Source organism: Mucilaginibacter angelicae (genome assembly GCF_042434235.1).
Classification (GTDB): domain Bacteria; phylum Bacteroidota; class Bacteroidia; order Sphingobacteriales; family Sphingobacteriaceae; genus Mucilaginibacter; species Mucilaginibacter angelicae.
The window spans coordinates 230,685-346,027 of record NZ_JBHLTS010000020.1; the positions used below are offsets into that span (position 1 = coordinate 230,685).

99 protein-coding genes (2 of these 99 cut by a window edge) are annotated in these 115,343 nt (G+C 42.3%); 52 read left to right on the top strand and 47 right to left on the bottom strand.

All coding sequences use genetic code 11. From position 1 onward, the window contains the following. Nucleotides 1-533 carry the 5' portion of a redoxin domain-containing protein gene (locus ACFFGT_RS09195; protein ID WP_377022227.1) on the bottom strand. 112 nt of this gene lie to the left of the window's left edge, so the window shows 533 of its 645 coding nt (coding positions 1-533); its start codon is at nt 531-533; the stop codon falls past the left edge of the window. A 514-nt stretch (nt 534-1,047) separates the two neighbouring features. Between ACFFGT_RS09195 and ACFFGT_RS09200 the strand changes: the two genes are divergently transcribed. The 7 genes from ACFFGT_RS09200 to ACFFGT_RS09230 all read left to right on the top strand — a co-directional run bounded on the left by ACFFGT_RS09200 (nt 1,048) and on the right by ACFFGT_RS09230 (nt 16,645). Further along, a complete protein-coding gene (locus ACFFGT_RS09200; RefSeq protein WP_377022228.1) occupies nt 1,048-2,706 on the top strand; it encodes a L,D-transpeptidase family protein in 1,659 nt (552 codons plus the stop codon). 362 nt (nt 2,707-3,068) lie between these two features. Beyond that, nucleotides 3,069-6,251, top strand: a complete 3,183-nt coding sequence (locus ACFFGT_RS09205; RefSeq protein ID WP_377022229.1) for a SusC/RagA family TonB-linked outer membrane protein — start codon at nt 3,069-3,071, stop codon at nt 6,249-6,251. 7 nt (nt 6,252-6,258) lie between these two features. After that, complete coding sequence (locus ACFFGT_RS09210; RefSeq protein ID WP_377022230.1) at nt 6,259-7,884, top strand: SusD/RagB family nutrient-binding outer membrane lipoprotein; 1,626 nt, start codon at nt 6,259-6,261, stop codon at nt 7,882-7,884. Nucleotides 7,885-8,132: 248 nt separating this feature from the next. Then, complete coding sequence (locus tag ACFFGT_RS09215; RefSeq protein ID WP_377022231.1) at nt 8,133-11,360, top strand: VCBS repeat-containing protein; 3,228 nt, start codon at nt 8,133-8,135, stop codon at nt 11,358-11,360. Nucleotides 11,361-12,147: 787 nt separating this feature from the next. Further along, complete coding sequence (locus ACFFGT_RS09220; protein ID WP_377022232.1) at nt 12,148-13,485, top strand: vanadium-dependent haloperoxidase; 1,338 nt, start codon at nt 12,148-12,150, stop codon at nt 13,483-13,485. A 30-nt stretch (nt 13,486-13,515) separates the two neighbouring features. Continuing rightward, the gene (locus ACFFGT_RS09225) at nt 13,516-15,075 is read left to right on the top strand and encodes an FG-GAP-like repeat-containing protein (protein ID WP_377022233.1); all 1,560 of its coding nucleotides are present in this window, start codon (nt 13,516-13,518) and stop codon (nt 15,073-15,075) included. A 550-nt stretch (nt 15,076-15,625) separates the two neighbouring features. Beyond that, a complete protein-coding gene (locus ACFFGT_RS09230) occupies nt 15,626-16,645 on the top strand; it encodes an aldo/keto reductase (protein WP_377022234.1) in 1,020 nt (339 codons plus the stop codon). Between the two features lie 115 nt (nt 16,646-16,760). Here ACFFGT_RS09230 and ACFFGT_RS09235 read toward each other — a convergent pair whose 3' ends face one another. After that, a complete protein-coding gene (locus tag ACFFGT_RS09235; RefSeq protein WP_377022235.1) occupies nt 16,761-17,777 on the bottom strand; it encodes a threonine aldolase family protein in 1,017 nt (338 codons plus the stop codon). A 277-nt stretch (nt 17,778-18,054) separates the two neighbouring features. On the opposite strand from ACFFGT_RS09235, the gene ACFFGT_RS09240 reads away from it, so the two are divergent. The 3 genes from ACFFGT_RS09240 (at nt 18,055) to ACFFGT_RS09250 (ending at nt 19,954) form a co-directional block, all read left to right on the top strand. Then, the gene (locus tag ACFFGT_RS09240) at nt 18,055-18,738 is read left to right on the top strand and encodes a hypothetical protein (protein WP_377022236.1); all 684 of its coding nucleotides are present in this window, start codon (nt 18,055-18,057) and stop codon (nt 18,736-18,738) included. Between the two features lie 10 nt (nt 18,739-18,748). Next, nucleotides 18,749-19,147 (top strand): hypothetical protein, encoded by a 399-nt coding sequence (locus ACFFGT_RS09245; protein ID WP_377022237.1) that lies wholly within the window; start codon nt 18,749-18,751, stop codon nt 19,145-19,147. 219 nt (nt 19,148-19,366) lie between these two features. Continuing rightward, on the top strand, nt 19,367-19,954 hold the full coding sequence (locus tag ACFFGT_RS09250; RefSeq protein ID WP_377022238.1) for a fasciclin domain-containing protein: 588 nt from the start codon (nt 19,367-19,369) through the stop codon (nt 19,952-19,954). A gap of 61 nt (nt 19,955-20,015) precedes the next feature. Here ACFFGT_RS09250 and ACFFGT_RS09255 read toward each other — a convergent pair whose 3' ends face one another. Both ACFFGT_RS09255 and ACFFGT_RS09260 read right to left on the bottom strand, forming a co-directional pair. Further along, nucleotides 20,016-20,567: a GNAT family N-acetyltransferase gene (locus tag ACFFGT_RS09255; protein WP_377022239.1), complete on the bottom strand. Its 552-nt coding sequence runs from the start codon at nt 20,565-20,567 to the stop codon at nt 20,016-20,018. Nucleotides 20,568-20,569: 2 nt separating this feature from the next. Next, complete coding sequence (locus ACFFGT_RS09260) at nt 20,570-21,055, bottom strand: hypothetical protein (protein WP_377022240.1); 486 nt, start codon at nt 21,053-21,055, stop codon at nt 20,570-20,572. Between the two features lie 101 nt (nt 21,056-21,156). Here ACFFGT_RS09260 and ACFFGT_RS09265 point away from each other — a divergent pair, with 101 nt between their 5' ends. Then, nucleotides 21,157-21,789: a hypothetical protein gene (locus tag ACFFGT_RS09265; RefSeq protein ID WP_377022241.1), complete on the top strand. Its 633-nt coding sequence runs from the start codon at nt 21,157-21,159 to the stop codon at nt 21,787-21,789. Here the strand turns inward: ACFFGT_RS09265 and ACFFGT_RS09270 are convergent. Genes ACFFGT_RS09270 through ACFFGT_RS09290 form a run of 5 tightly spaced genes read right to left on the bottom strand, consistent with a single transcriptional unit; the run spans nt 21,767 to nt 24,589 of the window. Next, nucleotides 21,767-22,675 (bottom strand): alpha/beta hydrolase fold domain-containing protein, encoded by a 909-nt coding sequence (locus tag ACFFGT_RS09270; RefSeq protein WP_377022242.1) that lies wholly within the window; start codon nt 22,673-22,675, stop codon nt 21,767-21,769. The two genes, ACFFGT_RS09265 and ACFFGT_RS09270, sit on opposite strands and share 23 nt — an antisense overlap. A gap of 47 nt (nt 22,676-22,722) precedes the next feature. After that, nucleotides 22,723-23,175 (bottom strand): DoxX family protein, encoded by a 453-nt coding sequence (locus tag ACFFGT_RS09275; RefSeq protein WP_377022243.1) that lies wholly within the window; start codon nt 23,173-23,175, stop codon nt 22,723-22,725. Nucleotides 23,176-23,204: 29 nt separating this feature from the next. After that, nucleotides 23,205-23,492 (bottom strand): MafI family immunity protein, encoded by a 288-nt coding sequence (locus ACFFGT_RS09280; RefSeq protein WP_377022244.1) that lies wholly within the window; start codon nt 23,490-23,492, stop codon nt 23,205-23,207. Between the two features lie 10 nt (nt 23,493-23,502). Beyond that, nucleotides 23,503-23,985 carry an NADH-quinone oxidoreductase subunit B gene (locus ACFFGT_RS09285; protein WP_377022245.1) on the bottom strand — a complete coding sequence of 161 codons (483 nt, stop codon included), beginning with the start codon at nt 23,983-23,985 and terminating at the stop codon, nt 23,503-23,505. Beyond that, complete coding sequence (locus ACFFGT_RS09290) at nt 23,978-24,589, bottom strand: NADH-quinone oxidoreductase subunit A (protein WP_377022246.1); 612 nt, start codon at nt 24,587-24,589, stop codon at nt 23,978-23,980. The genes ACFFGT_RS09285 and ACFFGT_RS09290 overlap by 8 nt, the downstream gene beginning before the upstream one ends. Between ACFFGT_RS09290 and ACFFGT_RS09295 the strand changes: the two genes are divergently transcribed. Continuing rightward, nucleotides 24,588-25,802: a BaiN/RdsA family NAD(P)/FAD-dependent oxidoreductase gene (locus tag ACFFGT_RS09295; RefSeq protein WP_377022247.1), complete on the top strand. Its 1,215-nt coding sequence runs from the start codon at nt 24,588-24,590 to the stop codon at nt 25,800-25,802. The genes ACFFGT_RS09290 and ACFFGT_RS09295 overlap by 2 nt on opposite strands. Nucleotides 25,803-26,001: 199 nt before the next feature. Here ACFFGT_RS09295 and ACFFGT_RS09300 read toward each other — a convergent pair whose 3' ends face one another. Next, entirely contained in the window at nt 26,002-26,883 is an 882-nt protein-coding gene (locus ACFFGT_RS09300; protein ID WP_377022248.1) for a glycosyltransferase family protein, read from the bottom strand. Between the two features lie 346 nt (nt 26,884-27,229). Continuing rightward, nucleotides 27,230-28,684: an NADP-dependent isocitrate dehydrogenase gene (locus ACFFGT_RS09305; protein WP_377022249.1), complete on the bottom strand. Its 1,455-nt coding sequence runs from the start codon at nt 28,682-28,684 to the stop codon at nt 27,230-27,232. Between the two features lie 176 nt (nt 28,685-28,860). On the opposite strand from ACFFGT_RS09305, the gene ACFFGT_RS09310 reads away from it, so the two are divergent. The 3 genes from ACFFGT_RS09310 (at nt 28,861) to purE (ending at nt 31,068) form a co-directional block, all read left to right on the top strand. Next, complete coding sequence (locus ACFFGT_RS09310) at nt 28,861-29,250, top strand: hypothetical protein (protein ID WP_377022250.1); 390 nt, start codon at nt 28,861-28,863, stop codon at nt 29,248-29,250. 66 nt (nt 29,251-29,316) lie between these two features. Beyond that, nucleotides 29,317-30,456 carry a 5-(carboxyamino)imidazole ribonucleotide synthase gene (locus tag ACFFGT_RS09315; protein WP_377022251.1) on the top strand — a complete coding sequence of 380 codons (1,140 nt, stop codon included), beginning with the start codon at nt 29,317-29,319 and terminating at the stop codon, nt 30,454-30,456. A gap of 114 nt (nt 30,457-30,570) precedes the next feature. Continuing rightward, on the top strand, nt 30,571-31,068 hold the full coding sequence (gene purE, locus ACFFGT_RS09320) for a 5-(carboxyamino)imidazole ribonucleotide mutase (protein WP_377022252.1): 498 nt from the start codon (nt 30,571-30,573) through the stop codon (nt 31,066-31,068). A 133-nt stretch (nt 31,069-31,201) separates the two neighbouring features. Here purE and ACFFGT_RS09325 read toward each other — a convergent pair whose 3' ends face one another. Further along, nucleotides 31,202-31,765 carry a YqgE/AlgH family protein gene (locus ACFFGT_RS09325; RefSeq protein WP_377022253.1) on the bottom strand — a complete coding sequence of 188 codons (564 nt, stop codon included), beginning with the start codon at nt 31,763-31,765 and terminating at the stop codon, nt 31,202-31,204. A gap of 109 nt (nt 31,766-31,874) precedes the next feature. On the opposite strand from ACFFGT_RS09325, the gene pdxH reads away from it, so the two are divergent. The 4 genes from pdxH (at nt 31,875) to ACFFGT_RS09345 (ending at nt 35,314) form a co-directional block, all read left to right on the top strand. Further along, nucleotides 31,875-32,522, top strand: a complete 648-nt coding sequence (pdxH, locus tag ACFFGT_RS09330; protein WP_377022254.1) for a pyridoxamine 5'-phosphate oxidase — start codon at nt 31,875-31,877, stop codon at nt 32,520-32,522. After that, entirely contained in the window at nt 32,519-33,016 is a 498-nt protein-coding gene (locus ACFFGT_RS09335) for an NADH-quinone oxidoreductase subunit C (protein WP_377022255.1), read from the top strand. Before pdxH ends, ACFFGT_RS09335 begins: the two co-directional genes overlap by 4 nt. A gap of 123 nt (nt 33,017-33,139) precedes the next feature. Next, nucleotides 33,140-33,988 (top strand): cupin-like domain-containing protein, encoded by an 849-nt coding sequence (locus tag ACFFGT_RS09340; RefSeq protein ID WP_377022256.1) that lies wholly within the window; start codon nt 33,140-33,142, stop codon nt 33,986-33,988. 129 nt (nt 33,989-34,117) lie between these two features. Beyond that, nucleotides 34,118-35,314, top strand: coding sequence for an NADH-quinone oxidoreductase subunit D (locus tag ACFFGT_RS09345; protein WP_377022335.1), 1,197 nt, complete (start codon nt 34,118-34,120; stop codon nt 35,312-35,314). Between the two features lie 197 nt (nt 35,315-35,511). Here the strand turns inward: ACFFGT_RS09345 and ACFFGT_RS09350 are convergent, their stop codons facing one another. Both ACFFGT_RS09350 and ACFFGT_RS09355 read right to left on the bottom strand, forming a co-directional pair. Further along, on the bottom strand, nt 35,512-36,606 hold the full coding sequence (locus ACFFGT_RS09350; RefSeq protein WP_377022257.1) for a S1C family serine protease: 1,095 nt from the start codon (nt 36,604-36,606) through the stop codon (nt 35,512-35,514). A 12-nt stretch (nt 36,607-36,618) separates the two neighbouring features. Then, nucleotides 36,619-37,188, bottom strand: a complete 570-nt coding sequence (locus ACFFGT_RS09355) for an RNA polymerase sigma factor (protein WP_377022258.1) — start codon at nt 37,186-37,188, stop codon at nt 36,619-36,621. A 333-nt stretch (nt 37,189-37,521) separates the two neighbouring features. Here ACFFGT_RS09355 and ACFFGT_RS09360 point away from each other — a divergent pair, with 333 nt between their 5' ends. The 3 genes from ACFFGT_RS09360 (at nt 37,522) to ACFFGT_RS09370 (ending at nt 38,663) form a co-directional block, all read left to right on the top strand. Beyond that, nucleotides 37,522-37,725, top strand: coding sequence for a hypothetical protein (locus ACFFGT_RS09360; protein WP_377022259.1), 204 nt, complete (start codon nt 37,522-37,524; stop codon nt 37,723-37,725). A gap of 178 nt (nt 37,726-37,903) precedes the next feature. Beyond that, nucleotides 37,904-38,110: a hypothetical protein gene (locus ACFFGT_RS09365; RefSeq protein WP_377022260.1), complete on the top strand. Its 207-nt coding sequence runs from the start codon at nt 37,904-37,906 to the stop codon at nt 38,108-38,110. A gap of 109 nt (nt 38,111-38,219) precedes the next feature. Further along, on the top strand, nt 38,220-38,663 hold the full coding sequence (locus ACFFGT_RS09370) for a hypothetical protein (RefSeq protein ID WP_377022261.1): 444 nt from the start codon (nt 38,220-38,222) through the stop codon (nt 38,661-38,663). Between the two features lie 82 nt (nt 38,664-38,745). Here ACFFGT_RS09370 and ACFFGT_RS09375 read toward each other — a convergent pair whose 3' ends face one another. Both ACFFGT_RS09375 and ACFFGT_RS09380 read right to left on the bottom strand, forming a co-directional pair. Then, nucleotides 38,746-39,201 (bottom strand): PA2169 family four-helix-bundle protein, encoded by a 456-nt coding sequence (locus ACFFGT_RS09375; protein WP_377022262.1) that lies wholly within the window; start codon nt 39,199-39,201, stop codon nt 38,746-38,748. 82 nt (nt 39,202-39,283) lie between these two features. Continuing rightward, entirely contained in the window at nt 39,284-39,451 is a 168-nt protein-coding gene (locus tag ACFFGT_RS09380) for a phosphatidate cytidylyltransferase (RefSeq protein ID WP_377022263.1), read from the bottom strand. 705 nt (nt 39,452-40,156) lie between these two features. On the opposite strand from ACFFGT_RS09380, the gene ACFFGT_RS09385 reads away from it, so the two are divergent. From ACFFGT_RS09385 to ACFFGT_RS09405, 5 genes are all read left to right on the top strand, one after another. Beyond that, nucleotides 40,157-41,659: an ATP-binding cassette domain-containing protein gene (locus ACFFGT_RS09385; RefSeq protein WP_377022264.1), complete on the top strand. Its 1,503-nt coding sequence runs from the start codon at nt 40,157-40,159 to the stop codon at nt 41,657-41,659. Nucleotides 41,660-41,806: 147 nt separating this feature from the next. Further along, nucleotides 41,807-42,931, top strand: coding sequence for a cyclic dehypoxanthinyl futalosine synthase (gene mqnC / locus ACFFGT_RS09390; RefSeq protein ID WP_243486892.1), 1,125 nt, complete (start codon nt 41,807-41,809; stop codon nt 42,929-42,931). 126 nt (nt 42,932-43,057) lie between these two features. Beyond that, the gene (gene scpB / locus ACFFGT_RS09395; RefSeq protein ID WP_377022336.1) at nt 43,058-43,618 is read left to right on the top strand and encodes an SMC-Scp complex subunit ScpB; all 561 of its coding nucleotides are present in this window, start codon (nt 43,058-43,060) and stop codon (nt 43,616-43,618) included. A gap of 139 nt (nt 43,619-43,757) precedes the next feature. Then, nucleotides 43,758-43,949, top strand: coding sequence for a hypothetical protein (locus tag ACFFGT_RS09400; protein ID WP_377022265.1), 192 nt, complete (start codon nt 43,758-43,760; stop codon nt 43,947-43,949). A gap of 83 nt (nt 43,950-44,032) precedes the next feature. Then, nucleotides 44,033-45,154: a GNAT family N-acetyltransferase gene (locus ACFFGT_RS09405; protein ID WP_377022266.1), complete on the top strand. Its 1,122-nt coding sequence runs from the start codon at nt 44,033-44,035 to the stop codon at nt 45,152-45,154. Nucleotides 45,155-45,178: 24 nt separating this feature from the next. Here ACFFGT_RS09405 and ACFFGT_RS09410 read toward each other — a convergent pair whose 3' ends face one another. After that, nucleotides 45,179-45,520 carry a helix-turn-helix domain-containing protein gene (locus tag ACFFGT_RS09410; RefSeq protein WP_090524822.1) on the bottom strand — a complete coding sequence of 114 codons (342 nt, stop codon included), beginning with the start codon at nt 45,518-45,520 and terminating at the stop codon, nt 45,179-45,181. A 309-nt stretch (nt 45,521-45,829) separates the two neighbouring features. Between ACFFGT_RS09410 and ACFFGT_RS09415 the strand changes: the two genes are divergently transcribed. Together ACFFGT_RS09415 and ACFFGT_RS09420 are read left to right on the top strand one after the other, a co-directional pair. Continuing rightward, nucleotides 45,830-46,237 carry an Rrf2 family transcriptional regulator gene (locus ACFFGT_RS09415; protein WP_377022267.1) on the top strand — a complete coding sequence of 136 codons (408 nt, stop codon included), beginning with the start codon at nt 45,830-45,832 and terminating at the stop codon, nt 46,235-46,237. Nucleotides 46,238-46,293: 56 nt separating this feature from the next. Beyond that, nucleotides 46,294-46,935, top strand: a complete 642-nt coding sequence (locus ACFFGT_RS09420; RefSeq protein WP_377022268.1) for an NAD(P)-dependent oxidoreductase — start codon at nt 46,294-46,296, stop codon at nt 46,933-46,935. 131 nt (nt 46,936-47,066) lie between these two features. On the opposite strand, the gene prmA is transcribed toward ACFFGT_RS09420, so the two are convergent. The 6 genes from prmA to ACFFGT_RS09450 all read right to left on the bottom strand — a co-directional run bounded on the left by prmA (nt 47,067) and on the right by ACFFGT_RS09450 (nt 51,680). Then, nucleotides 47,067-47,903, bottom strand: a complete 837-nt coding sequence (prmA, locus tag ACFFGT_RS09425) for a 50S ribosomal protein L11 methyltransferase (protein WP_377022269.1) — start codon at nt 47,901-47,903, stop codon at nt 47,067-47,069. Between the two features lie 26 nt (nt 47,904-47,929). Beyond that, nucleotides 47,930-48,400 carry a hypothetical protein gene (locus ACFFGT_RS09430; protein WP_377022270.1) on the bottom strand — a complete coding sequence of 157 codons (471 nt, stop codon included), beginning with the start codon at nt 48,398-48,400 and terminating at the stop codon, nt 47,930-47,932. Nucleotides 48,401-48,531: 131 nt separating this feature from the next. Further along, complete coding sequence (gene tpiA / locus ACFFGT_RS09435) at nt 48,532-49,296, bottom strand: triose-phosphate isomerase (protein ID WP_377022271.1); 765 nt, start codon at nt 49,294-49,296, stop codon at nt 48,532-48,534. A gap of 129 nt (nt 49,297-49,425) precedes the next feature. Beyond that, entirely contained in the window at nt 49,426-50,610 is a 1,185-nt protein-coding gene (locus tag ACFFGT_RS09440) for a GlmU family protein (protein WP_377022272.1), read from the bottom strand. Between the two features lie 64 nt (nt 50,611-50,674). Continuing rightward, entirely contained in the window at nt 50,675-50,923 is a 249-nt protein-coding gene (locus ACFFGT_RS09445) for a type B 50S ribosomal protein L31 (protein ID WP_377022273.1), read from the bottom strand. A 352-nt stretch (nt 50,924-51,275) separates the two neighbouring features. After that, nucleotides 51,276-51,680: an SMI1/KNR4 family protein gene (locus tag ACFFGT_RS09450; protein ID WP_377022274.1), complete on the bottom strand. Its 405-nt coding sequence runs from the start codon at nt 51,678-51,680 to the stop codon at nt 51,276-51,278. Between the two features lie 255 nt (nt 51,681-51,935). Here ACFFGT_RS09450 and ACFFGT_RS09455 point away from each other — a divergent pair, with 255 nt between their 5' ends. The 3 genes from ACFFGT_RS09455 to ACFFGT_RS09465 all read left to right on the top strand — a co-directional run bounded on the left by ACFFGT_RS09455 (nt 51,936) and on the right by ACFFGT_RS09465 (nt 54,100). Continuing rightward, nucleotides 51,936-53,147 carry an IscS subfamily cysteine desulfurase gene (locus tag ACFFGT_RS09455; RefSeq protein WP_377022275.1) on the top strand — a complete coding sequence of 404 codons (1,212 nt, stop codon included), beginning with the start codon at nt 51,936-51,938 and terminating at the stop codon, nt 53,145-53,147. 123 nt (nt 53,148-53,270) lie between these two features. Further along, the gene (gene iscU, locus ACFFGT_RS09460) at nt 53,271-53,684 is read left to right on the top strand and encodes a Fe-S cluster assembly scaffold IscU (RefSeq protein ID WP_076378185.1); all 414 of its coding nucleotides are present in this window, start codon (nt 53,271-53,273) and stop codon (nt 53,682-53,684) included. An 89-nt stretch (nt 53,685-53,773) separates the two neighbouring features. Beyond that, on the top strand, nt 53,774-54,100 hold the full coding sequence (locus tag ACFFGT_RS09465) for a HesB/IscA family protein (RefSeq protein ID WP_377022276.1): 327 nt from the start codon (nt 53,774-53,776) through the stop codon (nt 54,098-54,100). Nucleotides 54,101-54,224: 124 nt separating this feature from the next. On the opposite strand, the gene ACFFGT_RS09470 is transcribed toward ACFFGT_RS09465, so the two are convergent. Beyond that, nucleotides 54,225-55,052 carry a nuclear transport factor 2 family protein gene (locus ACFFGT_RS09470; RefSeq protein WP_377022277.1) on the bottom strand — a complete coding sequence of 276 codons (828 nt, stop codon included), beginning with the start codon at nt 55,050-55,052 and terminating at the stop codon, nt 54,225-54,227. A 208-nt stretch (nt 55,053-55,260) separates the two neighbouring features. Then, the gene (locus ACFFGT_RS09475) at nt 55,261-56,055 is read right to left on the bottom strand and encodes an IS1 family transposase (protein ID WP_377022278.1); all 795 of its coding nucleotides are present in this window, start codon (nt 56,053-56,055) and stop codon (nt 55,261-55,263) included. A 636-nt stretch (nt 56,056-56,691) separates the two neighbouring features. On the opposite strand from ACFFGT_RS09475, the gene ACFFGT_RS09480 reads away from it, so the two are divergent. Continuing rightward, complete coding sequence (locus tag ACFFGT_RS09480; protein ID WP_377022279.1) at nt 56,692-57,201, top strand: hypothetical protein; 510 nt, start codon at nt 56,692-56,694, stop codon at nt 57,199-57,201. Nucleotides 57,202-57,205: 4 nt separating this feature from the next. Here the strand turns inward: ACFFGT_RS09480 and ACFFGT_RS09485 are convergent, their stop codons facing one another. Both ACFFGT_RS09485 and ACFFGT_RS09490 read right to left on the bottom strand, forming a co-directional pair. After that, nucleotides 57,206-57,349, bottom strand: coding sequence for a hypothetical protein (locus tag ACFFGT_RS09485; protein WP_377022280.1), 144 nt, complete (start codon nt 57,347-57,349; stop codon nt 57,206-57,208). 113 nt (nt 57,350-57,462) lie between these two features. After that, on the bottom strand, nt 57,463-58,059 hold the full coding sequence (locus ACFFGT_RS09490; RefSeq protein ID WP_377022281.1) for a short chain dehydrogenase: 597 nt from the start codon (nt 58,057-58,059) through the stop codon (nt 57,463-57,465). Nucleotides 58,060-58,203: 144 nt separating this feature from the next. Between ACFFGT_RS09490 and ACFFGT_RS09495 the strand changes: the two genes are divergently transcribed. Together ACFFGT_RS09495 and ACFFGT_RS09500 are read left to right on the top strand one after the other, a co-directional pair. Continuing rightward, nucleotides 58,204-60,114 carry an AMP-dependent synthetase/ligase gene (locus tag ACFFGT_RS09495; RefSeq protein ID WP_377022282.1) on the top strand — a complete coding sequence of 637 codons (1,911 nt, stop codon included), beginning with the start codon at nt 58,204-58,206 and terminating at the stop codon, nt 60,112-60,114. A 156-nt stretch (nt 60,115-60,270) separates the two neighbouring features. Continuing rightward, on the top strand, nt 60,271-61,473 hold the full coding sequence (locus ACFFGT_RS09500; protein WP_377022283.1) for a DUF763 domain-containing protein: 1,203 nt from the start codon (nt 60,271-60,273) through the stop codon (nt 61,471-61,473). On the opposite strand, the gene ACFFGT_RS09505 is transcribed toward ACFFGT_RS09500, so the two are convergent. Further along, nucleotides 61,465-61,998: a DUF4142 domain-containing protein gene (locus tag ACFFGT_RS09505; RefSeq protein WP_377022284.1), complete on the bottom strand. Its 534-nt coding sequence runs from the start codon at nt 61,996-61,998 to the stop codon at nt 61,465-61,467. The two genes, ACFFGT_RS09500 and ACFFGT_RS09505, sit on opposite strands and share 9 nt — an antisense overlap. 595 nt (nt 61,999-62,593) lie before the next feature. On the opposite strand from ACFFGT_RS09505, the gene ACFFGT_RS09510 reads away from it, so the two are divergent. From ACFFGT_RS09510 to ACFFGT_RS09525, 4 genes are all read left to right on the top strand, one after another. Continuing rightward, nucleotides 62,594-63,259, top strand: a complete 666-nt coding sequence (locus tag ACFFGT_RS09510; RefSeq protein ID WP_377022285.1) for a response regulator — start codon at nt 62,594-62,596, stop codon at nt 63,257-63,259. A gap of 97 nt (nt 63,260-63,356) precedes the next feature. Beyond that, nucleotides 63,357-65,267 (top strand): AAA domain-containing protein, encoded by a 1,911-nt coding sequence (locus ACFFGT_RS09515; RefSeq protein ID WP_377022286.1) that lies wholly within the window; start codon nt 63,357-63,359, stop codon nt 65,265-65,267. A gap of 89 nt (nt 65,268-65,356) precedes the next feature. Further along, nucleotides 65,357-67,684 (top strand): family 20 glycosylhydrolase, encoded by a 2,328-nt coding sequence (locus tag ACFFGT_RS09520; protein ID WP_377022287.1) that lies wholly within the window; start codon nt 65,357-65,359, stop codon nt 67,682-67,684. Nucleotides 67,685-67,686: 2 nt separating this feature from the next. After that, nucleotides 67,687-68,724, top strand: coding sequence for an LLM class flavin-dependent oxidoreductase (locus tag ACFFGT_RS09525; protein ID WP_377022288.1), 1,038 nt, complete (start codon nt 67,687-67,689; stop codon nt 68,722-68,724). Here the strand turns inward: ACFFGT_RS09525 and ACFFGT_RS09530 are convergent. Next, on the bottom strand, nt 68,721-69,506 hold the full coding sequence (locus tag ACFFGT_RS09530; protein ID WP_377022289.1) for an alpha/beta fold hydrolase: 786 nt from the start codon (nt 69,504-69,506) through the stop codon (nt 68,721-68,723). The two genes, ACFFGT_RS09525 and ACFFGT_RS09530, sit on opposite strands and share 4 nt — an antisense overlap. A 99-nt stretch (nt 69,507-69,605) precedes the next feature. After that, the gene (locus ACFFGT_RS09535; protein ID WP_377022290.1) at nt 69,606-71,384 is read right to left on the bottom strand and encodes a glycoside hydrolase family 9 protein; all 1,779 of its coding nucleotides are present in this window, start codon (nt 71,382-71,384) and stop codon (nt 69,606-69,608) included. A 337-nt stretch (nt 71,385-71,721) separates the two neighbouring features. On the opposite strand from ACFFGT_RS09535, the gene ACFFGT_RS09540 reads away from it, so the two are divergent. After that, on the top strand, nt 71,722-72,063 hold the full coding sequence (locus ACFFGT_RS09540; RefSeq protein ID WP_377022291.1) for a hypothetical protein: 342 nt from the start codon (nt 71,722-71,724) through the stop codon (nt 72,061-72,063). Between the two features lie 44 nt (nt 72,064-72,107). On the opposite strand, the gene ACFFGT_RS09545 is transcribed toward ACFFGT_RS09540, so the two are convergent. After that, a complete protein-coding gene (locus ACFFGT_RS09545; RefSeq protein ID WP_377022292.1) occupies nt 72,108-73,901 on the bottom strand; it encodes a beta-N-acetylhexosaminidase in 1,794 nt (597 codons plus the stop codon). 346 nt (nt 73,902-74,247) lie between these two features. Here ACFFGT_RS09545 and ACFFGT_RS09550 point away from each other — a divergent pair, with 346 nt between their 5' ends. After that, on the top strand, nt 74,248-75,774 hold the full coding sequence (locus ACFFGT_RS09550) for a hypothetical protein (protein WP_377022293.1): 1,527 nt from the start codon (nt 74,248-74,250) through the stop codon (nt 75,772-75,774). Nucleotides 75,775-75,866: 92 nt separating this feature from the next. Here the strand turns inward: ACFFGT_RS09550 and ACFFGT_RS09555 are convergent, their stop codons facing one another. The 7 genes from ACFFGT_RS09555 to ACFFGT_RS09585 all read right to left on the bottom strand — a co-directional run bounded on the left by ACFFGT_RS09555 (nt 75,867) and on the right by ACFFGT_RS09585 (nt 84,884). Continuing rightward, nucleotides 75,867-77,279, bottom strand: a complete 1,413-nt coding sequence (locus ACFFGT_RS09555; RefSeq protein WP_377022294.1) for an efflux transporter outer membrane subunit — start codon at nt 77,277-77,279, stop codon at nt 75,867-75,869. Nucleotides 77,280-77,344: 65 nt separating this feature from the next. After that, nucleotides 77,345-80,545, bottom strand: a complete 3,201-nt coding sequence (locus ACFFGT_RS09560) for an efflux RND transporter permease subunit (protein ID WP_377022295.1) — start codon at nt 80,543-80,545, stop codon at nt 77,345-77,347. Nucleotides 80,546-80,569: 24 nt separating this feature from the next. Beyond that, the gene (locus tag ACFFGT_RS09565) at nt 80,570-81,721 is read right to left on the bottom strand and encodes an efflux RND transporter periplasmic adaptor subunit (RefSeq protein ID WP_377022296.1); all 1,152 of its coding nucleotides are present in this window, start codon (nt 81,719-81,721) and stop codon (nt 80,570-80,572) included. Between the two features lie 418 nt (nt 81,722-82,139). After that, on the bottom strand, nt 82,140-82,742 hold the full coding sequence (locus tag ACFFGT_RS09570; protein ID WP_377022297.1) for a TetR/AcrR family transcriptional regulator: 603 nt from the start codon (nt 82,740-82,742) through the stop codon (nt 82,140-82,142). Nucleotides 82,743-82,883: 141 nt separating this feature from the next. Further along, on the bottom strand, nt 82,884-83,399 hold the full coding sequence (locus tag ACFFGT_RS09575; RefSeq protein ID WP_377022298.1) for a DinB family protein: 516 nt from the start codon (nt 83,397-83,399) through the stop codon (nt 82,884-82,886). A 95-nt stretch (nt 83,400-83,494) separates the two neighbouring features. After that, a complete protein-coding gene (locus tag ACFFGT_RS09580; RefSeq protein WP_377022299.1) occupies nt 83,495-84,655 on the bottom strand; it encodes an MFS transporter in 1,161 nt (386 codons plus the stop codon). A 58-nt stretch (nt 84,656-84,713) separates the two neighbouring features. Next, nucleotides 84,714-84,884 (bottom strand): hypothetical protein, encoded by a 171-nt coding sequence (locus ACFFGT_RS09585; protein ID WP_377022300.1) that lies wholly within the window; start codon nt 84,882-84,884, stop codon nt 84,714-84,716. A gap of 237 nt (nt 84,885-85,121) precedes the next feature. On the opposite strand from ACFFGT_RS09585, the gene ACFFGT_RS09590 reads away from it, so the two are divergent. After that, on the top strand, nt 85,122-86,288 hold the full coding sequence (locus ACFFGT_RS09590) for a putative sensor domain DACNV-containing protein (protein ID WP_377022301.1): 1,167 nt from the start codon (nt 85,122-85,124) through the stop codon (nt 86,286-86,288). A gap of 164 nt (nt 86,289-86,452) precedes the next feature. Here ACFFGT_RS09590 and ACFFGT_RS09595 read toward each other — a convergent pair whose 3' ends face one another. The 7 genes from ACFFGT_RS09595 to ACFFGT_RS09625 form a co-directional block, all read right to left on the bottom strand. Then, nucleotides 86,453-86,725, bottom strand: coding sequence for a hypothetical protein (locus tag ACFFGT_RS09595; RefSeq protein ID WP_377022302.1), 273 nt, complete (start codon nt 86,723-86,725; stop codon nt 86,453-86,455). 156 nt (nt 86,726-86,881) lie between these two features. Beyond that, nucleotides 86,882-89,014 (bottom strand): polyribonucleotide nucleotidyltransferase, encoded by a 2,133-nt coding sequence (gene pnp, locus ACFFGT_RS09600; protein ID WP_377022303.1) that lies wholly within the window; start codon nt 89,012-89,014, stop codon nt 86,882-86,884. A gap of 127 nt (nt 89,015-89,141) precedes the next feature. Next, complete coding sequence (gene rpsO / locus ACFFGT_RS09605; protein WP_377022304.1) at nt 89,142-89,420, bottom strand: 30S ribosomal protein S15; 279 nt, start codon at nt 89,418-89,420, stop codon at nt 89,142-89,144. 358 nt (nt 89,421-89,778) lie between these two features. Next, nucleotides 89,779-90,732, bottom strand: a complete 954-nt coding sequence (locus ACFFGT_RS09610; protein ID WP_377022305.1) for an adenylyltransferase/cytidyltransferase family protein — start codon at nt 90,730-90,732, stop codon at nt 89,779-89,781. A 60-nt stretch (nt 90,733-90,792) separates the two neighbouring features. After that, the gene (locus tag ACFFGT_RS09615; protein ID WP_377022306.1) at nt 90,793-92,595 is read right to left on the bottom strand and encodes a M61 family metallopeptidase; all 1,803 of its coding nucleotides are present in this window, start codon (nt 92,593-92,595) and stop codon (nt 90,793-90,795) included. A gap of 258 nt (nt 92,596-92,853) precedes the next feature. Beyond that, a complete protein-coding gene (locus tag ACFFGT_RS09620) occupies nt 92,854-95,001 on the bottom strand; it encodes a S9 family peptidase (RefSeq protein WP_377022307.1) in 2,148 nt (715 codons plus the stop codon). A 612-nt stretch (nt 95,002-95,613) separates the two neighbouring features. After that, nucleotides 95,614-98,190, bottom strand: coding sequence for a phosphoenolpyruvate carboxylase (locus tag ACFFGT_RS09625; protein WP_377022308.1), 2,577 nt, complete (start codon nt 98,188-98,190; stop codon nt 95,614-95,616). Between the two features lie 276 nt (nt 98,191-98,466). On the opposite strand from ACFFGT_RS09625, the gene ACFFGT_RS09630 reads away from it, so the two are divergent. From ACFFGT_RS09630 to ACFFGT_RS09675, 10 genes are all read left to right on the top strand, one after another. Then, entirely contained in the window at nt 98,467-100,620 is a 2,154-nt protein-coding gene (locus ACFFGT_RS09630) for an FUSC family membrane protein (RefSeq protein WP_377022309.1), read from the top strand. 90 nt (nt 100,621-100,710) lie between these two features. Further along, a complete protein-coding gene (locus ACFFGT_RS09635) occupies nt 100,711-101,775 on the top strand; it encodes an acyltransferase family protein (RefSeq protein ID WP_377022310.1) in 1,065 nt (354 codons plus the stop codon). A 51-nt stretch (nt 101,776-101,826) separates the two neighbouring features. Beyond that, entirely contained in the window at nt 101,827-102,555 is a 729-nt protein-coding gene (locus tag ACFFGT_RS09640; RefSeq protein WP_377022311.1) for a DUF4184 family protein, read from the top strand. A gap of 135 nt (nt 102,556-102,690) precedes the next feature. Then, complete coding sequence (locus ACFFGT_RS09645; protein WP_377022312.1) at nt 102,691-103,836, top strand: methionine aminotransferase; 1,146 nt, start codon at nt 102,691-102,693, stop codon at nt 103,834-103,836. A 178-nt stretch (nt 103,837-104,014) separates the two neighbouring features. Beyond that, nucleotides 104,015-104,800, top strand: coding sequence for an amidohydrolase (locus tag ACFFGT_RS09650; protein WP_377022313.1), 786 nt, complete (start codon nt 104,015-104,017; stop codon nt 104,798-104,800). Nucleotides 104,801-104,984: 184 nt separating this feature from the next. After that, entirely contained in the window at nt 104,985-106,259 is a 1,275-nt protein-coding gene (locus ACFFGT_RS09655) for a TolC family protein (protein ID WP_377022314.1), read from the top strand. A 20-nt stretch (nt 106,260-106,279) separates the two neighbouring features. Continuing rightward, entirely contained in the window at nt 106,280-107,383 is a 1,104-nt protein-coding gene (locus ACFFGT_RS09660) for an efflux RND transporter periplasmic adaptor subunit (protein ID WP_377022315.1), read from the top strand. Between the two features lie 70 nt (nt 107,384-107,453). After that, nucleotides 107,454-110,591: an efflux RND transporter permease subunit gene (locus ACFFGT_RS09665; RefSeq protein ID WP_377022316.1), complete on the top strand. Its 3,138-nt coding sequence runs from the start codon at nt 107,454-107,456 to the stop codon at nt 110,589-110,591. A gap of 135 nt (nt 110,592-110,726) precedes the next feature. Further along, entirely contained in the window at nt 110,727-113,774 is a 3,048-nt protein-coding gene (locus ACFFGT_RS09670) for a GH92 family glycosyl hydrolase (protein WP_377022317.1), read from the top strand. A gap of 119 nt (nt 113,775-113,893) precedes the next feature. Further along, complete coding sequence (locus ACFFGT_RS09675; protein ID WP_377022318.1) at nt 113,894-114,259, top strand: magnetosome magnetite crystal formation protein family; 366 nt, start codon at nt 113,894-113,896, stop codon at nt 114,257-114,259. Between the two features lie 31 nt (nt 114,260-114,290). Here ACFFGT_RS09675 and ACFFGT_RS09680 read toward each other — a convergent pair whose 3' ends face one another. Beyond that, a complete protein-coding gene (locus ACFFGT_RS09680; RefSeq protein WP_377022319.1) occupies nt 114,291-115,040 on the bottom strand; it encodes a DUF6263 family protein in 750 nt (249 codons plus the stop codon). Between the two features lie 116 nt (nt 115,041-115,156). After that, nucleotides 115,157-115,343, bottom strand: partial view of a polyphosphate kinase 2 family protein gene (locus ACFFGT_RS09685; protein ID WP_377022320.1) — the 3' portion only. Its footprint extends 692 nt past the window's final position; the window shows 187 of its 879 coding nt (coding positions 693-879); its start codon lies off the right edge, out of view; it ends in the stop codon at nt 115,157-115,159.

Sequence of the window (115,343 nt, forward strand, 5' to 3'; positions counted from 1 at the left end):
TGTTTTGATGGTTCAATAATATAGGTAGCCAATAATGGCGCGTTTTCGTCAATACCCGAAAACCTGTCCCATACCGGGTAATCGTCCGAATACACCCTGAACTGTTGTGCTATTTCTTTATCAGTGTCGTGATAAAAATTAAGGGTGAGGCTTTGCTCCCAGGCCCATTTTTCAAGTTCCTCAGTACGCTCATCACTGATGATAAGCAGGTTGCCACCGCTTGCTTTAACTTCATGCTGAAGATTATTCAGTTGTTTAAGCTGTGCCAGGCCTTGCTGTCCCCAATGGCGCGAATAAAAAGAAATAACCAGCGGTTTACTTAATAAATTCCTCTGCGAAATTGGGCCATGCGTTTCGGCGCCATTGAAAAATTGCTGCCAGCGGCTATAATCGTTACTTAACTTAAATTCAGGAACCAGGTTGCCTGCTTTTACAGGGTGCAATGCTTTCAGCTTACGAAAGTTAAGATCAGGTTCGGCAACAACTTCAAGCAGATCGAAAAAAGGATATTTATTGTTATTTGTGGTTTGCATTTTAAAATATATTTATGATGTTATGGATAATGTTTTAAGGTAATTGCGGTTGAATTTTAGCTATTCAACAACAACGGCATAGTCCATAAATCACCCTGTAACGCATTAGCGGGCCCTGCGCATTGGCATTGCTGATTTGTTTTTTGTGGGATGTGTTCATAAAAGTATATTAATAATGAGGTCAGTAAATTTAAACGTGATTAACAGCGGGTCCGGGAGGAGAGTTTCAACAACAGCAACACATGGGCATATATACTCCGCCCCTGTTTTGAGCTGATGTATACTTATTGCCGATTATTGAATTATTGCCCGTCATTTGTTTTTGAATGCTACATGACAAATATACTATAATATCTATAAACTTAGTAGAATTTATTAAAAAAATATATCCATCCTTTTTTACAGTCAACTTTCCTGCGGCTGGCTGCTTAATTTAAATGATTTATATTGCGAATGTGGCGCTGGTAAAAACAATAAATTGTTCCGTGCGTTCCGTATAACCAACAAATTAACTATGCTAAACAGGCTGAAACCACAATATATCATCTTATTTATTTTAAGTGTTTTAGCCCTGTCCAACTGCAAAAACAACAGTAAAAAACACCGGCTATCCAAAGCCGATTCGCTTAAAAAGAAAATAGTTAAGGAGTGGACCAAAACCATTCCGGGTAATTTCAGCAATCAAACCGAGCTTGTATTTGACAGTACCCGTATCGCCGCATTTCTGCAAAACCATCCTGCTTTGGTTCCTTATGAACAGGACCTGCGTAATTTTTACCGAAAGCGTAAATTTGCTTATGCCTGGTACGAAAAAGGTACCTTGATTGAACAGGCCGGCAACTTGAACGACAGGCTGATGAACCTCCAGAATGAAGGCATATATAAAGGTATCCCCTATCAAAAAGATCTGGACTCACTGATATTTGACAGCCATTCAAAAACAAAGGTTAAAAAACCTGATATCGGTACCGAATTAATGCTCACGGCCCAGTATTTCGCGTTTTCAAAAGTAGCCTTCCGGGGTATGAGCGACTCGGTTAGCCGCTCGGTAAACTGGTTTCTTCCCCGTAAAAAGATAGCTTATGACGACTACCTGGATACGCTCCTGAAAAAGCCGTCGAAACAAGCCTCTGCCATAAATGAGCCGGTATACCGCCAGTATGACCTGTTGAAAAGCTTCCTCGCAAAATACCGCCGGCTTGATACCCTTGAAAATTGGGAACCCATCAAACTCAGTAAAAAACTAAAACCAGGCGACTCATCAGCCATAGTTTCCCGCATAAAAACCCGGTTATATAAGCTGGAAGATTTTAAAGGTGATACGCTCAACAACAATTTTGACGATGAGCTTAAAGCAGCAATAGCCCGGTTTCAGCTCAGGCATGGCCTTGGCGCCGATAGCTTGCCCGGTCCCGCTACTATGGCCGAAATGAATGTACCGCTCAAATCGAGGATCAAACAGATCATTGTAAATATGGAGCGCTGCCGCTGGCTGCCGGTAAGCTTAAATACAGATTACCTTGCTGTTAACATTCCCGAATTTAAGCTGCACGTTTACCATGCCGATAGCTTATTATGGAGCTGCAATGTGGTAGTTGGCCAAAAAATACATCAAACGGTTATATTTTACGGTGAAATGCAATACGTGGTATTCAGCCCTTACTGGAACCTGCCCGAAAGTATTGTACGCAATGAGGTGCTGCCGGCCATGCGCAGCAACCGCAATTACCTTAACGAACATAATATGGTTATTACCGGCCGGGAAAACGGGCTCCCGATAATCCAGCAAAAACCGGGACCGGCCAACTCCTTAGGGTTGGTTAAATTCCTGTTCCCTAACAGCTACAGCATCTATCTGCATGATACCCCTTCACGCTCCTTATTCGGCGAATCATCAAGGGCATTCAGCCATGGCTGCATCCGTGTGGGCAAACCAGCCCAACTGGCTTCATTTCTTTTAAAATACGATAGTACCTGGACAGCGCAGCGCATTAATAAGGCTATGCACCTTGGTAAAGAACAACAGGTTACGCTGAAACAAAAAATGCCTGTATTTATAGCCTATTTTACTGCATTTACCGACAGGAATAACCTTCTCAACTTCCGCAAAGACATTTACGACCGCGATGACCAGCTTGCATCCATGATCATGTCGGGCAGCGGACAGTACTAAATCTCCATCATCTCCCCCCTTTTCTTCTTACAGCAGTTTAAAATACTGGTAATTAATAATTGTAAAATATTTTTTACGGGTTTGTAGGCAATCGCTAAAATTTAATTGTCCTCCCTTTAAATCACCATAGTGCCCCCTATAAGGGTATAATTTCCCTTAGCACAGTGATCATTAACCAAACTATATGACATTATTAATAAACCCAGGAAAACTGATGCCTATGTAAAAAAAGCTTACTCTCCCCGCTACAGGCAATAATTACCCGGAGGGAATTACTGCCCCGAAAAAGATTTTTGAATGTTTATAACTGCGCAGTGCTTCCAGGGTACTTCGCTATTAACTCCCTTTAAATTCAATAAAATATGAAATTTTTCAAACACCCGGTGGGTGTACACAGGCCATGGGTATCAAAATCCCTCAACCTGTGTAAATTTGCCCTTGCAGGTATGGTGCTCTTGAACATGCAGGCTTCGGCTGCTGAAGCGCCAAAAGCAAAAGCCAAATCAAACATTAATTTTAACTTAAACTTCGCTAAACTTACCGGTAAGGTAGTTGACGAAAAAGGCGAACCCCTTATAGGCGTTAGCGTTAGGGTTAAAGGCACCAATACAGGTACACAAACCGATGCCAGCGGTAACTTTACACTTGATGTACAGCCAAACGCCGTATTAATTGTTAGCTACATTGGTTATACCACCAAAGAAGTTACAGTGGGAGGTAAATCATCAATAACCATTACTTTAACCTCAAACAATAACCTGAATGAGGTAGTGGTAACGGCATTAGGTATCAAAAAAGAAGAGAAAAAGTTAGGTTACGCAGTTACAACCGTTAAAGGCGACCTGCTTGACAAAGCTAAAGAATCAAACATCGCTTACTCATTGGAAGGCCGTGTAGCCGGTGTAAGCATCAGCGGTGTAAACGGTGGCCCGGGCTCATCAGCGCGTATCTTACTGCGCGGTGTAACCAGCGGTTCGGCCAGTTCACCATTATTCGTTATCAACGGCGTACCAATGGATAACTCATCCCGCGGTACATCAGGCGAGTGGGGCGGTGCAGATTACGGCGATGGTATCGCCAACATTAACCCGGATGACGTTGAAACCATGACCGTGCTGAAAGGCCAGTCGGCTTCAGCATTATACGGTGCACGTGCAGCCAACGGCGTTATATTGATCACAACCAAAAGCGGTAAAAAAAATTCAGGCTTTGGTGTTGAAGTTAACAGTAACTACCAGGCAGATAAACCTGTTAATTATGAAGATTTCCAGACCCAATATGGCCAGGGTGAACATGGTGTAAGGCCAGCTAACGTGGCCGGCGCTATATCAACCGGTAACTTAGGCTGGGGCGAGAAACTGGATGGTAAACCTACAATTCAGTTTGATGGTAAAATGTACCCATACTCAAACAAAAACAACTACCTTGATTTTTACCGTACAGGTAACACTTTCACTAATACTGTTGCTTTTGACGGTGGTAATGAAACAGGTGCTTTCAGGTTATCAGTATCTGACGCACATGCTAATTCAATTGTACCAAACAGCAACTTAGACAGGAAAACGTTTAACTTAAACGCTAATCAAAACGTTACCGACAAGTTAAACGTTACTGTTGTTGCCAATTATTTGGTTGAAAACTCAAAAAACAGACCAAGCTTAAGTGATGGTCCGGGTAACCCTAACAACATATTGTTCCTGGCTGCCAACGAAGATCAGGCTTCTTTAAGTCCTGGTACCACAGCAACAGGTGCGGAGCAACAATGGAACAATGACATTTATGTTACCAACCCTTACTTTGCTGCAAACAACTTTATTAACAACACCGGCAGGAAACGTTTAATAACCTCAATTACTGCCCATTATGACATTACCAAATGGATTTATGCTCAGGCCCGTATTGGTTATGACAACATCAACGATAGCCGCTTTAAAGTAACCCCTACCGGTACTGCTTACTCAAGTAATGCGGCAGGTGGTTTAGATGAGCAATCAACTGCACAACAATATGAGCTGAACTATGACGCATTAATTGGCGTGAAACATGACATTGTGAAAAACCTGTTATCATTTGATTTTACAGGTGGTGGTAACATCCGCAAAAACAGCTATACTTATACAAGCTTAAGCGGCGGCCCTTTCATTTTGCCTTACTTCTATAGTTTTTCAAACCTGCAAACTAAAAATGCAGCAAACTATACCTTCAATCAATCAGAAGTTCACTCAGCTTACTACACTGCTGATTTTTCGCTTAAAAATTACCTGGTGTTAAGTACTTCTGGTCGTTATGATACTTACACAACCCTGTATCCGGTGGTTGTAAAAGGTAACGGTGGTTTATTTGCACCGTCTGCATCAGCAAGTTTTATCTTCTCTGAGTTTACGCATTGGTCGGCACTTGATTTTGGTAAAATCCGTGTTTCATATGCGCAAACCGCAGGTGAGCCAACTGATAAGTACATTACTCAACAGTATTACAACATCAATAACCCGGTTAACGGTGTAGTAACTGGTGGTTTCTCAGGCGACCTTCCAAACTACTTCCTGAAACCATTTACTTTATCAGAAACTGAAATTGGTACCGAAATGAAATTCTTAAACGGCCGTGCCGGATTAGACGTTGCTTATTTCCACCGCAAAACCAAAAACGAGATCCTTAAAGGTTCAATAGACGTTGCAGCGGGTTATAGCACCCGTTACATCGGTACCCAATCCTTCCAGAATAATGGTATTGAGGTTGAGTTAAAAGGTACACCGGTTCAAACTCCATCATTCTCATGGTCACCATCATTCAACTTTACCTATGTTAAAAATAAGGTATTAAAAACTGACAATCTTGCAACTACGCAAGGCTTAGGTACTTACAGGCCATTAAATGCTAACCTTGCATTTGTGGTAGGTTTACCGGGGCCGCAGGTTATGGCAACTGATTACAAACGTAATGCTTCCGGTCAGATCATTTTTGATTCAAACGGCTTACCAGAATCAGATGGTATCCGTAGACCTCAGGGCACTACTGTTCCCAAGATCTATGGTGGTTTTAACAACGATTTCAGCTACAAACACGTTAACTTATCATTCCTTGTTGATTACAGGTTTGGCAATAAAGTGTTATCAGCAACTAACTACTATAGCATTTACCGCGGTTTAAACAAATTGACCTTAGCTGGTCGTGATGGCGGTGTTGTAGGTGATGGTGTAACTGAAGACGGCCAAAAAAATACCAAATCGGTTGAGGCAGAAGTTTACTACCAGGGTTTAGCTCAAAAGGTATCGGCACTTAACGTGCTTGACGGCAGCTTCATCAAATTACGCCAGGTTACTTTAGGTTATACCTTTACAAGAGGCTTCCTTACCGGTACACCATTTAGTGGTGTAACTGTATCAGCTGTTGGCCGTAACCTTTGGACAATCATGAAACATACCAACAACATCGATCCTGAATCGGGCTTTGCTAACAGCGTAGCCTACGCAGGTATTGAGGGTACAAGCTTACCAAGCACACGTACCTACGGTATAAATGTTAACTTTAAACTTAAAAAATAACAGAGAGATGAAAAAACGACTCATATATAGCGGCTTTTGTTTAGCCGCGGCTCTTGTTTCGGGTTGTACAAAAGATTTCACCAAGATAAACACAAACCCAAACGCTACATCGGCAGCTGTGTTTAACCCTAATTTCCTTTTGGCACAAGCTCAGATCCAGTATTCGCAAACTGGGTACGATCAGTTGCTTTACCAAAGCATGTGGTCACAATCGTTAGCTTCAACTTACGATTATTACGGTAACGGTGATAAGTACATCTATAAAGGTTCATTTAATGATTACAAAGCAAGGGTTTACAATAGCGGCTACTCGGCCGAAACACTTGTGCAGGAAATGAAAAACCTTACTGATGGTAAAGCGGAATACGCCAATTTGAATAAAATTGCAACCATCATGAAGGTGTTCATTTTACAGCGTGTAACAGATGCTTATGGTGATGTTCCTTATTCTGAAGCAGGTATGGCAAAACAGGGGATCTTTACCCCTAAATTTGACAAGCAGCAGGATATTTACACTGCAATGCTTTCTGATCTTGACGGCGCTACTGCCGGTCTTGATGCTTCGAAAGATAAACCAAGCTCTGACCTTTTCTACACAGGCGATATCACCAAATGGAAAAAGTTAGGTTACTCATTAATGGTAAGGGTTGCTATGCGTTTAACTAAAGTTGATGCTGCTACAGCTCAAAAGTATGTTGAAAAAGCTTATGCAGCTGGCACAATGGCTACAATTGATGACAACGCTAAAGTAAAAACAGATAATGCTAACGGTAATGCAAACAGCACTATCAATGCGTTGACCGTTCCTGATGACTTTAGGGAAGTGCGCTGGTCGAAAACTTTGATCGATTACATGCAGACAACTGCCGACCCAAGGATTTCAGCCATTGCTGAAATTGCTTCAGGCACTGGTAAAGCGGCTAACTCAAATGAAACGGTAGCAGGTAATAACGATGCTGCTGTTCAACACGGCATGCCAAACGGCTATGACCTTAATGGCGGTGCCACTGATATCAGTAAGGCACCTGGTTATCCGGGCACTTCACCTGCAGATCCGTCTGTTGCCAATGACGCTGCCGCTCCTGATGGTAAATACTCACGCCCAAGGCTGCAGGTTTACTATACTTCAAGCACCTCTATTTCACCTGTTGACAAAAGCGGCATCAATATGCTTTTAACTTACGGCGAAACTGAATTATTATTAGCAGAAGCGGCAACAAAAGGCTGGGCCACTGGTAGCGCTGCAACACATTATGCAAACGCGCTTGTAGCCGATCAGCTTGAGCTTGCACAGTTTAATGCAGCTGCATCAATCACCAGCGCAACTGCTACGGCCTACGCTGCTGCTCACCCGCTTGTGCCTGCTACTGCATTACAGCAAATCAATATGGAATATTATGTTGAAACTTCTTCAACCTTTATCCATAATGAAACATGGGCAAACTGGAGAAGGACAGGCATCCCTGTACTTACACCTGTTAAATATGTTGGTCAGTTCACCGATGGCTCTATTCCGCGCCGCATTATATATCCGCTTACCCTGATCACTACCAACGGCGCTAACTATAACGCAGCAGTTGCTAATCTTACAGGCGGCGACGTATTTACTGCAAGAGTATGGTGGGATAAATAATACCCCTATATAAATTCCTTTAAAAAAACAAGGCTATGGCTTCATAGCCTTGTTTTTTAGTTTTTACAACAAAAAGGATTAGTAATCCGGTGGCAATTATCAATACAAATAATTAATTTTAAGTCCCCTGCAGTCCGGAAAAATAAAATCTGTTGATGATGTGTTGTTCTTCTCTTCTCTTTAATTTTAAACTCAAAAGGTTAAACACTTTTACATTTTGTACTGTTGCCCTGCTTACGTTACAAAGTATGCGCAGCAATGCACAGCAGCCTCTTTTTAAGCTGCTCACACCCGAAGAAACCAGCATTAAATTCCGCAATGATTTGGTTGAGGATGAAAAGCTCAACGTACTCTCGTACGAGTACCTGTATAATGGCGGTGGTGTTGCCGTTGGCGACATCAATAATGACGGCCTCGAAGACCTGTTTTTTACCAGTAACCTTGGTCAAAACAAACTGTATCTCAACTTAGGCAACCTCAAATTTAAAGACATTACCCAGCAAGCCGGTGACGGCCTTGCAGGCAGGCCCGGCGACTGGAAAACAGGTGTTACCATGGCCGATGTTAACGGCGATGGTCTGTTAGATATTTATGTATGCTACTCGGGCCTTGGCGATAATGCCAAACGCCGCAACCAGCTCTTCATTAATAAAGGCAACAATAAATTTGTTGAAATGGCCAAACAATACGGCCTTGATGATCCGGGCTACAGCACCCAGGCTGTATTTTTTGATTATAATAATGATGGCAAGCTGGATATGTTCCTGCTTAACCATAATGTAAAAAAAATCAGCAACCTTGAATTTGCACAGGCCAAAGCCGAAACCGACGAACTGGCCAGCAATAAACTTTTTGAAAACCAGGGCGGCCATTTTGTTGATGTATCCAAAAAAGCGGGCATCATTCAAAATCCCCTCACTTTTGGCCTTGGCGTTGCCATTGCCGATATCAACAAAGATGGTTTACAGGATATTTATGTAACCAACGATTATAACGAACCCGACTACCTATACATAAATAACGGAAACGGCACTTTTACTGAGGATAGTAAAAAATGCTTCAAGCACCTCTCCCAGTTTTCGATGGGGGTTGATATTGCCGATATCAATAACGATGGCCTGCCTGATATGATGACGCTTGACATGCTGCCGCCCGATAACCGCCGCCAAAAGCTGTTGCAGCTTCAGGAAAACTACGAATCGTTTGAACTGATGCTGAACCAGAACCTGTACAAGCAATACATGCGTAACATGCTGCAGGTTAATAATGGCGATGGCACATTCAGCGAAATTGGCCAGCTGGCAGGTGTTTCCAATACCGACTGGAGCTGGTGCCCCCTCATTGCCGATTTTGACAACGATGGCTATAAAGATATTTTTATCTCCAACGGATACTTCCGCGATTATACCAACAAGGATTTTCTACGTTACTGGGGCGATTATAAGCTAAAAAAAGCTATGGACCGCGAGCCCTTCCTGCTCATGGATCTGGTTAAAGCCATGCCCTCTACTACCCTATCCAACTATATTTTCCAAAATAATCATAACCTCACCTTTACCGATAAAAAGCAGGATTGGGGGATCACCAAAGGCGGTATCTCCAGCGGATCAGTTTATGCCGACCTTGATAACGATGGTGACCTTGACCTGATTACCAATAACATCAACAGCGAGGCTTCCATATTACAGAATATGACTATGGAAACCGGCAAAAAGAACTACCTGGCGGTAAACCTTAAACAACCGGATGGCAATACAAACGCCATTGGTTCAAAAGTATTTGTATACAATGGCAAACAAGTACAATACCAGGAGGTTAACCCAAACAGGGGCTATCTTTCATGCGTATCCACTGTTTTAAATTTTGGTTTGGGGGATCAGCAACAGGTTGATTCAGTGAGGATCATCTGGCCCGATCAAACCTCGCAATTGCTTACCGGTGTTAAAGCCAATCAACGCTTAAACATCACTTACAAAACAGGCAATCCGGTATTTAAAACCGATGGCAAAGGCAATGTAAAACCAGTTTTTAATTTAGCTAAGCCGGCTATTGATTATACCCATACCGAAAATACCATTAACGATTTTAAACGCCAGCCTTTGATGCTGTTCATGAGCTCAAAAACCGGCCCGGTAATAGCCAAAGCTGATGTTAACAAGGATGGCCTGGAAGACCTGTTTATAGCCGGCGACCAAAGTACCTCAGGTAAGATTTTTATCCAGAAAGCAGGCGGCACTTACACCATTCAGGAAATATCAGATCTTAACAAGGAAAACACATCTGCAGCAGTATTTTTTGATGCCAATGGCGATGGTTCCCCCGATCTGTATATAGCTAAAGGCGGCTATTCGTTATTAGAGCCGGGAGCTAACGAGCTTCAGGATAAACTATATCTGAACGATGGCAAAGGCAATTTCAGCTTTTCGAGCACATCCCTCCCGGTGCTAACCGGAAGCAGTAAATCATGTGTACGCCCCTGTGATTATAACGGTGATGGAAAAACAGACCTCTTTATAGGATCGAACGTTACACCGGGCTATTACCCAACGGCGCCAAAAAGCTACCTGCTTACCAATACAGGTGGCGGTCATTTTGAAATTACCGATGCGCCATTTACCGGTATAGGCATGATCAAAGATGCCCAATGGGCCGATTTGAATGGCGATGGCCGTAAAGACCTGGTAATTTGCGGCGAGTTTATGCCCATTATGGTGTTTACTAATACCAAAGCCGGTTTTGTTGATGAAACCGCCAAATACTTTGAGCATCCGGTAAGTGGTTTTTGGAATACGCTTACCATTACCGATGTGGATGGCGATGGCAAGCCAGATATTATTGCAGGCAACCTTGGCGAAAACACACAGATCCACGCCAGCCAAGCCGAACCTGCCGAAATGTACTTTGCCGATTTTGACGGTAATGGCTCAATAGATCCGTTCTTTAACTTTTATATCCAGGGGGTAAGCTATCCATTTGTAAGCCGTGATGAACTGAACGACCAGATTTACCCGATGCGTAAACGGTTCACCTCATACAAAGCTTATTGCGATGCTACCATGAAAGATGTATTTACGCCAGAAGAGCTTGCAAAAGCCACTAAACTTACAGCTAATGAGGTTGAAACATGTCTGTTCCTGAACCGGGATGGTAAGTTTGTAAAAGGTCAGCTGCCTTTACAGTCCCAATATTCATCAGTATCAGAGATTATTACCGGTGATTTTAACCACGATGGCAAAACAGACTTGCTATTGTTGGGCAATCACTCCGATAACCGCCTTAAACTGGGCAGCTTTGATGCCAACTATGGCTGCCTGCTTAATGGCGATGGCAAAGGCAATTTTACATACCAAACTCAGCCGGTTGCCGGCTTATCGGTAAATGGCGATGTTAAATCGGCTACAGAAATAAAAATAAACGGTGCCAATTATGTGCTGATAGGTGTATCAGGCCAGGCATTGCAGTTTTATAAATATTGAGTTGGAAGTATTAAGTATTGTCATCCGGAGCGATAGCGAAGGATCTTCTTCGATAAACAGAACCGCAATACAGAATGAAGAAGATGCTTCGTACCTCAGCGTGACATCCGTTTTAAACAAGTCCTGCTTTAGCGCAAATCTTGTGTGGTTGCTGGTGAGAGGGCTGACTTGTGATTTGTAGCAGAGTCCTGCTTTAGCGCAAGTCTTGTGTGGTTGCCAGCGTAGAGGGCCGACTTGTGATTTAAGGCAAAGTCACAAGTCAGCCCTTCACAGGCCAGCGCTCAAGACTTGCGCCAAAAGAGGCTAAATATATTTTAGCGATGTTGTGCGCAGGCCGCGTTAGGGATTGCAGTGAAAAGCCCACAGCGCGGGTTGGGCTTGCGGGCAGGCAAGGCGAGGACTTGCAACGGAAAGCCCGGGCCGCAGGCAACGCCCATGTTTATAAAAATGATAGAAAAACATACTTAATGATCAACAACTTACAATTACATCATTATAAGGAACGAAGCAATCCCAAACTATACAGGACCCTGCTTTAGCGCAAGTCTTGTGTGGTTGCTGGTGAGAGGGCTGACTTGTGATTTGTAGCAGAGTCACAAGTCAGCCCCTCATTTGCCACCACACAAGACTTGCACCAAAACGGTGATTGATGATATAAAAATGTCATTGCGAGATACGAAGCAATCCCCGATTAGCAGAGCCGCTCTGTATAGTTTGGGATTGCTTCGTACCTCGCAATGACGCCTTTTTTATTTTTAAGTAATTTTTCAGAAAGAGATTTAAAAAAATGATCAAACGAATATCCATATTGTTTTTAGCGCTGATAGGCACAACTGCCTACGCGCAAAAAAGTAAAAACCCCATCCTTCCGTACCTGCACATTGATAAGGCAGTGAACGCTATTTCGGCGGTTATGATCCATGATGTGGTAAACCCTCCTGCCGCCTCACGTTATTACACATACGTAACCCTTGGGGCTTATAATTTGGTTTGCCTGAATAATAAAGAGCTGGTACCGATTGGTAATTTCATCAAAAGCTACACCCAGGATAACCAGATCAGCATCCCGGCCGATAAGTACGATTACCGCATAGCTGCCATGTACTGCATACTGGAAACAGGCAAACAGATGCTGCCATCGGGTTTCATGCTGCAGGATGATGAAGATAAATACGTAGCTCTTCTTAAAGAGAACAGCATTAGCGATGATGTGATCAAACAATCAATAGCGGCCGCGACAGAAATGGCTGCTAAGGTTATTAAATATTCCAAATCGGATAATTACAACAAACTGAGCGGCAGGCTCCGGTATTCGCCCATAAAAGGCGGTAAAAACTGGTTCCCTACCCCACCAATGTATATGGAGGCCGTTGAGCCCAACTGGAAAACTATTCGCCCAATGTTTATCGACTCGGCCAGCCAGTTTGTACCCGTAAGGCCAACCACTTTCAGCACCGACAGTACCAGCGATTTTTATAAAGAGGCTTACGCTGTATACAAAGTATCCAAAAACATGTCGGCCGAGCAGATTATGATTGCCAACTTTTGGGATTGTAACCCTTTTGCGGTTACCACATCGGGCCACATGATGATCGGCTTTAAAAAGATAAGTCCAGGAGGGCACTGGATGAACATTACCGGCATTGCCGTAAAAAAAGCAGGGCTTAGTTTTGATAAATCGATAGAAGTAACAACCCTGGTTGCCATGACCGAAATGGATGCTTTTATCAGTTGCTGGGACGAAAAATACCGCAGCAATGGTATCCGCCCCGAAACATATATTAACAAATACATTGATATTAAATGGGTGCCAATGCTGCAAACCCCGCCCTTTCCCGAGTATCCGAGCGGCCACGCCGTGCTTTCAAATTCGTCGGCCGGGGTGTTGAGCTATTTATTGGGCGATAAGTTTAGTTATACCGACGATTCGGAGATCCCCTACGGTGTTGGGCCACGCGAATTTAAATCATTTAAACAGGCGGCAGAAGAAGCTTCTTTGTCCCGTTTTTATGGTGGCATCCATTTTAAAGATGCCATTGTTAACGGAAACCAGCAGGGGCGTGATGTTGCAGCTGCGGTTATAAAAAAATTAAAAGCAGCCGGAGTAAACTATTTGGGCAATTAGAACGTAGTTAAAAGCAAACAGCTTTTAACCATGCACATCAGGAGAACGGTTTTAGTATTACTTTTCATCATTACCGGGCTCCTGAGTCTTAACTCGTTTACTATAAAAACTAAGCTTGCTGCCGCAGCGGCTGATGAGGAAGGGCGCGTATTATTTTTACGCCACTGCACTGTTTGCCATTTAGCCCCCGATCCGGCAGGCCTTACCAGGGAAATTTGGGCGAAGCACGTGCTGCCCATCATGGCGGCCCGTATGGGGATCATTTATCCCAATTATGATCCGCTCAGGGGATTATCTGATGAAGAACGTGCTATCGTAAAAAAGCATAATATTATCCCCGAAGAACCGGTTTGTAATGAGGCTGATTGGGCTAAGATCAGGGACTATATCATTGGTAATGCACCTGATAGTGTTGCTATTGATGAAAACCGCTTCAGCCGGAATAGCCCGCTTACACAGTTTGTAAGACAGGATGTACAGGTTGATGATCAAACACCATCGCTCATTACCGGCCTTGAGTATGATAATACTACCCGGACTTTGTGGATTGGTAATTTTTATAACCAGGTTTTAAACTGGCAATATGGTAAAGGGGTGACCAAAACCATAAAAAGCCAAAGCCCTGTTGTTGATTTTAATTTTTATAAAAACAATACCTACTTTACCCAGATAGGCAAACTTTACCCTACCGAACTCAGTACGGGCTCATACGCCCAACTGGCTGATACAGGAGCTACTTCCCTGCTCACGCAACTGCACCGACCTGTATGTACAGAAATTAACGACCTGAACAACGATGGTGTACCCGAAATTGTAGTCTGTAACTTTGGCAATAAAACAGGCGGCCTATCCCTATATAAAAAGAACAAATCGGGCAAGTACATTGAAGATGTGCTGCTGCCCCTGCCCGGTGCCATCAAATGCTATATAAAAGATATGGATGGCGATGGCAAAAAAGACATTGTGGCTATGTTTTCGCAGGGGGATGAAAGCGTTTATATTTTTTACCAGAAGGATAACCTTAATTTTAAAGCCAAACGGGTATTACGTTTCCCGCCCGATTACGGCACCACCGATATGGTTTTGGTTGATTATAACAATGACGGATTGACCGATATCGTAACCGTGCATGGCGACAATGCCGATTATTCCAATATCCTGAAAGCATATCACGGCATCAGGCTGCATATAAACCAGGGAGCTGATGTTTTTAAGGAGAAATTCTTTTACCCGATATACGGTGTAACCCGGGTTTTGGCCGAAGACTTTGACAAGGACGGTGATATTGATTTTGTAGCAACCTCCTTTTTTCCTGAATTTGGAAAACTGGTTGATGAATCGTTCATTTATCTCGAAAACATCAACAAAGACCAGTTCACCTTCAAAGCATACATTCAAAAAAGTGATGTACCTATCAAAACCCTCACCCTTGAAAAAGCCGACGTTGACGGTGATGGCGACATGGATATCATCACCGGTAACTTTGCCCAAAGCCCCGGCCCTGCCCCGGCAGCATTGGATGAAAAGTGGAAATCGGCTAAGTATGGGTTGAGTATCTTTTATAACCAGTTATATCAGCCTAAGAAATAAACGTGGAAAGAAAAATGGCTTTATTCAAAGTATTGATTACTTGCGCTCGTCTGTGACGAGTGCTTAATATGGGTTTGCGTTTATAACGCAATACCCGCGATGCAATCGCGAAGCCAGTTTCAGCACTCGTCACAGACGAGCGCAAGAGTAAGTCTGCCAGTGTTCAATTTTTGAAAAACGGGTGTTCAACTTTCGAAAACACATTTTCATAACAAACTGATTATCAAACCACAACCGTTCACATCAGCAAAAAATCAACTTTATTAAATCTATAACTAATTGATTATCAATAGTAATATTTTTCAAAAAAGTATCAGGTGTTCACACTTTTAAAAGTTGAACACTGACAAAATATTGACAGTACAAGGATAAAATCAAAAGCATCGTTACGTCAAAGCCATAGACAGGCTTGACCTGCGACGCGCGGTCAGGGTAAGTAAAGTCACCGTAACACCCTTGTTACCAACCCCAACTTTACCTTTCCCTGACTTTTTATGGTTGACATTCGTTAATAGTACACCTAATTTCACATCACAAAATCCATCTACTTATGAAATACAATTTTTTAGGCGGTACCGGCTTGCTGGTATCCGAAATTTGCTTTGGCACCATGACCTTTGGCGGCTCAGGCGGCATATGGGAGGCCATAGGCAAAATCAAACAGGACGGCGTTAATGAACTCATGAAAACCGTTGTTGACTCCGGTATTAACTTTATTGATACCGCCAATGTTTACTCCTTCGGTGAATCAGAAGCCCTGCTTGGCCAATCCATTATTGATTTAGGATTAAACCGTGATGAACTGGTGATAGCCACCAAAGTACGCGGCAAAATGAGCGAAGGCGTAAACAATATCGGTTTATCCCGGTTCCACATCTTCAACTCGGTTGATGCCAGCCTTAAACGCTTACAGCTTGACCATATCGACGTACTTTATGTTCACGGTGTAGATAAACGCACGCCTGTTGAGGAAACCATGCGCGCCCTTAACGATATTATTTTAACCGGCAAAGTACGTTACATAGCCTGCTGCAACTGGCCTGCCTGGATGGTAATGAAAGCCGCCGGCATAGCCGAAAAAAATGGCTGGAATAAGTTTGTAGGCTTACAATATTATTACTCGCTGGCCGGTCGTGATATTGAGCGTGAGGTACTGCCTGTTGCCGAAGACCTTAACCTGGCCGTAATGCCATGGAGCCCGCTGGCTGGCGGTTTCCTATCAGGCAAATACACCCGCAATACCGAAAAGGCCGGCGACTCCCGCCGTGATATATTTGATTTTCCGCCTGTGAATAAAGACAAAGCTTATGACATCATTGATGTGATCAGCGAAATAGGTCAGCAGCATAATGTATCTGCTGCACAGGTGGCTCTGGCTTGGGTCCGTTTGCAAAAAGGTGTAACCAGTACCATCATCGGTGCTAAAAACATCGAGCAATTAAACGATAACCTTAAATCCATCGAACTGGAGTTATCGGCAGATGAACTTCAAAAAATTGATGAGGTAAGCGCCCTGACCAAAGAATATCCGGGCTGGATGGTTGAGAGGCAAGCTGCCGACAGAGGGTAAAATGTTAAAATCATGTCATTGCGAGCGCAGCGTGGCAATCGCGAACTATACAGAGTCGATCTGCACAGTTCGCGATTGCTTCGTCGTTCCTCCTCGCAATGACGTTTTTGTTTTTTTACAATCCCTTCAAAACCTCCACTGTATATTCCACCTGCTCAGCATGCACATCGAGGTGTGTAACAAAGCGGATCCGGTTTTTACCGGTATCACTGGCCTTGATCCCTTTATCAGCAAGCTTAGCAAGCACAATAGCCGCCGGCTCAACAGTATCGAACAAAACAATATTGGTTTCAACCGGGACTACATTGCTTACCCAAGGCAAGCGGCTCAGTTCTTCACCCAAAATTTGTGCGTGGGCATGATCTATCTTCAGACGTTCTACATGATGGTCAAGGGCATAGATCCCTGCAGCTGCCAAAAAGCCTGCCTGGCGCATCCCACCACCTAACACCTTACGAATGCGGCGTGCATATTTTATAGTTTCCTTATCAGCTAATAAAACCGAGCCCACAGGCGCGCCTAATCCTTTCGAAAGGCAAACTGAAATACCATTAAAATACTTTCCATAATCAACCGCGGCATCTCCGGTGTGGGTCAGTGCGTTAAAGATCCGGGCACCGTCGAGATGAAGCTTTAATCCTTTCTCCAGGCACAATTCGGCAATGGGTTTGATATGTTCAAGCGTGTAGCAACTGCCGCCGCCTTTGTTAACCGTATTTTCAAGTACTACCAAACTGGTATGCGGGTAATGGATATTTTCGGCATTAATCTCTGGTTCTATCATTTCGGGCGTAAGGATGCCTCGGTAACCATTCAATAACCGGGTTGAAACTCCCGAGTTAAAGGCAATGCCCCCACCCTCGTACCTATAAACGTGTGCAGTTTGATCAGCAATGAGTTCGTCAAGTGGCTGGGTAAAACATTTAATGGCTATCTGGTTGGTCATGGTACCCGATGGACAAAAGATAGCGGCTTCCATACCAAACATGGCAGCAGCTTTGGCTTCAAGGTCATTTATGGTTTCATCTTCGCCAAAAACATCGTCGCCTACTTTGGCACTCCACATAGCTTCGAGCATACCCGGAGTTGGTTTGGTTACGGTATCGCTTCGTAAATCAACAGTGATCTGCATTTAATAATTCTTTATGATTTTAGCCTCAAATATCTAAATCTTAGGCGTACTATTTTCCTGCTATTATGTATTTTAAATGTTACTATCTTTTGAGCTGGATCATTGCCGATAAACCCCATACAGTTGCCGGCACATTTGCCTATACTTGTTTAACAATTCATTCAAGTCCTAAAAAAACAAAGTAAAAGCTAATAAATGTTAAATATGCACACCGCAAAAAAACAGCAATATTAAATATGTTAAATTTGCGTTGATTATATCGGTATCTGAATTTATTATGCGCTCAATTTTAATCATATTATTCTTTGTGCTGTGCTTCGGAACAGCTTATTCGCAAAAATGGCAACCTGGTAGCTTTACCGATGTAAAGGGCAACCGCGAAACCGGGCTGATCCGCACTAATCCGCCGGGCAAGGGGCCTTTAAAAGATGAGGGCTTTATTGAATTCAGGGAAAACGAAAAGACCAACCCATATAAATTAAGCGCCAGCGATTTAAAATCGTTTGTTGCCGGTCAGGATAGTTTTGTAGTAGCCCATGCCCCCGCAAATGAATCATGGACAAAAGAAGAAACCGACTTTGTAAAAGTAGTGCTTGATGAGCCCGTGAAACTTTTCATGGCTAAAGGAGGCAAGGGCGGTGGTGGCAGCGGCTTTGGTATTAGTCCCGGTGTATCGGCAGGCTATGGCAGCGGTGGTTATGGCGGGGGAATTGGTGGTGGCATAGGCATTAGCCTTGGCGGCGGTGGCGGCCGGGGCGGCAGTTCAAAAACAACCTACTACTACGGTGAAAGTACCGCGGGCATGAAACGCCTTACCGATGAAAATTTTGAAGATATCATGAGCGATATTATGGGCGATGAACCTGACCTGGTAGATCAGATCCATGAGCATAAATTCGGGCTTAAGAGCATTGATAAGCTCATTGCAAAGTTTAATGAATTGCAAAAAGCAAGGCAATAGATCGTATTAAATGAAAAAACTGAAGGTGTTTATTTTAATGTTTCTTGCATTTGCAGGTCTTAATATCGCCTTTAAGCCAGATAGTAATAGGATGCACGTCCTTAGTAATTTTGTTTTTTTTGATAACAATAATACCGTTTACCTGAAACCTGGAGATTACAAACTGTTACGGGAGGATGAGAAATTCCTTTCACTTTCTATCACAAACACACAAAAGGCTGATAGCATCCAGCAACTTACCGACCCGACTATTGAATTTTACTTTGATCTTCATAAATTTAAAGCCCGCGGAATAGATGTAGTTAGCTCAGCGGTGCCGCAGGGAGCAGATTATTTTTTCCCGTTGGTTCATGGTAAGAACACCCTTCTTTTTTTCAAAGATAATAACTTAGCCTTATCTAAAATTTAGAAATCAGTCTTTGTATTCCCCCTTTGTAAACGGCAATTTATTCCCCTCTCCTCCACGCCTTTACCCACAAATGTTAATTAATTAAAAACCATTTGACGTAATTACAAGTTATTAAACTATAGTAATTAACCAAATAAATAACTTTTAATTAATTATATCGATATAAACGACTACTCATTACATTTTAATTCACTAACAAAAACAGAAAGAAAGATGAACATGAAAAAGTCAGTTTTAATAGCCCTTGCTTCAATAGCCATTGGTTTTTTATCAAACCAGGCAATAGCTCAAACACAGGATACAACCAAAAAGGATACTGCTAAAACAACTGCTGCTCCTGCAACCACACCATCAACAGCTGCTGCATCAAACGATGTGGTTGGCGTTATGGCAACATCAACTAATTACGCGCCAATGGCGCTGGCAATAAAATCGGCCCAGCTTGAGCCAACATTGCAGGCCCCAGGCCCGTTCACCATATTTGCACCAAATGATGTAGCTTTCAGCAAATTGCCAAAAGCACAGTTTGATGCCCTGATGAAAGATCCGGCCAAATTTGCCCCGATATTGAAATATCACGTAGTTGCAGGTAAATATACCAAAGCCGATATCATTAAGGCCTTAGGTGCAGGTAAAGGCAAGGCAGACCTGAAAACCATCGACGGGCAAACATTACACTTATCTGTAAATGATAAAAGCAACCTGCAGATCACCGATGCCAAAGGCAACGCCGTATTGGTTACCGCGTTTGATACCGAGGCAAGCAACGGCGTAGTACACGGCATTAATGGTGTCATGACGCCTTAATCACAAAACACTTTGTTTAAATTTAAATCCATGAAAAACCCGGTCGAAAAGCCGGGTTCTTTCATTTATGGCCGCGCGACAGCCATAAACCTTTACTGAGCTGATAATTAAGATAAGTATTTTCACCATTATCCGATGGGAATTTACCGGCGAGTGTAAAACCGCTTTTTGTTAGCAGCTTAGCCGAGCTTTCATTTCCCTCAAGCGGGCAGGCGGTTATCACTTCAAAGCCAGCAGTTTCAAAACCGTAGCTAAGCACAGCCGATAATGCTTCCTGCATTAAGCCTTTCCCTTGTTGATCAGGATAAAGCTCATACCCTATTTCTGCTTTTTTATCGGCTGGTTCAAGGTTCCAGTAACAAATGGTTCCGATCAGTTCATCTTTATCTGCCAGTGTGATAGCCCAGTAAAAACCCTCGCCCCTGTTCACTATACCTTCTATCTTTTTAATAAACGAGAGCGCTTCATCTATGGAGCAATCATAGGAACGCTCAAGGTATTTATTCACTTCGGCATTGGAGCGGATAGCCATGATTTGCCGGGCATCCGAATCAAGTAAGCCTCGCAAACACAGGCGTTCGGTACCAAGCAGTGGCATTTCGGGCACATTCATAATTATGCGATTTTCTTATTTTCCCTTTCGGCAATGAAAACAACGGGCAAGCCAATACAGATCACTAATGTAAGCATCCCTATAAGGATAGTGCTTACCGGAATATGATATCCTGGCTTCATGGTTATTTTACTTAGGGGCACAACACCTAAATTCATAATGAGCCAGGCCGCAATCCCATAAATAAGAGCGACAAAGTATTTATTACGCAACCCGTTATAAAAGAACGGGTAAAGCAGGAAAAACGCCGCGCTGAATAAAAAAGCAATAACGTAATGAAAAATCACCCCGGCAACTATAATTTCGGCACCACCTGCAAAAGCGGGAGGGCCAAAAGCGCCGCTGGCAATAAACTTAAAAATAATGCCCGGATTAACTTTATAATTCAGGATCATGGCTGCAAGGCCATCAAGCGTACCAGTTATAAACCCGGCGAACAGGATACTAACAAGTTTACTTTTTTTCTTCGGATTCACTTTTTTTAGCATTGGCGCAAATTTTATCCAAACATAAAGTTATTGTTTAAAAAGCTATTTGTGTAATGAACTTTTTATGGAACCGATAAGCGTACATTGCTTATTTTAGCTGCATGCACGATACTTTCACCGTTGAAATACCTAAACTATTCAGCACAGAGCTTTACAGAAAGATTCTGATAGCTAAAGACGGTGTTACTATCGGGGCAGCTCAAAATGAAAGTCCTGTATCTATCCCTAAGGATGAATTAATTGCTTTCAGGTATGGATTGAAGGGTATTAGCGGATATGCATTCACTATCGGTTGTCATTACTTCATTGAAATTAAAACCTTGCAGCAAAAAAGCATCGTTATAAAGTTCAGCAGCTATTACCGCTTTCGAAAAAGGATCTACAGAAAAGCCTGGGTTGACATCGTGAATAAATTATGGAATTATCATTTTTCAAACCATTACCTCGATCATTACTATAGGCACAAAAATGGCGGGAGTTTTGAATTTTGCGGGATGACATTCAAGGAAGGCGGCATCAGCTGGGATAATAAAAACATACTGCCATATGCCCAAATTGGTCTTGGTAATTATGTTAACTACTTTATGGTTTACAACAAGCAAAATAAAAGCCAGCAAAAAAGCTACACCTTTGCGCACGACTGGAATGCGCTTGCATTGCAATCTCTTTTAAAAACGCTTGTGAAGGAATATCAAAGTACAGGTAATGAAACTACTTCAGATACGAATCCATAAAATAAAACACCCTCTTCCTGATCTCTTCGGCATCAAACATTACCCCGTAATGCGGTGCATTGGGTACAATAATAATCTCGTTTTTAACCCCGGCAAGTTTAAGGTATGAGCTCAGCAAAACCGATTGCGTGTAATTTACCGATTCGTCCTTTTCGCCCTGTACAATAAGGAATGGCGGGTCGTTTTTATCAACGTAAGTAACCGGGCTGGCTATATTGGCCAGATCGGGCCGATCGATAGCATAAGCACCAAGCAGCAGGCTAACCGGGCTCTTGGGGTCGTTAACATCGGTGCCTTTGAGCGACAGGAAGTTTGAGGGGCCATAAAAATCAAGCGCCAGCTTTATTTTAAAATGAGGTTTGTTCCCTTCCGGGTAAAATTGTTTGATATTGTTATTGTTAGATAAAGCTAATAGTGATGCCAAATGCCCTCCGGCCGAAAAACCGATCACCCCAAACTTATCCTTATTGAGCTTATATTTTGAAGCATTTTGATAAAGAAACTCGATGGCTTGGTTACAATCCTGAATCTGCGCCGGAAATGGTGCGGTAGTGCTCCAGCGGTAATCAATGGAAGCCACAGCATAACCATTGTCAATAAATCCCTGAACCGTTTTCTGCATATAGCCCATATCAGCATACTTATCGTTCAGCATCCAGGCGCCACCATGAATCCAGATAATAACCGGGTAGCTCTCCTTTGCAACCGGCGGCAGATAAATATCCAGCAAGTGCTTTTTTAAAGTATCACCGGCATAGTTTACATCCCCGTACAATATAGTCCCCTTTGGGAAAAATGGCTGTTTGGGGCTTGATGTTTGCGCGTAAGCTGATGCAGATAAAGCGCTGATCAGAGCGATCAGCAGATTTTGGGCTATCTTTTTCATAATTGGTTAATTGCTTAAAGATAATTTATATCCTTAAAAATCAACAATTAAATCCCAATCGAAAAATACAATATCCAGGCTATAAATAACAATTGCAAAGGAATGCGGAACCACAAATAGCCGGTGCCGCTGCCATTGTAAGTTGCCTTTTCAAAATCAACATGTTTGATAGCAGCATTGATGTTTGCGGGCAGCATTATTACAAACATGATGAGCAAAATAATTCCGGCAATATGCCTTGTAGCGTTAATAACCAGCAAAAGCCCAAGAATTATCTCCATCACACCAGTTAAATAAACCAATCCCACTTTAAACGGGATAAATGACGGCATCATCATGGCCATACCTTTGGTAAACATGAAATGCCCCAATGAAGCAAACCAAAGCATCAGCATCATGGCTACGTTACCGCTCAGGATAAGGTTCCAATCGCTAATAAATAAGCGGGAAATAATTGTAGTTAAAACGAAACTTATGATGAGCACGAGCAGGACTTTCATAAGGAATAAAATTTAAGTTAAATTCTCTATTAAGAAATCTCCGGTTTTATCAATGACAGTAAAAAACTATATTCACTGTCGGGCAATTTCAGATCGACGGCAATATCGGAAACCATTTTGTAGAACAATTGGTCAATCTCAACATCATACTCAAAGATTTGAGTTATCAGATGCTCAAAGCTTAATCCCCATTCGTAATATTCAAGATATTCTTCGGCAACTTTTATATCCTTTTCATTTAAGCCCAATTGCCCGGCTAAGTTTATCAGTGTCAATATCCGGCTTTTTATTTTTCTTTCTTTTTGCCAGCCAAACATAACAGTGCTATTAAGCTTTTATCAACTGCTCTCCCTCAATCTTTTTCTGCAGCTCCAAAATAGCACCTATAAGTGCTTCAGGGCGGGGCGGGCAGCCTTGTACATATACATCAACCGGAATTACCCTGTCAACGCCTTTTACAACATGATAGCCATGCTGCCAGTAAGGGCCACCGCAGTTGGAGCATGAGCCCATCGAGATCACGTATTTAGGCTCGGGCATCTGCTCGTAAAGGCGTTTAATGCGTTCGGCCATTTTAAAAGTAACCGTGCCTGCAATAATGATCACATCAGCCTGGCGGGCTGACGGGCGGGGGAATACACCAAAACGATCGAGGTCATAGGTGGAAGCCATAGAGCCCATCATTTCAATGGCGCAGCAGGCTATTCCAAAGCTAAGCGGCCATAATGATGATAAACGTGCCCAATTGAGCAGGTCGTTCATCTTTGTGATTACCACGCCACCATTTTCGCTGGTTATATCGTTACTCATTTGCAGGCTTTTTAAAGGTTGGTTTAAACATGGGTTTGCGTGCAGGCTCGGCAGTTGCGGGAGTTGCAGCAGCAGTGGCTGTTGTTGTAGCAACAATAGCACCATCATCAAAGGCTTTTACAGTAAACCGGCTTTGTTCCTGGTTTAACTGTTGGTACAATAACGGCGGGATATGTACATCGGTATGCGGCACAACCGGGGCAGGTTTGATCCAGTCCAGGTCGCCTTTGCGCCAAACGTATGCCAGGCCTATAATCAGGATGCCTAAAAACACAAACATTTCGGTAAGCGAAAGCCAGCCCCAGCGTGCATCCTGCGCGGCAATTTCATGACTGCCAAATACAGTAGCCCATGGAAAAATAAATACCATCTCTACATCAAACAGCAAAAAAACCAGTGCTATAACATAAAAACGTGGATTAAAGGGCAACCAGGCATTACCCGTTGGCTCTTCACCGCATTCGTACGAGCTTAATTTTTCGGCATTGGGGTTATTGGGGGCTAAAAGTTTGTTGATAAAAAATATCACGCACACCATTATTATCCCCGTAATAATAAAGATGAGTATCTTTCCAAATTCTGATATTTGCGAAACATCCGTCATGAGTACAAATTTAGTAAAACAAACAGATTTTGACGCTATAATAATTGGCGGAGGCGCATGCGGCCTCATGTGCGCCGTACAGGCAGGCTTTTTAGGCAAGCGGGTATTGGTACTTGAAAAAAACGACCGTGTTGGTGCCAAGATCCTCATCAGTGGCGGCGGGCGTTGTAACTACACCAACCTCTACTCTACCGATCTGCAGTTTATCTCTCACAATCCACACTTCTGTAAATCAGCCTTTTCGCAATGGACAGTTGATGATACGGTAAGCTTTTTTGAAACCTACGGCATCAACGGTAAAGAAAAAACGCTTGGCCAGCTTTTCCCGGTGAGTGATAAAGCGAAGGATGTGGTTGAGGTTTTTACCAACCTGTGCGATGACCTTGGGCAGGAGATCTGGCTCAATGCCGAGGTTAAAACAGTTGAAAAAACTGACGATGGCTTTACAGTACGCGCCGAAGTAAATGGCAAACAGGAGTATATAAGCGCTGTTAGTGTGGTGATGGCAGCCGGCGGTTTGCCTATCCCCAAAATGGGCGCCACCGATTTTGGTTTGCGCACAGCCCGCAATTTTGGCTTAAAAGTTACGGATACCGCCCCTGCCCTGGTACCGCTCACCATTACCGGCAAAGACCAGCCCTGGTATGAGCAACTATCAGGTAACAGTATTTTTTGCAGGGTTTGGAATGACCGGGCCAGTTTTGAAGAAAACATCCTGTTTACTCACTGGGGCCTCAGCGGACCAGCCATATTACAGATCTCATCCTACTGGAAACCCGGCGAATCCATCAACATCGATCTGCTCCCTAACCATAACATTGCCGACCTTATTCAACAGGAAAAGGAAACCAATGGCAAAAAAATGCTGCTGGCCTATATAGCATCCTTATATACCCGCAAGTTTGCCGAAGCATTAAGTGATAAGCTCCCGGCTGAGAAAAATATGGCATCGCTCACTAAAACAGACATAGAAAATATCAGCGCCCTCATTCATGATTTTAAGGTAAAACCTGCCGGAGATAAAGGTTATGACAAAGCCGAAGTAATGCGCGGTGGTGTAGCTACCGATGAACTGTCATCAAAAACACTGGAAGCTAAAAAAATACCGGGTTTGTATTTTGGAGGAGAATGTGTGGATGTTACCGGCTGGCTTGGAGGTTATAATTTTCAATGGGCCTGGGCAAGCGGTTTCGTTATTGCGCAGAATATATAACCGTCGATTTTTTTGCTTACGTTGATGCTATTCTCCATTACGTAATCCAACAGCCTATTTGCCAACGCTCGGCTCCCATCTCAACCACGTCATTGCGAGGCACGAAGCAATCCCCGACTATACAGAGCGGATCTGCATAACTTACTCTGCTAATAGGGGATTGCTTCGTGCCTCGCAATGACGAATTTAATAAAAAACTCTACCGCTCCACTATCTTATAATTCCTATACTCACCAACCCTCCAGCCTGTAATATCTTCAATCTTTTGTAATGCCTTGCGCCGGAAGTCCATACCTGCCCTCAGTTTTTTAGAATCGAAATCGATATTCCAGTTAGTGGCGGCAATTCGTTTTTGCATGGGAGCAGGGTGTGTACCGGTAAAACGGATTAGGCGGTCGGCATTGCCGTAATCAAACTCGTAGGTTTCGGGTAAGTGCTCCGCAAACCAGGTTTCATCGTGATAAAACTTGTTAAAGTTGCGCACCTTGCTGGTTAAGCCTTGCGGTGGCTTTGCCCACCCGTAATGATAAATATAGGCATCAATAAGCTTTACATTGATTTTGCGGTTATCAAGTCTGAAACCTTGCGCATCCCGGTATGAATGAATTCCTTTTATATTTTTCAGCAAACGAATTTCGCGGCGGTACCAACGCCTTGAATGTCCGTAGTAATCATACGAGCCGTAAAAATGCAGGTACTTAAACAGCAAACCTTCAATATCAGGTTTATTTAATGCTTCCTGCATTTCCTTTTTTATAAGTGGATGATATTTTTCATGCACTGCCTCATCGCCCTGGATGTAAAAGCACCAGTCGGCATCCGGCGATATGGCCGCAAATGCTTTATCCGTTTCGGCCGCAAAAACCTTTCCACCTTCACGCAATGACTCGTCCCAGACAGAATCTATGATTTTGATAATTGGCGAGTTAATGGCTTCTATCAGTCCGCGGGTGCCATCATCAGAATTGCCTGCCACTACAATAAATTCATCGCAAAGCGGTAATATTGATGTAATGGCCTCAACAATGGGATAATCGTTACGTACAGCGTTCCTGATAAAGGTAAAACCGGATACTTTCATAAGTTGGATTTGATGTTTCACTTATCGGTAACGCCACGAGGCCGGAAGAAATAAAAAGCGCAGGGCTGTGCGATTCCCTCCCCTGGGAGGGTGTAGGGAGGGGTTTATTAAGCCTTTACCTAATTTTTAGAAAAGCTTATAAACCCCTCCCTACCACTACGCATCCCACCGCGCCCCTCCCAAGGGAGGGAATAAATATCGTCCGAACATCTGTGTTGAAACCAACAATAAGGGCGTAAAGATAACAAGAGAATCAAGAATCAGGATACAAGATTCAAGCCATCATTATACAAAAAAATAGCCCATGGATAATCCATGAGCTATCAAAACCATATTGTTAAATTGATTATTGGCCTTGTGCCAGGGTATAACCAATTTTACCATCAAAGTTCATCAGGAACTCCACAGAGCAAACCTTTACTTTAGTCGAAAAATCTGCAGCGATATGCAGTAATTCCTTTTGGCTGATTTCTTTACCGTTCTTTTTTTCGAAACGTACGCGGTACTCATTCACCAGTTCAGTATAGATAGATCCCGTTGGCCATACCTGTGTACCACGGTTAGAGATCATCACCAGGTTAAAGTTATCTGTAAGTGCTACCTGGGCCAGTTCTGCAAGTTCGGCTGGTTGTAATTTGCTTTCAACAAATACGTCGACACCAATCATTTCTTCTTTTATACCGGCAGTAACTGTAAGCTTATTCTTTTTAGGCTTAAATATTTCGCCTTTTTCTTCAAAGCCCTGTGTAGCAACAACAGCTCCGTTTGCAGGGATCTGCCCTAAGTTAGCTATCACAGCATTTGCAAATTCGGTTGTATTTGATGCAGGAACCGATTTATCGCCAAAATCGCCGGTGTGTATGCCCTGCTCCAAAGTATATAACAATGCGTTTTCAATCCTGGCAGCATTTGCCGAATCGCCAAGGAAACGCAGCATAGAAATACCTGAAAGCAGTAATGCGGTTGGGTTGGCGATGCCTTTACCTGCAATATCAGGTGCGGTACCATGCACGGCTTCAAATATGGAAATGTTATCGCCAATGTTTGCTGATGGGGCAAAGCCTAAACCACCTACTAAACCGGCACACAAGTCGGATACGATATCGCCCTGTAAATTGGTTAACACGATAGACTGGAAAATTTCCGGACGGGATACCAGCTTCATGCACAAATCATCAACAATGATATCAGATGCTTCAATTTCAGGAAAATCTTTAGCGACCTCGTAAAATACCTCTAAAAACATACCGTCGGTCAGTTTCATGATATTGGCTTTATGACCGCAGGCCAGTTTGGTATAACCTTTACGGCGTGCCATCTCAAACGCATAACGGATCACCTGCTCGGAGCCCGGACGGGTAATGATACGGCGGCCAACGGCAACATCATAAGTTAACAGGTGTTCGATGCCTCCGTAAGTATCTTCAATATTTTCGCGGATGATGGTGAGGTTAATCGGGATCCCTGCTTTTGAAAACACGGTATCAACCCCGTTCAGCGTTCTGAAATCGCGCTGATTAGCATAGGTATTCCAAACCTTGCGCGCGGTTACATTTATACTTTTTACACCTTTACCTTTTGGGGTTTCCATTGGGCCTTTAAAAAGGATGCCCAATTTTTCGATGGTCTCTTTGGCAAGTGCAGTCATCCCGGTTGAATGCCCGGCATCAAAATACGACTTACCCATTTCAACAAATTCGTATTCGAGCTGCACATTGCTTGCTTCAAAAATGCTCAATACGGCGCTCATAATCTCCGGACCTATCCCGTCGCCGTTTGCTACTGCTATTTTAGTTTTCATTAAAAAAGACGTTAAAATGTAAAAAACGGGGCAAAGGTACGGCTTTTTGAGGCTTACTGTGGGGCAGCGTTACCAATTTGTGACATTGGGATTAGGGCATTTAGCCCGATGATGCGTTAATTTGCATTAATTACATACCGTATAATCAACGGTAACCCATATCAATAAATATCACTATGAAGGCACTCGCCAGGCAACTTTTCAAAACTTTTCTTTTTTCGGTAATTATATCCATAGTAGTTAGCGCCGTATATTACTCGGTTCAGCATAAAGGCGTTAGCCAGGACCTGGACGGGATACTTCCGTCACTGGCCGAAAGCTTAGCGTTCCTGAACATCGTTATTTTTATTATGACGCTGCCTATGCTATTTTTAGCTAATCCGGCTTACTACAATAACATATCTGTGAGGCTGGTGCTTTATTTTGCCGGCTCCCTGGTATTTACCATAACGGCTTTCCGTTTACAATTAAGCCCGCAAAACAAAGCGTTTTACTTTATTACGGCCATCAGCTTTATAGTAGTACACAGCGTTTTTTATTACTTCATGACCAAAAAACGGCGTTAAGCCATTGTTGTTTAAAGCATTTATAGGCTTTTTGAAAGATTTAGGCTAAACTTGCATCTTCAAAATATGAAAGCATTTTACGGAGATTTAAAACTGGGTATTTTAGGCGGCGGGCAGTTAGGCCGCATGCTGATACAGCAAGCCATAAATTATAACGTTACTGTTAAAATACTTGATCCCGACCGCGAAGCGCCTTGCCGTAAACTTTGCGATGAGTTTACTATAGGTTCACTCGGCGATTATGAAACGGTATATAACTTCGGCAAAACTGTCGACCTGCTTACTATTGAAATAGAGAAGGTTAACGTTGATGCCCTTGAACAGCTGGAAAAAGAAGGCGTACTGGTTTACCCGCAATCCCGTATTATCCGGTTGATACAGGATAAGGGCCTGCAGAAGCAGTTTTTTAAGGAAAATGATATCCCTACTGCCGATTTCCAGATCATCTCGTCACCGCAACAACTTCAGCAAAGCCTGATCCCTTTCCCTTACATCCAAAAACTGCGCAAAGATGGTTATGACGGCAAAGGCGTATATAAAGTAATTGATGAAAGCTATCTTGCCGGCGCTTTTAAAGAACCGAGCCTTATTGAGAAATGGATCGATTTTGAAAAAGAGATTGCCGTAATTGTTGCCCGTAATGAAAACGGCGAAATCAGCACTTTCCCGATGGTTGAAATGGAATTTAACCCTAAAGCCAACCTCGTAGAGTTTTTGATAGCCCCATCCACCCTCCCATTCGCTATACAGCAAAAAGCCGAACAAATAGCCAAGAAAATCGCCGACAGCCTTAAAATTGTAGGCCTGCTTGCGGTTGAAATGTTTTTAGATAAACATGGCCGCATCCTGGTTAATGAGCTGGCCCCCCGCCCGCATAACAGCGGTCATCAAACAATTGAAGGCAATGTGGTATCACAGTTTGAGCAGCATCTAAGGGCGATATTTAATCAGCCCTTGGGCGATACGGCCTGCCTTAACAATGCCATTATGGTAAACGTTTTAGGCGAAGCCGGCTACGAAGGCCCTGCCATTTACCAGGGCATTGAAAAGGTTTTAAAAGTTCCGGGAGTGTATATCCACCTTTACGGCAAAGCTTTAACTAAACCCTTCAGGAAAATGGGCCACGTCACTATTGTAGATGCTGATAGAGAAAAAGCAATTGAGAAAGCGAGATTCGTACAAAAGACGTTAAAAGTAATAAGTTAATACAGACGTAACCCACCCGTCATTGCGAGGCACGAAGCAATCGCGAGCTATACAAGGCGAACCTGCTAATCGGGGATTGCTTCGTACCTCGCAATGACGCTTATAAATAAAACCATGAGTACTACCAAAGTCGCCATTATAATGGGCAGCAAATCCGATTTAAATGTAATGCAGGATGCTGCCGACGTTTTAGCCGAATTAGGCGTTGAATACGAAATAACTGTAGTATCGGCCCACCGCACGCCTGATCGTATGTTTAGCTACGCGCGTGCCGCTGCTGATCGTGGTATAAAGGTGATCATTGCCGGCGCCGGCGGCGCAGCCCATTTGCCGGGCATGGTAGCCTCATTAACCCATTTGCCGGTGATTGGCGTACCTGTAAAATCAAGCAACTCTATTGATGGTTGGGACTCTATCCTATCCATATTGCAAATGCCAAACGGCATCCCCGTAGCCACGGTAGCTTTAAATGCCGCCAAAAACGCAGGCATTCTTGCTGCCCAGATCCTGTCGACAGCAGATGAATACCTGGTAAAAAACCTCATCGACTTTAAAGAAAACCTTAAAAAGAAAGTTGAAGAATCGGCAAGGGAAATGGAAGGTGGGGAGTAGTTTGCAGTTGCCTGTAGGCAGTTAGCTGTTTGTGAAAAAATTGGATTTGACTAAAATCAAATCCAATTTTTGGTACGATAACATTAGTCGTTTTGTAAAAGTTACTGCAAACTGCCCACAGGCAACTGCAAACTCAATTCAAAGCCGGATTCTCCGGAAAATTAGCAATATGAGCGTAACGCTGGCCCAGACTGATCACTACCTGTCGCCATAGGTTTTGTTCATCGAGGGTAAATAGCGCTTCTATATCAAATTTGTTGGTCACAATCCAGCTGTCTTCTTTTATTTCTTCATCAAGCTGCTGGGGGATCCAGCCCGAATAACCGGCAAAAAATTTAATTTCATCGGGGCCTAACAGATAGTTGGATACCAGGTGTTTCACCTGGTCAAAATCCCCTCCCCAGTAAAGGCCATCGGCTATTTCAATACCACCATCTATTCTATCGGGAGCGCAGTGGATAAAATGCAATGTGTTTTTTGCTACCGGGCCACCCTCATAAACAGGCATTTCAGAGTATGAAACATCGGGCAGCACATCGCCCAATAAATATTCGCTTTGATGGTTAAGGATAAAGCCCATAGCTCCATCCTCAGAGTATTCTGTTAAAATTATTACTGATCTTTTAAAATTCGGATCCATCATAAAGGGCTCCGAAATAAGTAAATGGCCTGCCGCGGCCGCTATGGGACTAAGCATAAAGTTTAGTTGTTTAAATACATAACAAGCATAGTAAAAATATGTTCAATTATGAATAATGATTTACATCATTATATACGGTTTAATTAATTTGTAAGTTTGCATTAAAATGAATCAGCAGGAAATACAAAATTTAAGGCAGGATTATAGTGCCTCTACGCTGTCAGAAAACAGCACCAAGGGCGATCCTATTAAACAGTTTGAACAATGGTTTAACGAAGCATTGGAGGCAAAATTGCATGAGCCAAACGCCATGACGCTTTCAACGGCTACCGTAAACGGCAAACCTTCGGCACGTATTGTGCTTTTGAAAGGCTTTAACGCAGGTGGTTTTATATTCTTTACCAACTACTTAAGCCGTAAAGGAAAAGAGATGGCAAAAAACCCTCATGCAGCATTAACATTTTTTTGGGGAGGCCTTGAGCGCCAGGTTCGTATTGAAGGCACCATCGAAAAAGTAAGCAAGGAGGATTCTGAAAGATATTTCCATTCGCGCCCTAAGGGAAGCCAGGTTGGTGCGGTAGTATCACCCCAAAGCCAGGAAATTGAAAGCCGCGAAGTGCTGGAGCAAAAATGGAACGAACTGGAAGCCGAATATGCTGACAAGGAAGTGCCTAAACCATCGTATTGGGGTGGGTATATCCTGAATCCGCAAATGATTGAGTTTTGGCAGGGCCGCCCAAGCCGGATGCATGACCGGATCCTGTATAAAAAAACTGATAAAAAAACCTGGAAAAAAGTACGCCTTGCACCATGAGTTTTGATGATATTAAACAGCTGCTCACCGAAAAATTTGGTGATACCGTAATTACCGGCGAAGAAACAGGCGGCTTGCAAGCCGCCCTTCTTATTAACCCGGATGATATTACAGCAGTATGCCTGGAGTTGCGCAACAACCCCAAAACCTATTTCGATTTTCTGTCGAGCCTGAGCGGGGTGCATTACAATGATGAAACAAACCGTTATGGTGTGGTTTATCACCTGGCATCCATCCCTTACAAAACCCAGCTTACTTTAAAAGTAAGCAAGCCGCACCAAAAAGAAAGCCCCGAACTGCCCGAATTTAAAAGCGTAACTTCTGTTTACCGCACGGCCGACTGGCACGAGCGCGAAGCTTACGATATGCTGGGCATCTATTTTGAAGGCCATCCCGACCTTCGACGCATTTTACTGCCCGACGATTGGGAAGGCTTTCCTCTGAGAAAAGACTACCAAAACGCCGAGTTTTATAAAGGTATCAGGATAGATTAGTACTTTATCCAAAGGCTCGTATTTTTGCCCTGTAAGGCTTAACTATTTAAGGCCCATCCCGTATAATGTCCATAGTTTAATTAAATCTTTTTAGTAAGATTGTATAACCCTATTTATTAAACCATGGATATTATAAGGAGAGATAACATCACTTACGAGGAATTTATTGAGGAGCATTATAAACCCGGCATTCCGCTGGTTTTTACTAAAGCTGCTAAAGTTTGGAAGGCAAACGGCCTCTTCAGCCCCGATTGGTTCCGTGAAAATTATCCAGACCGCAAAACCGATGTAAGGGGTACTACTTATACCATAAAACAGGTGATGGATATGGTTGAGGCCAGTACGGAAGATAAACCGGCCCCCTATCCGATGATCTTTGATATCCCCTCAACCATTCCGGAATTGATGCCGCTTTTGGATCCGCTGGATTTGAATTACGCATCACCAAACTGGTTACGTAATAAAATGTTCAACATAGGCAAATGGGGCGGTGCTATTGAAATGTTTGTTGGCGGCCCCGGCGGCAGGTTCCCTTATATGCATATTGACTACTATCACCTTAATGCCTGGATTACCCAGCTTTACGGCGAAAAACGCTTTACCGTATTCCCCCGCGGCCAGGAAGACCTGCTTTATCCGCGACCAGATGATCCGTGGCGTTCAGAACTGAATATTTTTGAACCGGATTATGAAAAATATCCCAAATTTAAAGATGCTACCCCAATACATTTTGTTGTAGGCCCGGGCGAGACCTTATTTATCCCCTTTGGCACCTGGCATTCGGCATATTCATTAACACCAACCATATCGGTGGCTTTTGATACGCTCAATAACAAAAACCACAAAGAATTTATGAAGGATGTATGGACCTTCAAAAGCCGCGACAGCAAGGCAAAAGCTGTGGCCATGTACAGCTATGCATGGGTTGCAACCCAACTTAGCAAAATGACCGACAAATCAACGGTAAAATAATTATCTCCTTTTTAATCAATTTTGACGGAGTATCAGCCCATAAATGAAAAAAAAAGCTGATTTTTGATATCCGGATGTGGTAATATATTCTACATCCGGGTCTTAATTTAACCGGATATAAAATTGGTCATTACAAATCCCAAATACGAAGAAGCCCTACTCAGGTACAATAAAAAGATAGCCGATGCCAGCGTTGAGGATATGATCCTTAATGTGGGTCCACAGCATCCCTCAACTCACGGTGTTTTAAGGCTTGAGTTAATTACCGATGGCGAGATAGTAAAAGATGTGATCCCCCACATCGGCTACCTGCACCGCTGCTTCGAAAAACATGCCGAATCGTTAACTTACCAGCAAACCATTCCTTTTACCGACAGGATGGATTACCTGGCTTCCATGAACAATAGCCACGCCTTTGTAATGGGAGTTGAACGCATGATGGGTATTGACAAGGACATTCCAAAACGGGTTGAGTACATCCGTGTACTGGTTTGCGAATTAAACCGCATAGCATCGCACCTGATAGCCATCGGCACTTACGGTATCGATATAGGCGCCTTTACCCCTTTCCTGTGGTGTTTCAGGGACAGGGAGCATATTATGGGGATGCTGGAATGGGCTTCGGGCTCGCGTATGTTATACAATTACATTTGGGTGGGCGGCTTGTTTTATGATTTACCGGTTGGTTTTGAAGAACGCTGCCGCGATTTTGTAGAATACTTTAAACCCAAAATGGTTGAGCTTAACCAGCTGCTTACCGATAACCAGGTATTTATATCCCGTACGGCCAATGTGGGCGTTTTACCGCTTGATGTGGCTATCAACTATGGTTGCTCCGGCCCAATGTTACGTGCATCGGGCTTAAAGTGGGATTTACGCCGTATTGATAATTATTCGGCCTACCCCGAAATTGATTTTGAAATTCCCATTGGCACAGGCCTTATGGGTAAAGTTGGTGACTGCTGGGACAGGTATAAAGTACGTGTTGATGAAATTGAACAATCAATACGGATTGTTGAGCAATGCCTTGACCGTTTGCAAAAAGAACTCAAACGCACACCTGATTTTGATCCCCGTGCTAAAATGCCCCGCAAAACTATTCCCAAGGCGCAAGATTACTATGTACGCTGCGAAGGTGCAAAAGGCGAGCTTGGCTTCTATTTTATTACGGATGGCAAATCGGAGATCCCTACCCGTGTAAAATCCCGTGGACCAAGTTTCAATAACCTTTCTGTATTGCCCGAACTATCTAAAGGCGTATTGATTGCCGATTTGATAGCTATAGTAGGCTCTATCGACTTTGTTTTGGGCGAGGTGGATAGGTAACCGTAACCACAAATATCTCCATCACGTCATTGCGAGGCACGAAGCAATCGCGAACAATACAGAGCGACTCTGTAAATCGGGGATTGCTTCGTGCCTCGCAATGACGACGGATAAAAATATCGCAAAACAAAAAAAGAGACACCTCTCGGCATCTCTTCTCATTTTAATATATTAATTTTTATTGGATGGGCTAATGATTATTGGTTATACACTTTAACCATAAAAACATAGTTTTTAAGCTTATTACTCTGTTGGGTACGGCTTAAACCAGCTAATTTATTCTTGGTGTTCAAATTAAGTGTTTTCGATAATGAATCCGTTGGGATATTCTCTATCGCTTTTAACAGGTAGGTTGATTTTTTGGCAAAATATGCACCTGCAACCTGAGTTTGACGTGCTGTAATAACACCTATTACATTCCCTTTTTCGTCCAGCAACGGACCTCCTGAATTACCTGGATTTACCGGAACAGAGATTTGATATTCGGTAGTGTCTCCCGAGTAATTTGCAGCCGAAGCTAAATAGCCTCCGCCATAAACCATATTATCTGCCGGATAACCAAGCGTATAGACACCTTCCCCAAGATCGCTTTCAGACCTTTTAAGATTATATGGTATAGGGCCAAGATTTTTAAATGCGGGATCGTTGATCTGTAATATTGCCAAATCATACTTAGGCTCAATATAAATAACCTTAGCATGAAACGATTCTCCTGCAGCATTCTGGACATAAACCGAATCAGCATTTTTGATCACATGGTAATCCGTAGCCAGGTAACCGTTTGAAGTAAGCGCAAAACCAGTACCTCTGAAATTGGCAGGCGGCGTAACTGCTTTCGGCTTTGAAGGCGTGTGAGCTCCGGCACCAATAATTTTAACTTTATTATCAATTATATTGATCTTGCCTATAAGTTCCTGATATTTTGATTTATCGTTGTTCAGCTTACCCGTAACAATCAATATGCTCAACACGGCAAATATCATTACCGATGCCGCTACCGATATTTTTGAATGATGATTACGCCACATGCGCACAATCCATACAGGATGGATCATCACTTCTTCTTTCAGTGCGTGAACATCAATCTCGGCATGAATAGCGTTCAGGCGGTTTTCAAGCTCAAGGCGTTCGCCGTATTGCTTCAATAAACCTATAAACTGAAGGTGTTCGGTAACTTTACTTTCAACAGCCGCATCGTTTTTACGAAGCAGGTCAAATTGAACCCGTTCTTCGGCGGTCATGCTGCCGTCAAAGTACCGTTCAATAAATTCTGTCATTTGGTTATCACTCATCTCTTGATCTCCTTATTTCTGCTGAAAAAATAATTTCTTCAGCCTTTGCAGGCATTTGTACTTTTGGGTTTTGGCATTATCCGCATTGGTATAGCCAAACCGCTCACAGATCTCCTGCATCGATCTGTTTTTAATATAAAAATCTTCCATAATGGTTTTACAGGGTTCGCCCAATAACTGGAGTGCACTCTCCATTTTACCAAACTGGATATCCCTGTCACTATGGCTGTCTATTTCTTCTTCAACGGGCAGGTGCTCCTCAAAATCCCTGATATCGCCGCCGTACCTGTTCATCTGGCTTAGCCTTTTAAGCCAAAGCCGTCTGCAAACCGAGTATATATAAGTTTTAAGCTTACTGTTAAGCTCAAAATCGCCCGCTTTAATCTTATTGTAAAGAACTATAATGGCTTCCTGGTAAATATCTTTGGCATCGTCTTCATCGCCATTGTTGTTAATGATCAACTGTAATATCATCGGGAAATAGGTTGTATAGAGCCTCTTCAGCACTATTTCCGAGTTGTTAAGTATCCCAAGAACTATTTCACTATCTGTTGGAGCCGAAGCTTTTAAGTCTTTATTCACTCTTAATACTATTTAGGCCAAATTGTAACCCACTATTATCAAAAAAAATCAAACTAAAATAAATTAATAACATTCGCATTACATTTCATTGCCTGTAACAATTGTATGCTGCTTTAAAGTTTATGTTTAATACCTGCAGGTAAACAAGGTAACCCAATGTTAAAAACTATGCAGGCAAATCTGCAATAAAAAAACCGCTTGCTAAAACAGGTACATTAAACTACTAATTCTATAGAATTTACAAAGATTTTAATTTTTATGGGTTACCTTTTCCACTAATGTGTATTAACTACCAAACGATCACAAAACATTAACATTTTAAAACTTCAAAAAATGAAAAACTCATTCAAATTAGGTTTCGTAGCTTTAGTACTTGCAGCTTCTTTTTCAGCTTGTGGCGGTAACGCTAAAAAAACTGATGGCGATACTACTAAAACTACTGTAGTTGACTCAACTAAAGTTGTTACTGATTCAACTAAAACCGACACTACTAAAGTAGTTGCTGATACCACTAAAAAAGATACCACCAAGAAATAATTATTTCTGATAAAATAGAAAGCAGTTAAATATCATTTTTAATCTTTTTCTATTGATTTTTTAGTTATCCATCAATAAAAAAGGTGACTTGTAATTTTTTTTCAAAATTATGGGTTACCTTTTTTTGTTTCTGGTATTAAGCTGTAAACTATTAAATCACTTATTAAAAAAATTAAACATGAAAAATTTCAAATTAGGCTTTTTAGCTTTAGCTATCGCTGTTTCTTTCGCTGCTTGTAAAGGTTCTTCTTCAGCTTCTTCTGCTGATTCAACTAAAGCTGATTCTTCTAAAATGGCTGCTGACACTACTAAAGCTGACACTTCTAAAATGGCTGCTGACACTGCAAAAAAAGACACTACTAAAAAAGACACTACTAAAAAGTAATTTAACTTTTTATGTTAAAAAAACGCCCTGGTTTTCCGGGGCGTTTTTTTTGCTCCATAACCGCGAAACAATTTCTGTTGGTATTGCTTAATGTGATAAGCAATAAAATATGAAATATTCTGAATGGAAAACGCTTAGTACCGACGAGCGTAAAAATATTAACTGGCACCGCCATCCGCACATCCGCACCGCTACCCTTTTCACCATAGCTTTTGCAATAACGTTTATTATTGTAGTAATGGGTATAAGCAAAAACAGCACAGTACATCTTAACCGCAAGCCAACAGCAAAGGAAGCTTTTGCCATGGCCAAACAATTTGTGAAAGAAAAACTAAAGCAGCCCGAAAAAGCAGTTTTCCCCGACGCAGGTTATAAATCATCCATTGATACAGCAGCCAATAACTACCAGGTACAATCAACAGTAAAAGTTGAGAACGATGGCGGTAAGATGGAACAGTCGGTATGGGAAGTTAAAATGCAATATACAGATGGCGACTGGTCCGAAAAAAACAGCTGGCAGCTTAAAGAAATCAGCCTCATTCCTCAACCATAAAAATAATCCGATTAGCAATTACAAAAAAAGGAGCAGTTATAAAACTGCCCCTTCTGTTAACCAATAATAAATAGCCCTTTATTTAGTGAACACTATCACGCAGGGCTTTGATCTCGTCATGTGCCTCAAGCAGCTCACTTTCCTGTTGGCTGATGGTTTCGCGCAGGTAGGCCGGTAAGTTTTCATCTTCAAGTGCGGTACGGTAAGCCTTTAAAATGGCATCTTCACCAAATTCACATTCTTCCAGTACATCATGTGTATCATGCCCGGTAAATGCAGCTTTTACATCAAGCCAAACCCGGTGTATTTTGCCGCTTGTAGTTGTGCCGGTTTCCATATCCTTCCCAAATGCGCTGACTTCGGTACCCAAAGCAAGTTTATACCCCTGGCTTTGGCCTATAAGCCTTGTAAAAATTGATTTTAGTTCGGTATCGCCATCCTTCAAATCTTTTGAAGCATGCTGATAACCCTCAATCCTGTCATTGTTAATCTGAATCAGATCATTCAAAATCTGTACGGTTGCTTGTGTATTTTCCATGATTAGATGTTTTTATATAAAGACTAACCTATTTTAAATTAAATTGTTTAATTAATTATATAAAAAATATCTCAAAATGAAATTAACTTTTACCGCGAAAAAGTGATATGATCCAGATAATAATAGCGATAACTACGACAACAGCAATGATGCCGGCAATAGCTCCCGCTTTAAATATGCCGGTTATAACCGAGCAGCTGCTTAAAGTAAACAGCACAAATGCGAATAATAAAAAATGTAAGTTTTTCATGGTTAATGTTTTAATAGATAAAGTTTAATGAATGGTTTATACCGGTCATTATTGTGTCAACAGAGGTGCAATAATCAGGCCTTTTTAAAATCAGGCTTATTGGATTAAACAGTTGATAATTATTGTACAGGGATGTATACAATTATCCCCTTTGCCAATAAAATAAATTGACACTTGCCTGAATTTAATTACCAAAATATTTCAAAAATAATTCTGAAATCAAAAAACAAACACTGTACTTGAATGTTACTACTATACGTTATAAACCAAAGGTATATTAATAATTTATTGGAGGTTATAGTTTAACTCATGGCTGTTTACCGCCTGAGATACGGGTTTATTTTATAAAATTATTTGTTACACAATTTATTTTCCACCAACTATGATAGTACAGGTACAACCAAACATTCAATGTGAAAACTGCATTAAATGCGGCAGAAGACCTCATGTTGAACAACATAAAAACTTCTGGATACTAACATGCCCCAACAAAAGCTGCAAAAATTCGGTAAAATCACTTATTGTCGACTTTGCCACCTGGAACAGGCTTAACAAAAAGACTAATGAGATACCGGCCACAACCGAAACATTAAAACGTACCGCTTAAAACTATTAGGGGCAGGACAGCTGGAACTATAAATCCACAAAAATTTCAGGGCTTTAACCCAGATGAGTACATTTACGCGCTACTCTACTTGTTAAGCTATGACAAATGCACTTCTATCAATAAATAAAGCAACCGTACGTTTTTTAAATACAACATTATTCACCGGCCTAAGCTTTACTATAAATAAAGGCGAAAGCTGGGCTCTCATCGGCGAAAGCGGATCAGGAAAAAGCGCTTTGCTACAAACCATAGCAGGGCGCTTTAATGTTACCGGGGGTGAAATAAATTATCATTTCTGGAACGATTACGCTAAACTTTTCAATGCCAACGATGTTGCAACACCACATAAGCTCATAGCCCTGGTTGAGCCAAAACATCATTTTCGCAACCTGTCAAACACTACTGATTTTTATTACCAGCAACGCTATAACTCATCCGATTCAGAAGATGCGCTTACAGTTGTTGACTATCTTAATACAATACCGCACTTTCCAGGTACCAATACATCCTGGACATTTGACAAGGTGATTTCATTATTAAGGCTCGAAGCACTGCTTAATAAACAGATCATCAAACTATCAAACGGCGAAACCAAACGCCTGATGCTGGCAGCTGCGCTGCTTAAAAACCCGGTATTATTAATGCTCGACAGTCCATTAACCGGGCTGGATGTAAAAACCCGTGAAGATTTTAACGGTATTATTGAGCAGATCACAGCATCCGGCATTAATGTTATAATTGCTACTTCAATTCATGAAATCCCTGCAGCTATTACCCATGTTGCCGTGTTAAGCAAGGGAGTTATTATTCATGAAAGCACCAAACAGGATTTTAAAACTGAACTTTTTGAACAGGATACTACCGACACCATTGATACCGGTGAACTTAGCGCATTACTCAATATTGATAAAAACCCTGCTGTTTACAACCAGATTGTAAAAATGGAAGATGTACATATTCAGTATGATGATAAAGTGATACTGGATAATGTAAACTGGCAGATCAACCCCGGAGAGCATTGGGCTTTACTGGGACCTAACGGTGCCGGCAAGTCAACATTATTAAGTTTAATTAATGGTGATAACCCGCAGGCCTACGCTAACAATATTATTTTATTTGATAAAAAACGCGGAACCGGCGAAAGCATCTGGGATATCAAAAAGAAGATCGGCTTTGTATCGCCCGAATTACACCAGTACTTCCCTACCGATAACAGCTGCTTACAGGTGATCGAATCTGGCTATTATGACACCCTTGGCCTGTTCAGGCCAAGCAATAAAGAGCGCGCCGAAATTGCACTGAGGTGGATGAAGGCCTTAGAGATTGAAAAGTATGCCCGTGTACTGCTCAAAAATATCCCGGCAAGTGCGCAGCGTCTCTGCCTGCTGGCCCGTGCGTTGATCAAAAATCCGGCACTATTAATTTTTGATGAGCCAGGCCAGGGAATGGACGATCATCAGCAGCTCCATTTTAAAAACCTGGTTGATACCATTTGCAGCCTCGGTAATGTTACCCTTATTTATGTAACCCACTATCAGCATGAAATACCCAACAGCGTTGATAAGGTATTAAGGTTGGATAAGGGGAAGGTGGTTTCTTGAGGCAGAAAGCCAAAAGCTCAAAGTTGAAAGCTGAAGGAATAATAAGCTTTGGGCTTTCTGCTTTGAGCTTTCTGCTTTTCTATCTTTTTTGTCAATTATTTAACAGCGCACAAAATCAAATTATCAACTTACGTATATTTGCCTGATATGAATACAGCCGATCTGTTGCAACGCGCGTTGCGGTTTGATTTTTTAACGCTTGAAGAAGGCGTTTACCTGTATAACAACGCCTCTACTGCCGAGTTGATGTACACTGCCAACGAACTTCGTAAAATACAGGTTCCGCATGGCAAGGTTACTTGGCAAATAGACCGTAATGTTAATACCACCAATGTTTGTATAGCCAATTGCAAGTTTTGTAATTTTTTCCGCCGTCCCGGCCATGAGGACAGTTATATAACTGACATTGAAACATATAAAAAGAAGATTGAGGAAACATTCCGTTACGGCGGCGATCAGTTGCTGTTGCAGGGCGGTCACCACCCCGATCTTGGGTTGAAATTTTATACCGATCTGTTCCGGGAACTGAAACAGCTTTATCCTAAATTAAAGCTGCATTCATTAGGTCCGCCGGAAATTGCTCACGTAGCCAAACTGGAGGGTATGCCCCATATTGAAGTACTAAGGGCGATGAAGGAGGCCGGTTTGGACTCATTACCGGGTGCCGGTGCCGAGATCCTGAACGACCGTGTGCGCCGCCTGATATCAAAAGGTAAATGCGGCGGTAAAGAATGGCTCGATGTAATGCGTGCGGCTCACCAGCTTAACCTGCCAACATCGGCAACTATGATGTTTGGTCATATCGAAACCATTGAAGAGCGTTTTGAGCATTTGGTTTGGATCCGCGAGGTGCAGGCCGAAAAACCGGAAGGCAACTATGGCTTTATAGCATTTATACCATGGCCTTTCCAGGATGACGGTACCCTTTTACGTAAAGTACGCGGCATCACCAATAATGTAACCGGCGATGAATATATCCGTATGATTGCTTTGAGCCGCATTATGCTGCCAAATGTTAAAAACATCCAGGCATCATGGCTTACAGTAGGTAAGCAGGTTGCTCAAATTTGTTTACATGCAGGCGCCAACGATTTTGGTTCGATCATGATTGAAGAAAACGTAGTATCCGCCGCTGGTGCACCACACAGGTTTACAGCCAAAGGGATTCAGGAATCAATAAAAGAAGCCGGCTTTGAGCCTCAGCTTCGTACCCAGCGATACGAGTGGCGCGACATCCCCGTTGAAATTGAAGAACAGGTTATAAATTATTAGTTTGCGGTTGGCAGTGTCCGGTTGGCAGTTAGAAAACCTAACAACTGCATACTATATATTGAAAGCCGTACGCTGCCGACAGTTTACAAACAAAGCAACCGCATACTGCTCACGGCAAACTGCCAACTGAACAACATGGAACAATACATAGAGGCCTTAATTTTTGCATCTGAGCAGGCAATCCGCATGGAAGAGATCATGTACTGCCTCCAGGCGGCCTTTGAACGTGATTTCACCAACGAAGAAGTAACCGATGCTATCGGCAGGATCCATGAAAAATACCAGCACCATAGCCTGGCTATTGAATTGGTAAAAATTGGTAATGGCTATCAATTTCTTACTAAAAAAGAATATCACGCGGTTATTAACTTGTTGCAGCTTCAGCGATCAAAGAAAAAACTGAGCCAGGCCGCTTTGGAAACCCTTGCTATTATCGCTTACAAGCAACCCGTAACCAAGCCCGATATTGAGCAGATCAGGGGTGTAAACTGCGATTATTCGATCCAAAAATTACTGGAAAAAGAGCTGATAGCTATAGTTGGAAAATCGGAAGGGCTTGGAAAACCCATTCTTTATGGCACAAGCAATTTATTTATGGATTATTTTGGCATTAACAGTATTGAGGAATTACCTCAACTTAAGGACTTTACAAACAATACCGCCACAATTGGCGAACAATCAGAATAATTTTAATTTCTGTTTTAAAAAAAATCATTTTTCATTATTTTTACTATTGAATCAAGAGGGCAAAAGATTTAAAAACGCTTTTCTTTATCTGATTTTAATTATTATTATTGACAAAGTTTAATTTATAAAATCCATTACAATGGGAGCGCCAAAGAAACCGAACACCAAAAAGATCGAAAACTCAGATAATGATCCTGATGATGATGAGTTTGACCCACAAGTGAAAAAGAAGTCAGTTGACGAAGATGAGGATGATTTTGACGGGCCGTTAGATGATGATCTGGGCAGAGGTTATGAGTCATTCGATGACGACGAAGAAGACGATTATTAATTCTTAATACAATAACATTTTGTAAAGCATTCAGACTATGCCTCTGGATGCTTTTTTTATTATCTACCGGTAGCTTACAATAAATGAAAGTAACAGAAGTAAAGGACAAAGCATCAAAAAAGGCGTTTTTAGACGTAGCACGTATCATTTATAAAGATGATAATAACTGGGTTTGCCCGCTTGATAATGATATTGAGGCTGTATTTAATCCAGCCAAAAATAACTTTCATCAGCATGGTAAATGCACCCGCTGGATCCTGACCGATGATAATGGTCTGTTAATTGGCCGTGTTGCTGCTTTTATTAATGAAAAAAAGGCATATAATTACGAGCAGCCAACAGGCGGCATGGGATTTTTTGAGTGTATCAACAACAAGGAGGCGGCTTTCCTGTTATTTGACACCGCAAAAAACTGGCTTAAAGAAAATGGCATGAAAGCCATGGACGGCCCCATCAACTTTGGCGAAAACGATAATTTTTGGGGCTTACTGGTTGAAGGGTTTACACCGCCCTCCTACGGCATGAACTATAATTACCCGTATTACCAGGCTTTTTTTGATGAGTACGGCTTTAAAACCCAGTACGCGCAGATTACCAATCATGTTGACGCGCATAAACCTTTCCCCGAGCGGTTTACCAAGATAGCCAACTGGGTGGCTAAGAAACCCGGGTATGATTTCAGGCACTTCGAAACAAAAAGAATAGAAAAATTCGCAGCCGATTTCATTGAGGTTTATAACGATGGATGGAAGGATTTTGAAAACTTTGTTCCCATTACATATAACACCATTATGGAAAGCTTTGAAAAAATGAAGCCCCTGATGGACGAAAATCTGATCTGGTTTGCTTACGTTGACGATGAACCGGCGTCGTTCATGATCATATTGCCCGATGCAAACCAAATGCTTAAACCGCTTAACGGTAAGCTGAACCTGATAGGTAAGCTTAAATTTTTATACTACCGCTGGAAAGGTGTATCCCGCATGCGGGCTATTGTGATGGGCACTAAACAAAAGTACCAAAAGCACGGCCTCGAATCGGCAATGTTTATAAAATTAAAGGAATATGTATTGCCCCTCAAGCGTTATGACGAACTTGAATTATCGTGGGTAGGCGATTTTAACGACAAAATGATTGCCATTCATGAAGCGGTTGGCGCTACATTTGGCAAAAGGCATTTAACAATGCGTTACATTTTTGATTAGCCCGGCACAACCGGGCCTCAAAAATTATGCGGTTACTTTTGAATGTCGAAGTTCCTCAAATAGTTCAATTACTTTTTTCTGCAAATCAATTACTTCAGTCTCGCGGTCCATTAAACGTTTGTTAACAGTTTCCAGTTCGTTAACAAATTTCTGATCCTGCTCGGTATCGTTAAATGTAAGCAGCTGAACTACCGACATTTCAAACAGATTTGCTATCTGCTCAAGTCTTGACAAGTTTATATCTGTGATCCCTGTTTCAATCTTTGAGAAAGCTGGAATTGAAATATCCAATCTCTTTGCAACATCCTCCTGGCTCCACCCCTTTTGATGACGTAATAATCTGATTTTTTTTCCGAGAGTTTTCATGTGGTTAAATTAATAGTGTAGGTTTCGCAAAAGTTAATTACTTTACAATAATATTTATTATCACGCTAATTATCAACTAATTTGCGTAAAAAATTATTTAAAAGTGTAGTTAATTGTTGCGATTGGCAAATCCTTTAAATTAAAGCAAATAAATCGTTCTAAAACATACCTACAACATGGTATTTTTCCGAATAATTCAGGTTAGGATTTTCATCCCATTGTAATTTAGTGCGCAAAAAAGCGTAAAAAATTCTTCTTTTTAAAATTTATATTCCATTTTTGTACTGTAATATTTTTTATTACAGATAAATGAACGGACAATTTCAAATAGCAACCCATGTATTAACCCTGCTTTGCAAGCAGCCCGGCGAGCTATTATCATCCGACTATGTAGCCGGTAGTATGAATGTGAACCCCGTTCTGGTACGTAAAGAGATGCGCAAATTGCGTGCCTGTGGCCTTATTGAAAGTAAGGAAGGTAAAACCGGTGGCTACAGTCTTGCCCTGCCACCGCAAAAAATCACCCTTGCCGATGTTTATAAAGCGGTAAAACTGCCACCCGCTTTAGGCCAGGCTAAAAACAAGCCAAACCCCGCCTGCCCTGTTGGTAAGCAAATTGGTGCGCACCTTGATCATCTGGCTGATGAGGTTGAAGCAGCTATTATCAAAAGACTAAGCACCATAACCATTTTTGATTTTGTAAATCAATTCGATTAAAAAAAATTTAAAACAAACTGTAACAAATTTAATTACAATATAAAAAATAAAAAACAATGAAAATAGCATTAATTGGAGCCACAGGCTTTGTAGGAAAAGCAGTATTAGCCGAAGCATTACAACGAGGATATGAAGTAACCGCTATTGCCCGTCAGCCAAAAGCCGACGTTGAAAATCCAAAACTAACGCTCAAAACTGCCGATGTATACAACGTTGATGAACTAACCGAAGCCTTAAAAGGTCATGATGCGGTAGTAAATGCGTTTAATGCAGGCTGGGCAAACCCTGATTTGTATAACGATTTTATAAAAGGCTCTGAAGCCATACAACAGGCAACCAAACAAGCCGGTGTAAAACGCTTATTGGTTATTGGTGGCGCAGGTAGTCTTTTTATTGCCCCTGGCATACAATTGGTTGACAGCCCGCAATTCCCTGCCGAGTGGAAAGCTGGCGCTACCGCAGCCCGTGATTACCTGAACATTATTAAAAAAGAAGAAGAATTAGACTGGACATTTCTAAGCCCTGCCATTCACCTGCATCCCGGCACCCGCACAGGTGTATACCGCACAGGTACAGACGAACCTGTATTTAATGACAAACACGAGCACGAAATTTCGGTTGAAGATTTGGCAGTTGCTATATTGGATGAGCTGGAGAATAACCAGTTTGTAAAGAGAAGGTTTACTGTGGGGTATTAAAACACTGAACCATGATTTGTAGGATTTTAGGATTGCCCTGAGTTGGGTGAGGCCTGTTAAAACTTACGAAGTTTTAAAAAACTTCGTAAGTTTCCTTTCATCAAGTCATCCTTAAATCCTATTAATCAAGGTTACTTAATAAACTTAGCAGCCACCCATTCTTTATCTTTTCTATGGGTGATATATTTCAAACCATATTTACGGGCCTCGTCGGTAATGATGTCCAGATCGGGCGATTCATAAAAACCGCTAAAGTAAATTTCACCATCGGTTTTTAACACTTCGGCATAACGCTGCATCTGGTCAATCAGGATATTGCGGTTGATATTGGCCAGGATGGTATCATACTGTTCATCGGGGATAACTTCTTTTGAACCGCAAAGTGGTTTGATGTTGTCCACATTATTCAAAGCCGAATTTTCGATGGTGCTTTCGTAGCAAACAGGGTCGTAATCAATAGCGGTGATATCACCGGCACCTAATTTGGCAGCCATAATAGCCAGGATGCCTGTACCACAGCCCATATCAAGCACTTTTTTACCGGCAAATTCATTTTCCAGCATGAGGCCCAGCATCATTGCCGTAGTTTGATGATGACCGGTACCAAATGCCATTTTAGGATCAATCACAATCTCATACTCAAATAGAGGTTTAGGATCATGAAAAGTTGCCCTCACATAAATCTTATCCCCTATTTCTATCGGCTCAAAATTACTTTCCCATACCTCATTCCAGTTTTTTTGCTGAATAAGGGTTATCTCATAGCTAAAAGTGAACAGATCTTTATAAGGCAATAACTGCTCATCAAGCACCTGCTGATCAAAAAGATCTTCGGGAATATAAGCTTTAAAGCCAAGCTCAAGCTCTTCAAAAGTATCAAAACCAATCTCGCCCAAAGCATTGATCAGCAGGTCTTGCTGGTAATCCTCGGTGGTGATGGTTGTAAAAAACAGTTCGTAATAATTCATTTTGATTTTTTCGTCATTAACGGGCTTTAACCGGCAACTTCAGGTTCAATCTGCTCGCTCTCGGTGCTTGTTCTTTTCCTGTCGAGTAAATACAGTACAACAAAGTTAACCATCCAGTAAACAGCCTGTATTTCGGTCATATACCACCAAAAGCTTAGTAAGGGCCTATAACCTTCTTCGGGCAACCATATAATGTAGCTAAGCGCCCCGGCAAATAATATGCAAACCAATGCAATGCAAGCCCCGGCAATAAAGCGGGCCGAAGCACCTTTATGTTTAACCAAATTCCAAAGCGGGATAATGATCAGGTATTGGGTCAAAATGCCATCGGCAAGCAGCAAGCCCCAAAAAAGGTGAAAGTAAGCCATGAGGCTATATAAATTTCCGTTACCAATTTCGCCAATGCGCATGGGATGATCAGGCATGTTGAAATACACCACCACCCAAAAGACCCCAAAGTCGACCAAAACCGGTAAAAGAACTTTTAAAAGCTTCATGCTTTTTTAGATTTGAGACGTGAGATTTGAGATATGAGATTTTATTTTTTCAATAAACATCACATACGCTCTTTATGTTTGAAACTAAACCTGAGATTGTCTCAAATCTCACATCTCATATCTAAATAATATTAATTAAACGTTTTAACGATATCCACAAAATCGCGCGATTTCAGGGAAGCACCACCAATAAGGCCGCCATCAATATCTCCCTGCGCAAACAGCTCAGCAGCATTGGTTGGGTTACAGCTGCCACCATACAAAATAGTAGTGCTGTCAGCAACTTCCTGGCTGTATTTAGCAGCAATTTCCTTACGGATAAACTCGTGGATCTCCTGTGCCTGTGCCGATGTTGCAGTTACACCTGTACCAATAGCCCAAACTGGCTCATAAGCAATAACCAGCTTAGCAAAAGCTTCAGCATCCAAATGAAAAACACCTTCAGCTAATTGTGTTTTAATGACATCAAAATGAACTTCTGTTTCACGCTCCTGCAAAGTTTCGCCAATGCAAAAAATAGGACGAAGATCATTTTTCAAAGCAGTATCTGTCTTTTTTGCAAGCAGCGCATTAGTTTCGCCAAAATACTGGCGGCGCTCTGAGTGGCCAAGAATCACGTAAGCAGCACCTGTCGATTTGATCATCTTAGCAGAGATCTCCCCTGTATAAGCGCCTTTTTCTTCCTGGTGTGCGTTTTGTGCACCAACAGCAACTTTGCTGTAACCTTTTGCCAGTTGCACCAGGCTATGAATATGAATAAACGGACTGCAGATAACTGCTTCCTGCGTGCCGGTAGCCTCATCTTTCACCATGTTGATGATCTCTGAAAATAAAGCTAAACCTTCATTATAATCAAGGTTCATTTTCCAGTTTCCGGCAACGATTTTCTTTCTCATGATTTTTATTTTATTTATTAGTGAATGGTTGAATGTTAGTGAGTGGTTGATCGGGTTGATTAGGTGAATGGTTTGCTGCGTTTATTAAATGATGTATTTAACTACTCACCCAATAAACCACTCGCCAAATCAAAACCGACGATACTCCTCGGTTTGTTCAAATATGGCTGTTAATATATTTTGTTCGGTTTCGTCAAAATCACGGTGATCACGACGGTCAAACACTTTCTGTGCTGTTTCAAACATTTTATTGATGGCGTAAACCTCAAAGCCCTGTGCGCCCCCCCATGAAAAATCAGCAACAAAGTTACGTGGAAAACCGGCCCCAAAAACATTGGCACCTACGCCTACTACCGTACCTGTATTAAACATGGTGTTGATCCCGCATTTAGCATGATCGGCCATGATCAGCCCGCAAAACTGCAAACCTGTTTTACGGAAACGCTGTGTACTGTAATCCCAAAGCTTTACTTCGGCATAATTATTTTTCAGGTTGGAGTTATTGGTATCGGCACCAATATTACACCATTCGCCCAGTACCGAGTTACCAAGGTAACCTTCATGCCCTTTTGACGAATATCCCCAGATCACCGAGTTGTTAATTTCGCCGCCAACCCGGCAATATGGCCCAACAGTGGTAGCTCCATAAATTTTAGTCCCCATTTTCACCTGTGAGTGTTCGCAAATAGCGAACGGCCCGCGGATATGCGTGCCCTCCCAAACTTCGGTATTGGCCGAAAGATAGATAGGTCCGTTGGTGGTGTTAAATGTTGAGCATTCGGCTATCGCGCCTTCCTCAGCAAAAAAATCATTACCTATAACGGTATTAGTTGTGCTGATAGCTGCGCTTTCGCGCCCTTTGGTAAGCAGCTGAAAATCCTTACGAAGCTCAATATCATTTTTCCTGAAAATATCCTCAGGGTATTTGATCGATACAAAAAGGTTAGGATAATTTATAACGTCGTCAAAATCGGCACCGGGATCAAAGCTTTCGGCACCTGCCGCGTTAAGCTTAACAGCAATCAGCTGCTCATTATATTTTAACGCCTGCCCGGTTTGCAGCGTGCCAATTGCTTCTAACAGGTTTTCGTCGGGGCATGTGGCACCATTAATAAAAATGTTATCAGCCTCAATATTTGCCGGAAACTTTACCTTAAGATAATCCAGCGTATGAAATGAATAAGCGCTGTTTAAATGCTTAGCCCATTTTTCGGCTATGGTAAGGATCCCGATACGAAGATCGGCCACGGGCCGGGTATAGGTAAGGGGAAGCAGCGACTGGTGTGCGTTATCGTCAAAAAGGATAATTGCCATGGGGCAAAAATAAAAAAAGTCCCGACTGCAAAGCCGGGACTTGTAAATATTAATTAAACAAAAATTACTTTTTGCTGTAACGTGTGCGGAATTTGTCAATACGACCTGCAGTATCAACCAGTTTCATTTTACCGGTGTAGAACGGGTGCGAAGTGTGAGAAATCTCTAATTTAACCAATGGATATTCGTTACCATCTTCCCATTTAACGGTTTCGCGGGTATCGATGCAAGATTTAGTGATAAAAGAATAGTCGTTTGACATGTCTTTAAATACAACTAACCTATAGTTTGATGGATGCAGATCTTTTTTCATTATAATATATAAACTTACCTTCTGTACTTTACTTAAAAGAGGTGCAAATGTAATAATAAAAGTGAAATTCAGAAACTCAAAATAAAAATAGTTTATGGGGTATTGGTTTGTTGTTCACAGATCATAGTTCAGGATTCATTTCCTGAATGAAAAACGGGGTAAAGAAACTGAACAGGAACACTTTAGGAAATAAACAAGCAGCTAAAATCCTGCTATATCTCTGAACCAAAATTTATCGAATTGAAGAATTTTCAGAATTAGGTGTCTTCAATTCGACTAATTTCTTAACCCTGAAAATTCCTGTTCAGAAAAATCGTAAAATCTCCAATAAATACAATAATAAGTGTTTGTGCTAAATTAAAATACTATCGTCATCATTGAAATATAGTTTCAAAAAGCCGCTAAATGAATTAGCTATGACTTTAAAATTATCTCCCAATATAACATAAACCTCATTTACATCTACCGGCTCTTTATAAAGTCTTATAGCATATACACAAAGATGGATACAATACTCCATGAACACAAAACAGTTTTGATGGTCTGAAAGTATGTTTACAATATTTCTGTAGTCTGGAATTCCTCCAAAATCCCCTACTTCATCTTTGACCGTTTTAAAACCGTCAAACCCATAAAAAGCAAACATATCCCGGTCATAGTCAGAAGCACTACAGGTAGCGAAATATGATTTCAGATCTTCCGGGATAAATAAACCATGCTTTTGCTCAAACACTTCAAATTGTTCTTCAATATCCATAGTGTACATTATTTACTCCCACGGCATAACTCAAGGGGTTCTATCCATCTTATTGGAACCACTTTGTAAAAAATACTATTAACACACGTTGGCCGGCCAATTTAACACTGTTAACCCCTATGCCAGTGTGTGCCACTTTGTTCATGTCCAAATATTGTAAATTATTGGTCAGCTTTGATTAATTGCGAAGTATTTTAGCTGAATTTAGATAAAAACTTGCGTATCTTTGTTTTGTTAATATATTTCAAAAGGACTATGAATATCCCAATTTATTTAGATAACAATGCAACTACACCGATGGACCCAAGGGTACTGGAGGCTATGTTACCTTATTTTAACGAAAAATTTGGTAATGCAGCAAGCCGTAACCATGCGTTTGGCTGGGTTGCAGAGGAGGCGGTTGATTACGCACGTGAACAGGTAGCCAAATTGATCGGCGCATCTGAAAAAGAGATCATCTTTACCTCTGGTGCTACAGAATCAGATAACCTTGCTATTAAAGGGGTGTTTGAAATGTACAAAGACAAAGGTAACCACATCATAACTACCGTTACCGAGCACAAAGCTGTACTTGACGCCTGTAAACACGTTGAAAAAATGGGCGGTAAAGTAACTTACTTACCGGTTAAAGAAGACGGCCTGGTTGACCTCGCAGTTTTAGAGGCATCAATGACCCCCGAAACCATCCTGGTATCAATCATGTATGGCAACAACGAAATCGGCGTTATCCAGCCTATCAAAGAAATATCGGCCATTGCCCACAAACATGGTGCATTATTTATGACCGATGCGGTACAGGCAGTTGGCAAGATCCCGGTTGATGTTAATGCTGATGGTATTGATCTTTTAGCATTATCGGCACACAAAATATACGGACCTAAAGGTGTTGGCGCATTATACGTACGCCGTAAAGGTCCAAGGGTTAAGGTTACCGCTCAAATGGACGGTGGCGGCCACGAGCGCGGTATGCGTTCTGGTACCCTTAACGTACCGGGTATTGTTGGTTTAGGCAAAGCCTGCGAACTTTGCGGCCAGGAAATGGAAAGCGAAGCAAAACGCCTTTCAGCATTACGTGATAAACTGCAGTCGGCTTTAACTGTACTGGAAGAAAGCTATGTAAACGGTAACGTTGAACACCGCTTACCACATGTAGCTAACATTTCATTTAAATATGTTGAAGGCGAAGGCTTGATGATGGCCATGAAAGATCTGGCTGTATCATCAGGTTCGGCCTGTACTTCTGCTTCATTGGAGCCATCATACGTATTGAAAAGCTTAGGCCTGTCTGATGATCTGGCACACTCTTCTATCCGTTTTGGCTTAGGCCGTTTCACTACCGAAGAGGAAGTTGATTACGCTATTGAAGTAACTAAAAAATCGGTTACCCACCTGCGCGAACTTTCACCGCTTTGGGAAATGTTTAAAGAAGGTATCGACCTTAACTCAATTGAGTGGGCTGAACATTAATTTGATTTCGGATTTGGGATTTTCAATTTCGGATTTACCATTTACGATTTGATACATAAAAATTAAAAAGCAGGGTCTTTTCAGACTCAGAACTTATAACTTACTACTTACAATTTTAAGAAAATGGCATATTCAGATAAAGTAATCGATCACTACACTAACCCCCGCAATGTGGGCACTTTGGATAAAAGCAGCCACAAAGTAGGTACCGGCTTAGTTGGTGCACCTGAATGCGGCGACGTAATGCGCCTGCAGATCCAGGTTGATGATAACAATGTTATCACCGATGCAAAATTTAAAACTTTCGGTTGCGGTTCGGCAATCGCTTCTTCATCATTAGCTACCGAGTGGCTTAAAGGCAAAAGCATTGATGATGCTATGAAAATCGACAACATGGATATCGTTGAAGAACTTGCCCTTCCACCGGTAAAAATTCACTGCTCGGTATTAGCCGAAGACGCTATCAAAGCAGCGATCAATGATTTCCGCGTTAAAAACGGCTTAGCGCCAATTGAAAGCGAAAAAGTACACCACTAATTATTAAGTGAGTGGTGAGTTGTGAAAGGTGAGTAGTTAACTCCCGATGACAACTATTCACTACTCACCTTTCACTATTCACTAACAATATGGTAACTGTAACTGATAAAGCAAAAAGCAAAATAGAAAACCTGATGCAGGATTCGGGGCTTGATGCATCCTACTTTCTGCGGGTGTCTGTTCAGGGAGGTGGTTGCTCAGGTTTATCATACAATCTTGATTTTGATAACGAGGAAAAAAAAGGCGATCAGTTTTTTGAAGACCAGGGCGTCCGCATGGCGCTTGATATGAAATCGTTCCTGTACCTTGCCGGTACCGAACTTGATTTTTCAGACGGCCTTAACGGTAAGGGATTCAATTTCCACAATCCTAACGCCAGCCGTACCTGCGGTTGCGGCGAAAGTTTTTCGGTATAAAAATTTACCTGAAAATAAAACAAAAAGAGGCGCGATGAGCGCCTCTTTTTGTTTTACAATTAAATCTACCACGGGTTTCCAACCCGTGGTTAAGCATGGTTTCAGCTTTCAGCTGAAACTGCTCTCAAAACATATCTTCTGCTTTAATACCATCAGGAACAGCCTGTTCCACACTCCAATGCTCAGCGATTTTATCATTGGCAACCCTGAATATCTCGTACAGTACAAACGCTTTCTCTGATTTATTAAATTGCGATTGAACTACAACAAAATCGCCTTCGCCAATCACTTTGCAAAGCTTTACTTCCTTTCTTTCAGCAATATGATCAACTAAGGTTTTGCCGCTTTCTATAATCGAAAGGTCATGCTCAACATAACCAGTACTGATGAATTGCAGGGCTGATGTTTTATTGATCGCAGCATCATAAAACAAACTAACAATACGCTTACTATTTTCGGCCGGGGCAGTATTATCAATATCGGTTGTGCCATTGGTTGCTGTTACGGCCTTTCCGCTTTCATCAGGCAGGGCCTGGATAGCATCCCAATGCTCGGTCAGCTTACCATTCTTTAACTTAAAGAGATCGATCACTGCCATCCGTTTCCCCATAAACTGAATATCAAGATGGGTTACCACAAAGTCGCCCTCCTGTATAGCCCTGACAATGGGCGATTTTGCGCCTTCGGGCGGGGGCGGTAAAGTTTTCAAATAGCTTATCATTTCGGTTATACCTGCCCTCCCCTGTTTAACAGCGGGGTTATGCTGCTTATAATCTTCAACTATAAATTCGGGGATCAGTTCAGCTTTACGCTGTCCCACTATCTGTTTATAAAAAGACAGTACTTTTTGTTTATTACTTATAGTATCCATATAGGTACGTGATTTTGCAGCCTTGGCGGTGCACATCAAAATGCAGCACATGCCCAAAGCTAATATTGGAGTAATTTTCATTACCTGTTAAATAAAATTGATCAGAAATTTTCAGACAATACTAAACACTACCGCGAATAGCAGCGTGTTACCGAACCTGTATCAACAGGCCGGGCCTTAAGCGACCCTTGTTTTATATGTGGAGATAGTAATTATGCAGTGAAGATAGGGAAAGTTTGGAAATATCCAATTGTTTAAAATGTCGGTAGTGTCTCAAATTAAATAATTTTTATTCAATTAGTTGCGCTAAGTCGATTAACTCCATCGGTTCTTTGACAATACCAGCCTGCATGGCTGGAGTTACCCTCAATGTTTTATGTATTCTTACAAAGTTATAATAAACAAAGTGTATGGCTTGAGCATAACAATGATTTTCTACTTTCTTTGAGAATGCATTCGTTTTTCTGGCAAACCTTCGCATATGCATTCTCATAGTTAGATTCTGTCGCTCTACGTGAGCAGTAGTTATTTTCTTTTTGTCAGGTTTCCCAAGGATAGTTCTTCTTTCTGCTCCTTTATACCTGCCATTGTCATCGTAAAGCTTTATGAGTTGAGCGTAATCTATTCGTGATCCAAAAGCGTCAGGTACCGCGTTTAAATAGGCCTTGTATCCATCCGTAGTCAGCTGAACTCTGTTGCGCAACCTGCGCTTTACATCTTTCATAAATATGTATGCGTCTTCCGCTGATCTGTTTCCAACATACCACGAGATTACCAGCTTTGTATCTGCATCTATACCAACCCATGTCCATACATCACCTACGCCGGTGCCTCTGTCTTCTTCTGCGGTATTCTTTTCTTTGGAATAGACAAATGACCATATCTCATCGCATTGAACACGCTCTGATTTGATATTCCTAATTTTCTGATCATGAAATATCTGGCAGGCCCTGCCGACTGTTACAAGCACTTTGGTTACGGTATTTATGCTGACCTCTGCTATTCTGGATGTTCCTCTGAGGCTATTGCCCTCTACAAGCAGATTTATTATTTGAACTCTCTTTGCGAGAGGTAGTACATTCATTTTGTAAGCTTTTATTTGGACAATAGGATTCCTTTTGCTTACATTTGACGTAAGCAAAAAATGGGAGGCCGGGGACTCAGACTCGAATCATTACCCCGACTATCAAGGCCCTAAAGCCAGTTTACCCATCTAATATTTTAAAAGGCACAACGTCTCGTCGAAAAGTAGTTGTGCTTTTTTTATGTCTTCTTTACATATTCATAATGACATTTTTGTGATCAATTATCTGATATTTAAGCTAATATAAATACTAAAACATCAATCAAAAACATGGCGTTTGGTCAAAATCCGCCGCCGGATTCATTAATTCATATTCACAAAACCTTAATTTATTATGAGATAGGTAATTGATTCAATCAAGTTCACAACTTGATTGAAAAATAATTTTTCAATTTATTTTTTGCCGGCGGCTATAGCTGTATATTTGTTGTAATTATTTATTAGCGAACTCGTTTTAGTCACCGAACCGACCAAATTCAACTAAACGTACGAGGGAATGATGTGCTTACGCTACGGCGTGGGGATTATCACTTTCGTATGTACGCTCTTGGTCGGGCGTGGTGACTGGTGAGGCCCCACGCTTATTTATTTTAAAACGCCAGGTAGGGGCTTATGGCAGCTTAACCTTATTGGCTAATGTGGTACGAATTCACGAACTGGCTAAATGAAGTATTTGGATGGATCATAGGCACCAGATATCATGCAATCCAGCAATATGATTTAAAGAAACCCACTAAATCCCCAGATGAAACAACAGCTGATTATGCTAAAAGACTTATAAAATTTAAACTAAGATTTTATAAGAATTATACCTATAGATCATATCTAAAAAGGAGTTTATTAGTATCCGCCACATTTCTCCTTTTAACCAATCCGGGGAGATCAGAATTCCTATCTTTTGAAAAATCAAAAATTCATTATCCAGATATACGCTGTGGAAGAGAATATAATTTCTTCTTTTTTAGTATATATAAAGCCGGTACAAAACGATATTTTGGCTTAATAGGAAATTTCTGGGAGAACAAACCTGCTAACGTAGTAGAAAACAATATTTCTGATCAAGCAGTAGACACTATAAAAACGCCAAGCGATACAGCATTTAGGGACCCACTTGGATTGGAAAATCAATCACAATTAAATCGATAGTTTCTTATTTCTTGCCTTCTTCTTTACTGACTTTTATTTCAACCTTCCCTTTTGGGTGCTCAGATTCTGTTATAGCTATAACTTTATCCAGTACTGACTTAGCTACCTGGTTTATATCTTTACTTCTTCTTCTCACTTGTTTGCTCATATAACAAAGGTAAAGATATTTAAAAGCCAGTAAATAAATTATTTAATCTGAGACACTACCAAAATGTCAGACTTACGAAGTTTTAAAAACTTCGTAAGTCTTTTCCAGCTTTCTCAAAAAATCCTGATCACCTGTCCTGTAACAGCGCCAAGTACACTTTTAACGTAAGCATTAGCTACCTTATCCATGGTAACGGGGATATGACCGGGAAAATATTCAAAGTAGCCAGGCGAATCTTCTACAACGCCAGGGCTTATGGCATTGATCCTGATCCCTTTTTCAAGTTCAATAGACGCAGCAAGCACAAAAGCGTTTAACCCTCCGTTAATTGTACCAAGGTTAGCGCCGTTGATCACCGGGTCTTCGGACAGGATACCCGATGTAAGCGTAAACGAACCTTTGGTATTAATATAATGCTGACCGATCAGTACTAAGTTTACCTGCCCAAGCAACTTGCTTTCAATACCTTTTTTAAAATCAGCAGGCGTTGTACTTGTTAACGGACCGAAATGTCCCGACCCGGTAGTGCTTACTAATGCATCGAACGAACCAACCTGTTTGTAAAATGCTTCAATAGATTCGGGGGAGTTAATATCCAACTGAAAATCGCCGCTTTTTGAACCGGCGGTGATAATCTCGTGATTTCCTTGTAATGCCTCAGTAACCTTTTTACCAATGGTACCTGAAGCACCTATAATAATTATTTTCATGGTGTGTGTTTTAGCCCAAGTTAGTAACTTCCATCATAAACTTACATCAGCAAAAAGTAAACAAGAGCTTTTGTCAAATAGCTGTGTCATTGTTTTATTTATAAAAAATAGGATTAGATTTGCTTACAATATCCGATTATATAAATGACTAACAATACCGAGCTTTCAACCGTTCCGGGTTTCATTCGAAATACCGTTGCTAATATCCACTCCTTAGATCATACCTTCCTGCTTCATAAAGTTAACGATACCTGGGTTGAGATCAGCTACGGTGAAGTTTTAGAAAAAGTAGATGCTATTTCGGCCTGGTTCCTGCATATCGGCATCAAAAAAGGCGACAGGCTTTCGCTCATTATCGAAAACGGCCCAAACTATGTTTATTACGACCAGGCCCTGCAGCAGATAGGCGCGGTTAATACATCTATATACCCTACCCTTACCGAAAACGAGATTGAGTATATCCTGAACGATTCGGGCGCCCGCACCATCATTTGCGGTAACCCCTTCCTGTTCAGAAAGGTATTAAAAGTGGCAAACAACTGCCCCGAATTAATCCGCCTGATCCCTGCTTTTGATGATTTTGAAAAATTCAGCGATAAGGTAAACTTAAATGCCGGTGTTGTTGGCTTTGATCAGGTAATTGCCGAAGGTAAAGTCCTGGTTGAGCAATATCGCCACGCTATTAACGCAGCGCGCGAAGCCATCTTAACAACCGATACTTCATGCCTCATATATACCTCGGGCACTACAGGTGTGCCTAAAGGGGTAGTGCTAACCCATCATAACCTTACGCAAAATGCGATCAACAGCCTCATCCAGATCCCGTTTGTTGAAAAAACAGACAGGTTCCTGTCGTTCCTTCCTTTGTCGCACGTATTTGAGCGTACTATTTATCATATAGCTATTTACAAGGGTTCGCAAATTGCCTTTGCTCAAAGTTTGGAGCTATTGGCTAAGAACATGGCCGAGGTAAAGCCTACCATACTTTGTTGCGTACCCCGATTACTGGAACGCATTCACGACAAGGCCATCAAAAGCGGAACATCGGCAGGCGGGCTAAAGACAAAGATCTTCCTTTGGGCATTTGAGATTGGTAAAAAAGTACGCCTTGTACAAGAGGCCGGCAAATCGCCGGGCGTGATCCTGAAAGCACAGCACGGCATTGCCGAAAAACTGGTATTCAGCAAAATCAAGGATAAAACAGGCGGGCAGCTGAAATTCATGGTATCAGGCGGTGGGGCCTTGCCGAAAAACATCGGCGAGTTCTTTGGCGATCTGGGTATTGTGATTTTAGAGGGCTTTGGCTTAACCGAAACTTCGCCGGTAATGGCTGTTACTGAGCGCCACAGGGTGATATACGGTACCGTAGGCCGTATTATTCCCGGCATTGAAGTGGCCATCCAAAACGTGGATACCAAACAGATCTACTCCATCCAAACACACGATAATTTTAAAGGAGATACCCTTACCGAAGAAGGCGAAATTATTGTACGCGGTCATTGTGTAATGAAAGGCTACTGGAACAAGCCTGAAGAAACCGCTACAGTTATTGATAATGACGGCTGGTTCCATACCGGCGATATCGGCCGTTTCTTTCGCGGAAACCTCCAGATCACCGACCGCCTTAAAAACATGCTGGTTAACGCTTACGGTAAAAATATCTACCCAACTCCGGTGGAAAATACTTACCTCAAAAGCCCTAAAATTGAACAAGTATTTTTAGTAGGCGATAAACGTGAATATATAGCCGCCATCATTGTTCCCGCCCGCGAAACCCTGCAGGAAGCCTTTAACCTCCAGAATGATTTTTTTGAACGCCCGGAAGTATTTGTTGAGGATAAAGAAATAGTAGACTGGATTGGTGCCGACATCCGCAAATACAGCCATGAACTGGCTAAGTTTGAACGCATCAAATCATTCAAAGTAAAACGTAACCCTTTCAGTATGGAAGACGGCGAGATCACCCCTACCATGAAAGCCAAACGCAAAGTAATAGAAAAGAAATACGCCGCAGACATTGATGAGCTGTACGTTGGTGAGGCTGAGGAAGATTAAACAGAACCATGATTTTTAGGATTAAAGGATTACTTGATAGATAACGTCAGTTTTATCCGGAAATCTTTCAATCAAGCAAATCAAGGTTCTTTTATTATCAAATAATCCTTTAATCAAGCGCATCAGGGTTTCGCTTTTATTACTAACTTTGTTAGCATGAAGCGATCAGGCAGTGCTGACTTACCTTTACATTATGGCTATGTACCACAATGGCTTGCCGAACGGATGGCTAAGCTTGGCCTTGCTGTGGTGGAAACCATTGTGATGGATTACGGGAAGGATGAAGTACTTCGGCGGTTAAGTGACCCATTTTGGTTTCAGAGCCTGGGGGCTGTTATGGGGATGGACTGGCACTCATCAGGTATAACCACATCTGTGATGGGGGCTTTGAAAAAATCCATTAACCCGCATAGCCGCGACCTGGGTATTTATATTTGCGGTGGTAAAGGCAAACACTCCAAACAAACCCCTGCCGAACTTTTAAAGATTGGCGAAACAACCGGGCTCGATGGTAATTACCTGGTAAAATGCAGCAAGCTGAGCGCCAAGGTTGATAATACTGCCATTCAGGATGGCTTCCAGCTTTATACCCATAATTTTATTTTAAGCGATACCGGCAAATGGGCCGTAGTGCAGCAAGGTATGAGCGATGCCAGCAGTACCGCCCGCCGTTACCATTGGCATTCGGAACAATTAAGTTCTTTTGTTGATGATCCGCATACTTTTATCTACGGGAAAAATAACGGCTATATCCTGAACATGACAGACAAGGAAGCCGATAGTTCACGCAATGGCGTTATGCAGATTGCTGCTGAAAACCCCGGCATCATGATCAGGGAGATCAGCAAGCTGGTAATGCCCAACCATCATGAAGTGTATGCCAAGGACGTCGACCTGAAACGCCTTGGTGCTGTACTATGGCTGGCTCACGAAAAGCAACCCAAAGATTTTGAAGATTTGTTATTGCTGCAAGGCTTAGGACCGCGCACGCTGCAATCATTGGCTTTGGTAAGCGAAGTGATCCATGGTACACCATCGCGTTTTAAAGACCCGGCAAGGTTTTCATTTGCACATGGTGGTAAGGATGGTGCCCCTTTCCCTGTACCTACCAAAGTTTACGACGAAACATTAAATACCCTGCAAACGGCTATCCATAAAGCCAAAATGGGCAACAATGATAAAAATGAAGCCATTAAACGCTTATCCCAAATAGCCGAAAACGCCGAGAAGGATTTCATCCCTAATGCCAATTTTGATAAGGTTATTGAAAAGGAGCGCAACGATTCATGGAAATATGGCGGTCGTACGGTTTTTGGTAAAGCGCAGCCGCCTGTTCAGCAACAGTTAAAACTATTTTAAGGTTGTACTGATAAATTTTGCAGTATCTAAATGTGCCTGTAAAGCGGGCAGCATTTTGTTGGCAAAATCGGCCAGGGAGGCATTTTTCTTATCTTGCCCTACTGTTTTATATAAAGCTATCTGATCGGTATGATCATTAATAACCATTTGTATATAGGCCCTGTCGAACGCCCCTGCTTTCTTTATATCAAGATCATTGATCATTTGCTGATGGATTGGGCTGATAACAACCGAATCGGCAATCTGATTATCAGTTTTGAGTTTCTTGAAATCATCGGCCAGCATGGTATGGTCATCAATCATCAGTTTGGCAAACTGGATAACCCGCTGGTTCTTTGAATTTGCAATGGCCAAACCCGATGCTTTTACAGATGCAAGGGTTGATTCTTCACCGCTTTTGAGAAACAGTAAACCGTTATCATCTACCAGTGCTTTATTGTAGTTATTTGCCTGCCGGTTACTTTGACAAGCCTGTAACACCAATAAAAGAAACATGCAAAATAAAATGCTGGTTGATCGGCTCATGTTAATAGTTTATTGTACCAATATAACAAAAAAAAGTCGCTGTGGTTTTCATCTTCGTTCGATATCAGAGAAATCGCTTTTAAAATCAATAGCAAGCACGGGGCCTTAAAGTTTCCATTCATTTCCTATAAACACGATACTCCTCCGGAGTTTTAAGCAATTGATAGGACACTCCGGAGGAGCATTGTGCTTATAGACATTTTGCCCCCAATATATTGGCTCCGTTAGGTGCCACGTGTTTTAAAAGCGATTTCCCTGCGTTCGATATACATTCGGAGTTCAAATACTGTTTAAAACAATTTTTTTCATACTAACCTGCGAAATAACTGAGTAAGTTGTTATTTTAAATGTACATATGAGGTATAAAAAAACACACTTGCATCTATAGTCAATCTTCTTTATATTTAAAATAATTGCTGATGCAAGTATCTTTTATCGAAATGCAAAAAACGACGCATCTCGTTTTACAGTTTAAGACGCTCAATATCAATAAATTACAACACAATACCTTATCAATCCCCGCAAGAAAAGGAAACATTTTGTAATTATTTAATTACAAACAAACAAAAGGGCATCAATGTTGAGGCAATTTAAAATGAACAAGATAAATACGACCTTCACTATGACCAACACCGAAAAAATCACATGTTATTGCTTTAATAAAGATTGTGCTGCCTCTATATATAACGATTCTACCTGCCTGTCAATACAAGTACCTCTCGAAGTAGCATTATCACGTACACTGAATTGCATTGAATGCGGCGCGGAACTTTTATCACCGTTGCTTATAGAGATCAAAAAAGATATCCTCAACCTTATTAAAGACGACCAGAACCGTTCGGTAGCTATTATTGATGATGACATCATTTTTCATGAAACGGTTAAAAGCATATTGAAGGATAACTGGTTAAATGCAAGCTTTTATATGGACCCTGAGCCTGTTTATAAAGCACTATACATCAACCGTAATAAAAATGCAGAGATCCCTAATATTATTTTCCTTGACCTTGATATGCCCGTAATGGATGGCTGGGAGTTCTTAGATTTGTTCAATAACATCTACCGTTCGCTGGTAAAACCGGTTTCGGTTTATATTATTTCAAACTCTGTTGATCCTGCTGATCAGAAGCGGATCAAATCATACCCATTTGTTAAAAGCTTTATCTCCAAACCATTAACAAGGCATTTTTTAGGTAAGATAAATGAAGAACTTTCCAGGAATGCAGCCGGTATTGAGTTAAAATCGGCTTCTAACTGGTAACAATAAATTACTAATAAAACAGAAAAGGGAACCTGCGGGTTCCCTTTTCTGTTTTATGGTATTATCTAAAAGCCGGGGTTAAACTTTACCTTTGCAAATGGACTATTTTAAAAAGCTGCTTAACCTGTTACAAACTGAGCAGAATGAAGACCGCCAGGCCTATCTTAAACTAACTGAAACATCTTCAGCCTCCGAACGCAGGGCAGCGGGGCTAACATGGTATCCCATAGCTATAAAGGGTACCGAAATAGGCAGGGGCGATTACCTCACTGTGGAGGTTGAGCGGCCTTCGCACCAGGATCTTAGTCACCAGTTTAGGTTTGGGGCTTCGGCGGCATTGTTTTCAAACCATGATGCCAAAACCGACCGTGTAAATGGCACTGTAACTTACCAGGGTGGTAACAGGCTCAAACTAACCCTTAATACCGATGAGCTACCCGACTGGAGCCGCAACGGCAAGCTCGGCATCGACCTGCTGTTTGATGATAACAGCTATGATGAAATGCAAAAGGCGCTCAAACTGGCTGCTAAACTCATTGACGATAATAAAGAAGGCCACCTTACCCGCGTACTTACCGGGCAAACTGCACCAGCTTTTATCCCCGAAACAATTCATTACCCCCTTAATGGCTTAAATGCGTCACAGCAACAGGCCGTTCAAAAAATAGTTGATGCGCAGGAGCTTGCCGTTGTTCACGGGCCTCCGGGTACGGGTAAAACAACCACCCTTGTACAGGCTGTTAAAGCACTTATAAAGCAAAACAAGCAGCAAATCCTGGTGGTAGCGCCAAGCAATACCGCTGTCGATCTCCTGAGCGAAAAGCTAAGCACCGAGGGTTTAAATGTACTGCGTATAGGTAACCCGGCAAGGGTATCCGAAAAGCTGATGGCCTTAACTTTAGATAGTAAGGTGAGCACCCATGCCGATATGAAGGAGATCAAAAAGCTTAAAAAGCAAGCTTCCGAATACAAGAACATGGCGCACAAATACAAGCGCAACTTTGGCAAAGCCGAGCGCGACCAGCGCAAGGCGCTTTTTGATGCAGCGCACCAGCTCATTAAAGAAGTGGATAAAACCGAACAATTTATTACCGAAGACCTGATCAGCAAAGCACAAATTATTACGGCCACACTTGTAGGCGCCAACCACTATACCATCCGCAATTTAAAATTCCACACAGTAGTTATTGACGAAGCCGGGCAGGCCCTTGAACCCGCCTGCTGGATCCCGATATCGAAAGCGCAAAAAGTGATCCTTGCCGGCGATCATTTGCAGCTCCCTCCTACTATCAAATCGCAACAGGCAGCTAAAGATGGGCTGAGCACTACCCTGCTCGAAAAATGCGCTGCGCTGTATCCTGAAGCAGTTGTATTGCTTGAAGAACAATACCGCATGAATGAGGCTATTATGGGCTTTTCGTCAAAAGAGTTTTATAGTAACAGGTTAAAAGCTCATGAATCGGTAGCAAAGTGCTTACTGTTTCCGGGGGATGTCGCGCTTAGTTTTGTTGATACTGCAGGCTGTGGTTACGATGAAAAACAAGAAGGCACCAGCACGGCAAATCCTGAAGAGGCAGCCTTTCTGTTCAAACACCTTCACAAACTGGTTAGTGAACTCTCCGGGTATTATCAGGCAGAAAACTTCCCAACTATTGCAGTTATTTCCCCATACAAGGAACAGATCAGGGTTTTAAACCAATTGCTATTGGAGTCGCCGGATTTGCTGATTTATGCTGATAAAATTGCGGTCAATACCATCGACAGTTTCCAGGGGCAGGAACGTGATGTGGTTTACATCAGCCTTACCCGCAGTAATACCGAAGGCGAGATCGGCTTTTTGAATGACATTCGCCGTATGAATGTGGCCATGACCCGCGCCCGCAAAAAACTGGTGATGATCGGGGATAGCTCCACCCTGGCGTCTTCGGCTTTTTATGCAGATATGATCAGCTATGCCGAACAACTGAACGGTTATCAAAGCGCCTGGGATTATGTGGGGTACGATTAAACGTCAATTGTTTGTTACATAAGCTTTAACACTATTACAGCTTAGGATAATGGTTAAATTTATCCTTTCACCTCATCATCCACGCTCGTATGAATTTTAAACCGCAGTACCTGCCCAAACTCGTTGCTTTTATAAGCGTTTTCATTTTTTTAATTCAAGCCAACAAAGTGTCGGCCCAAGCCAATACAGATGACCCGCATTTAGGTATCATCCCTGCTCCTGCCTCAATCACTAAAAGCAGCGGCACATTCACCTTTACTCCGCTTACATCAATTAAAGCCGACAATCCAAAAGATAAAGCTGTTTTATGGTTGAAGGACTATCTGCAGGAGAACCGGCACCTGAATATTAAAATAGCCAAATACAATTCAAAACTTAAGGCGACAAAAAGCAAGGGCTTGATCCTAACCGCAAAAGGAGCAAATAAACTACCAAAGGAAGGCTATAAGCTTACCATTACGCCGCGCAATATCATTATTGTTGGTAAGGATGCGGGCTTGTTTTATGGTATCCAAACCTTGCTGCAGCTTTTCCCGGTTGAAAACGCGACCGCTTACCAATTACCTTGCGCCGTAATTGAAGATTCACCGCGCTTTGGTTACCGGGGTATGATGCTGGATGTATCGCGTCATTTTTTCACAATTCCGCAGGTAAAAAAAGTGATCGAGCTTATTGCCTCCTATAAACTCAATACTTTCCACTGGCATTTGGTTGATGGCCAAGGATGGCGTATCGAAATCAAAAAATATCCTAAACTAACCCAAATAGGCGCTTTCCGCCAGCAAACCATGTTTGGTAACAACCGCGACTGGCCCGATTCGCTTAGCTATGGCGGCTTTTACACCCAGGATCAAATTAAAGATGTGGTAAAATTCGCAGCCGATCGTTACATCAACGTTATTCCCGAGATTGAGATGCCTGCTCACTCTGAAGCTGCTTTGCGTGCTTATCCCGAGTTTAAATGTGATACTGTAGTTGGCCAGAAAGCACCTCGCGATATCAATAACCTGTACTGCCCTACCGAGCAAACATTTACCTTTTTGGAGGATGTACTTACCGAAGTAATGGCGCTTTTCCCAAGCAAATACATCCACATAGGTGGCGATGAGGCCGGTAAAGAACCCTGGAAGCAATCGGCATTTTGCCAGGCTTTAATGAAGGAAAAGGGGTTGAAAGATGAGAAAGAGCTTCAAAGCTATTTTATACAACGGATAGAAAAATTCATCAATTCAAAAGGCCGCAGTATTATTGGCTGGGATGAGATCTTAGAAGGCGGCCTTGCCCCCAACGCCACCGTAATGAGCTGGCAGGGCGAAGAAGGTGGCATTAACGCCGCCCGCCAAAAACATAACGTGATCATGACCCCGCAAACTACTGGTAACTACTTTGACCATTATCAAAGCAGCTCGCCGCAGGAGCCGGTATCATTTGGCCGTTACGCCACTTTGCAGGAAACTTATAATTATGATCCGGTTTCAAAACAGTTGACTCCTGATGAGCAGAAATACGTGATCGGCACGCAAGGCAACCTGTGGACAGAATATGTACCTACAGTAGCCAAGCTTCAATACCAGATTATGCCAAGGGTTTTCGCCCTATCTGAAGTAGCCTGGACCCAGCCTGCTAATAAAGACTATACCAATTTCTCTGAAGTAAGGCTGGCCAAACATTTTGCAAGGCTTGATGCTATGAACTACAATTACCGAGTACCAATTGCCTTAACTACTATCGATACCATGGTTGTAGGCCCTCATTTTGTTTACACATTAAAATCGGTTGTACCCGGCGCTAAGATCTATTATACCTTAAACGGCCGCGACCCGCTGGATACTGACCTGCAATATGATGGCCCTATCACGTTCTCCATCCCACAAAACGAAAAACGCGAATTGCGGACAAGGGTGATCACCCCATCCGGCCGCCGGAGCATAGCTACCCGCACTTTAATGTATAATAAAGCGCCATTCCCTGCGGTAAATTACACAGCCAACAAACAGGGGCTTAAATATAAATGGGCAAAAAACACGTTCACTTCGCCCGATCAGCTTAACTATGTTACCTCACAGGATTCATCAATCAGCAATATACCGGATGCCGAGCCTCTGAAAAAAGACAACCCTAACTTTGGCGTGGTTTATGACGGTTATGTGAACGTTTTAGCCGACGGTACTTATAACTTTACCCTTGCAAACTATGCCGCCAGCCAGCTATTTATTGATGGTGTGCAACTAACTGAAGCTGAATACGCGCTGCCGCTGGCAAAAGGTTTTCATCAAATAAAGGTAAAGTATATATACAACGCACCGCCGCCGCCAACCGGCAGGTACCGGCAACGTGCAGCGCCGCTTAAAGTATATGTTACCGCGCCCGGAAGTTTTGAAAAGAAAGAGCTTAACGCAGCCGATCTTTATAATTAAAAATGGAATTAGGTATAAGCACCTTTGGTGAGGTACACCCCGACGGAACAAGCGGCAACGCCGTAAACGCCCACAAACGGGTGCAGGAATTATTGGAAGAAGTAAAGCTGGCCGATGAGGTTGGTTTAGATGTATATGCCTTCGGCGAGCATCACCGGCCTGATTTTGTGATCTCGGCACCCGAAATATTGATTTCCGCGGCGGCAGCTATCACCAAAAACATCCGACTGTCAAGCTCGGTTACTGTATTGAGCTCAGTAGACCCGGTGCGTACATTTCAAAATTTCGCTACTGCCGATCTGGTATCGGGCGGCCGTGTTGAAATGATAGCCGGCCGCGGTTCGTTCATTGAATCATTTCCGCTTTTTGGTTTCGACCTGAATGATTACGATGCGTTGTTCACCGAAAAACTTGAAATGTTTCTGCAGATCAACAAGCAGGAAATTGTTTCGTGGAAAGGCAATTTCCGGGCACCGGTTAGGAACCAGGGCGTATACCCTCGCCCGCTGCAGCAGGAAATCCCGGTTTGGATTGGTGTTGGCGGTACACCTGCCTCTGCTAAAAGGGCCGGTTCACTTAACCTGCCCCTGATCATCGCCATATTAGGCAGTGCTCCAAAACATTTTATACCTTTTGTTGAGCTTTACCGCGAGTCGGCGGCCAAGGCCGGGCACGATGTAAGCAAGCTGCAATTGGCTATCAGCTCGCAGTTTTACGTTGCCGAGAATTCACAGCAGGCAGCCGACGAATTTTATCCAAGTTACGAAGCACTGATGACCCGCGTTGGCCGCGACAGGGGCTGGTCGCCCATGACCCGGGAACAATTTGAATACCTTCGCGATTTTGGCCCATTGGTAGTTGGCGATGTGCAGCAGGCTATTGATAAGATCATGCAGCAATACGAGTTATTTGGCAATACCCGCTTTGTAGCACAGCTGGTTACTGGCTTTACCAAACACAAGGATATTTTAAAAGCTATTGAGCTTTACGGTACAAAAGTGGCCCCTGTTATACGCAAAGAAACCAGGGCAAAAGCTTAAGCTTTTGCCTTAGTCAAAAATTCTTCAATAATAGTTACAGCAGGATAGTTTTCATTTTCGCGGATCTCTTCTATCTCACCTATATAATCGCCATGCCCGGCAGGCAATATACAGAGTTGGGCGTTAGGGAGCGTACGGTATAACTGAAGGGTGTGCTCAGGCCTGATCACATCATTATCCCCGGCTATAACCAAAGCTGGCATCGTGATTGAACGAATGGTGTCATCACTCCAATCTTCAAAAGCCAGCATTCGGTCACGGTCGCGGTTATGCATTATTTCCAAAGCGGCAGGGTCGTTGTTTATGGCAAGGAAAGCCTCCTGCAAAGGCTTGGGCATATTATCAAGACTCGCATTAGGCATAAAGTCCCAAAACCAGGCGTCGAAGCCATCACGCTTGTAAAAGGAAGAGGCGATCACTATTTTATGTACCAGGTGAGGGTGCCTTATAGCTACCTGCATAGCGGTATTACCACCGTTGCTGAAACCGAAAATATCGGCCTGGTTAATACCCAGGCTTTTCAGTAAAGCTGCAACATCGTCTGCGTCCTGTTCAAATGAAGTAGGTACGCCCCTGTCTGGCGTACGTCCATGGGCCTGCATATCTATCCCGATAACCCGGTGGCTTTGAGCCAATATAGGTAGCACCCTTCCAAATGTGACGCCGATATCCGAACCGCCGCCGTGGATCAACACCAACGGGAAACCGCTGCCATGAATTTCATAATACATTTTCAGGCCGTTAACGGTGGCGTACTGGCCAACAATATCTGTCTGTGTCATCTGCATTGGTTTTAATTTCAATACAAACTTAATTGAATGAAGATAAGGAACCGGGTAGCGAATATGACAAATTGAGGTATAAAAAATGCCAGCCCCTGATTACTGTTGCGCAGCCATTGCCGTAACCGCCTGTAAATACCAGGCGGCATGCGGTAACCATTGCTCTGTCCAGCGCCATTCGTTGCCATCATCTTTCATTTTAAAATCGATGCCGCTGCCGTCGGGGTTTTCTTTTTTTCCGGTGATGCCGTTAGAAATACCGCCTTTGCCCGATCCATGCCCAAAGTTCGAGCTCATGTATGGCACATTGTTTTTACCATACTGGTACATAAAACACATTTGATATGGGTTACATCCCAAAACCCAGGCTATTTGGTGTGATGCGTATTCGGCCAGTTCTTTTTTTACGCCCCAGCCTCCTTTTTCAGGATATACCAGCCGTCCGCCTACCAATGCCGCCGTAGCCAGCGAACCCAGGCGGGCATTTTCGCCCTGCCACCACCAGCCGGTTTCATTTTCATGCGGGATAAAAAAGCCATCTTTAACAGCGCCCCTGAATTTAAACGACTGCCGCGCATATCCAAATGGGTTATCTACATTATCCGTTACCGTCAGATTATAATCCAAAGCCCTTTTTATGGTTGATAATGCCGCTGTGCGATCAGCAGCTTCTTTTTCCTTATCCAAGTACCTGCACAAGGCAATAACAGGTAAGCCGGCGTCGGCCGCGTGCCAGAAAGGCCTGTCACCATCATCGGCTATAAAATAACCGGCAGGGCTCATTCGCTTGTTAAGGTTTTGCGCACGTTTGCGGGCTTCATCGCGGTACAGGGTACTATCGGTAGCTATCCATAATTCGGCAGCTGCCATCAGGGCACAGTAATCATCAATGATATTTTCTTTGCCGTCGTCATCATATTTGGTATTGTTAGCCAATAAATGCGCAAAGGCCCGTTTGGCAGCGGCCAGGTATTCGGAAGATTTAAAATCGCCGTCCTTTTTCAACTGCGAGATCCGCGCCAGTGAAGCAATGGCCATGCCCCCACCCTCACGAAAAGCAGCCTGGTATTCATCGGTAGTAACGCTATTTGCTTTCAGCCCCACAACACGCCTTGCTTTGGGATCTTTATTAAAGTAACTGAATACGATCATGTAAAAATAATCGTCCTTTGATAAGGCCCGCATCATGTAATCGGCACCCCAAAGCGCCTCGTTCACCATGCCGTCATAGCTACCCAGTTTATTTAGTAAACGCGGCGCGGTTTGTACTGTATTGATCATTGACCATGTTACCAGCGGTATTTGCTGCGGCGATACGAAATTGGCATAAGCCAAATGCGAAAAGTACTTACTTACATCGCCCGAGGCATCACACCAGCCGCCACGCAGGTCAACTGTCTTCTCACTGCCGTAAAGTTTAACAACCGAATCAGCCTGCCATTCGGTTGGTGTGTTGGCGCGTTGCCTGTTGTAGTAACTCAATACCGACGGAATAGTGGTTACCGCCAGTGCATTCTCTTTTATCTCAAACCAATCGGACTGGAAATGAAAGTCTTTGGTACCAATGTAAACCTTATATTTCCCCTCTGCTTTAAACTCCGAAAAGTCGGCCTGGTAAAAATATCCATTCTTATCCCATTCCTCCAGCTTTAATGGCCCTTTTAACTGGGCAATATATACAACCTTACCTTTCAGGTTTTGTAATGCGAAAAGTATGCCAGGCACAAATTTGGTATCGTTACGCACAACAACAGTTTTTGCCCCCCGGGCATCATAAGCCACCTGGTTCATGTAAAAAACAGGTTCGGCCTTGCAAAGGCAGCAAAACAGTGTAAAAAAAACAGAAAGGATAATCCGGCAGCGGTTAAAAAGGCTCATGTAAATGCGGTTTAATGATGGTTGCAATTTACGGTATTTACAAATCGGGAGATATCAATTGCCTTTAAAAAGCATTAAGCCTTACCCCTAATTCACCACTACAATGTATTCAAACAGGCTTTTATTGTTTATTGGTGCGCGTAAAAACAAACTATCAGATACATCCTGTTTTACCCGTTTTATTTAGGTAACTTTGAAACTCATAAAAATTAGCCGTTATAATAAGCTAATTAATTACAACGCATTTATGCCGGGAGATTTAACAAGCTCCTTAACCCGATAACCGAAGCCCTTGTATCTGTATTTTACGAGGGCTTTCGCTTTTTACAAACACAATATGGACGAAAGAAATTATTTGAGCACATGGCAAAAGTACATGCCTGTAATACGCCTGCACTTGAAAAGAAGCCTGCAGGAAGAGCAGCAGTTTAAGTTAAACATAACTGATTTTGAAGCGGCCGGCAGCAGGGGCAAATCTGGTTATACCTTTAACATTAATATGGAAAATGGCAAGGTTACCAACAACATCAGCGGATCGGCAGTGGCGCGTGACCTGTACGAACTCCTTAAAGCTGACGAAGCCATCAAAGCGCTTTTAAAAGAAAAAAATGTAAAAATAAGTGTTGGCAAGTCGTTTGTCCTGAGCATTAAAACCACTCACTTATCTACTTACAGATAATAAGATCCGGAAGTAATTTCAAAAAGGAAATAACCTGTTAATGGCTATTTCCTTTTTTTATGTGAAGATTTTTGGCTTTTGCCCGATGATGACGATTTTTTTGAAGACGATGATTTTTTAGACGATGAATGTTTCGATGATGAAGACGAATGTTTTGACGAATGACTGCTCTTTTTAGACGACCGTCCATGCCTTCTTCTTGGACGGTAACCTTCATCATCAATATTCTGATCTGCCGGTCTTTCCATTTTTCTGATTTTGGGGCCAAAATCAATAGCCTCATCATGGAAAAACTTATCAAAAGGGTTAAAATAATAAACACCGGCTGCATCGTAGATCTTGATGCTCGCTTTTAAACGGTTATTGAAAGCCTCTTCGTCCTTAAGTTCGGGGGCTGTCCAGCCAGCCTCAGCCAAACCGGCTATACGCGGGAACAGCATAAAATCAAGGCGCTTTTCAGAACCTATCATCTCTGTCCAGATATTGGCTTGTACCCCTATGATCTGTTTGGATTGCAGGTCTTCATTAGCTTGCAATTGTTTTTCGGGGAAGCCATAAACACTGCCTACAGTGTTGTATACACCTTTCCACCTACGGCCGGAGATATGATCGGCATCCTGCACAAAATCAAAATACATTGGCAAACGCGGGCAAAGCACCACCTGGTAGCCTTTTTGGATAGCTAAATGCAGCTGCCCGGGTAAATTTTGTCTCCACCAAAAAATAATGGTTTTATCGGCAGGCAGGTTTGTGCCTGTAGCCTCATCCCATGCCAGTATTTTACTGCCTAAGCTGGTAACGGTATCAGCCACCCGTTTAAAGAAATAACGCTCCAGCTCGGCCACATCAGCAAAATTATTCTTCTGCATAAATCCGGCAATTGAAGGGTTAAGTGACCAGGCTTTCACGCCCAATACTACCTCATCACCACCCAGGTGCACCATCTTAGCCGGAAACAATGCGTTAGTTTCTTTGATGATATTACCAAGGTACTGGTAGGTGCTATCGATTGCGGGGTTAAAAGTAAAATTAGGATAACCTTCAACACTGCCGCCGCTAAATTGCGGGTATGCCTTGTTGGCTGCCGTAGCATGGCCCGGCATATCAATTTCAGGTATCACGGTTATATACCTTTCAGCAGCATAAGCAATGATCTCTTTGATCTGAGCCTGGGTATAATATTGCGGATCGGCAGATGAATCACTGTAATTACCTATTCCACCAATTAGCGTTAGTTTAGGATATTTTTTGATTTCCAAACGCCAGCCCTGTGCATCGGTTAAATGCCAGTGAAATTTGTTCAGTTTGTAATAGGCCATCCAGTCAAGGATCTGCTTAACCTTTTCCATCCCAAAAAAGTGACGCGATTCATCCAGCATTAATCCCCTCCATTGATAACGCGGGGTATCGGTAATGGTTAAAGATGTGAGGTTGATAGTTTCGCCACGAGGCTGATCTTTGATCATTTGCAGCAAGGAGATCACCCCATAAAATACCCCGTCGCGGTTTGATGAGGAGATGGTAATTTCATTGGCAACAATTTTAAGGGAATATGCACCGGCGGTAGGATCGCCATTGGTTAAAAGCAAATGAATAACACTGCCTGCATCTTTATTATCAACCGCAAGCGTAAAACCGGCCGACTGGCTTACCTGCTTTTGAAAATAGCGTGCTATAGGCAATAACGAAGCATCATTTACGCCAACGGTGCTGTGATTACTAAAAGTGAACTGCCCGGTACCGTTAATAACAGACTTAGGCTGAGGAATTATATTGACATTTTGCGCCCGCAAGTAGCCGGAAAACAAAAGGAATACAAGTGCGATTTTAAATTTCATTCAACAACAACTCAAATAGTTTGGGGCTGCTATGATATGAATTTTCTTTCAAAAACAGGGTAATTTGTTTGTAACAAAGTGTTTAAATCACAAACCAGGCCGTCTGTTATTCGTAAGATCATCAATCCCTCACGAAATCATCTATCAATGCATACTGAGAGTTGTATACATTTCTTTACAATTTTTGAGATATGATTGTGAAGTTTAGCTATATCAGTATGTGAAGCGTTACGAAAATCACTAAAATTACCAAAACACAAAAGAACAAACCGCAAAACGAGCGTTCTAAATCAGATGCAAATTACTAAATTACAGCAATTTACATCAAACACAACCACTATATTCTATGAACCAGGCTCGCATCAAAGAGGCGGGAAGGAATATTTCAGGCCTGTTATTCCGCAACAAATATTTAATTATTACCTCGGTAGTAATTTTTGTTGCAGCAGCTTCAGTTTATTTACTTTTTTCATCCCCCAAATACAAAGTGAAGATGGAGTTGGCCACTGCCGGCGATTGGCAATTACCAATAACTGCAATTAATGAATTGCGTTCTGAAGCCGCGATAGAAAAAGCGGTAAATGAGTTAGGGTTTCAGGTGAGCTACTATCGCAAGGGAACTTTTACAACAACAGAGATTTACGGCGATTCGTTGCCCATTAAATTCATGCTTGGAAAGGGAAGCACCTATAATTCACCAACTGAAATCACTATTAATTTAATCAATGGCAGTGTCTGCAGGATCGATCAAAACAACGTACTCACTGATATACCTTTATACCACCCGGTTAAATACGGCTCTTTAGATTATATGATAGTAAAAGGGCCTGCCTTTAAGCCTGTGCAACCACCGTTAACAGTAAAACTCACTACCTCTGCCAACTTAACTGAACATTTCAGTAAAATTTTGGATGCAAAAATTTTGAGCGGTAACAGTTTTGAATTGAGCTTAAATGCAGATAATGCTCAAAAGGGACAGGATTTTTTGAATAAGCTTGTAGAAGTTGTTAACGCCCAATATACCAAAACAGATTTACCCGGCAAACCGGCGGTTGTTGACAGCTCATTGCTTACTAAATTAAATGACAGTATAACATACTATAAAGCAATGGCCGATAAATACCGCGAACAGCAAGCCATACTGAATAACATCAAAAAGCCAAGGCCATTGCCGAAACCAAAGCCGAGGCCCGTACCGGTGCAGGCTGAGTTTACTGAAAAAGAAAGAGCCGGCTTAAATACACTTACTGCCGTTAAGTCATATGCATTAAAACCTAATGACCCTTTTGTTTTAATACCAGACGATTATCATGTTAACGACAACCGTATCGAAGCACTCATACAGGATTTTAATAAAGCACAGCTTGCTAAACAGCGGGTACAGCAGGACTCAGACAATGCCGAAGCAAGCGTTTACGCTTTCAAACTCGAAATTAACTCCATAAAGGAAGCACTCGTTAACAGCATAACGCTAAAGGAACAAAAAATCAGGGATGCTCGTCAACTTAGAGATGCCCGCCAACCCAGGGATATTGAGCAACCTAAAGATATTGAGCAGCCAAAAAATGTGGAACAACCAAAAAATTCAAAATCAATAGCATCATTTTTATCATTGCAGCTAAATGATTCGCTGGCTCAAATAAATGCCGCAATTAAGGGCAAACAACAACAGTACAACAGGTTATTACATGGATCAGGCACACAGAACCCTCACCCGGGGATTACTATAACTGAAAAGTCCAACATACGGGGATCAATGATTTATAAATCGTTGTCAGTATATTTTTTTTCGTTATTGGCAGGTTTGCTGTTACCTGTTTTATTGCTGACTATAAATGAATATATAACATCGACAAAAAAAAAGGCGGCATAATAGATGCAAAGAAGCGTATTACCCATTACATGCAAAACGGCTGATCATAAATTATGATCAGCCGTTTTCGTTTTCATAGGGGTAGATAAAGATTATTTCCAGCCGCCGCCTAATGAACGGTAAAGCTCAGCATTGGCGCTAAGTTGTGCCATTTTTATGGAAGCCAGCTCAAGCTCACCTTGTAATACATTACCCTGTGCGGTTATCACTTCAAGGTAGTTGGCAAGGCCGTTTTTAAATAACATGCTGGCATTGCTTGTAGCCTGTTGCAATGTTTTAACACGGTTTGCGGCTATAGCCTGCTGCTCTTTAAGCTTTTGAAGCCTTACCAAAGCATCAGACACCTCACCTACAGCATTCAGTACCGACTGGCGGAACTGGATCACTGATTTTTCACGATCAACCTTAGCAACTTCGTATTGGGTACGTAATTGTTTGTGTTGTAACAATGGTTGTGCTATACCACCTGCAACTGTACCAAACAATGAAGCCGGAATATTAAACCAATTACTTGATTTAAATGAGTTTAAACCTCCCTGCCCGGTGATGGTTAACGAAGGATAAAGCTGCGCTTTGGCAATGCCTACCCTTGCGTTGGCAATGTTCAACGCCAGTTCAGAACTCCGTACATCGGGCCTGCGGCTTACCATAGCTGATGGGATGCCTGTTGAAAGGGTTTCAGGGAAGGTAATATCATTCAGGGTAACATTACGTTCAATAGCATCAGGCAACTTGCCGGCCAATATACTCAGGCCATTTTCCTGAACTGTGATATCACGCTCAAACTGAGGCACCAGTTGTGCAGCGGCCTCCAACTGAGCCTGCGCCTGCTGTACGCCCAAAAGGGTTACCTGTCCGGCATCGTATTGCAATTTGATAATGCGTAGGGTACTGTCATTCAGTTTTACGTTTTTCTTAGCAATATTCAGTTGTTCATCAAGCATCAGCAGGTTATAATAACCTTGCGATACACTTGATACAATGTTGGTTTGAACAGCTCTTTTTGCTTCATTAGTTTGCAGGTACTGCGCTAAAGCTTCACGATTTTGGCTGCGGATTTTACCCCAGATATCAGCCTCCCAAGAAAGGGCCAAATTAGCCGAATAATCTTCGATATGTTTGGTACCAAGATTATACTGTGAAATACTTAAGCCGGTAACGCTGTTATCAGACGGACGGTTGGTACTTGCTGTAACATTTAAGCCAACGGTAGGTACATAATTCCATTTCACCTGTTTAAACTGCAATTGTGCGGCTTCGATATTTTTAACCGCAACCTGCATATCGTAATTTTTAACGATGGCGCTGTCAATCAGTTTCTGAAGGGCGGCATCGGTAAAAAAGTTTTTCCATTGCAAGTCGGCAATGCTGCTGGTATCGCCTGTAGTAACCGCGTTCCTGAAATTCTCAGGCAAGCCATCCTTAGGTGTAGCAACATCTTTTGAAACTTTACAGCCTGCCAGCACCACCAGTGCAATGGCTAAACTGCCTATGATATTTTTCATTGTTTTATCTTTTTAAACTATCACGGGTTTAAAACCCATGATAGCTTTTGTTGATGTTTAATTGATTAAGCTGAAACTTCGGTTTCTAATACAGCTACTTTATTACCATGCGCATCGCCGTGATTAGCAGGTATTGGTTTGCCGCTTATCCTTTCCTGTAATCCCTGGAATATTACATACAATACCGGGATAATGAATAAGCCAAACAGTACGCCTGAAACCATCCCGCCTGCGGCACCAATACTGATAGAGTGGTTACCCTGTGCAGATGGGCCGGTTGCGATACTCATCGGGAACAAACCGAACACGAAGGCCATTGAGGTCATGATGATTGGACGGATCCTGAGCTGGGCAGCTTCAATAGCCGACTGAACCAAGCCATGCCCTGCCCTGCGCCTTTGCACCGCGAACTCCACAATAAGGATGGCGTTCTTAGCCAGCAAGCCGATAAGCATGATCAGCGCTACCTGTACATAGATGTTGTTTTCGATACCGGTTAAACCTAATACGATAAACACACCAAATAAACCTGTAGGGATTGAAAGTATTACCGCCAATGGCAGGATATAACTTTCATACTGTGCTGATAATAAGAAGTACACAAATATCAAACAAAGCAGGAAGATTATAGCTGACTGACCACCTGAAGCAATTTCCTCACGGGTTTGGCCAGAGAACTCATAAGCAAAACCGGCTGGCAATTGCTCTTTAGCCGTTTCCTGGATAGCTTTGATCGCATCACCAGAGCTGTAACCCGGTTTAGGGATTGCGTTTACTTCAATAGAGTTAAACAGGTTATAACGTGAAGCTGTTTCTGAGCCATAAACACGGGTTAATTTAACCAGGGTATTGATTGGCACATTTTCGCCTGCCTTGTTTTTAACAAATACCCTGTCGATAGCTGAAGGGTCGGTCCTGTCGGCAATATCAGCCTGAACAACCACACGGTAGTATTTACCGAAACGGTTGAAATCTGATGCCTGTGCAGTACCAAAGTAAGCCTGCATTGTTGACAAAATATCTTTAACACTTACACCCAACTGATTAGCTTTTTCATCATCAACTTCTAATTGTAATTGAGGATAATCTGCTTTATAAGAAGTAAAGGCGTAAGCAATTGCCGGTTTCGCCATCAGCTTGCCGATAAAGTTATTGGCAACGCCGCTAAATTTATCCAACCTGCCGTTGGTTTTATCCTGCAGCATCACGTCCAAGGCTTCCACGTTACTAAATCCCGGAACAGTTGGGAAACTGAACACGAAGAAAGTACCGCCCGGTATGCCTGCTAACCTGCCCCTAACTATATTTTGAATGGCATCGATATTTTTAACCTCACCCCTCTCGTCTGTAGGTTTTAACAACAGGAAGATTACACCTGCTGACGGACTGCTGGATTGGGTTAAGAAGTTGAAACCAGACAGCGCGGTAACAAACCTTGCTGATGGTAAAGTTTTCAACTGATCTTCGGCCTGTTTAAAGGTCTTGTTAGTTCCTGCTAATGAAGTACCTGATGGTGTATTAACGGCTATGGCCACGAAGCCCTGATCCTCAGTAGGAATAAAGCCTGTTTTTGTTTTGTTTACCATATAAACGGTAGCAACAATTATTAAGGCAAGGCCGGCCATGCTGATCCATTTATTACGGATCAGAACTTTCAGGCCCCCAACGTACCTGTTGGTCATATAATTGAACCCGCCGTTAAAGCCTGCGTAAAATTTATCTACAAAACTTTGCTTCGGCGCAGCGTGACCATCCTGGGTATGTTTATTCTTTAAGAACAAAGCAGCCAAAGCAGGACTTAAAGTTAAAGCGTTAACAGCCGATATAACAATAGATATGGCCATGGTTAACGCAAACTGCCGGTAAAAGATCCCTGTTGAACCGGTCATGAAACTCACCGGTAAAAATACCGCCGCCATAACCAGCGTAATTGATATAATTGCACCGGTAATCTCGTGCATAGCCTCGGTGGTTGCCGCTTTAGGGCTAAGGCTTGGGTCATGCTCCATTTTGGCATGCACCGCCTCCACCACCACAATGGCATCATCCACCACAATACCGATGGCCAGTACCAATGCAAACAGCGTTAAAAGGTTTACAGAGAAACCGAACAGGTTCATGAAGAAGAACGTACCTATAATAGCAACCGGAACCGCTATAGCCGGGATCAGTGTCGACCTGAAATCCTGCAGGAATACAAATACTACAAGGAATACCAATATAAAGGCTTCTACCAATGTATGCTCAACCTGGTTAATTGACTCGTCAAGGTCGGTTTTTGTACGATAGAACTGATTGTATTTAATGCCGACAGGAAAATCTTTCGATGCTTTTTCCATCAGCTTGTCAATCGCAATCTGAATTTCGTTGGCGTTTGAACCGGATAACTGTATAATACCGATAATGATACCATCGTGCCCGTTCAGGTTACTTACGCTGTTATATGAATAAGCACCCAATTCAACACGTGCTACGTCTTTTAAACGTAATACCGAACCATCTGCATTTGCACGGATGGCGATATTCTGATATTCTTCCGGTTTGGTAAGTTTACCTTTATATTTAATTACATATTCAAATGCTTCGTTACTGCGTTCGCCAAATCTACCTGGTGCTGCTTCCAGGTTTTTGTCCTGTATAGCGGCAGTTACTTCGGCAGGAGTAACATTGTAAGCTGCCATTTGGGTAGGGTTTAACCAAATACGCATAGAATAATCCTTGATACCACCAAAGATACTGGCAGAACCCACACCCGGAATACGTTTAATTTCCGGAACGATATTGATCTGTGCATAGTTGGCTACAAATGTTTGATCGTATTTTTTAGGATCCTCAGAATAGATAGCCATAGCACCAATAAAGCTGTTTTGCTGTTTGGTGGTGGTTATACCATATTGTAAAACCTCGGCAGGTAACTGGCTTGAAGCCTGTGAAACACGGTTTTGAACGTTTACAGCAGCCTGATCGGGGTTAGTACCCTGTTTAAAGTAAACGGTGATACCTAATGTACCGTCGTTACTGGCAGTAGAGGTCATATAGGTCATATTTTCCACACCGTTGATCGCTTCTTCCAATGAAGGCGTAACGGAACGTAAAATAGTCTCGGCATTGGCGCCCGGATATACTGCAGATACCAATACTGCCGGAGGGGCAATATTAGGGAACCGCTCTAAGGGCAATTTTGTTAAACCAAGCACGCCCACTATCACCAACAATATGGAGATAACAGTTGAGAGTACCGGTCTTTCTATGAATTTCTGAAACATGACTTTAAAGTTTAAGTGTATGTATTATTTTTTTACTACAGCGGCTACTTTGTCTGCCGCTTTTTGAGGCTGAGGCTGTATAACCATACCTTCCTGTAGTTTATCTATGCCCTCTAACACAATCTGGTCGCCAGCTTTAATAGCCTCTTTGTCTTTAACCAGGTAGTGATCGCCTGATTTACCAATTATGTCGATGGCTTGTTTTTTAACTTTGCTGCTATCGCCAACGATAAATACAAATACTTTATCCTGCATTTCAATAGTTGATGCTTCAGGCACGATCAAAGCATCTTTATGGTTCAGGCTTAAACGGATCTTGCCAGTGTTACCTGAACGTAAAAGACCGTCGGGGTTTGAGAAATTTGCCCTTAGGGTAATAGCGCCGGTGTTTTTATCAAACTGACCGTCGATGATATCTATTTTACCTTGTTTAGCGTATTCTGTATTATCAGCAAGTAATAATGATACTGATGGCACATTTTTCAATTTATCTTTCAGGCTTATACCAGGATATTGTTCTTTAAAGGCAACAAAATCTTTTTCGCCTAATGAAAAGTAAACGTGTACATCATGAACATCTGATAATTGGGTAAGTGCTGCAACATCTGCCGGGGCAACCAGGCTACCTTGTTTCTTTTCAAGCCTGCCGATATAGCCGCTTACAGGAGCTTTTATTAAGGTATAACCTACATTAATCTGCGCAGTAGCTACATTAGCTTTAGCCGATTCGATATTGGCTTTAGCTACATCAGCTGCTGCTTTAGCAGTTTTTAACTGGTAGTCAGAAACTACTTTATTTGCAACCAGCGGTGTTAATTTTTCAACTTCCAATTGCGCGTTTACCTGAGCCGCTTCGGCTGCATGTAAGCTTGCTAAAGCATTATTTAAAGCCGCGCGGTAAGGTTGTTCGTTAATTTTAAATATTGGCTGACCGGCAGATACAAAAGCGCCTTCGTCAACAAATACTTTATCTAAAGTGCCGCTTACCTGTGGCCTGATCTCTACGTTAACAGTACCTTCAATTGAAGCAGGGTATTCCTGGTAAGTAGTTTCGGTACCTGTTACTATAGTGGCAACCGGTAAGGCCGGCGGCGGTGGTGCTGTTGGAGCTTGAGGTGCAGATGAACATCCGTATAATGTTAAAGCTGCAACTGCTGCTAAAATGAGTGTTTTCATGAGTGATGATTTTAAGAGTGGTGAATGGATAGGATTAGAATAAGCCCCTGGGCTTGTGATATATGATGAATTGATTGTTTTCATTGTTTTACTGTTGCCGACTGTTTTTCAATTGAAATGCCAGTTTTATATTTAACTGCATATCAACCATTTATAATAATAAGATTTAATTTAAAATACCTTATATCGTGATATTCACGATTTTCGATCACGATATAACAAAACGATGCACGCTAATTACAGCAACTGCATAAATTAGATGTTACAACACCGTTAAATCGTTTAACACTGTTAAATAGATTTTGTGGGTTGTGAGTGAGCTTTTCCATTGTATTAAGAGTTTGTTTTAAAAAGTGCTTAACAATTACCTAACACTGTAAGATGATTTAACAGTGTAGCTTTCTGATCACAGAAAGACCTAATCTTTCATTGACCTGATGATCCCGCCTATGGTATCTTTCAAAACCTGGCGGTTAACTTCGTCAGAGAATCCCCTGCTTAGTAAGTTGATGGATACCAATCCGTGTACTACCGACCAAAAAGTATAGTATTTTGTACAAATCATTTCGTCGTTGATATCCTTTATTTGCATCAGCTGCATGATTGCTTCGCTAACTAAAGCAGTAAAGCGCTGGGCTTCCGGCATTGCCTTTATCATTTCACAGCAACAGTTCATCTGTACGCCAAACATGACCTGGTAAAGTTCTTTATTTTCAAAAGCAAAGTTCCAGTAAGCAAGCCACATGGCTTCCAGTTGCTCTTCGGGCAGGCGATAGTTTTCCTTTGCTACCTCCATATCCTTTGATAAGATCAAATAGCCTTTGCGTGTAAGTTCCATTAATATAGCATCCTTATTTGCAAAGTATTCATATATAATGGGCGCGGTGTATTCAATTACATCGGCAATCTTACGCATGCTTAAAGCCTGCCAGCCTTCATGCTTAACTATGTGGAGCGCGGCATCCAGAATATTGACCCTGGTTTCCTCTTTTAAGCGCTGTATACGTTCTTTACTTGCCATTTTGATTACACTATTAAATCATTTAACAGTGTTAAGCAAAAGTATAACGGTTTCAGGGATTATTTACCATCCCTTTGTAAAAAACGTTTCATCCAATTGTCACGGATTAAACCTTTTGAGGCAAATCCGGTCGGTGAACGCTTATTTCTTTACCAGGTAAACCAATTGCCCAATATGATAGCCCTGGTGTATAGTACGATTAATCAGGATATTTAATCTGTTACGGTGTGGCTCTTTTGCAAAATCATCGGCAGTTATGGCACTATGCGGCTTAAACCAATCTTCGGGTTGCATCGCATTCATCTTTTCGGTCAAAACCTCGTTTACTTTGGCCCAGTATTGCTTAAGCTCGGTCAACGAAGGTTTCTCCAAACCGGAATTTTCAGGGCTCTTAACAAAAAGAGCATCAAGTTGGGGATAGAGCCTTTCACCCAAACCTAAGAAAGTAAACAATCCGTCGCTAACAGCAGTAAGATGGCCCAGCAGGTAAACACCGCTATTCCGGCCGGGAGCTGTTTCGGCAGCAAGGGCTTCGTCGGTCAGTTTATCAAGCAAACCGTTTAAGCGGCTGTTTTGCAGCTCCCAGTTGGAGACTACCATCTTGATAAATAATTCTGTTGACGGCTGTGTGCTGATTTCGGTAATGTTTGTGCTCATTTTTTGCAGATGTAACATCAAACCGTTCGATTTGATGTTACAATTATAAGCTAAAACACAATCGACAGAAACAGAGACTGACTTATTTGACAAAACTATGATACCACGGGCACATCCTCTATTTTACTTACCATCCATATCATCATGGCAGCAAAGGCGGCAACAACAAAGAAAGCTATTTGCAGGTTGGCTGCCTGGGCAATAAAACCAACTATCGGAGGTACTATAACAAAGCCAAGGTACCCCACTGTTGATATCGCGGCCAATGCCTGGCTGCTGTTCATAGTTTTTGATTTACCTGCCATGCTAAATATCAGCGGTACTATGCATGATACCCCCATGCCTATCATAGCATAGCCTAAATAAACGGTTAAAGTATACGGTAAAAATACCGATACCAGCAGGCCGGCCAAAACCAGCATACTGCTATAAGTTAAAACCTTTTTGATGCCAATAGCTGATACCACCCTATCGCCCGCGAAACGGCCAATGGTCATGGTAACCATGTAAACTACAAAGCCGGCTTCGGCAAATGATTTGGTAGCGTGTACTACCTTTTCAAAATAAACGCCGCTCCAGTCATACAGCGTGTTTTCGCAGGCCATAGAAGCAAAGCAGATTAACGAAAATTTAAGCAGGTGTTTATCGGGCATAGAAAATACCGATTTATCAGGTGTTTCGGCTGGCTGATAATCATATGTAGAAGGATAAAATATTGCAGAAAGGATCAGCATAGCAATCCCTACACCCAATAAATGGTATGAGGGCGCTACGTTAAACAATACCATCAGGTAACCAACAGCAGCCCCACCAAAACCGGCCAGGCTCCATATGCCGTGAAATGTTACCATGATTGATTTATCGTACAAAGCCTGGATCCCCACAGCCTGCGAGTTCATAGATAAACCTAATATATTGCGGGTTGAGCCTACAAAGAATAAAACTATTATCAGCTGCCACATATAAGCCATAAAGCCGGGCAGGCAAAGCACCAAACTAAAAGCCAGCGCCCCTATCAGCATCATTGTACGGCTGCTGAAATGTTTGATCATTTTGGCCGTTAAAGGCATAGTAAGCATCAGGCCAACAGGCATGGCAAACAACACAAGCCCTAACTGGGCTTCATTTAAATTAAGCTGATGTTTTATGGATGGAATACGCGAGGCCCATGAAGAGTAACCGAAGCCCGAAACGAAGAAGAAAATACTGTTGGCAATCCGCATTTTTGATTTGCCCGCAGCCGTTAACTGATCCATACCGCAAATTTATAGATAAATTGCATGTATAGATCGTGTTACTTTAATTTAATGCTGCTTACATACAAGGCTGCAATTGTTCACAAGGGTTTTCGATTTTTTGTTCTTTATGGAAAACCTTGTTGAAGCCCCGTTGTACATAAGTTAAGCCTAAGTTTAAAAGCGCTGATACCTGCAATGGAGTAGTATCAGGCAGTGTAAGTGATATGATGTGAGATAGAAGTTTCATGATTACATTATCGTTTCCGGCTGCAAAAGTGCTACAATAAATCAGAAAAAAAATTGACGTACATTAACAACTGACTTTAGGCAGATAATTGCACGCAAGTATGATAAACACTTGACAATGTATTGTTTAAACAAGTTTTAAAATTAGCTGTTTAAACCAATTATCCGCCAATTGCAATATTGAGGCGTTTGTTTGTAAGCCTGTTTATTTAGCTTTACTTTTGAGATAAGTATTTAAATGAAAGACACCACCAAAACTTTGAGTTCAGGACCTACATATAAAGCAGCCGGTAAAGTGGCAACCATTATCGAAAGGCATTTCAGGCATTTTCACACCAAAGCCCTCGCTGATAACGATGAGATAGATCTTGCTCCTACCCCCAGTTGTACCACTATCGAATCACTTATCGATATCTCATTTTGGGCAAGCTTGCGCCGGGAAGAGGGATTTTCACCAAAATTCACCCTGGCTTTTTTGCCGCCCGAAGCCGCCGGTCAGCCGTTGCTGTTTGGTGGCAAAATTAAACTCGCACCTAATATCCTGACTAAATTTGCTTCGGCAGTACAACAGCCGGGCATCCATTTAGGCATCTGGATAGAAGATGATGAACTATACATCTGGGGAACTACCCTGGCTATTCCGGCTTACTGTTTTGTGCTGGAAGTAATTGAACCCGGATTATTAGTGATCAAACACCGCCGTATAGAGGGTTTTGGCAAATTTGTAAACATAGCCATATTAAAAGGCGACGATATTAAAGTAGTTGACGAGCACGGCTCCAGCATTTCTGATTGCCCTAATGTACTTTCGGCCATGCTTGATTTTACTTTGCCATCCCTATGGAATGATCCGGTAAACGTATTAGTTCAACTGGCTACCTCCATGCAAGCCCACAAGCGCGGCGGCATATTATTGGTTGTCCCCTCCGGAAGTGAAGAATGGCGCGAATCCATCATCACCCCGATCTCCTACCCCGTCGACCCTCCGTTTTCAGGGCTTACCGATCTGATGATTCACGAAGGCATCGACCGTTATCACACCTCATGGCAGGAAAAAATGCGCCGTGCGGTTGATACCATAGGCGGATTAACTTCGATAGACGGCGCTACGCTAATAAATGATAAACACGAGCTGCTGGCTTTCGGTGCCAAAATAGGCCGCTCAGAAAAAAGTTCGCCTATCGAAGAGATCGTAGTGACCGAACCAATTGTAGGCTGCTCAACCCGGGTGATCCACCCTGCACAAAATGGAGGTACAAGGCATTTAGCAGCAGCTCAATTTGTTTACGATCAAAAGGATGCTTTGGCATTAGTAGCTTCTCAGGATGGCAGGTTTACAGTATTTGCGTGGTCGCCGGTTGTAGGAATGGTGCATGCACACCAGATAGATATATTGTTGTTGTGAGTTAGTGATTGGAGGTTGGAGATTAGAGGTTAGGAAGACTCAGGCTTTGAAACTGGTAAATATGTCATTGCGAGCGCAGCGCGGCAATCGCATACTATACAGGGTGGCCATGCTTCGGTACGATTGCTTCATTCCTTGCAATGCCATGGCTTATTTGAGGCAGGCTAATCGCAATTCAACAAAAGATCATAGTATTTCCTCATCAGCACGGTATCATAATTAACCAGCGACTGATAAGCCTCTGAAACAAGCTCATTGAGGATGGATGAACCCAGCTGCCCGCCTCCGTTTGGGATGGAGTCGTAATACAAAATAATTTCTTTAACCCTGATTATTTCATACAATAACTGCTGAACCAGATCGGTTTGTGTGCCCGTCTGCATTCCAGCCGAATTGTTATTCAGAAAATCTAAAGGATCGTTAGTAGCAGGGGTCATTTTTTTATCAAACAGGATCGGAATTATGGTTCTATCAACAACGTGTTAACAGTTAGTAAGTTTAAACATCCGCTTTTTGTTTTAAAAAAATAAAAAAAATTTGAAACATAATAACAAAACCCTCATAAAGAGGGTTTTGTTATTATAAAAAATTGCTTAGTTACTTTGCTTTGGCTCTGGTTTAGGTAATAAAACCTTGCGCGACAGCTTCAGTTTACCTTGCTTATCTACATCAAGTAATTTTACCCTTACTTCGTCGCCTATCTGGAAGATCCCATCCATAGTTTCGATACGGCGGTGATCAATTTCAGATATGTGCAGCAAGCCATCTTTACCAGGCATGATCTCAACAAATGCACCGAAAGGCATGATTGATTTTACTTTACCTTCGTAAATTTCGCCAACTTCAGGTTTTGAAGCGATAGCGCGGATGCGTGATAAAGCGGCATCGATAGAAGCCTTGTTATCGGCAAAGATCTGAACAATACCCTGGTTGTCTTTTTCTTCGATAGAAATGGTTGCGCCTGTTTCACGCTGCATTTCCTGGATGATTTTACCACCGGGCCCGATAACTGCACCAATAAATTCTTTATCAATTTTAATGGTAACAATACGCGGTGCATGTGGTTTGTAATCGGCACGTGCCTCGGTAATGGTTTTAGCCATTTCGCCAAGGATATGTAAACGACCATCTTTAGCCTGGTTCAAAGCATTGGTTAATACTTCGTATGAAAGGCCGTTGATTTTCAAGTCCATTTGTACAGCAACGATACCATTTTTAGTACCGGTTACTTTAAAGTCCATATCACCTAAATGGTCTTCATCACCAAGGATATCAGAAAGGATAGCATATTTGGTACCCATTTCGTTGGTGATCAAACCCATTGCAATACCTGATACAGGCTCTTTGATTTTAACACCTGCGTCCATCAGCGCCAATGTACCGGCGCAAACTGTAGCCATTGATGACGAACCGTTTGATTCTAAAATATCAGAAACGATACGGATAGTGTATGGGTTTTCATCTTCAGACGGCAATACTTGTTTCAATGAACGCATAGCCAGGTTACCGTGACCAATTTCACGGCGACCAGCACCCCTGTTAGGCCTAACCTCACCGGTTGAGAAACCCGGGAAATTGTAGTGCAGCAGGAATTTTTGGTATCCGTTAATGAAAGCACCATCAATCATTTGCTCATCATCCTTAGCACCTAAGGTAACAGTAGTTAATGATTGGGTTTCACCGCGGGTAAATACCGCCGAACCGTGAGCAGATGGCAAATAACCAACTTCGCTCCATATCGGGCGGATCTGGGTAGTGGTACGGCCGTCTAAACGTTTGCCTTCGTCTAATACAAGGTTACGGATAGCATCATACTCCACATCATGGTAATATTTTTTAGCAAGGCCTTTAGTGATTTCATCTATCTCACCTAAGGTTTCGATATAAGCATCACGTACTTCTTTAAATTTAGCACCACGTTCTTCTTTTGCTGATGCAGCAGAAGCAATGGCGTAAACCTGGTCGTAAGTAGCAGCATAGATGGCTTTTTTCAATTCCTCGTTGCTGTGCTCATGGCTGTAAACGCGTTTTTCAGTTTTACCAACTTCAATGGTCAGTTCTTTTTGAGCTAAACATTGTAATTTGATAGCGGTATGGGCAAATTTGATGGCTTCAACCAATTCAGCTTCCTGGATCTCTTTTGATTCGCCTTCAACCATGTTGATATCATGCTCGCTACCGGCCACAATAAATTCTAAAGTAGCACGCTCAAGCTGGCTTAAAGTAGGGTTGATTACCAACTGACCATCAATTTTAGCAACACGTACTTCAGAGATAGGACCGTTAAAAGGAATGTTAGATACAGATAAAGCTGCAGATGCTGCCAAACCGGCTAATGCATCAGGCATGATATCTTTATCAGCAGATATCAAAGAGATCATCACTTGTGTATCAGCGTGATAATCATCAGGGAATAATGGACGCAAAGCACGGTCAACCAAACGGGAGATCAATACCTCATAGTCTGATAAACGAGCCTCGCGGCGTAAAAAACCACCTGGGATACGGCCTGTGGCAGCATATTTTTCCTGGTAGTCAACAGATAATGGCAAGAAGTCAACTCCTTCTTTAGCTTCAGGCGACGATACAACAGTAGCCAGCAACATGGTGTCACCCATTTTTACCACTACCGAACCATCCGCTTGTTTGGCCAGTTTACCTGTTTCGATCTCAATGGTGCGTCCGTCGCCCAGATCAATAACTTTTTTAATTACGTTTAAACTCATCTTTTTTTGTTTGTGATGCACTTTTCATCTTCGGGAGCGCATCGGATTTTATGTGTGTAAATATATGTTTCAAAAGTAAAAAAGCCATCCTAAAATGGGGATGGCTTTTAAATAAAAAAGGAGAGAATTACTTAATGATATCCCTTAGCTGTAAAGCCTTGATGATAGCACGATATCTTTCAATGTCTTTTTTGTATAAGTATGCAAGTAACGCGCGACGTTTACCTACTAATTTTTGCAGTGATAACTGGGTTGAAAAATCATGTTTGTTTTTTTTCAGGTGACCGGTTAAGTGCGCGATACGAGTGGTGAATAAAGCTACCTGTCCTTCGGTCGAACCAGTGTCAGTTGCTGACTTACCATGTTTTGCAAAGATCTCTGCCTTTGCTTCTTTACCTAAATACATTACTTGAATAATATTAAAGCGTTAACTATTTTATTAATTGTGGGTGCAAAGATAGTGATTTATTATGCAAAAGCAAGGGGCGGGTTGATTTGTTTTTGGGGTGATGGTGAATGGTTGGATTTAAGGTAAGTAGTTGATTAAGTTGGATTAGGTGAATGGTTTTGAGTTATATATTATTATCATACTGCCTAATCCAAACTGCCATCCGAATTATGGCGTTACCTGCGGCCCGCGCTATCCGCTTATACTGCACAAGCATTAGCCACAAGGCCGGTATCCGCTACTATCGCTAACGCAGTTTTCGTAAACATTAAACCAACCACTCACCTAATCAACCCAATCAACCACTCACCTAACTTCACAACAAATACTCCTCTGCTTTACCATATTTTTCCAGCTGCCTGATGCCGGTGCTTGAGATGTGCTCGAACTCCATATCACAAAAAATAGCAGTTACACTAATATTTTTACCGCCAAGTTCCTGCAGGTAGCGGTATTGGTTCAGTTCGTATTGCAGGTCGGAGCCGTTTCTGAGCCCGCGGATAACGGTGACATCATAACCAAGGTTATCTATAAATTCGGTAAGCAATCCTTCGTAAGTTTCAATTTGCCGGTACCTTAAAGCCTCAGGCAATTCATAAGTAGCCGTATCCTTACCGGGATTAACGCCCCTTACTATGATCACCTTATCAAAAATACGTTCGGCTTTTTGCAGTATGTTGTAATGCCCTTTATGGAAAGGATTAAAACTTCCCGGATATACAGCAATACGAGGTTTAAAATTTTCTACGTAGGTTATCAAATAATCCAGGGCAGGGTTATCAACGCCTTCCTGCAGGTTCTTTAATACTTCTACCCGTTTCTCCCTGTAAATTTTGTGGTCAACAAACTGAAACTCCTTAAAGATCTGCTGTTCGTAAACCAGCAGCTTATCAAAAGGCTGCTTTAGGACATTAAGATCGGCAGCACTGAATATTGCTGATAATGCCGAACCCGGCTTGTGATGTTTAGTATCTAATATAATATCTGTTACGAGAGATTTAAGCGCTCCATCCCCAGTAAAAACTTCGTTAAAATACTGCGCCGAGTCCTCTTCGTTTGTACCCGATCGCGGATCATAAATAATATCATGGAAAATAGTGGCCAGCAGCAATACATCATTATTACCGTAACCCTGGTTTTCTAATTGTTGCCATAGATCATCCAAATGCTCAAGGGTGTGGTAAAACCGATGGACTTCGCGATATCTGTCTAAAACAACAGGATCAACACCTAAGGCGACCAGTCTTTCTGCTTTTTCGATGATTTTCATAGACGTTTAAATTGTGGGTAATTTTACGAAGCACCTCATACAATAGCAAACGTTATTTTCTCAATGCCCTTCCGTCCAGCTTTTAAAAATAGCTGCCTGCAGTTTATCGGGATTAGGCAATGGCGTTATTTTAAATGTCTTTTGCCGCAGTGTGCCCAAAACAATGGTAACATCCCGCTTTTCTCCGTTCTTTATTAAACTCAGCGTTAAGCTATCTCCTGAGTTTTTTGTTGCAAACGCTTTAAAAAGCACTTCAATTGTTGCAGGTGTGCCATCTACCGACAATATTGCGGTACGCCCCCGGATGCCTTTATCCCAGGCCGGCGATTTGTAATCAACAGTATTGATCCTCAGGGTATCTCCCTGCTGCCGTACGTTAAGGCCAGCCCATGATTGGGAAACCACCCTTGTTACTGTATCAACAGCCAATCCACCATAAGCAAAGTACTTAGGATAATTGGGCGGTTTAACTGTTGATGCATATTCAAAAACTTCGATTAATGGTATGCCTGCCATTTTTTCGCATTCGTTCCTAAATTCCTGCTCGGTAAAACCACGGTTCAGCTTTTTGTAATATTTATAATAAAGCAGGCGCATTACATCATCAAGCGTTTTTTTGTTTTGGGTAGCCTGCCGGATGCTGAAATCAAGCATCAAACCAAGGATAGGGCCTTTATCATAATAAGAGATGGTTTTATTAAAATCATCTCCCTGCCTGCCGTTAGGACCGTCATCCCAGGTGTTATAGCTGGCTTGCGTTGCGGATTGATATAAATGGCCCGGCTGGTTTTCGTAGTTGCGCAGGTTGTTCTGAAAATCACCAAACATATCTTCATTGCTCATCAAACCGGCATGCCTTGTAATCATGTACTCATAATAAACCGTAAACCCTTCCGATACCCAAAGCATATTGGTATGGTTCTCTTTCGAATAATCAAACGGACCAAGCTCAACCGGTCTGATGCGTTTAACATTGTAATGGTGAAAATATTCGTGCGCTATAAAATTGTAAAGCCTTTTACGGGCTTCGGGGGTATTAAACCCTTCGCCGCCGCTAAAGCTCAATGAAGTTGAGTTTAAATGTTCGATACCGCCTCCCCCTGCACCTATTGATAGAAAGGTATAATGTGTATAAGGGATCTCTCCTATGATGTTACTGCCGGTCACTACGATCTTTTTCAGATCATCCATAAAAGCCTGCCTGTCAAAAGCGGGTAACTTATAACCGATAAAATTATGCGGTTTGTTTTGCACGGTAAATGGCGGCAGTACTTCCAGCTCGCCCATTAAAAACGGACTGTCATAAAGCACATCAAAATCGGCTGCTTTGTAAACATGGTATTGTCCTTTCAAAGTGTCCAGGCCCGTAGCTACCAGGTTATTCCATTTGCTGTAAGGCTTCATTTGGATAGTAACAGGGTGGCGTAATTCCTCGTCGAGATACATGAACAAGCCTCCGGGGGTAATGTAAGCTCTTGTTTCATCAAGGTAAACATTGCCCACAAAAGGCACAACGGCTTTTACATCATAAGCGATCTTTACATCTCCGGATGTAGGATTAGTAACCTTCCAGGTATCTTTAGTAGGCTTCTCAAATTTAAGCGCATTTCCTTTTGCATCGGTAACCGTAAAATTTTGTACGGCACCCGCAAAATTAATCAGCTGGTAATACCCGGGCGTCCAAACGCACATTTTAAAATCGAGCGTTTTAAGGTGGGTTTTATTGCTGAGCTCAACGTGATATAAATGTTCGGCCGCCTTTTCCATCGACACTGAATATTGCATATTAACAGGTTGCTGAGCCAAAGCCCCGGTGCTCAAAAACAGGCAAAACGCGAGTGTTAACTTAGAGAGTAATTTCATTATCTGCTTGGGTTTTGCCGAATATAATAAACGGCGATTTATTTATTGTGCCACTCACCGAAAATTAACAGGAAAGATACAGCTATGTATTTTAGGGGATAAAATTTATGACGGGTGTAATTTTCAACGTTTAATATAAAAGTCGTCATTGCGAGGCACGAAGCAATCCCCACTTAGCAGGTCCTCTCTGTATAGTTTGGGATTGCTTCGTGCCTCGCAATGACGAAATGAATATATCTTCTACCACTCACCAAGCGCCTACTTCTCCACCCCCTCCAGGGCAAACAAAAACGCATAATTCAAAGCTTCTTCCTTTAAATAATCGAACCTGCCTGACGCGCCGCCATGGCCATAATCCATATTGGTATGCAGCATCAATACATTGTTATCAGTTTTATTGGCCCGTAGCTTGGCTACCCATTTGGCTGGTTCAAAATATTGTACCTGGCTGTCATGCAGACCGGTTACCACCAACATATTTGGATAGGCTTTCTTCTCCACGTTTTCATAAGGCGAATAGCTTTTCATGTATTTGTAAGCATCTTCATTTTTGGGATTGCCCCATTCGTCAAATTCATTGGTAGTTAACGGAATACTTTCATCAAGCATGGTGTTCACTACATCAACAAAAGGGACTTCGGCGATGATGCCATGCCACAAGTCGGGAGCCATGTTGGCAACCGCACCCATCAGCAGGCCACCGGCGCTGCCGCCTTCGGCATACAAGTGCTCTTTACTGGTATATTTTTGGTCAACAAGGTATTTACCGCAGTCAATAAAATCGGTAAAGGTGTTTTTCTTTTTCATCAGCTTACCATCCAGATACCATTGACGGCCCATCTCCTGTCCGCCGCGGATCCCGGCCATCGCGAAAACAAATCCCCTGTCAAGCAAACTCAGTCGGGCACTCGAAAAATAAACATCGTTGGTATAGCCGTATGATCCATAACCATAAAGCAGCAAAGGCGTCTTGCCGTTTTTTTCAAAGCCTTTTTTGTACACCAGCGATACCGGAACCTTAGTTCCGTCGGTTGCTGTGGCGTAAACGCGCTCGGTTACATAATCATCGGCCTTGTAACCGCCCAATACCTCCTGCTGTTTCATCAGCTTGGATGCTTTGGTATCCATGTTATAATCGAAAGTAGATGAGGGCGTGGTAAGCGATGTATAACCATACCTTAATACTTTACTGTTATAATCGGGATTGGCACCTACATAAATAGCATAAGCAGCTTCCTTAAAATCAACATAATGCTCCGCACCTGATGCAAGATTGCGCACCCTGAACTGGTTCAGTCCGCTTTTGCGCTCGGTGATCACGATATAGTCCTTAAACTCTTCAACACCTTCCAGCAATACATCTTTACGATGCGGCAGTACTTCTTTCCAGTTGCTGCTTTCGGTTTTATCAAGCGGGCATTCCATCAGCTTAAAATTAATGGCATTTTGGTTGGTTACTATTAAAAATTTATCGGCAAGAGCGGTAACGCTGTATAACACATCTTTAATACGTGGCTGAAACACTTTAAATGCATCGTTAGGTTTATTGGCGTCCAGATACCTGAACTCCGACGATAAAGTAGCACTCGACTGGATAAAGATAAAGCTGCCTGACTTAGATTTATCCACACCTATATAGTTCGATTTATCCTTCTCCTCATAAACAACAACATCATTAGCCTCTTTGGTGCCTAACAAATGCCGTTTGATCTTTTCCGTTAATAATGTTTCGGCATTTTTAGCGGTATAGAATAGTGTTTTATTATCATTGGCCCAAACCGAACCGCCTGTCGCGTTAGTGATGGCATCAGCATAAACCTCACCTGTTTCCAGATCTTTGATGTGAATGGTGTACTGTCTCCGCGAAACCATATCAACACCATAAGCCAGCAGCTTGTTATCCGGACTGATATTAAAACCATTAGCCGAATAGTAACTATGCCCCTTGGCCATTTCATCTACATCAAGCAATACCTCCTCTTTAGCGTCAAGGCTGCCCTTTTTGCGGCAATATTTGTAATATTCCTTCCCCTCATCGGTACGCGAATAGTAATAGTAACCATTTTTAAATACCGGTACAGATTCGTCCTTTTCCTTTATTCTCGCCTTCATCTCATCAAACAATACCTTTTGAAAGTTTTTGGTACCGCTCATCATGGTGTCCTGGTAAGCATTTTCTGCTTTCAGATAATCCACCGCTTTGGTGCTGTCAGGGCCTTTCTTAAAGTAATCTATCATCCAGTAATAATTATCGGTAACGGTGTCATTATGGATGGTACGGATATGCGGTTTAACTTCGGCAACGGGAGGTTTTACATCGGGCCATTTATACATAGTAGTTTCTGTTTTTTGTTTGCACGAAGCGGCAAAGATCAAAATACTTACCGGAATAATGATTTTTTTCATCGGATAAAAGGTTTAAAGTACTGAACCTTTTAAAGTTAGGTTTAAGAAATGGGAAAGGCAATAGGGTGTAAAATCAATCCCATATTTACTCACCCCGACTTTGCTTCGCTCGTCACCCCTCTCTACGTTGCACGTAAAGAGGGGGCTTTTTGTTTTTTTAATATTTTATTACAGGTGCACGAATTAAGCTTGCGCCTACGGACGGGTCAAAGGGGTTAACAGGGTTAACAAAAATCCGACTATTTTCAATCTATATAGTTAGCAATCAATAACTTAATACAAACAACACGTTAACCCCTCGAAATTGAATAAAGCATTCATTTTGAATTAGTTACCACAAATAGTGACAATAAGTATGCCCCCCCTCCCTACACCCACCCCGGGGGGATCGCACTTTTCCCACTTTTATTTCGACGCCGCTTGAGCCCTATAGATGGCATAAGCCACTAAAAAACTTTGCGGCTTAGCGCCTTCGCGTGCTTAAATATTGAACTATCAAGTTTCTTCTATTCACAACCACTCATCTAATCAACCACTCACCTCACCCCAACAAAAAAATCCACCTGCTATTGCTAACAGGTGGACGGGGGATATAAATTAAAACAATAAACTCTAAGCCAAATTACGGCCGGCATTTACAATACCGTAAACCGTACGGATCACCAGCTTGTTATAAACATCGTTAAGCTCGGTGTCCTTTTCATAATTGATACACTGCAGGGCATAATGCTGAATGATTACCAGCGGCAACACGATCTTTTCGCGAATGGCGATAGAACGGCGTTCAACCGGGTACTCTTCCATTAGTACAGTACTGCCGGTTAGTTCAAGCAGCATTTCGCGGGTGAGTACAAACTCATCTTTCAGCATTTTCCAGAAGGTGCCAAATTTTTCATCCTGCTCTAAATAAGCCGTAACCCTGAAATCTGATTTTGACATGGACATCATACAGTTATCCAGCATGGTTTTAAAGAAACCTGAAGTTTGGTAAAGCTCTTTGATCTCGTCCCAACCGCCGGTTTCCTTAACTTGTTTAAGCGCTGTGCCTACACCATAAAAGCCTGGGATGCTTTGTTTAAGCTGGCTCCATGAGGTTACAAAGCTGATAGCCCTCAAATCTTCCAGTTTCAATTGCGCGCCGGCATTACGCTTGGTTGGGCGGCTGCTGATATTGATCCTTGACAATAACTTCAGCGGACTGAATTTCTCCAGGTATTCAACAAACAAAGGATGCGCACGCAGATCGATAAACAGCTTATAGCTTACATCAGCCATTTGCTGAATCAAATCTTTGTGGCGGCTATCCAACAAATCGTTACGGTTAGGGTGCAGGGCCGAAATAACACCTGCATTAATCAGTTGCTCCATGTTAAACCTTGCAGTTTCAACCGAGCCATATTGTGAGCTTACGGTTTGGCCTTGTATAGTTAACTGGATATGCTCATTGGCAATCTCTTTACCCATCGATGCATAAAAACGGTGGGTTTTACCACCTCCGCGTGCCGGCGGGCCTCCCCTGCCATCAAAAAATGCCAGTTGAATGCCATACTTACGGGCCATAGCGGTAAGCTCAACTTTAGCTTTATATATCGACCAGTTAGCCATCAGGTAACCGCCATCTTTAGTACTATCCGAAAAACCAAGCATAATAGTTTGCTGGCTGCCCCTGTTTTTCAGGTGCTCGGCATAAAACGGATGGGTGTACAGTTGCTCCATAATGGCAGCAGCATGCTCCAGATCGTTCACGGTTTCAAACAGCGGCATAAAATCAATGCTCAGGCTATCTTTTTTCCAACCGCTCCATAAAAACAGGTCAATCAATTGCAGGATATCAGATGCACGCTGGCAATTACTGATGATAAAACGCTGACAGGCCTTTTCGCCGTTACCTTCCTGGATCTGTTTAACCAGCCTGATGGTATCCAGTGTATCATGGATCATGGCATCCTTTTCCTCATCAGGGCAAACAAAATCGGCCTCTTTAAAGGTGATGCTTTTTACTTTTTCATCTTCACTTAATTCTGAATAATCTTCGGCTACACCAGTATCGATGTTTTGGGTACCGTATTCAAAAACCTTGCGTAAAATGCGGCTGTCCTGCCTTATATCAATCGTTGCGAAATAACATCCAAAAAGGCGTACCTTTTGGATCATATCCTCAACAATATCCACAAACAGGCCATCATGATCTTTAAGGATCACTTCTTTTATAGAAAGCAGCAGGCCCAATAGCTCACCCTGCAGGTCAACCGGCGTTAACTGCTCGTTTGCGTTTTTGTAAAACAAGGTTTCCAGCTTGGTCATGGCCTCTTCAACACCACGGAAAGTAATACGGCGTTTCAGTGTCCTGAAATCGCGGTAATAACACCTGAACAGGCGCTGCCTTAAAAAGCTGGCAACTTCTTTAGTAGTTTGAGTGGTTACGTTAGGGTTACCATCACGGTCGCCACCCGGCCAAAAGCCAAGCTCTAATATCTGGCGGCTTGCGGCATTAATATCAAATTCCTCTTCCAGTTTTGACTGGATGCCTGATACGGCATGGTAAAATATATTTTCCAAAAACCATGAAAGGCTAACGGCCTCATCAACAGGCGTTGGTGATGTTTTATTAAAGAAAGGTGTTTTACCCAATTGCTGCAATAACACATCAATATTATTGATATCGTTGGTTTTTACAGCCTCAATTAAATCGGTCATGATGCCCAGCACCGTGCCGGGGTAAAACTGTGTTGGGTGAGCAGTAAGCACCAGGCGAAGGGAAAAATCCTTTAATTTTTCGCTGATATCCTGGCGGGCTTCGTCGCTGATGGCTGCATGCTGTAATAAGCTCTGCAGAGTACCACTATCATCAAATTTACCTATTTTACTAAAAGATGAATCTTCAATAGCATCAAACAAAACAACCTGGCGTTCAATGTACTGAATAAACCTGAACATGCGGTTGATCTGTTCGCGGTGATCGATATCCGGTACGTACTTTTCAAAAAACGACTCGATAATATCTGTCGGCGAATCATGTGTTATAGCGCCCTTTTCGCAATGCGAACTGAAGAACGGCAATAAGATCCCGGTATCCTTTACCTGGTAAAACGGAAGCGTTTGAAACAAACTGTTATATAACTCAAATCGGGTAACAACTTCATTATTAAAAGCTGCTTCTCTTTGGCTGAGTTTTAACGTTGGCGACATAGTAAAAAATTAAATTGAGGTAAAATTGATTGGTTTAGCTTTCAGCCTTTTTCCGGGGGGTGAATTTACTGATCTTTAATTTAATTTCATCAAAAAGTAAATATTTATTAACACAAAACTTTAATTTATGCCATTTTTATTAAAAAAAGGCACTAAAATTAAAATTATGTAAATTTGAAACGTCATTTTTGGGGCTATAAATTATATTTAATAAAAACAGGCCGAACAAACAAAATTGCTTATAATAGTTCTGTTATTTATAAAGCTGCTACTACCATGTCTATAAACATCAGGGAAATAAAAAGTTTCTTTTACAGTCAATATTTTTCTGATGGCATTCGCATTTGCATAGGCATTTTACTCCCCTCACTGCTGCTCATGCAGTTTGATAAGTTCGACCTTGGCCTTACGCTTTCACTGGGCGCATTGTGTATCTGCGTTATTGATACCCCCGGCCCTGTATCACACAAGCGTAACGCTATGGCAGCCGGTAACCTCTGCCTGTTTTTAGTGGCGGTTATTACCGGTTTTGCCCGGCTTAATGTATTTACCCTTGGTTTTGAGATCACCTTCTTCGCCTTTCTGTTTTCCATGTTTACCGTTTATGGTAACAGGGCGGCATCTGTGGGTACCTGCTCGTTACTGATCATGATTTTCATGATGGATAAGGCATTGGCAGCGCCCGAGGTATTGGGTTACAGCGCTACCATTTTAGCAGGCGGTGTCTGGTATATGATCTTCAGTCTGCTATTTTTCGGCATTCGCCCATACCGTGCTGCACAACAGGCCCTTGGCGAAAACGTAACCGATATAGCACGCTTTTTACGCATCAAAGCTGATTTTTATTTATCAGATACCGATATCGACGAAAACTACCGCAAGCTGGTTTCCAAACAGATCCAGGTAAGCCAGCACCAGGATGCCGTGCGTGAATTGCTTTTTAAAAGCCGTATCATGGCCCGCGAATCAACAGCGCCAAGCCGGATCCTGGTGCTTACTTTTGTTGACCTGGTTGATATTTACGAGCAGATCATGGCAACGCACTATGATTACAACCACATCCGCGAAAAATTTAAAGATACCGGCGTACTTACCGAGATAGCCCGCATTATCCATAACATGGCCGATGAGCTTGACGATATTGCTTATATTGTATTATCAAACACACGCCGTCGTCACCTAACCGATTTTACAATTGAGCTGGAGAAACTCAAAGTCAAAATCGATTCTATCGGCAAAAACAACCAGGAAACCAGTAACCTGGTACTTAAAAAGATCCTGGTAAACCTGCGTTCACTTAGCGAGGGCATCAATAACATTTATAAATATTACAGCTCCAAAGCAGCCGAATCATTGAACGACCCTAAAGGTGATGTTGAGTACACCGCATTTGTTAGTCACCAGGATTTTGCACCGCATATTTTCTTCGACAATTTCACACTGGCATCGGGCGCATTCAAACATGCTTTGCGGGTAGCATTGGTTTGTTTGGTGGGCTTTATTACGGCCAAACTTGTATCATTAGGCCACCACAGTTATTGGGTGCTGCTTACCATCATCGTGATATTGAAACCGGGTTTCAGCCTCTCCAAGCAGCGAAACTATCAACGTTTAATAGGCACCATTGGCGGCGGCGTTATAGGCATAGCCATACTTACCTTTATCCCTAATGCCACCGCACAGTTTATTTTTCTAATCATATTTATGATGGGTGCATACAGCTTTCAACGCCTTAACTATGTAGTAAGCGTTATTTTCATGACCCCGTATGTGCTTATCCTGTTCAAGTTTTTAGGGGTAGGGTTGCTCAACGTAGCACAGGAAAGGATCCTGGATACCATCATAGGTTCCACCATAGCCCTCGTGGCCAGCTATTTAATATTCCCGACCTGGGAGTTTGAACAGATCCAGGAAACCCTTAGGGATGTGATTGTAGCCAATATCAATTACCTGGTTACCATTGCCGAAAGCATCTCGGGTAAAATAACCAGCATTACCACTTATAAACTGGCACGCAAGGAAGTTTATGTAAAATCGGCCAACCTTTCGGCCATGTTTGAGCGGATGACATCAGAGCCCAAAAGCAAACAGCGCAAAATAAAGGAAGTACATAAATTCGTGGTGCTTAACCATATCCTTTCATCATACATCGCTACCATTGCATCGGCACAAAGCAAAAAGGAAATCCCGGTTGCCCACCCTGAGGCTATGAAGCTGATCAAAAAAAGTATAACCGTGTTAAATGATACCGGTCAAAAACTGCAGGCCCCCAATATTGAGTTTAATATAGGTAAAATCCCACCGGTTAACCCGGAAGTACAGAAACCTGTAGCCCAGGCAGAGGATGCCTTATTAAAAGAACAATTGGGTTTTATCAATAAGATCAGCTACGATATTGCAAAGATCACGGATAATATATTGACTGATTAACAATTTTACCGATCAGAATTATAGTTAAAAGTACTGACAGGCAACCATTAGCTATTCCTAAACGTGTTGCTGGCAGATTATCCTGATTAAATGCCAGCACAACGGATCCTGATTATAGATGGCTTTCGGTTTATCGCGCTTATTGGTGTGGTGCTGTATCATTTAACCAACCCTTATGTGGTGCACTACCCGCATGCAGGTTTTGTTGTACAGATTTTCAGCTTCGGCTACCTGGGTGTTAATTTTTTCTTCATGATCTCCGGTTTTGTAATTAACTATACCTTAGAGAACACCAGTAATATTTCTTCTTTTTTCAAAAACCGGTTTATCCGTCTTTTTCCGGCAATGCTCTTGTGTTCGCTGTTAACTTTCTTAACTGCTCCCTTGCTGGATAAGGTGCATCATTTTCCAGGCGCACATGAGGCAATCAATTTATTGCCCGGTTTAACTTTCGCTCATCCGGCTTTATGGTCAGAAGCCTTGGGCAGGCCTATCCAATGGATCAATGGCAGTTATTGGACCCTATGGGTTGAACTTCAATTTTATGTACTGGCAGCGGTTGTCTACTTTATTAATAAGCGAAACTTCCTCCGAAACTTTGTATTGGCAGCAATATTAGTCAGTATTTTTAAAGAGGTCCCAAACTACTTGGGGCACAACCATCCGGGCATTTTTTTCAGCAACTGGCGCAGGATCAGCGAAATATTTAACCTCACGTTTAACATAGGCTGGTTTTGCTTCGGTGTTTTCTTTTTCCAGTTATTTAAAGGTACCAGGTTTGGTTTCCGCAATTTAAGCACATATGGTTTTGTGGTTATCCTAATTTGCCAGGTAACGGATACCCTTGCATATTACAGCAATTCAACTGTTTTGCTTTTGGGGATCCCGGTAATGAGCATTTTATTTTTGTTGATGATATACAAAAAAACCATGCTAACCATGCTCGAAAACAAGCTGCTCACCCATATTGGCAAAATCTCTTACAGCATTTACCTGATCCACGAAGTGATTGGCATATCGCTCATTAACAGTTATGGTTCTTATCTTGGAAGCCTGAATTCCCTCTCCCCTTTTTTAGTAACCTTGCTGTTTATAGGTTTCGCCACAATCAGCTACCGGTATTACGAACGCAGGGTAAGCACCTGGCTTAAATAAGCGTTGCCTGTTAGTTTCGTTTTAGTAATTTTAACCTTTACAAGCTAACCTATGCCTTTTACTTTTGCGCACCCTGCTATCGTTTTACCACTCGACAACCTTAAAACCCGGCGGTTTTCTTTAACCGGTTTAATAGCAGGCGCTGTTGTTCCTGATTTTGAATACTTTATCAGGATGCACATATCCAGCATTTACAGTCACACTATAGAGGGATTGTTTTGGTTCGATATTCCGTTGGGTGTACTGCTGGCATTTTTATTCCACAACATTGTCCGTAATAACCTGTTCGATAACCTGCCACCGGTTTTAAGCAAGCGCTTATCCCTATACAAAACCTTTAACTGGAACGGTTATTTTAAAAAGCACTGGCCTGTAGTTTTGCTTTCGGTTTTTATTGGTGCGTGCTCTCATTTGTTTTTAGATGCTTTTACGCATCCTGCAGGATACTTCGTCAATTTATTTCCGGGGATGTTTAACCGAACCATTATAGCAGCTGTACCCCTTTATAAAATCCTGCAACATTCGTTTACGCTCATCAGTGCGGTATACATAATTTATTACTTCCGAAGAATGCCTGTTGTCCATTATGACAATCAACCCAGTTCAAAATACTGGATCCTTGTGACCATTTTTACCGCAATTATAATTGCTTTGAGGTTTTGGGTAATGCCCGATTACCGGGTTATTGCCAACGTAGTAGTATCCGTTATTGCGGCATTTTTATTAGCGATAATAATCGTCCCCATTTTTTTTAAAGGTTCTATTTCCAATGAGAAGTAAAACGTTTTCCAGCCAAAATCCCCTGCTAAAATATCCCAAACATGTTTAAACCTTTAAATTAAAATATTTCTAAATACAAAAAATACCCATTTATGTGGATAGGTTCATGATGATTTTTCCCTACTTTAGCCATTGATGATACCCGTAGTTTCAAAATTACCCCAAACCGGAACCACCATATTCACCGTCATGTCGGCCCTGGCCAACGAGCTGGGTGCAATAAATCTATCGCAGGGTTTTCCTGATTACGATTGTTCGCCCGGGCTTATTGAGCTTGTAAATAAAGCCATGAAAGAGGGGCATAATCAATATGCGCCCATGGCAGGTGTTATGGCTTTAAGAGAGCGTATTGCCGAAAAAACCGAAAAACTTTACGGCGCTGTATATAATCCCGAAACAGAGATCACCATCACTGCCGGCGGCACACAAGCTATATTTACGGCTATTAGCGCCGTAATACACCCTAATGATGAAGTTATCATTTTCGAGCCCGCATTTGATTGCTACGCCCCCGCTATTAAACTGATGGGCGGCGTTGTGAAATCGCTTGCTCTTGAACCTCCCAATTACCGCATCGCATGGGACATGGTTAAGCGCCTGATCAACCAAAAAACTAAAATGATCATCCTTAACTCGCCGCATAACCCAACGGCAACCATTTTACATAAGGAAGATATTGACGAGTTGAGCGCACTGGTAAAAAACCAGGATATATTGATTTTAAGCGATGAAGTATACGAGCACCTGATTTACGATGGTGAAACCCACCATAGCATGGCCCGCTACCCTGATCTGCAGCAACGCAGTTTCATTGTGGCCTCCTTCGGCAAACCTTTTCATGCCACGGGCTGGAAGGTTGGCTATTGCATGGCGCCTGCCTATCTCATGAACGAATTCAGGAAGATCCACCAGTTTTTGGTGTTCGCGGTGAATACGCCTATCCAATATGCCATTGCTGAGCATTTAAAAAATGAAGAAACCTATCTCAGTCTGGCCGATTTTTTCAGGGAGAAACGCGACTATTTCCGTAAGGGGCTTGAACAAACCAGGTTCGAGCTTTTACCATGTAGCGGATCATACTTTCAATCAGTGCGTTACCGTGCTATCAGCGATGAAAAAGACGCCGACTTTTCTATCCGCGTAGCAAAGGAATTTGGGGTGGCATCCATACCTGTTTCGGCCTTTTATAGCAAGGGGATTGATCACCATGTGTTAAGGTTTTGTTTCGCCAAAAGGCAAGAAACTTTAGATAAAGCCGTTGATAGGTTAATTCGCATTTGATTTTTGGTTCATGGTTCGTAGTTAATGGATCATAGCCAGGTCATTGAAGTTTGATTTTGGATCATGGTTCATAGTTCATGGATCATAGCCAAATTGTATAAGTTTTATCAGTATGGATCAACCAATTGTCATGCATTTTTTGCCATGAACCATGATCCATTAACTATGAACCACTATTATGGAAAATCTTAAAATTACTGTTTTTCAAGGCTACCTTTTTTGGGAAAATACCGATAAAAATCTTCAGAATATTACGCTCAGGCTCTCGGGCGGGATCCGCGAGAAAACAGACCTTATTATACTGCCCGAAATGTTTACTACAGGCTTCACCATGAATGCTGCCGAACTGGCCGAACCCATGAATGGCAAAACCATGCAATGGATGGAAAAAACAGCCAAACAGTATGATTGCGTGATAACCGGAAGCATCATTATTAAAGAGGGAAGTAAATACTACAACCGGTTAATTTGGATGCGTCCCGATGGCACCCACGAGCACTACGATAAGCGCCATCTTTTTGCTCTTGGCAACGAACATAATACCTACACTGCCGGGACCAAAAAACTTTTTGTTGAACTTAATGGCTGGAAAATTTGCTCGGTGATCTGTTACGATCTGCGTTTCCCCGTGTGGCTGCGCAATATTGAAGAAAACGCTTACGATCTGCTCATTGTAGTGGCCAACTGGCCCGAGCGCAGGGCTGCTCACTGGCGCACCCTGATACCGGCACGCGCGGTTGAAAACCAGTCGTACGTAATAGCGGTGAATCGTGTAGGCCATGATGGTAACGAAGTTTATCATAGCGGTGATTCTACCTGTATTGACCCTAACGGCAAGGTAGTTTATTACAAACGCGATGAAGAAGACCTTTATACTTTTAGCATCATAGGTGATGAAGTTGAAAAAGTACGCACTGCACTGCCATTTTTGAAAGATGCAGATGATTTTGAGATAAATATCTGAAGGAACCCTGATTTTTAGGATTTATGGATTGCTTGATTTAATGACGCCGCTTATTATCAGGATAATCCTCAAATCCTATTAATCAAGGTTCAGATCCTTTTTCCCCTACCATTAGTTTTTCCTCACTTCATACAAAATTCATAAGTGTTTTGAATTTTTGTAATGTAGAATTGATGAAGGAAACATGCGTACTATAAAATCCCTGCTATTTATATCACCGTTATTTTTTAGTTTACTAACACAAAAGGCCGAAGCACAAACAGATACTTTAAAGATCACCTTCCCTGACGCTGAAAAACAGTTTATTGAAAATAACCTTAGCCTGCTTGCCCAAAAGTATAATGTTGATGCCTCAAAAGCACTCATTCAACAAGCTAAACTTTGGGATAACCCAACCCTAAGCACCGATCAGAACATTCATGACGGCAGCACTAATAAATTTTTCAACCACTCCAATGGCGGCGGACAAATATTTGTTCAGCTAAACCAGGTGTTTACCACTGCGGGCAAACGCGGCAAACAGGTAAAAGTGGCCGAAGACGATGCCAAAGTTCAGGAAGCTGCTTTTAACGACCTGATGCGTAACCTGCGTTACAACCTGCAGCTTGATTTTAGCCAGCTGGGTTCGTTGAACGCGCAACAGGCGGTTTACCAAAACGAGATCAAAGCGGCCACCGAACTGGTTAACGCCATTCAAAAATCATTTGATGTAGGTAACACTTCCGCAAAGGACCTCATCCGTTTGAAAGCCCTGCTATTTGGCTTGCAGAATGACATGGTTGAGAATAACCGCCAGATCAATGATCTGCAAACAGAGCTTAAAACGTTGCTGCAAACTAAAGAAACTACGTTTGTACAACCAATTATAAATGCCAAACCAACTGAAACGGTTGATCTTGATGTGCAGTCGCTTATAACCCAGGCCATGACCAACAGGCCCGATTACCTGTCGAGCCAGTACCAGTTAAGTTCGGCTACCCATAACCTTGCTTATCAAAAAGCGCTTGCTGTGCCTGACGTTACATTAGGTGTTTCATACGATCAGAACAGCAGCTATGCCCCGCATTACTATGGCTTGCAGATTGGTTTTCCAATCCCTTTGTTCAACCGCAATCAGGGCAATATCAAATCGGCTCAATACAACATTAAAAGCCAGGAAAGCACTTTAAAACAAAATGAATTTCAGCTTAAAAATGATGTTGTAGCCGCCGTTAATCAATATAAACTGAACGTGCAGCTGTTCTCCACCCAGCAAATCGCCTTTAACGAACAATATGACAAACTGTTCGGCGCTATGCTTAAAAGCTTCCAGCAACGCCAGATAAGCCTTGTAGAGTTTGTTGACTTTTTTGACACCTATAAGGATACTAAACTAAAAATATTGCAGCAGCAATTTAACCTGCAAAAAGCTATCGCCGACCTCAACTTTGCTGTTGGCACAACTGTAATAAAATCCTGACTAACATTTTAAGACTTACTATGATGAAAAGAGAAACGCTGTTTTCCGGCATCTCAGCTTTACTATTGCTTGCCGCTTGCAAAGGCAAAACCCCTCCTGCTGTTGAAAACAAACAGGTAACTGTGAGCGATTCAATGGCAAAAATTATCACTATCGATACTGCCAAGATCGCTACCATAAAAAATGAGCTTACCCTTTCGGGCGAGGTTTCATACGATGACAACACGGTTGTTAAAGTATTCCCTTTTTCGAGCGGGCAGGTATTGGATGTAAAAGTTTCGTTGGGCGATAAAGTAAGTAAAGGCCAAACCCTTGCCATTGTGCGCAGTGCCGATGTTGCAGGTAACTATACCGACCTGAGCTCATCAAAATCCGACCTTGCTATTTATAAACGCCAGCTTGAACAGGCCGAATACCTGTATAAGAACGGCATCTCAAGCGAGCGCGATTATACCGAAGCTAAAGAAAACTATAATAAAGCCGAAGCTGCTTACAGCAAGGTTAAAGACCAAATTGCTATCAATGGTGGTGGTAATACCAGCCCGGGCGGTACATTAGTGATCAAAGCCCCTGAAAGCGGTTTCGTAGTTGAAAAAAATATCACAGCAGGCGGTTATATCCGTCCGGATAATAATAACAGCATGTTCACTATCTCCAACATGAAAGATGTATGGATCTGGGCTAACGTATTTGAATCAGACATTAGCCGCGTTAAGGTAGGTTATACTGCAAAAGTTACCACCATTGCCTATCCCGATAAAGTTTTTACCGGTAAGGTTGATGCTGTTAGCTCGGTGCTTGACCCGGACAACAAGGTATTGAAGATCAAAATAATATTGCCTAATGATGGCATGCTGCTTAAACCTGAGATGTTCACCAGCGTAATCATAGCAAACAGCGAAAAAGCACAGTCGGTTGCTATACCGGCCAAAGCCGTTGTTTATGACAACAGCAAAAACTTCGTAGTAGTGTACAACAGTAAAGACGATTTGAAAGTACGCCAGGTAAACGTTATAAAAACAGTTGAAGATACCACCTACATATCATCTGGCTTGCAGGCCGGCGATAAGATCATATCAAAAAACCAGCTGCTTTTTTATGATGCCATTGCCGGCAACAACTAACAGGCGGGTAAACTAAAAATTGCCGGGCTTTAAAACCGGGCATTTACGTTTTAAAAATACAAAGACTACAATGAACAAGTTCATCAAAAATATAATATACTTCTCGCTTAAGCACCGCTACTTCGTGTTTTTTATGACACTGGTATTGGTTGTTTTAGGTGTGTGGAGCTATACCAACACCCCCATCGAGACCTTTCCTGACGTTACCAACACGCAGATCATTATCATAGCCCAATGGCCGGGCCGCAGTGCCGAAGAGATGGAAAAAATGGTCACCATACCTATGGAAACCGTTTTGAACTCGGTACAGAAAAAGGCTAATCTCCGTACTACATCATCGTTCGGGCTTTCATATATCCGTATTATTTTTGATGATGACGTTGATGACGCGTTTGCACGCCAGCAGGTATTAAGCCGCTTGGGCAATGCCGATTTACCCGATGGAGTAAAACCCGAGGTTGAGCCGCCGTACGGCCCGACAGGTGAAATTTTCCGCTATACCTTAAAAAGCCATACCAAATCATTACATGACCTTACAGCCATACAAGATTGGGTACTTGACCGCCAGTTTAAATCAATTCCGGGGGTAGCCGACGTTAACAGCTTTGGCGGCGAGGAAAAAACTTACGAAGTGAGCGTAAACCCTTCGTTATTACAAAAATACGGCCTTACCTCGCTTGATGTTTACACTGCCCTTAACCGCAGTAACATTAATGTGGGTGGCGATATTATTGAAAAAAACGACCAGGCTTATGTTGTACGTGGTATCGGTTTGATCAATAATATTGAAGAGATCCAGAATATCATCATTAAAAATGTAAATAACGTACCTATCCTGGCCCGCGATATTGCCGAAATTAAAGAAGGCGGTTTACCGCGTTTAGGCCAGGTTGGCCGCGATAAAAACAACGATGTTATTGAAGGCATTGTGGTAATGCGTAAAGGTGAAAACCCTGCCGAGGTATTAAAGCTTATCAACCAAAAAGTTGTTGACCTTAATAAAAGCGTATTGCCTGCGGATGTAAAGATCTCCACTTTTTACGATCGTACTAACCTGATGGATTTTTGTACCGAAACTGTGATCCACAACCTTTGCGAAGGTATTATCCTGGTAACTGTTATCGTGTTCCTGTTCATGGCCGATTGGCGTACAACACTTATTGTAGCCATCATTATACCATTGGCTTTGTTGTTTGCCTTTATCTGTTTACGATTAAAGGGCATGAGCGCCAACCTGCTCTCCATGGGTGCGGTCGACTTTGGTATCATTATAGATGGCGCAGTGGTGATGGTCGAGGGAATCTTTGTGGCGCTCGATCACCGGGCTAAGGAAGTAGGCATGCAAAAATTCAACGGGCTGGCTAAGCTTGGCTTGTTCAAGAATGTAGGCGCCGAAATGGGTAAAGCTATCTTCTTCTCCAAGCTCATCATTCTTACCTGCTTGGTGCCAATCTTCGCTTTTCAGAAGGTTGAAGGTAAAATGTTCTCTCCACTGGCTTACACTTTAGGTTTTGCGCTGCTGGGTGCATTGATTTTCACGCTTACCCTGGTACCCGCCCTTTCAAGTATTTTGCTTAATAAAAACGTAAGAGAAAAACATAACCCGGTTGTAATATTCTTTGAAAACGGTATCCGCCGTATGTTCAGCTATACTTACCGTAACCAAAAACTGAGCCTCATTGTAGCGGTTGCCTTTATGTCGGTAACCTTCTTCTCGGCCAAGTTTTTAGGCTCGGAATTCCTTCCGCAGCTTAACGAGGGTGCCCTTTGGGTAACTGCGCAGCTGCCGATGAGTACATCGCTGGAAAGCTCGGTTAAGGTTACTGATAAAATGAGGCAGATATTGTCAACCTTTCCGGAGGTGAAACAAACCCTGTCGCAGGTTGGCCGTACCAATGACGGTACCGACCCTAAAGGCTTCTTTAACGTACAGATCCAGGTTGACCTTTTACCTAAAAAGGAATGGAAACGCGATATTACCCAGGAAGAGCTGATAGCAGAGATGGACAAGAAATTAAGCCAGTTCCCGGGTATCGTATTCAACTACTCGCAGCCTATCATTGATAACGTAGCCGAAGCGGTTGCAGGTGTACCAGCCTCCATGGCTGTTAAAATATTCGGCCCCGATTTCCAGGTGCTCGATCAGAAGGCTGATTCGGTAATGGCCGTGCTTAAAAAGATCCAGGGTGTGGAAGACCTTGGCATCTTGCGCAACCTTGGTCAGCCGGAGTTCCGTATTGAGCTTGATCAGCGTAAAATGGCGCTTTACGGCGTATCAACTGCCGATGCTAACTCAGTTATTGAAATGGCTATTGGCGGTAAAGCGGCCTCACAACTTTATGAAGGCGAACGTAAGTTTGATATCCGCATCCGTTATCAGAAACAATTCAGGGACACTCAAAGTAAAATTGAGAACCTGATGGTGCCTACGTTAAACGGTTCAAAAATTGCCATTAAAGAGATCTCCAAGATCACTACGCTAACCGGTCCGGCGTTTATTTACCGCGACAACAACATGCGCTATATCGCTGTAAAATTCTCGGTGCGTGGCCGCGATTTAGGTAGTACCATTGCCGAAGCACAGGAAAAAGTTGGCGCTGCCGTAAAACTTGACCAAGGCTACTCCTTTACCTGGAATGGTGAGTTTGAAAACCAGATCAGGGCATCAAATACATTAGCGCACGTTGTGCCTGTATGTTTACTGGTGATATTCCTGATTTTGTTCATCACCTTCGGTAACGCTAAAGATGCAGTGTTGGTTATTCTTAACGTGCCGTTCGCACTTATCGGTGGTATTTTAGCACTGCATATTACAGGCACCAACTTCAGTATCTCGGCAGGTATTGGTTTCATAGCCTTGTTTGGTGTCTGTATCCAGAACGGTGTGATCCTGATCTCGGTGTTCAAGAAAAACATTGAGGAAAAAATGCATCTTGATGAGGCTATTATGCAGGGTGTAATATCACGTGTACGCCCCGTAGTAATGACTGCCTTGATGGCTGCTATTGGTTTGATGCCGGCAGCTATCTCAACAGGTATTGGTTCTGAAACTCAAAAGCCATTGGCTATTGTAGTAATAGGCGGTTTGGTAACTTCAACCATACTAACCTTACTGATATTGCCTATTATCTACGCTATAGTTTACCGTTTAATTCACCGTCGTGAAAATCGTAAGCTGCTGAAAAAAGTAGGTATGATAAAAGGATAATCAACTACCTATGAATAAATATCCTAACGGATAAACCCAAAGTCGTCACTGTTTAAACAGTGGCGACTTTTTTTATTTTAATACGATATTAAAACTTTAATTTGCAGGATATACCCGGATAGCTTTTTAATAAACATGCCATATATAAAACCCTTTTTTCGCGCGGCTTTACCGTTCGCCTTTTTATTAACTGTCCCTTTCCTTTCATCGGCACAAAAGAAAAAAGAAAAGGATAAAGACTATGCTCAGCTGGTTGATCCTTTTATTGGTACCGGCGGGCATGGGCACACCTACCCGGGCCCGGTAATGCCCTTCGGCATGGTGCAGCTTAGCCCCGATACAAGGTTGGAAGGTTGGGACGGTTGTTCGGGTTATCATTATACCGATAGTTTGGTTTACGGCTTTTCGCATACTCACCTGAGCGGTACTGGTGTACCCGATTATTGCGATGTATTATTTATGCCCACTACCGGCGACCCTAAATTTAAGAACACCGAATACCGCTCCCACTTCAGCAAAAAAAATGAGAGTGCTACGCCGGGCTATTATAAAACCCTGCTCGATAAATACAACATCGGTGTTGAACTAACTGCAACCACCCGTGCAGGCATACATCGCTATACTTATCCATCAACTGACAAAGCAAACATTATTATCGATCTCCAACATCGTGATGAAGTGTTGGACTCATGGATAGAAGTGGTAAATGATCATGAGGTGCGGGGTTTCCGCATGTCAAAGTCATGGGCCGATAAGCAGCAGGTTTACTTTTATGCTAAATTTTCAAAACCATTTAAAACCTATGGTATTGCATTAAACAACGAAGTACAAAATGGACAAAGCAAAGTTCAGGGTAAAAACGTGAAGCTATTTTTGCAGTTCGATAACCCGGGCGAGGTGATCAGCAAGGTGGGCATCTCATCTGTAAGTACAGAAGGAGCTTTAAAAAATCTTGATACGGAAGTTCCTGATTTCGACTTTAAAAAAATTCAGAAGGATGCTAAGATTGCCTGGAACCATGAGCTCAATAAAATTCAGGTTGAGGGTGGCGCACCAGCCCCGTCTTCACAAACCCAGCCAGTAGGTGGTACCGGCCCTTACAGCTATGCCCCTCCGGCAAAAAAAGTAGTCCAACCCGATTACGCTAAGATAAAGCAAACGATATTTTACACCGCCCTATACCACAGCATGGTAGCCCCCAGTATTTACAGCGATGTGGATGGGCAATACCGCGGCATGGATCAGCAGGTTCACACATCTCAGGGATTTGATTATTATACTGTATTTTCATTGTGGGATACCTTTAGGGCCGAGCACCCGCTTCTTACCCTGATAGACCATAAACGCACGCTCGATTTTATTAAAAGCTTTTTGGCGATGTATGATCAGGGAGGTTTATTACCGATATGGCCGCTTGCCACTACCGAAACTTATTGCATGATCGGCAATCATTCCATCCCGATTATTGTAGATGCGTACGCTAAAGGTATCCGCGATTTCGACGCCGAAAAAGCTTTCACCGCCATGAAGGCAGCTGTAAACCGTAACCAGTTTGGGCTGGATAATTACCGCAAAAATGGAGCGGTACAATCAGATGTGGAAGATGCTTCTGTCTCCAAAACATTGGAATATGCCTACGATGATTGGTGCATAGCGCAAATGGCAAAAATGCTAAACAAAACTGATGACCATACCCAATACATTCAACGGGCTCAATATTGGAAAAACGTTTTCAATAATCAGAACACCTTTATGCAGGCCCGTGCCAACGGTGGCTGGCTGGAACCTTTCGACCCAACAGAGATCAATGGCAATTATACCGAAGGTAACTCATGGCAATATTCATTTTTAGTACCGCATGACGTAGAAACCCTGATTGATAAAATGGGCGGCAGGCAATCATTTGAAAACAAGCTTGATGAACTGTTTAGTACGCAATCAAAACTAAGTGGTAGCGATATCCCCGATGTAAGCGGCCTGATAGGCCAGTATGCTCATGGCAACGAGCCAAGCCACCACATGGCCTACCTGTACAACTTTACCGACTCGCCGGATAAAACACAGTTTTATGTAAGTCGCATTTTACGCGAGGAATACAGCAACAAACCTGATGGTTTAGCAGGTAATGAGGATTGCGGACAAATGTCGGCCTGGTATGTAATGAGTTCATTAGGGCTCTATAACATTGCCCCCGGTCAGCAGGACTTTCAGATCGGGATTCCGCAGTTTGATAAAGCGGTGATCAACCTGGAAAACGGCAAAAAATTCAACATTATTAACCCTGGTGCAGGCATTACCCGCAGCAATATCTATTTGCAGGGCATGAACCTTGATAAAAAAGTTTACAGTAAGCTTTTTATCAATTACGATGACATTACCAAAGGCGGCGATTTTGAAGTATTTACAGGTCGGTTGGCTAATAAGATTTTTACCCAGGATTTGGAAAAGCCCGTTTCAAAGATCACCGAAAGTCTTATTGTACCTAACCCGTACATCATAGCACCGGCCAAGTCATTCAAACAGCCTTTCAGCATCCAGATAAAAGACCAGGAAGCCGATGCAAAGATCTATTACACCCTTGATGGTTCTGCTCCTACCGCAGCTTCAACCCCATACACCCAGCCTGTAAATATCAGCGATAATATTACGGTGAAAGCCATCGCTATAAAAGATGGCAAAAGCAGCTTTGTTGATGAGGCCAGTTTCATCAAGCTCCGTAATGATATCAAGCTAACTATATTGAACAAATACCTGCCGAGCTATGCAGCTAAAGGAGATGAATCGCTGATTGATGGGCAGCATGGCACTACCAACTGGCGCTTAGGCAACTGGCAGGGCTACCAGGGGAAAGATTTTATTGCCATTGTTGACATGAGTGCTGTTAAGCCCATCAAACAAATCAGCATCAGCACATTGCAGGATAGTCGCGCCTGGATAGTGTTCCCCAAATACGTACAATTCTGGACATCAAATGATGGTAAAACCTACAAGCTGGCAGCCACAGTTAACACCAAAGTTGATATCAAAGATACCAACGTACAAACCCAGGACTTTATAGCGCCACTGAACACGAATGCCCGTTACATTAAACTGATAGCAAAACAATACGGCCCGTTGCCTGATTGGCATGAGAACAAAGGCAGCCAGTCTTACATTTTTACTGATGAGATAACGGTGGAGTAAGGTTTTGATGTGCAGATTTCAGATGTGCAAATGAAAAATGCAACTATAATCCATCATTTAAAAATGAATAAAACTATTTCATTTTTAAACGGTTAGCATTATACAAAAATCTTTACCACATGAACAATTATTCACCTGCCGATGACGGCAAAACTGCAAGCATCATCAGTTATTTTTTTATTTTGGGATGGCTTATCGCCTACTTTGGTATTTACATTAACAACAAAACCGCACTGGCCAGTTACCAGTTAAGGCAAACGCTGCTTTTCCATTTGGTAGCCATGGTAATTTACTATGCCATAGGGGCATTGGCCGGGGCTATTTTCTTCACCTCGGGGGTTTTTATAGGCGTTGTCCTCATTTGGATAGTACGTACAGCTTTGATCATTTTATGGATCGTCGGGTTCATTGGTGCTGTTAATGGTGAAAGGAAACCTATCCCTTTTATCGGAGAAAGGGCGCAATCCATATTTTCGGGGATCTAATAACGAGTACTTATAATATCCTCTTTAAGCACTATTCAACAGACACAGAAAGCACTGCCCGCAAATCCATTTTTGCAGGCACATCTATACGCGAGCTGATTAGCTGGCCGTTGGCTTTATCTATCACATATTCGCCTTCGGCTTTCATATCGCCGGTTAATGCCTTAATACCTTTAATATCGGCATTAACTTTAATAATAACTCTTTCAGGCGTTATATCGCTTATAGTATAGGTATATTGGTTAACTGTTGATAAAAGTTTATTTTTTCGTGAGCCTGTCCAATGATCACCCACCTTTACCTTATGTTCGGGGTAAATCAATTGGATCTCGCTCATGTCAATCGGGGCATCGGCGCCAATAACGCTCGTTTTAAATGGCGACACTACGTTACCTCGATCGTTAACAGAAATATCATAATAAGCGCTAAATGCGGGTTCGAGTGTTTTATCCATAGCCTGGGCATTCTCATCCATGTCCGTAGATTTATCGTGCGAATCATAATGCTCCACAAGCTCCCCCGCCTTTGAATCCATTTTTATACCTTTTAAACGAGCTGTCATTATATAATTGCCGTCGCTCGTTACTGAATCTACTAAAAACGCTATCACTATTTGATTATGCATTTCCATAGCGCCCGCTCTTGAAGCATTTTGATCTAAAGTGAAGGTCTTTTCTTCGCCCTTTTTATATTTTAACCGAAGCAGTACACTTTCATTGTTTTGTTTACAGCCACAAAATGCAATAGCCAGAATGATTGGAAGAGTATATTTTAGTTTCATGATAAGGATTAAAGGGTAAAGTTAAGATAATTAGGATGGATACCTCTATACAAGGGCTAACATCTGTTAATTACCATTTAACTTTTGCGTTTTCGCCTTCACCAGAACTTCAATAATTATTGCTTCTCCAACAGCTGCTTAGCTTCCTGTAATTTGTCCATTTCCTCCTTGGGTAAAACAGGAAACTCCAGCTTTAATCCTTTTAAAGTATCCCGGATTATAGTTGAGATAGCGATGCGCGTAAACCACTTCTTATCCGCGGGGATAACGTACCACGGACTTTCATCTGTGGAGGTTTCACTG

Bases quoted from the DNA above. Each gene is read 5' to 3' on its own strand.
- ACFFGT_RS09450 (WP_377022274.1), bottom strand. From the start codon at position 51,680: ATGGATATTGAAGAACAATTTGAAGTGTTTGAGCAAAAGCATGGTTTA.
- ACFFGT_RS09675 (WP_377022318.1), top strand. From the start codon at position 113,894: ATGAACAATTATTCACCTGCCGATGACGGCAAAACTGCAAGCATCATC.
- ACFFGT_RS09405 (WP_377022266.1), top strand. From the start codon at position 44,033: ATGAAAGTAACAGAAGTAAAGGACAAAGCATCAAAAAAGGCGTTTTTA.
- ACFFGT_RS09565 (WP_377022296.1), bottom strand. From the start codon at position 81,721: ATGAAAACACTCATTTTAGCAGCAGTTGCAGCTTTAACATTATACGGA.
- ACFFGT_RS09420 (WP_377022268.1), top strand. From the start codon at position 46,294: ATGAAAATAGCATTAATTGGAGCCACAGGCTTTGTAGGAAAAGCAGTA.
- ACFFGT_RS09220 (WP_377022232.1), top strand. From the start codon at position 12,148: ATGATCAAACGAATATCCATATTGTTTTTAGCGCTGATAGGCACAACT.
- ACFFGT_RS09305 (WP_377022249.1), bottom strand. From the start codon at position 28,684: ATGAAAACTAAAATAGCAGTAGCAAACGGCGACGGGATAGGTCCGGAG.
- ACFFGT_RS09490 (WP_377022281.1), bottom strand. From the start codon at position 58,059: ATGAAAATAATTATTATAGGTGCTTCAGGTACCATTGGTAAAAAGGTT.
- ACFFGT_RS09310 (WP_377022250.1), top strand. From the start codon at position 28,861: ATGAAGGCACTCGCCAGGCAACTTTTCAAAACTTTTCTTTTTTCGGTA.
- ACFFGT_RS09520 (WP_377022287.1), top strand. From the start codon at position 65,357: ATGAATTTTAAACCGCAGTACCTGCCCAAACTCGTTGCTTTTATAAGC.
- ACFFGT_RS09515 (WP_377022286.1), top strand. From the start codon at position 63,357: ATGGACTATTTTAAAAAGCTGCTTAACCTGTTACAAACTGAGCAGAAT.
- ACFFGT_RS09360 (WP_377022259.1), top strand. From the start codon at position 37,522: ATGAAAAACTCATTCAAATTAGGTTTCGTAGCTTTAGTACTTGCAGCT.
- pnp (WP_377022303.1), bottom strand. From the start codon at position 89,014: ATGAGTTTAAACGTAATTAAAAAAGTTATTGATCTGGGCGACGGACGC.
- ACFFGT_RS09370 (WP_377022261.1), top strand. From the start codon at position 38,220: ATGAAATATTCTGAATGGAAAACGCTTAGTACCGACGAGCGTAAAAAT.
- ACFFGT_RS09280 (WP_377022244.1), bottom strand. From the start codon at position 23,492: ATGTTTGGCTGGCAAAAAGAAAGAAAAATAAAAAGCCGGATATTGACA.
- ACFFGT_RS09350 (WP_377022257.1), bottom strand. From the start codon at position 36,606: ATGAGTGATAACCAAATGACAGAATTTATTGAACGGTACTTTGACGGC.
- purE (WP_377022252.1), top strand. From the start codon at position 30,571: ATGAGTACTACCAAAGTCGCCATTATAATGGGCAGCAAATCCGATTTA.
- ACFFGT_RS09500 (WP_377022283.1), top strand. From the start codon at position 60,271: ATGAAGCGATCAGGCAGTGCTGACTTACCTTTACATTATGGCTATGTA.
- ACFFGT_RS09680 (WP_377022319.1), bottom strand. From the start codon at position 115,040: ATGAAACTAAAATATACTCTTCCAATCATTCTGGCTATTGCATTTTGT.
- ACFFGT_RS09540 (WP_377022291.1), top strand. From the start codon at position 71,722: ATGGACGAAAGAAATTATTTGAGCACATGGCAAAAGTACATGCCTGTA.
- ACFFGT_RS09630 (WP_377022309.1), top strand. From the start codon at position 98,467: ATGTCTATAAACATCAGGGAAATAAAAAGTTTCTTTTACAGTCAATAT.
- ACFFGT_RS09550 (WP_377022293.1), top strand. From the start codon at position 74,248: ATGAACCAGGCTCGCATCAAAGAGGCGGGAAGGAATATTTCAGGCCTG.
- prmA (WP_377022269.1), bottom strand. From the start codon at position 47,903: ATGAATTATTACGAACTGTTTTTTACAACCATCACCACCGAGGATTAC.
- ACFFGT_RS09660 (WP_377022315.1), top strand. From the start codon at position 106,280: ATGATGAAAAGAGAAACGCTGTTTTCCGGCATCTCAGCTTTACTATTG.
- ACFFGT_RS09270 (WP_377022242.1), bottom strand. From the start codon at position 22,675: ATGAAAAAGATAGCCCAAAATCTGCTGATCGCTCTGATCAGCGCTTTA.
- ACFFGT_RS09215 (WP_377022231.1), top strand. From the start codon at position 8,133: ATGCGCAGCAATGCACAGCAGCCTCTTTTTAAGCTGCTCACACCCGAA.
- ACFFGT_RS09210 (WP_377022230.1), top strand. From the start codon at position 6,259: ATGAAAAAACGACTCATATATAGCGGCTTTTGTTTAGCCGCGGCTCTT.
- ACFFGT_RS09585 (WP_377022300.1), bottom strand. From the start codon at position 84,884: ATGAAACTTCTATCTCACATCATATCACTTACACTGCCTGATACTACT.
- ACFFGT_RS09535 (WP_377022290.1), bottom strand. From the start codon at position 71,384: ATGAGCCTTTTTAACCGCTGCCGGATTATCCTTTCTGTTTTTTTTACA.
- ACFFGT_RS09555 (WP_377022294.1), bottom strand. From the start codon at position 77,279: ATGAAAAATATCATAGGCAGTTTAGCCATTGCACTGGTGGTGCTGGCA.
- ACFFGT_RS09250 (WP_377022238.1), top strand. From the start codon at position 19,367: ATGAAAAAGTCAGTTTTAATAGCCCTTGCTTCAATAGCCATTGGTTTT.
- ACFFGT_RS09205 (WP_377022229.1), top strand. From the start codon at position 3,069: ATGAAATTTTTCAAACACCCGGTGGGTGTACACAGGCCATGGGTATCA.
- ACFFGT_RS09365 (WP_377022260.1), top strand. From the start codon at position 37,904: ATGAAAAATTTCAAATTAGGCTTTTTAGCTTTAGCTATCGCTGTTTCT.
- ACFFGT_RS09530 (WP_377022289.1), bottom strand. From the start codon at position 69,506: ATGACACAGACAGATATTGTTGGCCAGTACGCCACCGTTAACGGCCTG.
- ACFFGT_RS09340 (WP_377022256.1), top strand. From the start codon at position 33,140: ATGGATATTATAAGGAGAGATAACATCACTTACGAGGAATTTATTGAG.
- ACFFGT_RS09580 (WP_377022299.1), bottom strand. From the start codon at position 84,655: ATGGATCAGTTAACGGCTGCGGGCAAATCAAAAATGCGGATTGCCAAC.
- ACFFGT_RS09485 (WP_377022280.1), bottom strand. From the start codon at position 57,349: ATGAGCAAACAAGTGAGAAGAAGAAGTAAAGATATAAACCAGGTAGCT.
- rpsO (WP_377022304.1), bottom strand. From the start codon at position 89,420: ATGTATTTAGGTAAAGAAGCAAAGGCAGAGATCTTTGCAAAACATGGT.
- iscU (WP_076378185.1), top strand. From the start codon at position 53,271: ATGGCATATTCAGATAAAGTAATCGATCACTACACTAACCCCCGCAAT.
- ACFFGT_RS09300 (WP_377022248.1), bottom strand. From the start codon at position 26,883: ATGAAAGTATCCGGTTTTACCTTTATCAGGAACGCTGTACGTAACGAT.
- ACFFGT_RS09285 (WP_377022245.1), bottom strand. From the start codon at position 23,985: ATGAGTAACGATATAACCAGCGAAAATGGTGGCGTGGTAATCACAAAG.
- mqnC (WP_243486892.1), top strand. From the start codon at position 41,807: ATGAATACAGCCGATCTGTTGCAACGCGCGTTGCGGTTTGATTTTTTA.
- ACFFGT_RS09375 (WP_377022262.1), bottom strand. From the start codon at position 39,201: ATGGAAAATACACAAGCAACCGTACAGATTTTGAATGATCTGATTCAG.
- pdxH (WP_377022254.1), top strand. From the start codon at position 31,875: ATGAATCAGCAGGAAATACAAAATTTAAGGCAGGATTATAGTGCCTCT.
- ACFFGT_RS09230 (WP_377022234.1), top strand. From the start codon at position 15,626: ATGAAATACAATTTTTTAGGCGGTACCGGCTTGCTGGTATCCGAAATT.
- ACFFGT_RS09295 (WP_377022247.1), top strand. From the start codon at position 24,588: ATGAGTACAAATTTAGTAAAACAAACAGATTTTGACGCTATAATAATT.
- ACFFGT_RS09475 (WP_377022278.1), bottom strand. From the start codon at position 56,055: ATGAATGTACTACCTCTCGCAAAGAGAGTTCAAATAATAAATCTGCTT.
- ACFFGT_RS09590 (WP_377022301.1), top strand. From the start codon at position 85,122: ATGAAAGACACCACCAAAACTTTGAGTTCAGGACCTACATATAAAGCA.
- ACFFGT_RS09290 (WP_377022246.1), bottom strand. From the start codon at position 24,589: ATGACGGATGTTTCGCAAATATCAGAATTTGGAAAGATACTCATCTTT.
- ACFFGT_RS09625 (WP_377022308.1), bottom strand. From the start codon at position 98,190: ATGTCGCCAACGTTAAAACTCAGCCAAAGAGAAGCAGCTTTTAATAAT.
- ACFFGT_RS09620 (WP_377022307.1), bottom strand. From the start codon at position 95,001: ATGAAAAAAATCATTATTCCGGTAAGTATTTTGATCTTTGCCGCTTCG.
- ACFFGT_RS09455 (WP_377022275.1), top strand. From the start codon at position 51,936: ATGAATATCCCAATTTATTTAGATAACAATGCAACTACACCGATGGAC.
- ACFFGT_RS09400 (WP_377022265.1), top strand. From the start codon at position 43,758: ATGGGAGCGCCAAAGAAACCGAACACCAAAAAGATCGAAAACTCAGAT.
- ACFFGT_RS09665 (WP_377022316.1), top strand. From the start codon at position 107,454: ATGAACAAGTTCATCAAAAATATAATATACTTCTCGCTTAAGCACCGC.
- ACFFGT_RS09510 (WP_377022285.1), top strand. From the start codon at position 62,594: ATGAACAAGATAAATACGACCTTCACTATGACCAACACCGAAAAAATC.
- ACFFGT_RS09640 (WP_377022311.1), top strand. From the start codon at position 101,827: ATGCCTTTTACTTTTGCGCACCCTGCTATCGTTTTACCACTCGACAAC.
- ACFFGT_RS09650 (WP_377022313.1), top strand. From the start codon at position 104,015: ATGGAAAATCTTAAAATTACTGTTTTTCAAGGCTACCTTTTTTGGGAA.
- ACFFGT_RS09440 (WP_377022272.1), bottom strand. From the start codon at position 50,610: ATGGCAATTATCCTTTTTGACGATAACGCACACCAGTCGCTGCTTCCC.
- ACFFGT_RS09525 (WP_377022288.1), top strand. From the start codon at position 67,687: ATGGAATTAGGTATAAGCACCTTTGGTGAGGTACACCCCGACGGAACA.
- ACFFGT_RS09245 (WP_377022237.1), top strand. From the start codon at position 18,749: ATGAAAAAACTGAAGGTGTTTATTTTAATGTTTCTTGCATTTGCAGGT.
- ACFFGT_RS09545 (WP_377022292.1), bottom strand. From the start codon at position 73,901: ATGAAATTTAAAATCGCACTTGTATTCCTTTTGTTTTCCGGCTACTTG.
- ACFFGT_RS09430 (WP_377022270.1), bottom strand. From the start codon at position 48,400: ATGAAGCTTTTAAAAGTTCTTTTACCGGTTTTGGTCGACTTTGGGGTC.
- ACFFGT_RS09325 (WP_377022253.1), bottom strand. From the start codon at position 31,765: ATGCTTAGTCCCATAGCGGCCGCGGCAGGCCATTTACTTATTTCGGAG.
- ACFFGT_RS09610 (WP_377022305.1), bottom strand. From the start codon at position 90,732: ATGAAAATCATCGAAAAAGCAGAAAGACTGGTCGCCTTAGGTGTTGAT.
- ACFFGT_RS09265 (WP_377022241.1), top strand. From the start codon at position 21,157: ATGCACGATACTTTCACCGTTGAAATACCTAAACTATTCAGCACAGAG.
- ACFFGT_RS09315 (WP_377022251.1), top strand. From the start codon at position 29,317: ATGAAAGCATTTTACGGAGATTTAAAACTGGGTATTTTAGGCGGCGGG.
- ACFFGT_RS09225 (WP_377022233.1), top strand. From the start codon at position 13,516: ATGCACATCAGGAGAACGGTTTTAGTATTACTTTTCATCATTACCGGG.
- ACFFGT_RS09380 (WP_377022263.1), bottom strand. From the start codon at position 39,451: ATGAAAAACTTACATTTTTTATTATTCGCATTTGTGCTGTTTACTTTA.
- ACFFGT_RS09275 (WP_377022243.1), bottom strand. From the start codon at position 23,175: ATGAAAGTCCTGCTCGTGCTCATCATAAGTTTCGTTTTAACTACAATT.
- ACFFGT_RS09410 (WP_090524822.1), bottom strand. From the start codon at position 45,520: ATGAAAACTCTCGGAAAAAAAATCAGATTATTACGTCATCAAAAGGGG.
- ACFFGT_RS09335 (WP_377022255.1), top strand. From the start codon at position 32,519: ATGAGTTTTGATGATATTAAACAGCTGCTCACCGAAAAATTTGGTGAT.
- ACFFGT_RS09595 (WP_377022302.1), bottom strand. From the start codon at position 86,725: ATGACCCCTGCTACTAACGATCCTTTAGATTTTCTGAATAACAATTCG.
- ACFFGT_RS09670 (WP_377022317.1), top strand. From the start codon at position 110,727: ATGCCATATATAAAACCCTTTTTTCGCGCGGCTTTACCGTTCGCCTTT.
- ACFFGT_RS09655 (WP_377022314.1), top strand. From the start codon at position 104,985: ATGCGTACTATAAAATCCCTGCTATTTATATCACCGTTATTTTTTAGT.
- ACFFGT_RS09235 (WP_377022235.1), bottom strand. From the start codon at position 17,777: ATGCAGATCACTGTTGATTTACGAAGCGATACCGTAACCAAACCAACT.
- ACFFGT_RS09495 (WP_377022282.1), top strand. From the start codon at position 58,204: ATGACTAACAATACCGAGCTTTCAACCGTTCCGGGTTTCATTCGAAAT.
- ACFFGT_RS09575 (WP_377022298.1), bottom strand. From the start codon at position 83,399: ATGAGCACAAACATTACCGAAATCAGCACACAGCCGTCAACAGAATTA.
- ACFFGT_RS09505 (WP_377022284.1), bottom strand. From the start codon at position 61,998: ATGAGCCGATCAACCAGCATTTTATTTTGCATGTTTCTTTTATTGGTG.
- ACFFGT_RS09240 (WP_377022236.1), top strand. From the start codon at position 18,055: ATGCGCTCAATTTTAATCATATTATTCTTTGTGCTGTGCTTCGGAACA.
- ACFFGT_RS09415 (WP_377022267.1), top strand. From the start codon at position 45,830: ATGAACGGACAATTTCAAATAGCAACCCATGTATTAACCCTGCTTTGC.
- ACFFGT_RS09615 (WP_377022306.1), bottom strand. From the start codon at position 92,595: ATGAAATTACTCTCTAAGTTAACACTCGCGTTTTGCCTGTTTTTGAGC.
- ACFFGT_RS09635 (WP_377022310.1), top strand. From the start codon at position 100,711: ATGCCAGCACAACGGATCCTGATTATAGATGGCTTTCGGTTTATCGCG.
- ACFFGT_RS09560 (WP_377022295.1), bottom strand. From the start codon at position 80,545: ATGTTTCAGAAATTCATAGAAAGACCGGTACTCTCAACTGTTATCTCC.
- ACFFGT_RS09255 (WP_377022239.1), bottom strand. From the start codon at position 20,567: ATGAATGTGCCCGAAATGCCACTGCTTGGTACCGAACGCCTGTGTTTG.
- ACFFGT_RS09480 (WP_377022279.1), top strand. From the start codon at position 56,692: ATGTGGTACGAATTCACGAACTGGCTAAATGAAGTATTTGGATGGATC.
- ACFFGT_RS09200 (WP_377022228.1), top strand. From the start codon at position 1,048: ATGCTAAACAGGCTGAAACCACAATATATCATCTTATTTATTTTAAGT.
- ACFFGT_RS09445 (WP_377022273.1), bottom strand. From the start codon at position 50,923: ATGAAAAAAGATCTGCATCCATCAAACTATAGGTTAGTTGTATTTAAA.
- ACFFGT_RS09260 (WP_377022240.1), bottom strand. From the start codon at position 21,055: ATGCTAAAAAAAGTGAATCCGAAGAAAAAAAGTAAACTTGTTAGTATC.
- ACFFGT_RS09465 (WP_377022276.1), top strand. From the start codon at position 53,774: ATGGTAACTGTAACTGATAAAGCAAAAAGCAAAATAGAAAACCTGATG.
- ACFFGT_RS09645 (WP_377022312.1), top strand. From the start codon at position 102,691: ATGATACCCGTAGTTTCAAAATTACCCCAAACCGGAACCACCATATTC.
- ACFFGT_RS09570 (WP_377022297.1), bottom strand. From the start codon at position 82,742: ATGGCAAGTAAAGAACGTATACAGCGCTTAAAAGAGGAAACCAGGGTC.
- ACFFGT_RS09385 (WP_377022264.1), top strand. From the start codon at position 40,157: ATGACAAATGCACTTCTATCAATAAATAAAGCAACCGTACGTTTTTTA.
- ACFFGT_RS09470 (WP_377022277.1), bottom strand. From the start codon at position 55,052: ATGAAAATTACTCCAATATTAGCTTTGGGCATGTGCTGCATTTTGATG.
- tpiA (WP_377022271.1), bottom strand. From the start codon at position 49,296: ATGAGAAAGAAAATCGTTGCCGGAAACTGGAAAATGAACCTTGATTAT.